This is a genomic window from Kolteria novifilia (genome assembly GCA_007748055.1).
Taxonomy (GTDB): domain Bacteria; phylum Planctomycetota; class Planctomycetia; order Kolteriales; family Kolteriaceae; genus Kolteria; species Kolteria novifilia.
In genome coordinates this window covers 3171933-3287275 of record CP036279.1, presented here as the reverse complement: position 1 = coordinate 3287275, position 115343 = coordinate 3171933, and the positions used below count along the sequence as shown (strand labels likewise).

Sequence of the window (115343 nt, the reverse complement as noted above, 5' to 3'; positions counted from 1 at the left end):
CCGATTCGTCGAAAGAGGGACTGCTGGTTCGGGTTCGCCCACGGCGTCGCAGCCGGCCGATCTGTTCGGGTTGCGGGAATCGTGCCGGCACTTACGACCACCTGCCGGAGCGTCGTTTTCAGCATGTGCCGCTGTGGGGCCTGGCGGTCTGGTTCGTCTACGCGGCACGGCGGGTCGCATGCCCTGTTTGCGGGGTGAAGGTGGAACGCCTTCCCTGGGCGTCGGGCAAGGAGCGGACGACGTCGAGCTTCCAATGGTTCCTGGCCCGTTGGGCCAAACGCTTGAGCTGGCGTGAGACCGCCGCGATCTTCGGCACGAGTTGGCACACCGTCTTTCGTGCGGTGAAAATGGCGGTTTGCTGGGGAATCCGCCATCGCGACCTGGAAGGGATCGAGGCGATCGGCATCGACGAGGTCGCCTACCGCAAGGGCCATCAGTACTTCACCCTGGTCTATCAGATCGACCGCGGATCGCGTCGTCTGCTTTGGGTCGGGCAAGACCGGACCAAGGAGACGCTCGGTCGTTTCTTTCGCTTCTTCGGCAGGCGGCGAACCGAGCGGCTGAAGTACATCTGCAGCGACATGTGGAAGGCCTACCTGTCGGTCATCGCTCGCGAGGCCAATGGGGCCCTGCACATCCTCGACCGCTTCCACATCATGCAGTTGTTCAACAAGGCGATCGACAAGGTGCGGGCCCAGGAGGCACGCGAACTCAAACGCAAGGGCTTCGAGGTGCTCAAGCGGACGCGTTGGCTGCTGCTCAAGCGTCGCGGCAACCTCAAACGCAAGGAGGTCCTTCGTCTCAACGAGTTGTTGACGCACAACCTCAGGACGGTCAAGTGCTACCTGATGAAGGAAGATTTCCAGCGGCTTTGGGACTACAAGGCTCCCTGGCGGATCGGATCCTTCTTCCAGGAGTGGCTCGATCGGGCCTTGAGCACACGGATCGAACCGATGCGCAACCTGGCACGAACCCTCGAGCGTCACGCCGAGCAGATCTTCAATTGGTTCGAGGCAAAAGGAGAGATTTCCGCGGGCGCCGTCGAGGGAATGAATCTGAAGGTCAAATTGACGACCCGCCGCTCCTACGGCTTTCGCGACCCCAGCACCCTCAAATACGCTCTCTATCACAATCTCGGCAACCTCCCCGAGCCACCATCGACCCACAAATTCTGAAGACGAGGCAAAAGACTTGCTGCTGGGGACGCTCGAGCTTCCCAACGGCATTCCGGCCAAGGACGTCTTCCGGCGGGTCTTGGCGGCGTTGCGACCGGATGCCTTTCAGTCCTGTTTTGTCAGTTGGCTAGAGTCACTACGGCAGGCGGCTTGTGAAGAGGGTGCTGTTAGTCAACCGGTCTTTGCGGTCGATGGTAAGACGAATCGCCGCAGCCACGACCGCAAACGCGGGCTGGGAGCGTTGCACGCGGTCAGCCTGTGGGCCAGCGAGTTGGGCCTGTCGCTGGGACAAGTCGCCTGCGAGGAGAAATCGAACGAAATCACGGCGATTCCCGAGCTTTTACGGTTGGTCGATCTCCAGGGAGCGATCATCACCATCGACGCGATGGGAACGCAGAAGGCGATCGCCCAGCAGATCGTCGAGGGCGGAGCTGACTACGTCTTGGCAGTCAAGGGTAACCAAGAGAGCCTCGAGACAGCGATCGCCGACACCTTTCTGGCCGAGACCGAAGATGACTTCGCCAGTGGCAAGGTTCGCAAACATGAGACGACCGAAACCGCCCACGGTCGCACGACGACACGAACCTATTATCAAATGCCGGCTCCGCGAAACCTGGTGGACTCGGCCGCGTGGGCGGGACTTCGGACGATTGGCATGGTCATCGCGGTCTGCCTACGTGACGGGAAAGAGACGGTCGAGATTCGGCGGTACATCAGTAGTCTTGGGATGGGCGTCCGACGTTTCGCCCGTGCCGTCCGCGGCCACTGGGGGGTCGAGAATTCCTGCCATTGGATTCTCGACGTCGTCTATCGCGAGGATGATTCGCGCATCCGCGATCGGCTCGCCCGTGAGAATTTCGCCTGGCTCGATCGTTTCACGCTCTCTCTACTTAAGCAACATCCAAGCAAGGACAGCATCGCGATGAAACGCCGAAGCTGCGGCTGGAGCGATGACTTCTTGATGGAAGTCCTTACAGGAAAAGCCACTTAGTATGCGCTGGCCCTGCGCTGAGCCCCTACACGATCCGATCGACCCTGATGTACATGAAGAGCATCTTGCGGTGGGCCCACAAGCGTGGGTTCATCTCCAAGGTGCCCGTCATCGACATGCCAGCCGTCCTAAAAGGAACGAATCGGGCGAAGGTCAGGGCCGCGGCGCGCATCAACGCCGAAGTCTTTGACCGATTGCTTGCCGCCTGCCCGGATGACCATTGGCGGCTCCTGATCGCCTTTTGTTGGCATTGCGGCATGAGGGCGAGCGAGTCTCGATGGGTTCGCGGCGAGGACATCGACCTCGCTGGGCATCGAATCCACATCCCCGTCAACAAGGCGAAGGATGCCGACCACCACTGCATCTTGTCCCCCGAGATGGACGCGGCTTTGAGGGTGCACTTCCCAAGCGGAATCCCTGAAGGGCTCCTCATCGGCCGCTACGACATGAGCGTTGATCCGAGCCGTCTCGCCGACACCTTTCGGGGCATTGCCAAGAAGGCGGGAGTCAAAGGGGCCTCGAGGTATGGGCTCATCACTCTTCACGACTTGAGGCGGTCGTTTGGAACGCGGATGGCCGCAAAGGTGCCGGCTCAAACGCTGCAACGTCTGATGCGCCATGCAGAACTGGCGACGACGATGGCGTTCTATGCGGACGTGGAACAAGCAGCAGTCGATGCTTTGTGGTCCAACGTGACAGTTGACGTGACACCCGCCCAGAGACCTAAAACGCAATGCGAGAGCGTTGACGTAAACGATTCCACATCAACAGGTTAGAAATACCCCCGGCGAGATTCGAACTCACGACCTACGGTTTAGGAAACCGTTGCTCTATCCTACTGAGCTACGGGGGCGTTGACGCAAACGCTTTGGCTGTCGGGCGTTGCGTCATGCCAGCGACTGGGTCGCGGGATTGAGAGCGGGGGGGCTCGTTGGGCGACCAAGTGTCGGCTGATGGTTGTTCTACATCGGCGCCGAACGCGTGGGTAGAGAAAAGTTTTCCATGCCGTGGGAGATGTCGCCGCGGCGACAGCCATTGACCCGCCACATTGGTTCGTCGACGGTGCCCTTGAAACGTCACGTCCCACCGTTGATCAACCCGATCTGCGTGCCCGGTCGCGGTCGGCCGGGAGGGGGCCGAAGGTTTCCTGAAGGCCAGGTTCATGACGACGGCGATGGCGCGTGGGTGTCGAGTTCAACCCATTTCCCTCGAAGACGAAGGCGGTCGAGGGGAGTCAACGTCGCCGAGGGCCGACCAATTCGAAGGAGGAGTAAGCAGCCAAAGGACGCCGCCGATCACGACGAGGGCTCCCACGAGCAGGAACAAGACCACCACGACCACTTGTGATCGGGTCTCGTGAAGCGTCTCGACGAAGTGCGAGAGGTCGCGAACCTTCACCAAGTGAATCGGGGCGTCGCCGTCGAAGACCTCATCGACGATTGGTTCGACGCGGACGGTGCGAGACCCGCTGGTGACGAAGAACTCCGTGTCGCTTGACGGCGGCGACTTGCCAGAAAAATAGTGCGTCGCTTCCGGATAGAGGTGCTGAATGAGGGGTTGCTTGCCGCCGGCCGGCTTGGGGGGTTCGTCCTGCGCCAAGAGAATCGCCCCACGATCATCGGTGATGTAGACCTCCGTCCGCACCAAGTCGTCGCGATGCGTGCCGAGTCCCAGGAATCGGATGTCGGCATCGATAAAGATGACGATGGAGACATCTCCATCCTCGCCAAGCGATGGGGATGCCGCGATCATGTTCGATGGCTCGGGCCCATCGGCGGTCTCGGTCGATCGGATCATCGCCCGGGTCGTCCCGACGGGAATGGATCGGCTGTCCGCCAAGAATTGCTCGACGTCTTGCGGCAGCGAGGTCTCTTTGAAGACCGCCCTGGAGGTCTCCTCGGAGTGGGAGACTTCGTAGATCGTCGTCTGGCCCCCGCGCAGGATCCAGATTCCGATGGCGTTGAAGTAGCGATTCGAATCGAGCACGTTGCGCATGTCGGCCGGCACATCCTCGAGTTCGGCGCGTTCGTTCTGGGGCGCTTTGATGACAACTTGCCGGGTGAAGCGTCGGAGGGACGTCAGTCCCGTGAGCACCTGGAGATCCCCCTCCAACTCCTCGAGTTTTTGATCGATCATCCGCTGCTGCGACTCGGCACTGCGACGAAGCTGGGTTGTCGTCTCCTGATCGATGACCCGTCGGTCGGCTTCGAGGAAGAAGTAGGCCGCGCACGCGAGCACCGCCGAAAGCACCATGAAGCAGACGAAGACGACGGTCCCCACGCGTCTCCTCAGAAACCAACGCCGCAGCCGTGTCCCCAACGGCTCCTGGCAGGCGCTGACCGGTTCATCGACCAGCCAGCAGCGAATGTCCATCTCCAGTTCCGACACGCTCTGATAGCGAGCGGACTGCGGCTTCGCCATGGCCTTGGCACAGATGGCATCGAGCGGGCGCGGCACCCACGCCGCCGTCGAGCGGGCGCGAGGGGTTTCCTTCTTGATGATTTGGGCGAAGTGCTGCCCAATCCACTTGTTTCGAGTTCTGGGGTGTGGAACGCTGCCGGTGAGCATCCGGTAGAGGATCCCTCCCAGTCCATAGATGTCGGTTGTCCTGCCGATAGCCTCCCCCAGGCCGGCGGCCTGCTCGGGCGACATGTACGTCGGGCTGCCGACGATCGCCCCACCACCGGTGATGACCGACCCGAAGCGTTTCGGCAACGGCGTCGCCCCCTTGGCCTCGCCCCCCCCGGGCGGACTTGGCGCATCGCTCGCCGTATCCACGATCTTGGCCAGCCCCCAGTCGAGGACCACGACCTGACCGAAGTCACTGACCATGATGTTCTCGGGCTTGAGATCGCGATGAATCACCCCGTGAGCGTGGGCGAACGCGATCGCGTCGCAGACCGCGAGGAAGATGTAGAGCATTTCATTGAGTTCCACGCGATCGCGTCGTCGATCGCGCGTTCGCTGGTGAAACTCCGTGATCACCTCGTCGAAGGTCTTCCCCTGGACGAATCGCATCGAGTAGCGTGGGAAGCCCTCCTCGTCGGCCCAGAGATCGTAGATCGGCACGATGTTCGGGTGTTGCAGACTCGCGATGATGTGGGCTTCGCGAAGAAAACGTTGCGTCGCCTCGGCATCCTTGTGCGAATCGGGCCGAAGCTGTTTGACGGCGACTTCCCGGTTGAGGGCCGCTTGATGGCCGCGCCACACTTCCCCGAAGCCGCCGCGTCCGTGGAGTTCCGTCAGATCGCACTCGCGGCGCCGCGTGGCGAAGCCATCATCCCCTGGATCGCTGGGCATCCCTTGGAGAAACGCTCGCAATGAGGGATCGCGGACACTCTTGAGAGCTTGCGCCACCCGGCGCTCGGTCAGGCGTTCGAGAAACGTGTCCTTGGAGGCGTTGTCGGCGGCGGGGTGGCTTCCCGAATCGATCGTTCGCCGAAACTTGATCACTTCCGACTCGCCCACGAGGCCTTCCGAGACGAAGACATCGACCAGTCGTTCCAAAGGTCGTTCGTCGAGTAGACGCAGCGCTCCCAGGATCGCCGCCTCGTCCAATCGACCTGCGATCAGGGCCGCGGCGGCGAAGAGGCGATCGGTCCGCTCCGGCTCGATCGAGGACGGTTCGGAGGAAGTACTGTCATCTTGCATAAGAACGCCAGTGTCCTGATTGGCAAGTGCGCGACATGAAACCTCGGTTCACGTTCGAGCGGGAGTTCGCCGAAACGAAGCCGTCTCCGGCATGCCCACGAGTCATCTAGCCAATGAAAGAACTCTTCGGGAGAGTCCCCGCCCGTCGATCAAGTCGCTGCCGGCTCGGAATGACTTTGCTTCACGAAGAGTCGACTCGCCACGAATCGTCATGCCGTCAATTTTCTCCTTCGCCAGAAGCGTGCTTTGAGGACGGCGTCGCATTCTCATCGTTGCTGAGGAGCCACGTCCAATCGTGAATGGCGTTCCCAGGAGTCCTGGAACCGCCACTGCCCCTGGGGGGCGACGCGTCATCCATCGGCGTTTCGGTTCGCGCGGCGATCGTGCTGTTTCGAAGCGAATCGAACTCCATCTGTTGCGACAGCGCCAGCGAGGTGCACGAGATGGAAGATCCCCCCATCGCCCAGTCCTGGACCATCGGCGGAGCTTCGGGTCGCGGCACTGGAGCTGGAGCGGGTTCTGGCAACTTTCGAAGAAACTGAACCGCGATGATGTCGATGACATCCTCCGAGTCACTGCGAACGCCCGAAAGATCCTCGAAGCACTGGTGCAGCACGTCGTCGATCTTTTCGAGGGGCCAGCCGTCGATATGGAAGTCTCCGCGCTGCTGAAGCGAAACCTCCGGCATGCTCTCGACGCGCTTCTCGAGCTTCTCGACCTCCAGCCAAGTCGAGAAGCCATCGTGCTCGTCGATGTGACCGGTCCGGTCAACCCAGCCTAGATGGCCTTGCCGAATCCCTTGGGCCAGCCGAATGGCTCGATCGTAGTGAGGAAGGATTTCGGGGCCGTTCGTCTGGTCGACGTAGTGCGTCACCAGACGCATGACAAACGAGATTGGAGAGAAGTTCAGCGACGAGGGAACATCGAGCCCCGTCATCGCGAGCGCCGGAAAGAGCGAATGAGCCGGACGACTCGTGAGACGCTTTGCCAACCTCGGCTCGACCACGCGCGGATGAGTTCGCGACGGCGTCGCGACCCAGAGAGCCGCGAGGGCGACCGCGATCCGATCGCTCCGTTGTAGGTCGAGGACCTCGGACTCGCGAAGTGACGCGAGCGAAACAACCGCCCACCAGAACAGACTTGGCTCGGAAAGCGCCATCAGCTCCTTGATCAAGGTGTTCCGCCGGGAAACGTGATCGGCGATGTCCGGCCCCTTGGCCGCGGCCTCCGCATCCTGCGTCTCCTCAAACCTCTTGAGCGCCTCGTTGAGTCGCTGATTTCCATCCGCCAGGATGGCGTCGGCGTCTTTGTCCTTGTCGAGTAGCTCCCGAAACGACGCTTCCAAGTTGGGAAGCTTATCGTGGAGAGCCTCTTGTAGCGCGGCCTGCAACTCCTTCCGCGTCGAAGGGTCGAGCGAACCGCCTCGCAGTGAACCTCGGCTGAGAGCCTCGAGCAGCTTCGGCACGTTTTCCCGAAGGGTCGCGAAGCTCTTCAGGGCATCTTCGATCATGGTACGCTCCCAATCGACGCGACGTCGATGGACAATGTCAAGTGACGATGGTCGACGAAGAACGGGGACGTCGTCCCCATGGCTTTCTCAACCAACGACACGTCGCCAACGGCTTTGCTTCGCCCTCGCCGGCCACCAAACCCAACGCACTGGTCCCGTCAACTCTTCGGGTTGCCGGTTGTGTCGCTCGTTCTCACTGGCCGACAAGCAGCCAGTGGCACCCGAACATCAGGTCTTGACCGGGCACTAGGTTTGGACTCACGACTCGAACATCCAATCGATCACCTGGTTCGCCCACTCGCTGCCATGATCGTTGTTGCTGAAGCCACCAGCTCCCCCGTTGGCGTTGGCGGGAGGAGCGAAGACGTCCTTGTTGCTGATGTTGTTCCCTTTAACGAAGATCTCCTTGCCGTTGATATTGATACACTTCTGGCCGGTGATCTCGATCGCGTCGGCGTCGAGGGAAATCTTTCCATCCTCGATGGAAATCGACGAACTACCGACCGCGAGCGTGAGTCGGTTTTTCGCCCGAACGACGGCCTGGTCCTTTTTGGCTTCGATCTCGAAGACCTTCTTATCCTTGTGTTCAGAGACGAACGAAAACTTCGATTCGTCCATGCAGAGGGTGTGCCCGCACTCGTCGCTGTTCTTTTCGGCTCCACGGCGAAACTCGATCGTGCCATCGCCGATGGTATCGAGACGGACACCCGTCACGCCCATGTCTTTTCCCGATTCTGCCTTGTACTTCCCGTCACCAACGGAGACGAACCCGGTGGCCGTCTGAATACTGCAAACCTCCTTCTTCACACTAAGCGTATTCACGCTCTTTCCCGAGCGAACCATGAACGCGTCGTCATCCCTGGGCAACTTGACGAGGAACGATCCGCGTTGAAACTCCACGTTGCTGTTGGCGATGTCCATCGAATCGGCTTTGGCGGTAAGCGCCTGCAAGCTGTTCGTCAGGTTGGTGAGCGTCGTTCCATGGTTGCTGATCGACGCGATGGGGTTGGCAAGCCTGCTATCGATCAGACCATTGATTTGAGAGACCGACTGATCGAGAAAATCGGTCGAATTGAGTTTGCAGTTCCGCTGATACCATTTTCGCAACGACACAATCAGGATCGTACGCAGCGCTTCCACCGATGCGATCGCCGCGTGGGTCGCGGTGTTGTCGGAGAAGATGACTTCGATGACGTACTCGGTGAAGTGCATCAAGAAGTACAAGGGTTCGCCGATTTGGAAGAAAACCTCGCCGTCTAGGTTCTCATGCAATCCCATTTCGACCTTGTGTCCGCGATGGAAGAAGAACGTGGGACCACAGAAGATCTCATTGAAGTGCCCATAGACGAATTCCGCCTGCCCCATGAGTCCCGGACCACCGCCAACGGTGGTGAGGCCCTGGGCGAGCTTCTCGAACATGGCTCCGAGGACCGTACCGCCGAGGAAGCCGGCGAGGGCCGTCGGATCGACCGTGGTCTCGGCGCAGTTGCCGATGACAAATTGCTGTTCGATACCGACGACGCCGAACATCTGCGCCCAGAAGACGAACTGTCCCCAGATCTGGGGATTCGCGAACTCGTACTCGACGGCGCTCCAATCGAGGGGCGTGTACTCCTCACCACTTCGGTCGTCATTCAGGTCGATGACGCCGGGAACGCTGTCTCCCGCTCCCTCTCCAGAGGAGGAACGATTTTCCTCGAGCTGGTCGAGCGATTGGCCCGGCCCCAGAAACGGCGGAAACGCGCCGACGACGGTATGGCGCGATCCGCGATGGTGTTCGAGGAAGTGGCCGCCGTAGTCGTGGCCGACGTTCTCCTTGGCCTGGAAGTGATAGGTGCCCGACGAGCGCATCTTAACGCCGGGACGTGACATTTGGTCGTCGAACATGAGCCCATGAAAATCGTTGCCGTGATGCGTCTTCGACTTGAGCATGAACTTGGAGCGGTCGGCCGGCAAGCTGACCGGAGGGGGCTGCCGGGAGTTGTAGACCGAGCCGATCACCAACGGTTGGTCGGGATCGCCGTCCTCGAAGTCGATGATCACTTGTTGGCCGACGCGGGGAAGCGCGAACGCTCCCCACTGCCCGCCCGCCCAAGCTTGAGCGACCCTCACCCAACAAGAGACCTGATCGCTGGCGTTCGGCGACGCCCAGGGGAACTCGACCTTGATGCGGCCGTACTTGTCGGTGTAGATCTCCTCCCCCTTGGGCCCGACCACCGTCGCGGTGTGATGGCCGCGCACGTCGGGAACGGGCGTACGAAGGGGAGGACGATAGGCTTGTTGGGCCGTGATCGCCCGGAACGTGTTGCCGTAGTCGTCACCGCGAAGCTCGTGATCGACCGACACGAGGAGATAGTTCCCATCCGATTCGCCCTTGCGAGGAGTCTCGGCGAGGGCGAAGGAAAGCCCCGGGTTGAACTGTGGAACGTTCGACTTGCCGACGATCTCGATCGCTTTGAGTTGCTCGCGTTCACAATCCATGTCGACCGAGCGTTGCAAGAGCGACTCGATCCAGCCGAGTTGATCCGGCTGGTCCTGCCGATCGGGCCCGACGCAGTCGAACCGATGGGCGAGATGCGATTGGGGCTTGCGAACCTCCCGGCTGGCGTTGTTCTTCGTCCCCGCGTCGTCGACGTCGCGTTTGGCCAACGGGAGCCGATCGGCGATCTGGAAGTTCGTGTCAGCCTGAGTGAACTGCGTGCTGCACATCCGCCGTCCCTTGCGGAGGCTCGAGACCTGGGGACGACGCTCCTGATCCTCCATGAAGTGGGTGCCGTAGCGAATCGCGTTGGACGCCCTTTCGAGTCCCGCTTCGTTCGAGAGCGAGACGGAAGCCGCCTCGATCGACGTATCGGCGATCACAAGTTCCTCACCCGCATCGGTCGCGATGAACGAGTAGTAGATCCCCTCCTCTTCCATCAGCCGTGCGGCGAATGCCCAGTCCGACTCTTGATACTGCACGCAATAATTGTGAGGCGGGTACTCCCGACGAAGCTGGTAAGAGAGACGCAAGCCGCTTAGGACCGTGTCGAGAATCTCCCTGATGGTACGTTGTTGGAAGATGCGGTTGCGGACTTGCAGGGTGAGTGCCCGAACCGTCGGTGAGAGGATGAGATGCACGTTCTCTTGACGGCGGACCGGGTCCGATTCATGGTCGACGTTCCAGCAAATCCCTTGGATGATGCGGGCGTGCTTGAGCGACTCGGGAGTCGCTCGGGTCACCTCCTCCTCAGGACACCAGTCGGGGACGAGGTACAGCGTCAACGGCGTCCCCAACAACTCCATCAGCTCGAGGGAGTGGTCTTCCTCAAGCGAGAAATTGACGCGGAACTCATAAAGTTCAGAGAGACCTTCATACCCCTTGACGGAGTAGACGGGCAAGAACGCCTCAAGGGAAGAAATGCCGACAAAGGCACGGGCGTTTCGCTGGACGACAGGCATAGGCTAGCACTCCGAGTTGAACGTCGCGTTGCTCGACACTCGGCCCCCCGCTGAGCCACAAGATGTTACCTCTTCTACGGTTCGCATACGAATTCTGATGGCTTGGGAGACCAATCGACCGGAACGAAGACGTGAGCGACTTCCCCTCCATGGCGGGCCACCATGTGACCGTTTCTTGTTCAGCTGAAATGTCTCCGCAGTCGAACGCGAGTCGACGATCGCCCCGCCACGGTGCCCGAACGTGGTGCGATGGAAAACGCCACCACTTCGGACCAACACGTCACCCGCCGATTTGATCCGTCGCACGACGACGCACGGCTAAAGGGAAACGGCATCATCGAAGAACTGGATTCCGTCGTTTCCACGATGTCGAGACTCCGAACAGAACGCGCCCCCATGACAGACGACGGAAAACCCGGTGTTCCGTTTGCGCCGGGCCGCCCCCAAAACTCCTAGAACGGTCCGAGTCAACGTGGGCAACCACGGTGCACCGCCAAGTTGCCTCTCGCGTTCAAGGAGATCACGGCGTGAACGAGCCGATTCCTCACCCGTCCCATGCGGACCACTCCTCCCAGCGCAAGAGCTACTTCCTTCTCTACTCGTGGCTCGTCTTTCTCGTCGCGATCTGTTTCAACGCCTACGACGCCTATCTCCGCGTGACGCCGAGCGTCACTTCGGCGAGTCTTCGCACCGATCTCGGTATCTCCGAGCAAGGGCTGGGGGCGCTGATGACTTTCTACTTCGTCCCCTTCGTCCTCCTGCAAATCCCCGTCGGCTTGCTGATCGATCGGATGGGACCGCGACGCCTGTTGGCTCTCGCCGTCCTCCTCTCCGCCACCGGTTCCTTTCTCTTCGGAGCCGCGACCAACCTCTCGATGGCCTATTCCGCTCGCATCCTCATCGGCGTTGGGGGAGCGTTTCCCGGCGTCGGGCCAATCTATCTCGCATCGCGTTGGTTCCCCGCACGCTACATCGGCGCCCTGGCCGGGCTCACCGGAACCTCGACCGTCGTCGGTTCCGTGGGTGGGCAAGCACTGCTCGGATTTCTCCTCGACTCCATGACGTGGCGGGCAGCGAGCTACGTCGCCGCGGGTCTGGGACTCTTGCTCAGTCTGTTGATCTTCGTCCTCGTTCGCGACAATCCGCCCGAAGGGCATCCGCTTCACCGCGCGAAGTCGGACGATGGCGCGGACCGCCAGACCTTCGCCGAGGCGATGCACCACCTCAAGGGGATTCTGTCGCGGCCCGATAACTGGCTTAACGGGATCTGGGGAAGTTTGACGCTGATGCCGATGCTCGCCTTCGCGAGTCTCTGGGCGGTCCCCTACCTGATTAGCGTCTACAAGGTCAGCGACGCGGTCGCCGCCACCGCCGCGTCGACGGCGTTCATCGGCTTGGCGTTCGGCGGCCCGACCGCGGGACTTTTATCGGATAGCGTCAAGAGTCGGCGGATTCCCATGATCGTCTTCGCGAGTGCCGCCTTGGTCGACATCCTCGTCATCGTCTACGTTCCCGGAATCCCCTTCGAGGCGACCTACCCCCTGCTCTTTCTGCTCGGGTTCTGTCTCGGCTCCCAAGGAAGTCTGGTCTTCGCCGTCGCTCTCGAGATCAATCCCCCATCCTCCTCGGGGGTCGCGATCGGATTCACGCAGGCGCTCTCGAACTTGGGGGGCGCCGTCTTCCCGCCGGTAATCGGACAGCTTCTATACCTCGCGGGGGGCCCGATCGCCGAGGGGGAAACGACGGCGCATTCTGTTGGCGACTTCAAGTTCGCCCTGGCGGTGATTCCGGCGGGGCTCGTCGTGGCGATCATCGCCGCTCTCATACTCCGCGAGAGCTACGGCATGAGGATTGCCGAGGTCCAAGAGTCGCCCGAGGGCGAGTAGGTCGGCGCGCACCGTCGATCGCGATTGGCAGCGAAAGGAATGACGATGGCATCGACGGGCGTCGCGCTGGCTCTCGCCATTTTTCTCTTCACCTACTGCTTCCTCGCTTTCGAGAAGCTTCCGCTTCTCAAGCTCGATCGAACGGGGGGAGTCCTCGTTGGCGCCGTCATGATGGTGGCGACCGGCATTCTCACCTTCGAGGAGGCCTGGACCGCCATCGATGGTCAAACCATCGTCCTGCTGACCGGCATGATGATTCTCAACGTCTACTTGGAAGCGTCGGGATTCTTTTCCCTGGTCGCCGATGTCGTCCTGAAGCGGTTTCGTTCCCCCGTCACCCTACTGATCGGGTTGACCTTTCTCTCCGGCATCCTCTCGGCCCTTTTCTTGAACGACACTGTCTGTCTGATGCTGACCGTCCCCCTGCTCCGCGCCCTCACCGCGGCCCGGCTACCGACCCTCCCCTATATCGTCGCGCTCGCGATGAGCGCCAATGTCGGGAGTGTCATGACGGTGACAGGCAACCCGCAGAACATGCTCATCCACGTCTACAGCGAGATCGGCTATCTCCCCTTCGCGCTGCGACTGGTTCCGGTGGGACTCGCGAGCCTTGCGGTTCTGGTCGTGGTGCTGCTGCTCTTTTTTGGGCGATCGCTGGGCAAGCACGTGATTTCCAAGGACGCCGAGACCGCGGCCCTCTGCTCGGACTACGAGGTCGACTACTGGTTGTTGGGACTGACGCTATTGACGTTGGCCGGTGTACTCGCGGGGTTCATGGTCTCGCCGAACTTGGCGCTGGTGGCGATCACCGGAGCGGCGGCCCTGTTGGTGCTCGCGAGGCGGCCCGCTCAAACCATCCTCGCCCAAGTCGACTGGGTGTTGTTGGTCTTTTTCAGCGGTCTGTTTGTGGTGATGGCGGGGGTCGCGAAGACGGGCCTGCTCGAAAAGCTCGCCGCCCAGGTGCAGCCAATCTACGGCAATTCGCTCACGACTCAGGTCCCCGTCTTCTGCTCGCTGACGGTGATCGCGAGCAATGTCGTTTCCAATGTCCCGTTCGTGATCCTCGCGCGGGACATGATGGCGACCCTGATCGATCCGAAGCTGATGTGGTTGATGTTGGCGATGGCGAGCACGTTCGCGGGCAATCTCACGATCCCCGGCTCGGTCGCGACCCTGATTGTCCTACGTCTGGCCGGACCGGAGCATCGCGTCGGCTTCTTCCAGTTCTTACTCGTCGGTGTTCCCGTGACGCTACTGACCACAGCGCTCGGGGCGGCGATGCTCCTGTGGCTCGGTGCCGCGTCCTGACCGCACGTTAATCGATTCGCGAGTGGAAGATATTTTCTGGGTGCGATGCCCACGACAAGCGTGGGCATGCGGAACAGTTTCGCGATCGTCGTGGGTAAGCGGAAGAGACCTGAGTTTGGTCAATCTCCCGCAAGACCTGAGGGCCGAGACTACATGCAACGCACTCACCCATCAAAGCACTAGCCGTGGCGTTGAGGCGATCGATGGATTCAGGCGTCGCCGTGAACGGGCTCGGCCAGCGGGTCGATCGACTCCTTGAGCTCCAACGCCGACTCGTAAGCATCGGCAACCGACTGGTTGAGGACCCGCCGCGCCTGCCAAAGACGTTGACGGACGTCGGCGAGTTCCTCGATCATCCGATCGATGTCCGATTCGACCGTGTCCAGCGCCGTCGCGACGCTTTCGCTGATCCGTTCCCGAATGAGACGCTGGACTTCGACTTGGGAACTCGCTCCGAGTTTTTGGCGGATCTGATGCTGGTTGTACTCGATCGTCTTGACGGAACGACCAAGTCGCGACGCGATCGCCTCGGCTTTGTCTCCGTTGCCCGAGAGTTCCAGGACGAGCCGCTCGGTCTTCGTGAACTTTCCCGAGGAGCGCCGGGCAATTGGCTTATCACTCCCACCTCGTCGGTGGAGAATTGGTGTCGAGTAGGTGGGACAGCGCGAGGACATGACGGCTTCTCCTTCGCGCGGCGTCTCCGTGGGCCCGAGGGGAGGGCAAATCACGAACAACCCGCGGCAGTTGACTATGGTTCCTCCCGAAACCCGTCAGTACTCGTTCGCTTCGACACCATTTCCGACAAAAAACCGTCAGTTCTCGCCCCAAAACAGACCAAATTCGTGCCCATTCGGTCCCGAACCCACCCTCTTCCGAGGTCCTCGAGACCACCCTTTGCACCAACCAACCCAAATACGCGGACAGATCCAGGGCCGCGCCGATCAAACCTGGTCCCTCAGCCGCCAAACCCGTTCACCCCGTCGGTCTCAAGTCACCTGTCTGTCCCCCTGGCCTCCATCGCGACAAAACCGGAATCACTATCATGATTGAGTCCTTGATGCGACTACAGTGGATGCTGGACCTATCAATGAAGACGTTTGATCATGTCGCCCAATCGCGGCGCCTGCCACTCAACCTCGTCCTGATGACGATTGTTTGCTCCAGCGTGGTCCGAACAGGGGAGTCCGCCGAGCCGGTTCGTGTCGGGTTCGGCACCGCCGACATCACCCCGACACTCACTCCGGAGCGCCCCGTCTGGGTAGCGGGAATCGGACCCAACAACCTCGCGAAGCAAATCCACACACGGCTGAACGCCGACGCGATCTACCTCGACGATGGCACCACATCGATCGCGTTCGTCTCGGTCGATCTGATTGGCTTGCAACACGACGCGGTCAAGCGACTACGGAAGCGACTTGAGCAAGTCGACTACGCCTGTGTGTCCAGCACCCACACCCACGCGAGCCCCGATGTCATCGGGATCTGGGGACCCTCGAGAACGAAGACGGGCAAGGATCCCCACTATGTCTCGTTCGTCGAGGACAAAGTGGTCGAAGCCGTCCGCAAGGCGCGCTCATCCGCGGTACCCGCCGTCGCCACCTACGGCCAGGTCCAGGCGACCGAATTGCTGAACGACTCTAGGCGTCCCCACGTCCTCGATGATGTTCTTCGCGTGATGATATTTCATCGAAACGACGCTGACGGCGAACCACTGGGGATTCTCGTCCAGTGGAGCGTTCACCCACAGTCTGTTCAGGGAAGCAATCGGCCCCTCAGCGCGGACTACTGCGCCTCGCTTCGAGACACACTCGGCGAGGTCTACGGTTGCCCGGTCGTCTTCTTCATCGGCGCGACGGGGGGATACATGAACGCTGTGTATTCCGAGGAAATGAAGAGCGCCGGCCGATTGGGACGGGCGGAGCTCTATGGTCAAGCACTGGCCGAAGTCGCCAAGTCGGCCATCGCCTCAAGCGAGCCGGTCGACCTCGCGCCGATCGCGGTTCACTCGCGCCGAATCGCCTTGCCACTGGCGAACCCGACGTTCCGTCGGTTCACGGAAATCGGCGTGCTCGATCGAGAACTCTATCGTTGGCGGGGAAGGTCCGACCTCCTTGGCGAACCGTTGGCGAAGGGGGAGAGCGACAGTTTTCTCGCGATCGAATCGGAAGTGGCTCTGGCGCGGATCGGGGAGATTCCGGTCTGCTTGATACCGGGAGAAATCTACCCGGAATTGGTCTACGGAGGAATCGTTCAACCGCCTGATCCGCGCTTCGACTTTCCCGACGCCCCCGCGGAACCCAACATCACGAGTCTCCTGGGAACGCAACGTTTTCTCTTGTTCGGACTCGCCAACGATGAGGTGGGCTATATCATTCCGAAGTGTCAATGGGACGACCGTCGCCCCTACGGGTTCAACGGCACAAGCACGTACGGCGAACGTATGTCCGTCGGCCCAGACGTGGCTCCCATCGTGCTCAAGGCGTTCGAGGATTGCGCGCGTTCCCTCAAGGCCGAACAGCAGCCCTAGCCTCCCGTTGATCCATTCGATGCCGACTACGACGGCCCCCCTCGATCAACGATCTGCGAAACGTCCCGATCAGTAAGTTCGATCCGTGAAACCTCGTTCTCCAATGGCGCGGGAGGCTACGGAGTCAACCATGGGTAGCCCATGCCCACGGTGAGCGTGAGCATGGCACCCAGGAGTCTCTTGGGAAGTGAATCAACCAGTTGCAACACTAAGTGACCGTGAAGTCTTCCGTGTCACTGTCGGTGATGTTGGAATCATCGCGAGCGGTCCCAACAACTCCGAAGGAAAAACTCCCTGTCTGCAACGAGCCGAGGTTCTTCTCGTGTGTCTCGGGAGTGTATCGTTCGACGAAGACGTCATCGGGACTCGGATTGCTCGCTCCGGGCCCCGACAGCGAATAGGTTAGATCGACTGTCCCTTTGAACTCTTCAATGGGGGTCACGACGATCGTTGCCACCGTGTTGCCACTGACTTCTTGAATATCGGTGATCTGCACATCAATGCCATCGGCCATTCCTGCCTCCTTTAATCTCCGTTGATTTGAACGACGAGTCTCCTTCCGTACGCCCACCGACCTACGGACGCGTTCGTGAGTCTTAGAACCTGAGTTGGAGCGTCACGTGCTCGAACGAAGTCGATGTGTGATGCTTCGTGCACTTGATCGGATAGTTGGGCGAGTAGTCGGGATGCTCCGAGCCTCGCATGGCGCGGTCGAGAATATAGGCGTGGAGCTTCGCCATCGTTTCATTGGTGCTCGCGATGGGAATACCCGCGCTGAGCCTTCGCTTCCCCATCGCCTGGAGTCGTTCGAAGCAACAGTCGTAAACCCTCTCGAAGAACGCGACCCGATCGTCCGGCGCCGACATCTTCTCGTTCGGATTCACTCCGAGCATCGCGACCTGGAGCAGACTGCGCGACGATCCTTGCCCCGGCTCCCTAAAGGCGATGACGGCGAGCATGTCGTTTCCCGACGGTTGCCGCGTCCGATGCCAACTACGCATTTGGAAGGTGGACTCCGAACTGCGATCCTGAAGCCGACACTTTAGATGACGCTCCTCGAGTCCCGCGTAGCGCCCCCGATCCATCGAACGCATGATCTCGGCGAACTTGATCCGAAGCGGTTCGTCAGAATCGCTATCGGTCAAGAGATGAACGAACTCTCGCATTGCCACCTCCTCTGTGGACGTGTGACCATCTGATGGAGCGACCGTCGCTCCTTCGAATGCCTCTCGACATCCGGTATGTATGATGCGATCTTCGCTCATCTAACAATCGTTTTGAACACTTACTACGCACTAATTGTGTAAAGTAGCAGCCGTGAAGAAAGCTTCTCCAACGGCACGGAGATCGCTAACCCAACAGTGGTAACTCAGATGATGCAAGGACGTGGTCGTAGTGGCGAGTGAGTCGTTCCCTTGGAAGAAAGCCTCACTTCATCGAACTCGAATTGGACGTGATCGGAAGGAATTCGAGCGAACCATTCGCGGCAAGTCGCCCTAAGACCTCTTCCACTTCAACGCGGGAGACGCTCGCGAGGGCACCCGCACGATTGACCCGTTGTCCTGAAAGGATCACCGCAAGATCAACTAGATCTTCCACGGGGCGACCGTCGGGACCAAGGTTTGTAAGACGAACATAACCCGCGTCGTCGAGCTGACACACGATCGCCAAATCGTCGCTGAAACCGACGAGACTCCCCGACGAGAGCTTTAGTCCCTCGGGATCGGAGGGAACTCGCAGCGGGTAGGAGATCGGCTCGCCCGTCCTCGCGTCCCAAAGGCGAGCATCACCACTGCCTAACTTGATGCCAAGCACGTCTCCCGATTGAGAGAAGCGAATCTCATCGACCGCATCGTCATGACTCATGGGGAGGGCGATCAGACGCTTGCTCGTAACATCCCAAAGTTCCACCTCGCCGCGGTGGTTGCCAAAGCAAACCGTTTCCCCTTGGACACCAATCGCACCGTCTGCCGAGTTGGGTCGCAACAAGATCGGGGCTCCGGTAGTCGCCCCCTTTCGGACGTCCCCCACGTGGGCACCCTTCGCGGTGCGGCAAACAAGTCGTCTCCCGTTCTGGTCGAGTTGGATGGCGTAGGGGGAGGCCGGGAGGTGGAAACTCCACACCTTTTGATCTCTCGCAAGATCCCATCCGTCAACTCGCGATGATGAGACGACCGTCAGCAGCGGCTCCCTTGGAGTCGCGTCAAACTCCGAGCGGCCGAAGCCGTGGTCGCCAATGGTCCGCAACGTTCCCGATTCGGGGTCGGCGATCTTGACCGACGAGCGTTTATCGTGGATCACGAGATACTCGCCGGCAAACCGAAGACTCTTGTGTCCGTGGGAATGCTTAAAGCGTCGGACCTCTTGGCCTTGCCGATCGAATAGGACGATGGTCCCATCGCCGCAACCAACGGCAAGCCGATCCCGATTCCCGTTGAATCGAACCGTGTCCGGAACACCGGAAAGGTTCACGGCAACGAGTTGCTGGCGAGTCTCGACATCGAACACGCGCAGCATGCGGGCGTCGGTCACCAAGGCAACTCTCTTGTCGTCGAGATCAAAATCCGCGGCCCGAACTCTCTCGACTTCTGGCAAGAGCGGGGTGGGCCGATCGCGATCGAGATTCCAAATGCGATAAACACCATCGTGGACAGTTAGGCACACGAACCCGGAGGATCTCGCCGCCACGTCACGCACCGCCGTGTCGGGAATCGAATTTATCTCCAGCCCATCGTCGCCAACATGGAGAACGGGCACGGAGGAGATCGCCCAGTCCTCTCCATCTTCCGACCACCTCACGTCCGAGACGTCTCGAACCTCGAGGTTCTTCCGCGTCGAATTGCCCGTGGCGACGTCCCAGACATCGGCGTGGTGGCTCCCGTCAGGGGTCTCCGCGAGCGACACCAGCCGGTGGCCATCCGGGGAGAAAGCGAACGAACGAGCCTGGCTCTTGTTCGTCCGCAGCGTCCGGAGAAGGTCCCCTGTCTCCGTCCACCACAGTTTAACCACGCCGTCGCGCCCTCCGGTGGCAACGAGGGAACCCGAGGGGTTGAAAACGGCGGCGGTCACTTCGTCGTGATGCCTCAGCGCGGGAGCGACGGTCTCACCGCTGGTGATGTCCCAAAGCCGGGCGGACTTGTCGGCACCGCAGGTAAGCATCCAACGTCCATTCGGAGCCAACGATACATCGTTGATCCGCGCGCCGTGATTGATCGTGAACGCGGGACGGGTGAATTCACCATTCCGAAAGACATCCAAGCGGCCCTTCTCGCCGGAGGTCGTCAGGACTTGTCCATCGGGGCTCAGAAAGATGGCTTCGACCGAGGCCTTGTAGGGAAGCGACGCGAGGCGCTCCCACGACTCCAAGTCCCAAAGCGAAACGGTGCCACCTTTGTGAATCGTCGCCAAGGACCGCGAAGAGAGCCTGAGGTAGGGACGGCGCAGCGGACTATCGAACTCCAGCACTCTTCGGGACTCCCCGGTTTCGGCATCGAGGACGTGGAGCGTGTCGCGATTCTCGCCAACGACGAGGATGTGCTTGCGATCGGGAGTGAAACGCACGTGAACGGCCTTGGGGCCAAACCAAAGGCGCTCGAGGGAGGGACACTCGCCCAGGATCGCTTGATAGCGCATCCTCGCTATCGACTCACGGTCTGAATTCTCCCGCTCGAGCCCGAGGGTCGCCGCGATCCAGGGAAGCGACGTCAAGGGATTCTTCTTCGCGCCGAGCAAGTTCGCGTTGCGGACGTAGATGCGCGCTAGCTGCCGACGATTGTCCTCGAGCGCGGATTCGAGCTTGGTCGTCGTGTCTCGCTCTCGCCGATACGCGGTGGCTAGCTGGATCACCGAGAAAATGGAAACGACCACCACGACAAGCAGCGACACGACCGCCGTCACGACGAGTTGGCGGTTTCGCCTAGCCCATTTCGTCGTGCGGTCGAGCAACGACGGCGGCTTGGCGACAATGGGTTTGCCGGAAAGGAAGCGATCGAGATCTTCGGCGAGTTGTCCGGCGGTCTCGTACCGCTCTCTCCTCTCCTTCGCCACCGCTTTCATGACAATCGTTTCGAGATCGCGCGGCACCGACGGCATCACCGACCGCAGCGCGACCGCCTCCTCGTCCCTGACGCGGCGGAACAACTCTTTTCGATCGTCGACGTCGATCATCGGCCGTCCGGCGATCACTTCGTAGAGCGTCACCCCGAGCGAATAGACGTCGGTGCGGGGATCGACGAAACGGCTCTCGGACGCTTGTTCCGGACTCATGTAGCGTAGCGTTCCGAGGACCTCGCCCGTTTGGGTCAAGTCTTGGTTCTCGGGAACGAGGGCGACGCCGAAGTCGGTCACCCAAGGATGCCCCTCGGCATCGAGCAAGATGTTCGATGGTTTGATGTCTCGGTGGATCACCCCGTAGTCGTGGGCGTGCTGAAGGGCTTCGGCCACCTGGCGACCGAGATCGGCGGCGTACTGGAACAACTTTCCGTCAACCTTCGCCGCGATCCGTCGGGCAACACTCGACGCATACTCCTCCGGAATCGGTTGCCCCTCCTCGACCGGACTGGTCGGTTCGAGGCCGATCTCGTTGACGATGAAGTCGTAGTCGAGACTCCCCTCGCGCGACGTCCCTTGAGGAACCGTTCTTCCCGAGTAGACCTGGCGCGAACGCTCGTGGGCGAGGTCGGCGAGCGAACATCCCGCGATCAGTTGCATCGCGAAGCAACATTGCTCGCCGTCGATGTTTCTCGCATAGACGGGGACGATGTTCGGGTGATTCAACCGAGCGCAGATTCGAGCTTCGTTCTCGAACCGAACGCGTCGGAGTTTCGACTCTCCACGGTTGATGGGAATGGTCTTGAGCGCCACCCGTCGCCGAAGCGACAACTGGATTGCTTCATATACGACCCCCATCCCACCGTGCCCGAGTTCGCGAATGATCTGAAAATCGCCGATGCGTTCGGGGTGAGCGGTGTCCGGTTCGTCCGTCGGGGACGGGACCAAATCGATCATCGGGAGGACGTCGCGGATGAGTTCCGCCATCTCCGGATGACGCGTGGCATACTCCTCGATCGACGGAGACTCTCCCCGACGTCGCCGATCGAGGAACTCGTCGACGACCAGTCCCACGGCCGAAATGACCGCCGAGTCCTCCGCGGCGCGCGAGGAACTCATGGACCGGTGCCCGTGAGCCCGAGTTGGCGCGTGTGCCCTCGCAGTCGGATCAGCGCTCGGGTAAAGCGTTTGCTCGCGGTCTTTGGCGGGATGTTAAGAATCTGCGCCACTTCGTGATTGGACAGCCCTTCGGCTTGGCGCATCAAGACAATCTCTTGGTCCTCGTGGGCAAGCTTCGCGAACGCCTTGCGAACAATCTCCATCGATTCGGAGTTCTCGAGGCGATCCCCTGGATCCGGGCCGCGTCGGCTCAAAGAGCGCACCAGGAGGATCGACGAATGGTCCGGCAGCGGAACTTCACGATTGAGCGAACGCTTGAGCGTCCGAAAGTGCTCCCGCTGACTCATCACCAAGCGCTCTTGCGCGTTGCGCCTAAGCCAAATGTGAAAAGGCATCGGTTTGCGTTCGACGAAGTCGTCGATTCGACTGAAGGTCTCCGCCAACGTCTCCTGAACGATGTCCGATTCATCGACGCGCCGACGCAGTTCCGATGGCATGCGAAACTCGACGACTTGACGAAGATACTTGCGCGAGGCGCGCATCAACAATTCGAGGGCGTTCGCATCGCCCGCCTTGACCCGACCGAGCAATGGCTCGGCGTCGGCTAGCATCATCAGTTCCGGCGTTGCTGGGACGTGGCTCAACGGTGTCACCCAAGACGAGGTCATCTATCAGTAGTTTACCTAGGCGAAACTCACGTGTCTCGGCGAATGTGGCGACGCCCCCACTCCGCCACATGAGTAAAGAGTACCACGCCGGACCAACGTGGGATGTTGTGAAGCGTCTAGTTGAAGACTCCGCTAGCCGGGAATTCCCTCCAACCGATCGTTGTCGCACCAGCGTCACGGTCGCCCAGGCTTCGCACCGAGGGGCTCCGCCATTGAATGGTAGTTAGAACGGTCACGTTCCCTATCGTCTACGCGGGTTCTCCCTGCGGCCGAATGCCGGGGCCATCGGCGTAGAACGTGAGTGCGACGAGAAAATGCTGGGAAATGGCGCGCTTGGGTGACGACGGAACAATTCGTGAGAATTTGGGACGAGCGGCCCCCAACAGTCCGTTGATTTAGACGGGCCAAGTCGAGAACATTCAATGTTGGTCAATGTCTTGATTGGTAAGTTCGTTTCATGAATTCACGCTCCCCACTCGTGCGGGAGTGTGCTGATTCAGAGGCGTTTCCCGCATGCCCTTGACCAGCGTGGGCATGGCACCCAAGAGTTTTGGGCAATAAATTGACCAATCAGGGCACTAGCGGGTGACTTACGGTCAGGATCGCTCCTTCATGCCCTGGATGTAGTCGCTGAGGAGTTCGACGTTGTCGATAAAGGTGTCGGACTGAATCACGCCCTCGGGAGACGCCTTGCGGAAGCCCTTCATCGTCCTGGGATCGACCCATGCTCCGCGCTCGTCCATCTGATCGATCACCTTGCGTACACGCTCGGCCTCTTTTCGTGACGCGCCGCCTCGCCGACGTGCCGACAGGGCGGAGCGATCCCGCAGGAGCTTGCGATACCGCGACTCGATCTTGTCCAGATGCGCGTCGACGACAAACCCGTAGTGCGTCGGCAAGTCACGATCGGAGTAGGTCAAGTCATACCGCTTCCCATCCACCACGAAATAGAGCGGGCGATTGGTCTTTAGCTCATAGAACCGAGCGAGCTTGCCGTCAGGGCGAAGAGATGAGCGAAGATAGCGAAGCGCCGCGGGGATCGGCTTGAGAAAACGCTCGTCTCCCGTCTTCTCGTAGAGCAGCAGCAGCGATTCCATCGCCTCTTCCGACTCTCGTCCACTGATTGCCGGCGGCTCGAACTTTCGGTCCCAAACCGGGTGCATGTTTTCGTCATACTGCTGCGCCCACGCCGGCTGAGGATCCGGCATCTGCGCCAGAATCAGGAACTCACCCGCCCTCTTGGCGACCTCGACATAGCGATTGTCCTGGTAGATCTCCCCCGCGAGCAGGAACGTTTCGACCATGTTCCCCGTGACGTTGTCGTTGAGGTAATACTTACCTCGCCAATCGTTGAGCCACTTTCGCGGCCACTCTTCGGGGTAAGAGGCATTGATGACCGGATAGTCACTTTCCTTCGCCCCTTCCGGGTAGCGATGCCATTTCTGGCTCCAACCACCATTGGGGTATTGGGCCTTCATCAGCGCCTCGAGTGCGAGGAGGACCGATTCGTGAATCGCTCGATCCTTGAAGTCGAGTTCCTGGTCGAGTTCCGCCAGGAACCGAACCGCGGCGGGTGTCGTGTCGTCGTCGAGCGTGGTGATGTTGGTCTTGTTCTTCTTCTTCCGACTTGCTCGGAACGACGTGTTGTCGCGGTAGCCCCAGTCTTTACGTGTCTCCGGGTCGAAGTGGATCGAGTAGAACCAACCGCCCGACTGAAGCTGTCCTTTGACGAGGGCGTCCCCGGTTCGCTTCGCGGCCTGGAGATACTTCCGGTCACCCGTCGCTCGATAGGCTCGCAACAGCGCCATGCCGACGGCCGGCGTTCCGGGCGGTTGCACCCAGACCGTTGACGGTCCGGTTTCGGCTTCTCCCTCGCTGAGACGCAAATCCTTGCTGTAGCGCCAGACGTAGCCGCCATGCTTTTCGCAACTGGCGGTGAAAAAGTCGACCGCTTTGCTGAGCGCCTGCTCCGCCTCTTGTTGGGTCGGCCGACGATCGGCTGCCCAAGTTCCATTCTCAAGAAGCAACGTCGCAACCAACGACAAGAAGAGGAAGCGCATCACGGCAAGGTCCTCCCGAACAGGAACACGATGGGGCGGGCGAGAAGACGTCCGCGCCGTCGATCCTACGACGTCCCTCTCGCGAAACCGTCCCAGCATACCCGACGCGAGCATCTCAATCCCAACCGGAACCGGAAGGAACCCAAATTGACTCGCCGTCGATTCTCCGACCTCCTCAACGCTCTGAATGGAGGCGTTCCCATCATGATGTTCCCCGGCCTACGGCGCACGGTGAATCAGAACAGTTTCCCGGGTCGACCGGTTGACATCTGCATGACGAAGCCCCGATCATGGGACCGACCCTCGAGAGCCGATCGCTCGACCAAGGAGCCTGTGAATGACGCCCGGAGCCGTACTTCTGCTGCTAGCCTGCGTGGTGCCGACCTCCGAGCCAACGGAGCGCCCCAACTTCGTGCTGTTCATCGCCGACGACCAGGCATGGAACGACTCCGGCGCCTACGGGAACTCGAAGATTCGCACGCCGACGACCGACCGCCTAGCTCGGGAAGGGATGCGATTCACCAACGCGTTCCTGACCTGTTCCTCGTGCAGTCCCAGCCGCATGAGCATCCTCACCGGCCGCTATCCCCATGCGACCGGCGCCGAGGAACTGCACAAGATGCTTCCCAAGGACCAGCTCTGCTTCAGCGATGTGCTCCGCGAGGGTGGGTACGACGTCGCGATGATCGGAAAGGTCCACCCAAAGGGAGCCTATGACGATCACTTTGACTCCGTCGAGAAGGACGTTTGGCACTGGAAACCGACCTTCGACAGGCTAACGAAAGACAAACCCTTCTTCCTCTGGATCGCATTCAACGATCCGCATCGCCCCTACCAAGAGGGGACGATCTCCAACCCTCATCAACCGTCGGAGGTGGTTGTCCCCCCCTTCCTTCCCGATACCGAAGCGACACGCGGCGACTTGGCCCTTTACTACGACGAGGTCGCTCGCCTCGATCGGCTCATGGGGGAGATGCTCGCCGAACTCGATCGCAAGGGCCTCGCCGAGAACACGCTCGTCCTTTACATCAGCGACAATGGACGCCCGTTTCCGCGCTGCAAAACCACACTCTTCGATTCGGGGATCAAGACGCCCTTCATCGTTCGCTGGCCCAAGGTGGTCGAGCCGGGAACGACGTGCGATGCCTTGGCCAGCACCGTCGACATCGCTCCTACCTTCGTTCAACTGGCCGGATTGAGCGAGCCGCCAAGCTTTCAGGGGGTCAGTTTCGCCCCTCTGCTGCGCGAGCCCAACGCGAAGATCCGTGACTACGTCTTCGCCGATCATGATTGGCACGACTTCGAAGACCATCAGCGGGCGGTTCGCTCTCAACGCTACAAGTACATTCGCAACGAATACACCGACGTACCGCTGACGCCTCCCGCGGATGCGGTGCGGAGTCCCACCTACCAATCGATGCTCGAGCTGCGTGCGAAGGGGAAACTGCCGGCCGAGCAGAGTCAGTGCTTTCTCCAGCCTCGGCCGCGTGACGAGTTGTACGACCTGAACAAGGATCCGTACGAGCTGCGCAATGTCGCGAACGACCCGGAGTACGCGAGCACGCTCAAGGGACTACGCGGCCGACTCGACCAGTATCTCGAGGAGACGGGAGGCGACACTTCGGTCCAGGACCGACATCCCGATGTCTTTGACCGTGTGACTGGCGAGCGAACCGCGCCTCACTTCAATACCGGCAAGTACGAGAGCCTGGGCAAATAAGGTCCGCCGAATCGACCTCACTCGAGCACGAGCTTGACGGTCGAGTCGGTCGTTAGTGACGTCACGACGCCCGCGCGCTTTCCATCCTTCGCCGCGGTGAGGTTGTAGTCGCCCCTAAACCCGCGAATCGTGAGTTGTCCGCTCGCGTCGGTCTTCCCCGAAGTCTCGGTCCGCCACTGTCGCAGCAGCAAATCGCGCACCACCTGACCATTGGGCTTGAGGGTCCAATCGGTCCTGTAGAGAGCCGCGTTCGGTTCGAACATGTTACCTTGCCAGAATCCCCACAGAACGATGCCGGACACGGCGGGATGGCTAAAGCACGCGGTGAGGAAATCGCGCGTGTAGGCCGCTTGAAACTTCTCGTCGGTGACGTTGAGCGTGAACTCCGTCACCTCGAGCGGGAGCCCGAAGTCGGCGAGCTTGTCGAGGATGGTGAGGAGATCTTCAGGAGGGGTCACGTCGTAGCCAAAGTGGCTTTCGAGCCCAACTCCCTCCAGCGGTGCCCCCTTCCCGATCAAGTAAGCGATCAGCGATTGAAACTCCTGCTGCCGCTTGGTGTCGCTGGGACCGCCGGAGGTGAGGATCCCGTCTTGGTTCACCATGAGCCGACAGCTCTTGGGCAGAGCCCCACGCGCGGTCTTGAACCAGTTGACCATCGCCTCCTCCCCGAGGGCCTCGACAAGCAGCGGATTGCCAACCGGCTCGTTGAGGACATCCCATTCGGTGACGTAGGGCGTGGTCAGCGCTCCCATCTCGTTGATGTGCTTGTCAATCATTCGCTGGAGCAACTCGGGTCTCCCGAGCAGATTGAGGACCGGCGGCGGCAAGCTGTCTCGCCGGGGCCAGACGAGGTTGTGTCCTCGAATCGAGATTCCCCGATTCTTCAACCATTCGAGGCAGCGAATGACCGCGTTCCGGTCGAATGGTCCCCAAGCACCAGACACCGCCATCCACTTCAGCTCATTCTCCGGGGTCGCGCGATTGAACAAACGGACCAGTTCCTGCTGGTAGCGACGACTCGTCTCGTCTTGGGCGAGGAGCCGGCTGGCTTCGACGGCGGTTCCGAAGGGGAAGAAATGGCTCGTCTGAGCCAATGAGACCTGCGCATCGGGCACCGGGTTGCCAACCTTGTCGAGCACTTCGACGACTAGCTCACTCTTGCGGATCCGCTCAATTCGCTCGTTGGCCTGCCGCCGCCATTGGGCCTGTTGCTCCATCCCTGGATAGGTGAACGGCGTGCGAGGGAGCGAATCGATCGCTACCCCTTGGCGAAAATTGGTCACGTTGACGTCGGCGACGTCAACAACTTGCGGACCGAACCCGAATCCGATGCCAAGCTCGGCGGCAGCCGTGGGGTAGGTTTCGTCGGCGACGAACGGAACATCGAACCGCCGCCATTGCTCGTCGAGTCGAACGACGACATCAATCATCTTGTTGTAGTTGGGCGATGCTTTTTGGAGGTAAACCGCGACCTTTCCTGCGCCTTTTTCACCAAGTCCTGGAGCCCTTCTAGCCCAGAAGGAGAGGAGGCAAACGTCCCCCTTGCGCAGTGGCTTCGCGGTCTTTTCGATGAGTTGCACGGCCCAAGGTTGTTCGACAGCACCAAGAGTCCTGACCCGACGGGCTACGGAAAAGGGTTGATCGGTGACGGCAAAAACGGACGCTTCACCTATACTTCGATGATTCATCGTCGCAAGAAAAGCGAAATGAGAAACGTCCGCCCCCGACAATAGGGAGAATCCGTTATTGCTGGAAGACCCGAAAGAAGCTCGTTCCACCACCAGCGGATTCAGGGCGAGTAAAACAACCCCTACGATGGTCAGAATCCTGACAGAGCGATTCGGGATTACCCTCATGATCATCTCGATAGAGTCCCTATTCTGACGCAATTCGCCTAATCCCCTTAACGGAATGTTCGTCAAGTGCTAGAATAGTACACGTTACAGTCATCATGGAGTTAGAGCACCCAGACAAATCGACTGACTCTAGCACCTCCGTTTTGACGCAGTCGCCTGCAAGCCACTGCAACGAATCCTGTATTCATTGAGTCACGAACAAAACCTAGCTAAACTGGCTGGATGAGACGATCCAACAATGAGAGTCTACCTACGCCAACTCGTGATGATCTTGTCCGCGGTGATCTCCGCGTCGTACTTGATCTATCGCATTGCGTTTACCTTCAACCTGGAGACGCCGTACTCGATCTTTGCCTCGTGGCTGCTCTGGATCGCCGAGTTCCATTGCTGTCTGCTGCTATGGCTCTACTTTCACCAGGTTTGGTTCCTCAAACAACCTCCGCCCTTCGAACCACCACCCGAGGGCTGGACCGTCGATGTTTTCGTTCCGACCTACAACGAAGACACACGGCTCCTGAGAACCACGTTGATCGCGTGCAAACGCATGCGGTACCCTCATCGCACCTATGTGCTCGATGACGGGCGCCGCGAAGAGGTCGCGGAGCTGGCGCGGGAACTGGGCGTCGAGTACATGACCCGACCCGACAACAATCATGCCAAAGCCGGAAACCTGAATCACGCCCTCTCGAAGACGGATGGGGAATACGTGGTGATTCTGGATGCCGACCACGTCCCCCAAGCGACGTTCCTCGAACGCCTGCTCGGGTACTTTCGCGATCCGAAGCTCGGTTTCGTTCAATCCCCCCACGTCTTCTACAACATCGAATCCTTCCAAGCGAACACCGACCTCAACAAAGGAAAGTACTGGGACGACAGCGAACTCTTCTTCCACGTCATCCAGCTTGGCAAGAATTTCTGGAACGCCGTCGTCTTCGCCGGCAGTGCCGCGATCTTCCGACGCAAGGCACTTGAGGACGCGGGGTTCATCGCCACCGAAACGATCACCGAGGACTTGCACACCGCGATCCGCATCGTCAGCCGGGGATGGAGCTCCCTGTACGTCAACGAGCGTCTGGTCGCCGGGTTGGCCGCGGAGGACATCACGACCTTCAACTCCCAACGCCTGCGCTGGGGAGAGGGCAACCTCAGTATTCTCGCGTACGACAACCCACTCACGATTCGTGGGTTGAAGCTGGGCCAGCGACTCTCGTACTTCTCCTCGATCTTCGGCTGGACGATCGGACTACCGAGCTTCCTACTCTATATCACCCCGATTCTCGTCCTCTTCACGGACATCTCGCCCGTGGAGCACTTCACTTGGACACTGCTCGCGATGATCGTGACCTACTTGGTCTCGACATCTCTCGCGTTGCGTGTCGTCAGCGGCCGCTACGGTTCGATCATCGAGATTGAGCGGACGAACATGGCGAACTTCTACACTCAACTGCGCGCCATCTTCCGCGCGATTTTCGGGCGTCGTCGCCAAAAGTTCGTGGTGACGAAGAAACGGGGGCGGCAGTCCAAGAGTATCTGGCCGATGGTCTCGGCCCAACTGGCCCTGATGGTGTTGGCGATCTCGTCGTTGGTGTGGGCCGGATTTCGGCTCCTCTACGGCCTGACTCCCGATGCGATCGCCGAGAGCGTCGCGGGTGGTCTGGTCGTCTTCCACCTGCTGCTGGACTTGCGCTTCCTCCGCAAAGCCTACCGGAAGGAGAACCGTCGCTACTCCTACCGACACCATGCCGTCTTTCCCGTCAGCTATCGCTTTCGAGATGAGGAAGGCAACGATGTCCACGGCTACGGCGTCACTGCCGACCTCAACGAGGGTGGTTCACGACTCGTTTCCTACCAGACCCTACCGATCCATGCGGTGGGTGAGGTCACGATCAACGGCGCTGGCAAGAGCGTGACCTGTCGCGCGGAAGTTCGCCACAAGGTCCCAGGCGTTGGCGAGAAGGCCAACTGCTACCGCTACGGGGTCCAGTTTCTCGATGTCACGACGGAGCAGGCCGACGAGCTGAGCCTGATGGCGATCGAGTACGCCGTCCCGGCCACCTACCAGAAATTCGACCAGCATCGCACCCCCTTCCAGCGCGTTCGCGACTGGATGACGCGAAGCTGGAAACGCCAGAGCAAACGCTACCCGCTACGGCTTCCCCTGCTGGTCCAAAACGGCAACCCCGATGTGCTGCATCCGACGATCACCAAGGACATCAGCAACGAAGCCTGTCGCACGGAAGTCGCCCACAGCGTCGCCCAGAACTCGTCGCTGCGTTATCACTTCCCGACGCCGGTCGGCGACATCTCCGGCAAGGCGCAGGTCATTCGGGTTTCGGGCGTCACTTCGCCCACCAACGACTTGTGCGACGTGGTGCTCCGATTCGAGGAGTTCGAGAAGGACGGTCGGGCGACGTTGGCCCGGATGCTCTTGCCGGCCCAGCGCGAGCCGATGCTCGAGGCGTTGACGCCCTCCTCGCCACCTCCGCAAGAGACGACGTTCCGCCCCATTATCCTTTCGCTCGCGCTCTTGGCGATCGCCATCCCGCTCGAGTACGGACTGTTCCGCTTCGCCAATCGGGACGGCATCTTTCTACGGGAAGCGATCGCGGAGAAGCGGCTCCCCAAGAACGAGGAGGGCGAACTCGATTCGGTCTATCGCAGCATGCTCTCCAGTCCGACCGCGAGCATCGACGAACTCCTCCTGCTGGAACAGGTTCTGCAGGAGTCGGGGGACAAGACCAAGTCGCTGCGGATCGCGCACGAGATCTGCGAACGCGTCCCCGACGACTTCGAGCGGCGACTCTTCCTCGCCTCACAACTCGAGAACGTCAACCAAGCGGCGGCGGCCTCGGCGCAGTATCACTGGCTGGTCGATCACCTCGACGAGTCGGGGATCTCCAGCAAACAGCGCTATTCGGTCCTGCTTTCCGCCGCCAGACACGCGGTCAACCGAGGACAACTCGTCCTGGGAACACGGCTCTTCAAGCGTTTGGCCGAGTTGCCGGTCGAGATGTCTCCCGAGGTTCGCCGGGAATACGCGGGCGTGCTCATGCAATCACATCAGTATCAGCAGGCGGCGGATCTCTTTCGAAATGAGACCCTCACGCTCGATGACCGCGAGAAACTCGCCACGATCTATACCGAAGCGGGCCGCTACAACGCCGCCGCGGATCAGTACGAGGCCATTCTCAAGGCGGACCCCGACAACTTGGACGTTCGCAAGAAGATGATCGACGTCCTGATGTGGGATGGAAAGTACGCCGAAGCTGGACAGCGACTGAGGGAGTTGCTTTCACGCGATCCGGACAATCGGTCGCTCCGAACCCGACTGGCGGAGTTACAGCTCTGGTCGAAGGAGTATTCGCGAGCCCTCACTGAATACATCACGCTGCTGGAGCGCGACTTCAACGACGAGCGGCTCTGGTCGGGCTTTGTCGACGCCGCCGCCAGCGCGGAACGTCTCTCTCCGGGAACCGAGGTCCTCGCGGTCAAGCTCGCCGATCAGATGCTCAACGATCCGAAGGTCACCGCCACGGAACTCGCCCGGCTCGCCTGGGTGCTCCAACGACTGAAACTCAAGCCGCTCAGCGCGAAGCTGTGCGAACGCGCCCTTCAGGTCGACCCCAACGACCGCGACCTCCGGTTGCAGTACGCGAACCTGCTTCACGACATCGGCGACTTCAAGGCGGCGGACGAGCAGTATTCGATCCTACTTAAGACGTCGTCCACCGAGTCCCCCCGCCCGCTCGACGGGACGAAGATCATGAAAACCACGTCCTCTCCCAGACGATCCGTCACCCGATCGATCGGATGGTCTTCGGCTCTCACAACGGGCTACGATAAATGAGGTAGAAACTGGAAGTGGCGACGTTGTAGTCTCGAGAGCCGAGCAGTCCCGCTTCCATCTGAAAACTCAGCGCCGGCGAGAAGTCGTGGTGGAATACCGCCCCGAAGTCGGCGAAGAAGACCGTCTGCGTATCGACGCGGGGAGCGAGTCTCAGCGAGTACCACGTCTCGGTCGCCCCGGTATACCACTCGTCGCTTAGCCACTGCTTCCATTCCATCAGCGTCGTGAACCACGCATAGCCTGACGGCGAGAAGTAGGGATGAATCGCGCCCAGGACGACATTGTTCGGATCGGGGCCGAAGATCGTCTGCTCGGTGTAGCCGAAGAAGTCGACGCTGAGTCCCAGCTTCAAGCTTCGCGGCGGCAAGCAAACCAAATAGTTGGTGTACAAGTTGAACCCGTGGCGCGTGTTGTTGTCGGAGTAGACGCCGACATCGTACATCCCGCCCGCATCCCAGCGATGCAACGGCTTGATGTTGCCCCACATCCGCACGCCACCACGATAGATGTCTTGCCGCAGCGACTCCCCGTTCTCGACGACATTCTCCAGGTAGAGCGAGAGTCCCGTCTGGAGGAAGTCGCAGTTTCTCCAGTTGAAGCCGATGTCGAAGGTTGGCCGATCCTCGATGCGATCGGCGTATTCCTCGTAGTTCAAGATGCCGTAGAGCAGAAAGTCCCGATGAAAGACCCGCTTCTGGCCCTGGATCGAGAAGATGTTGCCCTGTAGGGAACGATCGTCGGTGGGAACATAGAGGACCGACGAGTAGAGGAACCCGACATACTCGTTCTGGTCGGCGACCGGAAGCTGCCCGGCGAGGTTCCAATGGAACCGCTGGATCTGGGCCAGACCGTCACGTCCCCGCTGATTGAAGTAGCGAAAGGACGGGAGTAACCGGGGGTTGAGTTCCAAGCTGCTCCGCTGAATGGCGGTGGACGCCGCCTGGTGGTTCGGGTTGATCTCGAGGAGTTTGCCATACTGGTCGATGGCGTCGCGTGTCCACTTGAGCTCGGCGAACGTCTGTCCGAGGTCAAAGTAGGCTTCCTCGTTGGAAGGCTCGAACGCCTCGAGCGACTCGAGCAAGGGAATGGCCTGCTCGTTGCGCCAGTAGCGTTTCGACTTCGCGTCCCCTTCCAGTGAAGCGGCGGTCTGTTCGGCGGCGGTCACCTCGTAGTCGACGAGCAACCGTTCGATCGCCCTGGGGTCGCGGCACTGACATCCGTGAGCGGCGTGACCGATCTCGTTGGCGAGATGCGATCCGTGTAGGTTCGAGTGCAGCACCATCTCGATCGACGGACAGGAAGCTCCGGTCTCGTGCAGGTAGGCGCTCAGCTTGTCTTTGAGGATCTGATCCGCCGACGGCACTTGTAGCTGATGGTAGGCGTACCCGGCTTCTTCCCATCCCCCTTGCTGGAACAGGACCCGTGCTCGCTCGCGTTTGATGATGAAGTTGTCGCTGTCAATCGAAACGAGAAGATCGTACTCCCTGATCGAACTCTCATAGTCGTCGAGGTCGGCGAGGTTCCGAGCCAGTCCCAGCCGCGCCCGCACGTTCGTGTGCGACGAGGCCAACGCTTGCTGGTAATTGGCGATCGCCTCCTTCTGGTAGACCTCGAACGCCGTTCCCGCTTGCGCGTCGGCGAGTCGATTGAGGGCGGGGACGAGTCCCGGCTCGAACTGGAGCACCGCCTCCATGGTTTCGATCGTCGGATTCCATTGGTTGTACGTCAGAAAGGCATCCGCCAAGAGCATGCGAAAGCGCAGTCCCTCTTCGACCGGACCGCAGCGGCCGTCGAGCGGCGGAGGCACCTCGCCCAACACTTCGCGAGCGGTCCAAAGGCCCTGGTAAGCCTCGGCCGAGCGACCACCGGAGGTCATCAAAGCTCGTTCGAACTCCACACTCGCCGCCAAGGCGTCGCCGCCGGCCAAATGAGCCTGCCCAAGGGCCACCGCGACATCGACCGTGCCCTGCCCCGCCGGCGGATGTCCGGCCAGGTACTTGCGGCACGCGACAATCGCCGCGTCAGGCTGCTTCACATCGATGAGCAGCTTCGCGAGCAGAACGACCGGCTGCGCGTTGCGCGGACGCTCGGCAATCGCTTCGCGACAGATGACGATGGCCTCTTGGAAGTACCGGAGTTGCCGCAGTTCGCGAGCCACCCCCAACTTCGCCTCGAAGGCGACAACGCTGTCGCCGGGAATCTTCGAGTACTCCCCTTTGGCACGCAGGTTCTGGCTATCGATGCTGAAGAGCGACGCGAGATCCATCCGAACCAAGTCGTTGCTCGGCTCCGCATCGAGGATGCGCCGATAGAGAAGCTTGGCGTCGGCATACTCTCCCATCATCGTGTGGTATTCGGCAAGCGCACGCATGTATTCCGACAACGGCGCGTTCTTCGCGGCCGGCTCGTTGAGCAGGCCCATCGCGGCGGCGGGAGCGAAGAGCTGCGTCTGGCAGCGGGCCGCTCCGAGCACCGCGGCGCTATTGGAAGGATCGTGATTCAATACTTGTGCATAGACCGCCAAGGCCAACGTGTAGTAGCCCTTGTTGAACAACTCGCTGCCGAGTTCGAGACGCCAGCGATCAAAGTTGTTGGGGAGGTTCCCCAGTTGAAGGATCGACTCACGAGCACTGGTCCATTCGGTCGCCAAGGCGTAGCTTCGGATGAGAAGCGAGAGGACTTCCGCCTTGCGTTCCCCTTCCTCGAGCACGGGCTGGAGGGTGGAGATCGCATCCCGCGGACGCCCAATTTCGAGAAAGAGCTTGCCTAGATCGAGCCTTCCCTGCGTCGTGTCCGGTGCGTAGCTGCTCAAGTATTGGCGGTAGAGTTGCTCCGCCAAGGCGATCTGGCCTCGAAACGTATACGTCAGCGCGAGCAGGATCGCCGCCCGCTTGTTGTTGGCGTTCTCCGCGAGGACTCGTCGCAACAGGGGCTCGGCGCCGGCGTAGTCGCGCTCGTCGACCCTGATGATCGCGAGACCGAAGATCGCATCGATGTCGTTGGGATCGGCCTCGAGCAACATGCGGTACTGTCGCGCGGCCTCGTCGAGTCGCGAGATTCGTAGCAAGACCCCCGCGAACTCGCGGCGCACTTGCACATCCGACGAGTCGCGTTGCAGGAGGGACTCATAGCGACGAACCGCGATGTCAAAATCGCCCAAGGCGACGGCGTTGCGTGCCGCCTGCAGCAACAGCGAACGCTCGGTGATCTGCCCCTCGTCGCCTCCTGTCTCGGCCGGAGCCGGAGCGATCGTTCTCTTCGGCTGGGCTCCAGGCATCGGCCCGACCACGGGATTGCGCGATCGTGACTCGGACGGCGACGGGCCCGTCTTCGCGCGAAACTCTTGCCGATTGTTGCGACTCGTCTCCTCGGGGCCGAACAAGGTGGTGCTTTGAGCGAAGCGTATCCTATCGTCCCCACCACGCTCGGCGGTTTCGATCGCCTTCTCGTTTGCCGGCGCGTCGATCGGCGGCAAACTTTGGACCGGAGTCGCTTGCTGGCTGAACAACAACCGCGATGCCTCGTCACGCATGTTCTCCGCGAGTTCCTCCTCGCCCTCCGGCGTCGATGGAACTCGTTGAGAGTCGGCATCACTTCCAGTGGGCGCAAGCGCCTCGGAATCGGCTGCGGACGGTTGCTTCCCAGTCTTGGTGGCCTGGGAAGGCACGAGGGCGGGACCAGTCGGCGTCACTTCCGGAGGCAACTCGGGAATGACGACATCGTCGGAACTCTCCGTGGCGGACGTCACCTTCTTCGTGTCGATGGGAAGAGGCCTTGGAGGAGGTGGTTTGCGGACAGTCCACGACAACGGCGTCGAAGCGGACGACCCTCCCGCGTTGGTCGAGGCCGCGCGACCTTCGGGAAGAGTGGCGACTTGCTCGACGCCCCTGCCTTTCGACGTCGCGAGCGACGCTGGCTGTTCCTTGCGCGATGTCGTTGTTGACGAGCCCCGTCCCGCGGGACCTGACTGGAACAACGGACCGCTGACCAACCAGGCTCGTTTCTTCGCCGAGGCGTCGTTGGAAGACTCACTCGAAGGGTTCGATGGGACTGGATTCCCGCTCGTGCTCGCGGTGGCCGTCGCTGAAGTGGCCGGTGTCGTGGTCTTGTTGGGGGCTGCTTGCGGTTGACCACCGAGGATCGGCGGCGTCAACCACTTCGAGGCAATCCCCTCCTTCTGCTGAGGCGTTTTCTCCTTGCCCCACAGAGGCCCCAGTTTGCCGGCGCGGCGATGGTTCTTCGTTGGGTCGTCGGACGTTGGAGCTGGCGCCACCGCCTTGGGACCGACCACCCCTTTCCAAATTGCCCACTCTTCCGGCGCGGACGGGTCCGGCTGTGCTGCGAGCAACACGATGAGTAGGGAGCAGCAACCACCCGATAGCATTCCGTCGACTCCTGAGTCCCCTCGAATGCGAAGGGCCGTTCCACGGAGACCCCAATGTGCGAGGCTCAACCTCCTCGCATGGACGCGAGAAGAAGCCTCTTCGCAATGACGCGGGACCGCGTCTCTTTGGCATCATCGGTCCGAATCCTTGAGAATCCTTAACGGTTGTGCCAACTTTGGCGAATCTAGGGACGGACGGCTACAAATTGTGCCCAAGGGATCAGGGAGTTTGTCAAGCCAGCGACCCTGGAAGTTCTCATCCGTTTCACGGTTCAACGGAGCTTCGACTCTTCCCGGTAACGTGAGCCTCCGCGCTGCCCCGCTGACTTCGCCCTGATGCGTTCATGACACGATGGACGGTCGTCGGACCAGCGCTCCGGTGTTGCGGGCGCAGTGGGAAATTTGACACGACCAGGAAAGATGGTCGCTTGTTCTCATCCGCGGCGCTCACGAGCAAACCGCGGACAAACGCCCAGGATCGGTTCTGGACGTCGGAACATCGATGCGTTAGTCAAGATGTGCAAGGTCGGTGTCAACGTCGAGAGGCGCGTGGGCCGACTCTAAATTCGTCACAAGTCCAAAGATTCGGCAGGGAGACTCGATGTCTCACGGGTTGTTCTACTACATCAACCACAGTGCTCGCCAGTGGGTTTGGCACCACAAGAACCACTGGCGAGCCTACCTGGTCCGAGGGCTGATCGGTCTGGCCGTTCTCGGCGTTCTCTATGTTGTGGGCAGCCAAGTCGGTCAGTACATCCCAGCGTTGGAGACATGGATCGACGGCTTGGGGCCAATCAAGTACGTCGCCTACGGAGCGATCTTCATCGCGCTGACGTCTTTCTTCATCCCGCAGATGGCTCTCGGACTCGCCGCCGGCGCTCTGTTCGGATTGGTTTGGGGAACGCTGACCCTCTTCCTCTCGGCGACGACTGGGGCCGTGCTGATGTTCTGGCTCGCGCGTCTGTTTCTACGAAAAGGGATCCACGCGTACCTCGATCAACACGCGAAACTCGCGGCGGTGATCCGCGCCGTTCACCAGCATGGACTGCGGATCATGATCCTGATGCGGCTCGGACCGGTAAACTACAGCATGCTCAACTACCTGCTCGGTTCGAGCGATGTCAAGTTCCGCAACTACACGATCGCTCTGATCGGGATGCTTCCGGGGAACCTGGCTTCGGTCTATTTCGGATCGGTCGCCAAACACGTCATGAAGATCGCCGGGCATGTCGAGTCCCACGACAACTACCACGACACCATTCTCTTCGGCGGCTTGATTCTCTACGCCCTCGTCAGCACGTTTCTCGCGCACTACGCCTACAAGGCGCTGCGGGAAGCCAACATGTCCCTTGCCGCGCATCACGACGAGGCGCTCGAAGCCCACCGCATGTCGAACGACCACGGACAGGTGGAGGAGACACGCGTCTCTTGATGAGAATCTTGGCATGATTTCGAGGGCGGTGTCGATGCGAGGGATTCAGGGAGTGATGGGCGCTCTTCACATGCCCGCGCAAGCGACGCGTGGCACCCACCACCGGCGCTGACATGGCAACTCGAGTCCACCGCTTCGCGACACCGTTGACGCCCTACCATCGCCACGAAGACTCCGGACTTCCGGCATGAGCGACGCGTGAGCGACGTCGCCGAAACTCTCGTTCCCACCATGCCGCCAGCAGCATCCCCAGCCCCAATCCCAACGCGTCCGCCAACCAGTCGATCACATCGGGAGAGCGCGTCGGAACGAATGCTTGATGAAACTCGTCGGATGCCGCGAAGACCAACCCGATGAAACCGGCAAGCAACCATCGTCTTCGGCCCAAGGCTAGGAGCAGAAAGAAGCCGAGCCCGGTGTAGATCCCGCTGTGAACGATCTTGTCGATGTAGGGAATTCGCCGCAGCAGTTCCTCGGCCCAGGAGATTGGGCTATCGGATCGAATCTCGAGGCTCGATAGGAGAAAGATCATCCCCATGTAACAGGCGGTAATCAGGATGCACCAGCGATGGAGATACTTCGGCCGCTTCATCGAAATCCGATCTCTCTGTGCTCTCGACCGAAGTTGCCCCGCCGGCCATGGAGTCGAGCCGTCACGTCATCGCTCCTCTCCCATCCTATTCCAGACACCGCGAAGCACCAGTCGCCATCACCACCAACGCGCTATGGCCCAGTCCCAAAACGCCAAACACCCCAGGGGATTGCCTGGGGTGCGAGGAGAGTTGGTTGTTGGCGTCCCGGGACTCGCCCGGTCGCTTTTCTGACGCTACGACTCCGAAGTCAACAGCGGCTGTTTCGCCAAGAGATCGCGGATCACCGCCTCGAGTTCTTCCTCGGTCCGGTGCGAAGTCGTCGCGACATTTCCATCACGGCCGATCACAAAGACGGTCGGAATCGCCTGGATTCCGTAGTGGGAAGAGATCGCGTTGCCATCGGCGGCGTCGAAGATCTGGGTCCAGTCCATTCCCGACTCTTCGACAAAGTCCTTCGCGACGCCCGACACCGAATCGAGGTTCACCCCCACGATCTCGAGTCCCTGGGAACGATAGCGATCGTACAGTTCCTTCAAGCCCGGCATGGATGCACGGCAGGGACCACACCAGGTCGCCCAAAAGTCGACGAGAACGACTTTGCCCTTCAGGCTCGCGACGTCGAACTCACTTCCCTCGAGGGTCTTCCCCTTGAGGCTCATCGGCTGCCCCACCGCCTCGAGGCGATGAAGTTTTCCTTCGAGCATCTTCGTCATCGGATTGCCGGGATAGAGGGCGACCGCTCGTTTGAGCACTTCGGCGGCATCCTTGCCCTTCCCCTCACGCTCCATGCGCATCCCCAGGAGAGTGAAGAGTTCGAGGCCGACCGGCTCGCCCTCGTACTTCCGCGAGAACGCTTCCAACTTCGGTAGCACCGCGAGCGAAACCTCGCTCTTGGCTAGGTCTCGCTGAACCAGTAGCATCGCGGCGGCGTTCGCGGCCTCCTTGCTGCCAGGAGCCTTCGACTCGACTCGCTCGACTTGAGCATGGAAGTCGCGACCATAGCCGACGGGGTCGGCCAACGCGGCCTGGTAGAGCGTCATCAGCTCGACCCGTCCCGCGATCGACCGTTCCTGGGCCGTCGCGTCGGCATGATGCTCGATGCGATCGACGATCTGGCGAACGGCTTGGACTCGAGCGGCGCGTTCGTTGGCAGGACTGAGGTTCGAGGCCCGAAGTTGGGCAGGAATGCTGGCCAGGGTCTTGAGCAGTTGTTCGGGTGTGGCTTGCTTGGCCCTCTTCTGGGAATCGCGATCGCCGAGCACCTCGGCTTGGCCGGAGGCACCGGTTCGAGCTTCGACGGGGCGGCGCTGATCTCCCCGCTCGTCGACTTCGTTGCTGGCCAGTGCGGCTCCGCTGGTTCCCCCAGCGAGCAACGCCATCGCCAGCGACGCATTGCGGACTCTCTTGTGGATTTGACGCTTCATCGTGTTGCTCCCATCGCGGCTGGTTGTTCTCATCGGCAAACGGTCACCACCCCCGCGATGGCGACTTGCGGCTGCTTGCTCATACGAGCGACGCATGGCGATTCGTTGGAGAAATTCAGCCGGAGCGTTTCACGACTCGGTCTCCCCCGGAAGTTGGCGTGACATCGCGGCGACGCTTCCAGCCCACTTCGCGGTGGCGGGCCTCGAACGTTCTCGAGAGGCCCGCGACGCGCGCGGTGATCGAAGGCGAACAAGCTTTCCACGCCAACGAGCTTTCCGCTAGGGCGCGAACCCCTTACATTGGCACCGGTACCATGGACACGTTGATCGCCACGATGGACATCCCCGATGAAGCCCCTTCATCGCCTTCACCGACCGACGATCGCGACACGTCTGCTGCTCTGGTTTCTGGTCATCTCGTTGGCCCCCTTGGTCGTGTTGACGGTCGCGATCTCCACCTTGTCGGATGCTTCGACCCGTCAAGCGCTGCGCAACCAGCTTCTCGCGGTGGCCGAGAGCAAAGTCAATCAGATCGAAAACTACACCAACGAACGAGCTCGCGACGTTTCCTTCCTCAGCCGGGTGCCCGCGGTCGTCGATGCCCAGCGCGCGTTCACCAAGGCACTCGCGTTCGGTCCCGACTCGAAGGAAGTTCATCAGGCCGAATCACAGCATCGCCGCTTCCTCAAGGAAGCCGTCTTCGCCCTGCAACTCGAGTCCGCGTTACTCCTCACGATGGACGCGACGATCTGCTTCTCCACCAACCTGCCCCCCAACGTGGGCACCCGTCTCGACAAGGTCGGGAACGCGATTCTGCTGGATGTCTTCGAACGCGTCGTCGAACGTCGCGAGACGACCTTCTCGCGCCTCGACATCGAGGACGGTACTATTCACGAGTCCGCGGTCTACATCGGCGCCCCGCTGACCCACGACGGCAAGCTGATCGGCGCCCTGATCGTGAGTCTGAGCAACTCCGAGATCTACCGAGTGGTCGGCGACCTGACGGGGCTCGGAGAGACGGGCGAAACGATCATCGCGTATCCCTCGAGCAACGGCGTCACCAGCATCACCGCCCTGCGACACGATCCGAAAGCTTCGTTTCGACGACAGTTCACCTTCTCGGAGGGTCGAAACCTTCCCCTCCAGAAAGCGACACGAGGCGCCAACGGCAGCGGGCTGGCCGTCGACTATCGCGACAAGGAAGTCGTCGCCGTTTGGCGCTACCTCCCCTCCCTCGGTTGGGGGATGGTGGTTAAAATGGACTCGGACGAAGCCTTCTCCTCCATTCGCCGGGAACGCCGAGTCGTCTTCCTCCTGGCGGGCATCACGATCCTCGCCGTCGGATTGGTCGCGCTGATCGTCGCCCGCTCGGTGACCAAGCCGATCGCGGACCTCACCAGCGTCGTCCGGAGAATCGCGGCGGGAGACTTGGATCAGGAAGTTCCGACAACGGCGAAGGACGAGATCGGCGAATTGGCGACCGCGATCCAACACATGACGGTCGACCTGCGCCACATGTATTCGACGATCGAAGAGCAAGTGACGGCCCGAACCGAGGAACTGCGCCGCAGCAACGAGAACCTCCGGCGTGCCCAGATCGAAGCCGAGTCGGCCAACCGCGCCAAGAGCGCCTTTCTCGCCAACATGAGTCACGAACTGCGAACGCCGATGAACGCCATCATCGGCTACACCGAGATGCTTCAGGAGGAGGTCACGGACCTCGGTGGCAAGGAGCTACTTCCCGACCTCGAGCGCATCCTCGCCGCGGCGCGCCACCTGTTGGCCCTCATCAATGACGTCCTCGATCTCTCGAAGATCGAAGCGGGGAAGATGGAGCTCTTCCTCGAGACCATCCGTATCCGGCCGGTGATCGACGATGTCGTCACAACGATCGAACCCCTCGTCGAGAAGAACGACAACCGACTCCTGATGAAGCTCTCCCACCACCTGGGGAGCATGGTGTCCGACGTCACCAAGGTCCGTCAAACCCTTTTCAACCTCCTATCGAACGCCTGCAAGTTCACCGAACAGGGCGAGATTCGCTTCGAGGCGTTTCGCCGCGAGGAGAATGAGCGCGAGATCATCATCTTTCGCGTGACCGACACCGGCATCGGGATGGGCGAGGAACAACTCAAGCGGATCTTCCAGTCCTTCACGCAAGCCGACGCCTCGACCACGAGACGCTACGGAGGCACCGGTCTCGGTTTGGCGATCAGCCAGCGCTTCTGCCAGATGATGGGAGGGCGCATCGATGTCGAGAGCCAACTGGGTGCCGGGTCGGTCTTCACCGTGACCTTGCCGGTCGACGCGACCCCGAAACAGACGCAGAACGTTCCCAACATCTACCCCTCGGCCGGGCACAAGGGAGTCGTGCTCGTCATCGACGACGACGCCACCGTGCGGGATCTGCTCGGGCGCATGCTGTCGAAGGAAGGCTACAACGTCCTGACCGCCCAAGACGGCGAAGAGGGTTTGACGCTTGCCAGGGAACATCAGCCCGACGCGATCACGCTCGACATCCTCATGCCGGGAATGGATGGGTGGTCGGTGCTCACGTCGCTGAAGACCGACCCCGAACTCTCGTTGGTTCCGGTCATCGTCCTGACGATTCTCGATAGCCGCGATCTCGGATTCACGCTCGGCGCCGATGAATACCTCACCAAGCCGATCGAGCGTGACGATCTCTTGGAGAGCCTTCGCAAGCACGTCGGCGATGACTCCTCGGCACGCGTCCTCATCGTCGACGATGATCCCCAAGCGAGAGACATGCTCGACCGTTCGCTCGCCTCGGATGGTTGGACCGTGCTGCAAGCGGCGAACGGCAAAGAGGCCCTCGACGTCGTCGACTCCGACTTTCCCACGATCATCATTCTCGATCTGCTGATGCCCGTGATGAACGGATTCGAGTTCATGGCCGAGCTCCGCGCCCGCGACCGTGGCCGGCAGATTCCCGTTATCGTCGTCACCTCGAAACGAGTCACGCCCGACGATCGGCTAAGGCTCCGCGGCATGGTCACCTCGATCGTTCAGAAGCGGGGTTCCAAGCCGGAGGACCTGATGCATCGTGTCCGCGACAAGGTCGCTCGTGTCGTCGATGCTTCCCGTCGACGCAAACACAAGCAAGGGGCGCACGAGGAACGGGTCGGTTGATGACCATTTCTGGTGGAGGTCGTCGCGGCGACGCGAAGCTTCGGGAAGACAACGCTCCCCAAGCCACTAACATGCCACCCTTGGTCGGTGCCGACGCGCTCCCGATCTTCGACATCACCCGAACCCCGTGACGAGCCGCGATGACCAACCAGCCGCAACCGCCTCCAAATGTTCTCCGTTCCGAAGGGAGCCTGTGGATCGGGACGGTGACGACCATCCTCTTTCTGATCTTCGGAAAGAGTTGGCTCGTCGGCCTGTCGAGTCCTTCGCTTGCCGGTCTCTTCTTCGTCTGGCTCTTCGTCGTGATTCTTTGGCTCGCCTTCTCGGTGGTTCGCCACGCTGATTGCCTCGCGATCAAGCTCGGCGAACCCTACGGCACCCTCGTCCTGACGATCTCGGTGGTCGGCATCGAGGCGGTGATGATCGCGGCGGTCATGCTCACGGGCGAGGAAAACCCCACCCTCGCGCGGGACACGATGTTCTCGCTCATCATGATCGTCCTCAACGGGCTGCTGGGCTTGACGCTCCTTCTCGGTGGGATGCGCCATCACGAACAAAGCTACAACCTCTCCGGAGCGGTCTCCTACCTCGGCGTCCTCACCCCGCTCTCGGTCCTGAGTCTGATTGTCCCCAGCTTCACCGACTCGACACCGGGGGGAAGCGTCTCGCGACTCATGGGATTCTTCCTTCTTTTCATGTCGTTGGGACTCTATCTGGTCTTTCTCTTTCTCCAGACCAACCGACACAGTCGATTCTTCATGCAACCCGAGGACGGACCTCAACCGACCAAGGAACTCCACGGGCACGAGGGTCTCGTCCCACGCTCGACGCGGTTCCACGCCCTTTTCCTCGTCCTGTCGATGCTTCCGATCGTCTTGCTCGCCAAGAGTATGGCCAAGGTCGTCAGTTTCGGCATCGACAGCCTCGGGGCTCCGCCAGCCCTTGGCGGCTTCCTCGTTGCCATCTTGGTCCTCGCCCCCGAGGGGATGAGCGCCATCAAAGCGGCCCTCGACAACCAACTTCAGCGGACCATCAACCTCTCGCTCGGCGCCGCCACCTCCTCGATCGGCATGACCGTCCCGGCGATTCTCGCGATCAGTCTCTTCACCGGCCGCGAACTCGAACTCGGTCTCGACCCACTGCAGATCGTCCTCCTATCGCTGACATTGCTCCTGAGTGTCATCAGCTTCACGACCGGGCGGACCAACGTCCTGCAGGGCGTCGTCCACTTGATTGTCTTCGCGTCGTATGTGGTGCTGATCTTCGACTAGGCCATTCGAGAGCGGAGCTGTCTCGGGCCGAGATCGTGACGACTAACGATTGGGGGGCGATCGCCTAGCCGGCAGATGCAACATCAGCGTCTCGATCGTCTCCGCGACCTCCTTGGGATCGGTACGCTCCTCGAGGGACGAGATGAACTGATGACGCGTGTCGTCGGGGGACTCGCGCCACTCGTGGGTGCCGTTGGAAAAGAGGTGGTTGTGCCCGCGAGTCACGAGCTTCCAGGGAGTCCCCGTGCCGCGCACCGCCACCATGACGGTGATCTGGTCGGCGCTGTGGCGGTCCTTGGCCTTGCCTCCGAAGTAGAGCTCGTAGACGCGTCGGATCGGGTTACAGGAAGGTAGCTCGCCGAGCCGCGCTCCCGTGGACAAACGTTGGGCGAAGGGACCGCCGCCAGTAAAGGTGATCTTGCCAGGCCAACGGCGCACCGCGTCGACCGTCGCCTCGGGATCCATCTTGAAGTTCCCCCAGCGCTTCGGATCGCGGTCGGCCGGATAGCGGCTTCCCATGCAGTACCAATGTTTCACCTTCGCTCGAACCAGGTCCAAGCCGTCAAGCGGGCTGAACTGGTCCGGCTTCGCATCGAGCAAGTCGCGAACATTGGTCAAATCACCGACCGTGACGAGTGTCACACTGTCGTCGGGCTGGCGGGCGAGAACCTCGCGATAGACCGACACCGCGTCGGGTTGCTTGTCGAGCTGATCGGGGAAGTCATGGTCGAACTCCACCGCGATCGTCTCGGCGAAACGCGAGCCCTGCTTGTTGGGGGTGGCTTTCGGAATCCCGATCGGAAGATCGGGTCGACCGAAGTAGGTGTTGATGGCGTCGACACAGGGCCCGGACCAACGATGGCGGGCCGAAACGGGGGTCGCGAGGAGGCGCACCTCACCCTTGTCGGCCAAAGCGTGCAGCATCGCCAACGCCCCGGCATCGTCGCAGTCGCTGTCCATGTCGGTGTCAACGATGACGGAAATCGGTTCGGCGGAGTTGGCGAGCGGAGCCGTGGAGAGAAGAGTCACGGCGAGGAGAAACAGCCCCACGCGAAGCGAACGGCCGTGACGCCGACGCCAGGGAAACTCCGTTGACGCCGGCTGTCGCATGTCGTGATTCCTGTCTTGGAGCTATCCCGCGAGCGCCTTCTGAACGGCGAGGCCCATCTCGGCGGGCGAATCGGCGACCGTGATCCCGGCGGCACGAAGCGCCGCGATCTTGTCGGAGGCCTTGCCACTGGAACCGGAAATGATCGCTCCCGCGTGGCCCATCCGCTTGCCGGGAGGGGCCGTCTGGCCGGCGATGAAGGCCGCGACCGGCTTGGTCATGTTCTTCGCGACGAAGTCCGCGGCCCGTTCCTCGGCGTCGCCCCCGATTTCGCCCATCATCAGCACCGCTTCGGTGTCGGGGTCGTCCTCGAAGAGCTGCAGGATATCGATGAACGATGAGCCGACGACGGGATCACCTCCCAAGCCGACGCACGTCGACTGGCCGAGCCCCAGGTTGGTGAGCTGCCAAACCGCCTCGTAGGTCAGCGTGCCACTTCGGCTGATGACGCCAATCGAGCCCTTCTTGTGGATGTAGCCGGGCATGATCCCGATCTTGCATTCCTCGGGTGTGATCACGCCGGGACCGTTCGGCCCGATGAGCCGGCAGTTGGGCAGCGAGCGGATCGTTCGCATCGCCCGCACCATGTCGTTGGCCGGAATCCCCTCGGTGATCGCGATGACCAACTCGATGCCCGCCTCGGCGGCCTCGAGGATCGAGTCGGCCGCGAAGGGAGGCGGTACGAAGATCATGCTGGCGTTGACGCCCGTCTCCTTGACCGCCTCGGCGACGGTGTTGAAGACGGGAACGTTGTCCTCGAAGGTTGTGCCTCCCTTGCCGGGAGTGACGCCCGCGACGAGCTGCGTGCCATAGGCGAGGCACTGTTGGGAGTGGAACGCACCCGACTTGCCCGTGATACCTTGGCAAAGAAGTCGAGTCTCTTTGTTAACCAGGATACTCATCGTGTTGATCTCGTGGGCTACTCGACCCAAATGGTGTTCAAAGACGGTGCGCCGCGAGCATCACCTTCCCTGTTCGCGGCGGTGAACAAGAGAGACTTACGCCGCTTCCACCACTCTCTTGGCGGCATCGGTCAAGTCGCTGGCGGTGATGATCGGCAACCCGGACTCCGAGAGCATCTTGCGACCGAGTTCGACGTTGGTCCCCTCGAGCCGACAGACGAGCGGCACCTTGACGCCGACCTCCTTGAAGGCGGTCATGATCGCGGTCGCGATGGTGTCGCACTTCATGATGCCGCCGAAGATGTTGACCAGGACCGCCTTGACGGTCGGGTCGCTCAAAATGATTCGGAACGCCTCGGTCACCTGCTCGGCGTTGGCCCCGCCGCCGACATCGAGGAAGTTGGCCGGTTCGCCACCGTGGTACTTGATGATGTCCATCGTGCTCATCGCGAGCCCCGCCCCGTTGACGAGGCAGCCGATGGTGCCGTCGAGTTTGACGTAGCTGAGGCCCGCTTGGCCGGCCCGCAGTTCGCCCGGATCCTCTTCCGCCTCGTCGCGGAGTTCGGCGATGTCCTTAAGACGGAACAGGGCGTTGTCGTCGAAGTTCATCTTCGCGTCGAGGGCGATCATGTTCCCGTCGGCGGTCCGCACCCAGGGATTGATCTCGGCGAGGCTGCAATCCTTGTCGAGGTAGACCTTGGCAAGTCCCTTGAGTGTCGGTCCGGCCGCCTTGACTTGCTCGTTCTTGAGCCCGAGCAAGTAGCCGATCTTGCGGACCTGATAGGGAAGGAGCCCGCGATCGGGGTCGATGAAGGTCTTGATGATCTTTTCGGGAGTCTTGGCCGCAACCTCCTCGATCTCCATGCCCCCTTCGGTGGAGGCCATCAAGACCGGGAGCTGCGAGGCGCGATCGAGGACAATCGCCACGTAGTACTCGTGGGCAATGTCGGTCGCCTGCTCGACGAGCAGCTTCTTGACGGTGACGCCTTCCGGGCCGGTTTGAGGCGTGATGAGCGGATTGGCCAAGATTCGCTCGGCTTCGCTCTTGCACTCCTGCTTGGAGCGGACGACCTTGACGCCCCCGCCCTTGCCGCGTCCACCGGCGTGGACTTGCGCCTTGACGACCGCGACCCCGCCCCCGAGGGCGTCAAAGTGGGCGACGGCTTCGTCGGCGCTTCCCGCCAGGAGGCTGGTGGGGATCGGAACCCCGGCGTCTTTGAGGAGTTGCTTCGCTTGGTATTCGTGAATCTTCATCGTTTGTTCGTCGCGACGAGTCGCGTCCGGTAGGCGTCCGTGTCATCCCGGCGTCATTCCGAGGCGTCGGATCTGAACGAGGACAATTGTTCGCAAACATTGACGGCATCTTAGGCTGCGGAGCAAATGATTCAAGAAAATGCCAAGCGAGTCGATTGTCGCTTGATTTCACTAGGGACGCCTTCTAGGGTTGATCGCGGTAGTGCGCGAAGATCGCGTGGACACCGGTATGTCGCCGAGAAGCTGGCCTCAGGCACTGACGTCGTACCGGCAGCCGCGAGCACCAAACGTCCCAATTCGATGCACAGCGGATTGGACTCGATAGACACAAACTTATGCGAGTCTCGCAAGGATGCGCGGGGTCGTAGCCACATGGTTCACGCGAGGACAGGCCCATGGCCAAGAGGTCGGCGCCGCGAAAGACGCGAGTCAAGATTTCCGGAACTCGAGCGGGCAGGCTCTACCGCTTGCTGAAGATCCTCTCCAAGGGTTCCGCGCCACGGGTACGATTGCTTCGCGGCCTTCGCGTCGGCATGCGAACCTTCTACCGCGATATCGATCTGCTTCGCGAATGCGGGGTCCAGATCGACGTTGGCGAGGACGGCTACACCATGCCCGGAAAGCTCGAGGACGCGATCTCCCGCATCCCGTTCCCCGATCCCGAACTTACCTTCGGCGATGTCGCCCTGCTCATGAAGGGCCGAACCAAGAGCCATCAGCGACTCAAGCAGCAGTTCGAGCGCCTCACGAAGTAGACGCCCGGGTGCCGCCCAAGCCCATCGTTTCGATCGCGCCTCTCCGGGGCCACTGGCCGCTTTCCAGCCAGTGACCACTTGGTGGGGCTCCGCCACCACGTCACGCAACGTCGAACGACGCCGTGAATCGTCATCACGTCGGCCTCGTCAATCGACGATTTCGAAGATCGCCTCGACTTCGACCGCGATGTTCATCGGCAAGGAGGGAGCTCCGACGGCCGAGCGCGCGGCCCATCCCGAATCCGCGAAGATTTCCACCATCAAGTCGGTGAAACCGTTGATGACCTTCGGGTGATCGGTGAAGTCGGGCGTCGCGTTGACCAAGCCAAATACCTTGACCACGCGGGCGACACGATCGAGCGAGCCGAGCTGGCTGCGCAGCGTCGCGAGCATGCCCAATCCCGTCGTCCGAGCGGCCGCGACCCCCTGCTCGAGCGTCAGGTCCGCACCGACCTTTCCGGTGATGAGCGTTTGATCGGGCAGCAGCGGACCGTGTCCGGAGACGTAGAGCAACTTGTCGACGCGAACGGCCGGCACGTAAGTCCCGACCGGTTTCGGCGCGGGGGGCAACTCCAAACCAAGTCGTTCGACTTGCATTTCATGGCTCATGGCTAAACTCCCTTTATGTCGGTGGATCCGATTGGAAATTTGGTTGGACGTCCCAAAATAGATGGGTCGGGGATTCTTCGATTCTGTACACTGTTGCCCGAACCCTTGTCTGGAAAAGATGTTCGGCAATCGTTCCGAGCCCGCTCCGACGGAGGAAGTCTGGATCGGACCAGAACTTCAGATATATGATGGTTGGGTGATTTCGGCGCCAACGGCAAGCGGCAAATTGAAATACGCCTCTGGCGACGAATAATCGTTCCCGATTGGGCCGCAACTATCATCTCGTGTGGCCAAATGCTCGTGGAAAGAGCGACGGAAGAGAGACGCTGTTCCGAATCGGACGTCGGAACGGCCATCTTGTGCGTGACTCGTGAGTTTGACTAGGTAAGCACCATGCGACGCGTTTTCATTACTGGTGTCGGGGTTGTCTCTCCCATTGGTAACAACCTCCAGGAGTACTGGAACTCCATTCTCGAAGTTCGATCCGGGATCCAAACCCTCGAAACGGTCGACCTCACCGACTTGCCCATCACCATCGGCGGCGAGATCCGCGGACTCGATTTCGCCGAGTCCGAAATCAACGACAAAGTCTCCGTGAAGAAGATGGATCGCGCGAGCATCTTCAGCGTCATCGCCGCCAAAGAGGCGATCAAGCACGCCGGTCTCGGTCCGGAGTTGCTCGGCGAACGCTGCGGGGTGATCATCGGTGCCGGACTCTCGGGGCTCGCGACGCTCCAGGCCCAAACGGAAAATCTGCTTCAACGCGGTCCACGGCGTGTCAGCCCTTTCACGATCCCCACCCTCATGCCCAACGCCGCTCCCGCGAACGTGAGCCTCGCGTTCGGCATCACCGGACCGGCCTACAACGTCGCCAGCGCTTGTGCCTCGTCGGGGCACGCGATCATCGACGCCTACGAGGAACTCCAGCGCGGCCGCGTCGACGTCCTGATCACCGGGGGAACCGAGTCCCCCATGACGCGTCTGGCAATTTCCGCCTTCGCCAACATGAAGGCGATGACCAAGAAATACAACGACAACCCGACGCAGGCGAGTCGCCCCTTTGACTTGGGCCGTGACGGCTTCGTCATGTCCGAGGGAGCCGCGATCCTCGTCGCCGAGACCGAGGAGCACGCCCGTGCTCGGGGCGCCAAGCCGCTCGCCGAGATCGTCGGTCACGGCTCGACCATGGACGCCTTCCACCTCGTCCAACCCGATCCGTCGGCCCAGGGAGCGATTCGCGCCGTCCAGCAGGCCCTCGACATGGCGAAATGGGAACCCGAGGCCATCGCCGGCGAGACCTACGTCAACGCCCACGGCACCAGCACCAAGTTCAACGATCTCGCCGAGACCAACGCCCTCAAGAGTGTCTTCGGGGACAGCGCCAAGAAGCTCCAGGTCAGCTCCACCAAGAGCATGACCGGCCACATGATCGGGGCGGCGTGCGCGATCGAGACCGTCGCGTGTGTCCTCGCGATGCAGGAAGGCATCCTGCCCGCGACCGCCAACTACCAGACGCCCGATCCCGAGTGCGACCTCGACTACATTCCCAACGAGCCGCGCAAAGCCGACGTGCGCTACTGCATCAACAACAGCTTCGGCTTCGGAGGCCACAACGTCTCCCTCGCCCTGGCCCGTCCCGAGTAACCCCCTCGTAAGCAAACACACTCGGGTGCCGATGCTCACGCTTGCGTGGGCATCCAATAAGTCTCACGCTTGCGTGGGCATCCAATAAGACTCACGCTTGCGTGGGCATGCTCAAGACGACCCGCCTACACCACGGAAGTCCCACCAGGTGCCACTGGCTGCTGGCCAGCCAGTGCCGGAAGACTCGGCAATCGTCACCTCATCCTTTGTCGTCTCCACCTTCGATCCGGTCGGAATCGCTTCCCCGACACACGAGACCCGATCCAACCATCGCGCCCCTTCCCGTGGTATGCTGGAGACCGCGAAGCAACCGCATCTCTAGTCGCACGGCAACGATGAATCGATGAACGGGATCGTCTACCACATCGCCAGTGGGCACGCCTTCTTCACGGGAATCGCCTTGGTCCTCGTGGCCGCACTGCTCTCCATCGTTCGGTCCCCCCTCGCGATACGAGTCTCCGGGTTCGCACTCGTGATCGGGGCGATCGCTCTCGTGATCTCCTCCGCCGCCATCCCTTACTGGAGCTACGCTCTCCTGGCCATCGGGATACTAGGCTCTGGCTTCGACTCGCTACATCGGCACGGGACTTTGTCGGGCTGCATCGACGAATCCAGCGGATTCGCCTGCTTCGCCCTCCTCGACCCGCACCGACTCGCTGAGTCTCGGGCCGACGGCCCACTTGTGAGACGAAGCCTAGCCTGGATCGTCACTCACCGCGGCCAGTGGAAACGTTGGGGCTGGGCGGCTTTGCTCGGCTCCTGCACCATCGCTCTTGCGCTCGAGTCCCCCCATCACCTCCGTTGGAATCTGTCTCCCGCACCGAACCGTCGGCTGACCGTGATCGGCGACTCGATCACCGCCGGAACGGGAACCCTTGACGCATCGCAACGGTGGCCAGCAATCCTGGCTCGGCGACACGACCTGACCGTCCAAGACATCTCCCACGCCGGCGACACCGTATCGTTGGCGATGAAGCGTCTGGACACGTCCCCCATTGAGGCGGATGTCGTCCTCATTGAACTCGGCGGCAACGACCTCCTGGGCTCGACGAACTCCCACGACTTCGCGCGCGACCTCGACGCTCTCTTGGCCCGCGTCGCGACGCCGGAACGACAGGTCGTCATGCTCGAACTCCCCCTCCCTCCCTTTTGCAACGAATATGGACGGGCGCAGCGTCGACTCGCCCACAAGCACGGCGTGGTCCTTGCCCCGAAACGCTATCTGCTGTCGGTCATCGCTCCGAGCACCGCCACCCTCGACACGATCCACCTCACCCGAAACGGACATGAGCAGATGGCGGAAACGGTTTGGATGCTTGTGGCCTCGGCGTATCGATGAGACAACGGCTTCATGACGCCGCCGAGGATGAAAGGATGACTTCCGTGAGCCGAACCACCCTCGCCAAGAACGGCCACCGATCCCTCGTCATCGCGACGGTCGTCGGCCTCGCCGCGACATCGGCACTCCTTGGTCCGACCCTCGCCCAGGACGTCCCCCAACGCCCACTCGTCCTGGCCTACTACTACCCCTGGTACGAGAAGGGGGATTGGTCACGGCACGGCTACGTCGGGACGCCGACCCTCGGACGATACGGCACCGACGAACCGACCATCGCCGAACAACACATCGCCTGGGCACGCGAGGGCGGGATTGATGCCTTCGTGGTCTCCTGGTGGGGAGAGGTCCACCTCACCGCGCGGCATCTCGACCAAGGCTTCTTCCGAGCATCGAACCTCGACACCATCCGCTTCGCGATGATCTACGAGTCGCTCGGCCGGCTCGACCATCTCGATGGCAACACCGATGCCGTCATCGACTTCTCCCATCCCGAGGTCGCCGCCGGTTTCGCCAAGGACTTGCGGCATCTGAGAGAGACGTATTTCGGCCATCGGTCGTATCTCCACGTCGACGGCAAGCCCGTCCTCGTCCTCTATGTCACCAGGACGTTTCGCAACTTCGATCCACGTCAGCTCGCCGCGGCGGAAGCGACCGCCGGAACGGACGTCTACTTCATCGCCGACGAACCCTTTTTCGGTGACCAACAGTCCCCGGAAACGGCCCGCAACGGACTGCGCGATGGGCGACCCGTTTTTGACGCCTACACGACCTACAACATGTTCGAGAACGCCCTCGTCAAGGAAGGGGAGACCGCCGGGGCGTACATGCGGCGTGAAGCCAAGCCGATCGTCGATCGCTGGGCGCGGTCGACGGTGTTCTATCCCAATGTCCTGCCGAGCTATCACGATTTCCGCGGGCACAAGACACTTCGTGGCAGCGTCGACGACTTTCGCGCCCAGATCAAGGAGGCCACGAGAATCACCAATCCCTCCTCGGCTCCCGACGCGCCACGAATGCTCTTCGTGACGAGCTTCAACGAGTGGTGGGAGGGCACCACCATCGAACCCGCCAAGGAGTATGGCCATTCGTACCTGAATACCCTTCGCGAAGCGGTCGAAGACAGTTCGAAGTAGTCGTGTGTGGACGCTTGAATGTCATTGAGGTGTCCGAGTGCCGGGTGCCATGCTCACGCTTGCGTGGGCATGTTCGTAAGACTCACGCTTGCGTGGGCATGTTCGTAAGACTCACGCTTGCGTGGGCATGTTCGAAACCCCACGTTCATGACGGAAGTCCTCCCGGGTGCCACTGGCTGCTTGTCAGCCAGTGCCGAGGTCCTACCTTCCCCAACGTGGGTCAAGACCCAACCGACGGTCCCACCCACCACGTTGATCCTCTGTTGGTGAGCGCGTCGAGCGGCAATCACACCACGCCGTAGGCCAGCATCGCCTCGGCCACCTTCTCGAAGCCGGAGATGTTGGCACCGTCGACGTAGTTGACCTTGCCTCCCTTCCCCTCACCAAAGGCGACACAACGAGCGTGGATCGACTTCATGATCTCCCGGAGCCGTCGATCGACCTCTTCGCGAGACCAACTGATCCGCGTCGCATTCTGACTCTGTTCCAAGCCACTGACCGCCACGCCGCCGGCATTGGACGCTTTCCCGGGAGCGTGCAGGATCCCTCGGTCGCGTAGCAGATGAGCGGCGTCGGCCGTGACCGGCATGTTCGCCCCCTCGCAGACCGCGATCACGCCGTTGCCGATCAACGACTCGGCATCGGAGACGTCGAGCTCGTTCTGCGTGGCACAGGGCATCGCGACATCGCACGAGACTCCCCACGGCTTGGCGCCGTCGTGGTAGACGACTCCTCCGAACTCGTCGGCCACCGCGGAGATGCGACCGCGCCACTGCTCCTTGAGTTCGTGGATGAACTCGAGTTGCTCGACGGTCAAGCCGTCCCGAACCTCGATGAAGCCGTCGGAGTCGCTCAGCGTGAGCACCTTGGCCCCCTTCGCGACCGCCTTCTCCGCGGCATAGCGAGCGACGTTGCCGCTCCCGCTGATGACGATGGCCTTCCCCTCGATCTCCTCCCCGTGCTGTTTCAGGACATCCTCGAGGAAGTAGACACTGCCGTAGCCCGTCGCCTCCTTACGCACCGCACTGCCACCGAAGGCGCACCCCTTGCCCGTGAGCACTCCCGTCCAGCGATTCTCGAGCCGCATGTACTGCCCGAAGAGGTAGCCGATCTCGCGCGAGCCAACACCGATGTCCCCCGCGGGAACGTCGACGTCCTCGCCGATGTGCCGATGGAGTTCCGTCATCATCGAGTGACAGAAGCGCATCACTTCGTTGTCGCTCTTGCCCTTGGGGTTGAAGTTCGATCCCCCCTTGGCTCCTCCCATCGGCAGCCCCGTGAGGCTGTTCTTGAAGATCTGCTCGAAGCCCAGGAACTTCAGGACGCTCTGCGTCACCGAGGGATGAAACCGCAAGCCCCCCTTGTAGGGGCCGAGGCAGTGACTGAATTGAACCCGCCACGCCCGATTCGCGCGGATCTCCCCCGAGTCGGTCTGCCAGGAGACGCGAAAGGTCACGATGCGATCCGGTTCGGTCAGTCGCTCGAGGATCTGGGCCCTGCGGTACTTCTCATGGTCGAGGTACCACGGCATGACGGAGGTGGCGACCTCCTCGACCGCCTGGTGAAACTCTTCTTCGTACGGGTTCCGCTTTTTCAGCCCCTCAATGAATCGCTCTAGTTCGTCCACGGTTCTCGACCTTCTCTTCTGCACGTTCCGCCGGGATGATTCGGCTACCGCTCGATCGACCGGCCACCGCTCGCCTCGTCGCGGACCGCGCGTGCTCCGCGCACTCGCCCCTGTCAGTCCCCCACATCCGGGTTTCCCCAGCCCTCCATGTTATACGTTGGGGAACGTCTACTCTTGAGTGCGAAACGAACGCCCTCGGGATTGGCTCCACAAGATACCCCATGGCTCGTCAATCGAGGCGTCGACGCAGGTTGTCTCTCGACTCATCACGCTTCCGGGTAGCGCCGATGGCTCGCCTGTCGGGGTGGCGAAACCACCGGAGTCCCCAATGCGACCGACCTCGAGAATGACAAACACTCCGCCCCAAACTGGTGGGCCACAGGCCTACTCGATCGGCAACCCGTTCACCTCATGAATCGGGCGGATCTCCGCCGTCCCCCGATGGGTTCCGGGAATCCGGGAGGCGATCGCGATCGCCTCGTCGAGGTTGGGGACATCGACGAGAAAGTACCCGGCAAGCTGTTCCTTGGTCTCGGCGAAGGGCCCATCGCTTACGATTCGCTTGCCCTCCCTCACTCGCACGCATGTCGCCGTCGCGACCGGTTGCAGGGGCGCAGCGTCGAGGTATTGCCCCTTCGCATGTAAGTCATGACAAACCGCGACCGACTCCTCGATCGCCACCCGGTGTTCCTCCTCCGGCCACGCCCCCTCTTCCCCATAAATCAGCAGAATGTACTTCATGAGATCTCCTCCCGAGAAAGTTCTTGTTCCACCGGATAGTCGAACGAGGGAGCGGGGAATCGACAAGGGGGCGACGATCGCGAATCATTTGTCAGCGGAGAGGGCGTCTCAGGGGGCTGCCATGCGCGAATTGGTTCGATTTGGAGCCTTTTTTGATCGAATCGGCGTCAAATCGGTCCTCTTTGCGGGCAAATCGGTCCGAATTGTGCCCAAAATGGCGCGTTTCGCGAGCCTTCACGACGTCGGGAAACTCGTCGCAACATCGCCCGAGGTAACCGTCATTTTTTCGGTAGCCTTCCGTTACAATGCGGGCCTTTGGGCTCCGCGCGGATCAGCAAATGCTCGAGGGCGAATTCGGGCCTCGGGAGATTCCCTTACGAGGCCAAGGGATTCGGATCGGTCTTCAACGCCCCATCCTACACGAGGCGGGCGGCAATCCTACCGCTAGTAGAAAATCGCCGGAAGAGCGGCGACGGATGTGAACGACGATCTCTACAATTCTGTCGATTCAGCAAAGTACGGCACACGCCGTGGGAGATTGTCACCAATGTGGTTGAGAGCGTCTTGTTCCCTGGAGCTGGGAGTGTCGGCCCCGACGCCGCTGTTGTTCATGCTGCGTCCGCGGAGCGGTTGGCATCAGTGGGTCGCTCGCGAGGAGTACCTCATCAGCCCAAGCGTCACCGCGGTTGAGTTCACCGATCCGTTCGGCAACCTCTGTCAGCGATTGGTCGCGCCGGTGGGAGACTTCTCGGTGCATACGACCGCCGATATCGAAGCGGCCGAGGCCTCCGACACCGCCCCCGGGGCTCGGCTCAGCGAGGTGCAAGATCTGCCCGAGGCGACGTTGCCGTTCCTCTTGCCGAGCCGGTACTGCGAATCGGACCTCTTCACGGAGTTGGCCTATCAACTTGGCGATGGTCATGCGCTCGGGTATGACCAATGCGCGGCGATTGTGCAATACATCCGCGACACGACCCGCTACGCGCCGGGCTCCGGGCAAGACATCATCACCGCCGTCGACGTCAACGAGCGTTCCGAGGCGGTGTGCCGCGACATGGCCCACTTGGGCATCGCCCTCTGTCGTGCCCTGTCGATCCCCGCCCGCATGGTGGTCGGCTACTTGGCGACGCTCGTGCCAATGGACCTGCACGCGTGGTTCGAGGCCTACGTCGGCGGACGTTGGTATACCTTCGATCCGACACAGTCGAACTTGAACGGCGGGCGTGTCGCGATCGCGTATGGGCGTGACGCGGCCGACGTGGCCATCTACACCCAGTTCGGCGCCGCGGTGGAGCTTAAGAGCATGAACGTGGGCGTCGTTCAGCTCCTCGATCCACCGTCCTAGGGACTACCCGAGGTTCTTCTTGAAGAACTCAATCGTCCGCTTCCACGCGAGGTTGGCGGCCTCGTCGTCGTAGCGGGGCGTGGTGTCGTTGTGAAAGCCGTGATTGGCATCCTCGTAGATGAAGGCCTCGTACTTGACGCCGTTTTCCTTGAGAGCCTTCTCATACGCGGGCCAGCCGGCATTGATCCGGCGATCGAGTTCCCCGTAGTGCAACAGCAGCGGGGACTTGATCTTCGCGACGTCCGAGGCCTCGGGCTGGGCCCCATAGAACGGAACCGCCGCAGCGATCACGTCGGGAATGCGCACGGCAAGCTGATTGGCCATGCCGCCCCCGAAACAAAAACCGACGACGCCGACCTTGCCGGTGCAGTCGGGTAGCTTCTGCAAGTACTTCGCGCCCGCGATGAAGTCCTGGGTCATCTCCTCGCGATCGCGTTTGCGCTGCATCGTCCGGCCGTCATCGTCATTGCCCGGATAGCCCCCCAGCGGCGCGAGCGCGTCGGGAGCCAGCGCGAGAAAGCCCGCGACCGCCAGCCGCCGTGCGACATCCTCGATGTAGGGATTGAGGCCGCGGTTCTCATGAACGACGAGCACGCCGGGCAACTTTCCCTTCGCGCTGGAGGGCTTGACCAGCAGCCCCCGCATCTTGCCGCCCCCCTCGGGCGAATCGTACTCGACATACGTCGATGCGATGCGTGGATCGTGCTTCGGAACCTGCTCCGCCCAGGCATACGTCGGACTGAGGCCCGCCAAGATCCCCGCGGCGGTGAGCCCTCCCACAGCGAACGCCGAGGCCCCCTCGAGAAACCCGCGCCGGTCGATCCGGCCGTGGGCGAAGTCGTCATAGAGGTCCAACAACCGCTGATCGTATTCGGAAGCCTTCTTGCGTTCCATCTGCCTTACTCCTGTTGTGGTCACTTCGGATCGGTTGACGGCGGGTCGAGCGTCTGTTCCCTTTAGTACTGCGATAGGGAGCGTTTTGTTCACATCAACGTTCGACGCCACTCTCGGCGTAGTCCTTGACGTGCGCACAGAAGCGTTTCACCTTGGTACCCAAGAGCCGTTGGAGTATCTAGCCGACAAGCTGGTCGCGGGCGTCGCCCGTGGGAACGACCTTGGCGTAGGCGAACGCGAGGGCGGCCATGAAGGAGCCGTGAACCTTGTCCGCGGAGATCCTCGATCCACCAAATTCCAAGTCGCGGGTCGCGCAGGCATCATGGGCGACCACGCACTCGAAGCCGAAGTCAGCCGCGGCGCGCGTCGTGGCATCGATGCACATGTGACTCATCGCGCCACAGATGACCAGTCGCTGAACATCGGCTTCCTTGAGGTCATCGCAAAGACTGGTCTGTTGAAAACTGTTGGGGAAGCCCTTCTTAATCACCGCTTCCCCGTCGAGCGGCCGAACCATCTCGTGGATCTCGGCTCCAGGCGTCCCCGCGACGAAGAAGGGGGCCGAGGGATCTTCCCAAAGGTGCTGGATGTGAAACAGGCGAACCTCATGCTCGCGGGCGGCCGTCAAGAGCGTCGCCGCGTTGGCCGCCGCTGTGTCCGTGCCCACGAGTTCCATCTTCCCCCCAGCGAAGTAATCGTTCTGAATGTCAACGAGGATGAGTGCGGTCGTCATGTTCTCGAATCCCTTCTTCGGTTGAGGTGATCATACCCTGATTGATCCGCTCGCCGGGCAATCGCCTTGATGATCGCCTTATCGTTCGCCCGTAGGGTGGGTCTTGCCCCACCATTTTTGGCAAACTCACTCGAGAGTGGCCCCGATGGCTCGTCAATCGGGATGGCGATGGATACCCGTGGCGAGTGCCGCAAGCTACCGACCACCGCCTCTTCGTGGCACAAGAGTCTGAACTCCCTCGGAACTGTTCAAAGAGTCGATCAACAGCATATGGACTCGAAGCTCTTCCCGCGACCGCTCTCCGGGAAGGGTGTGGTCCAAGTGCCAACGTCGCAACGGCCACTTTCTCGACGAACCGCGTGCAGTGCCTTCGGGTCCGGGGTAGACTGCTCTGGGCCACCTCTTAATTCCAGGAGTCGTTCGATGTCGCTCCCTCGAGCGTTCGCGCGTCCCGCTGTCCAAACCATCTCCCAGCGTCGATCGCTGGGCTGGCTCCTCCTTCTCGTCGTCTCACTGACAGCCCCAAGTCAGCGTGAGGCCCTTGCCCTCGAACCCTGCCGTATCGACGTCGTCGACGAGAGCAACGGATGGCCGGTGCCGCTGGTCGAACTCAGGACAACCCATCACGTCCGCTTCGTCACCGACAACGCGGGGAGAATCGCTTTCGACCTGCCCGAACTGATGAACCAAGAGACCTGGTTCACCGTCGAAGGGCATGGCTACGGCGTCACGGCCGATGGCTTTGGCCAGCGCGGCGTCCGGCTGACACCGCGTCCGGGCGAACGGCTCACGGTGAACGTTCATCGCCAGCTCCCCGCGAAGCGCTTGGGACGGATCACCGGCGGCGGCCTCTTCGGCGAGAGCCAAAAGTTGGGTCTGGAGAAGGACTGGCGCGATCAGGGTGTCCTCGGTTGCGATTCGGTTCAGACCGTGGCGCATCAGGGAAAGCTCTACTGGAACTGGGGCGACACCACCGTCCCTCACTACCCGCTCGGCATCTTCGACATGACCGGGGCCACCACGTCCCTCAAACCGCTGAAGCACTTCGAACCTCCCATTCGCCTGCACTACGACTACGTCGTCGACGAGAAGGGCCGTCCCCGCGGCGTCGCGCCGATCGCGGGCAGTGGTCCGACCTGGCTGTCCGGCTACGCGAGCCTTCCCGACGCCAGCGGCGCCCATCATCTCGTGGCGACCTACTCGAAGATTCGTCCGCCGCTCGAGGAGTACGAAGTCGGCCTTTGTGTCTGGAATGACGATCGATCGCTCTTCGAGAAGGAGCGGACTCTTTGGACGAAGTCGCGCGGAGTCCCCAAATCGCCGCCCTGCCCGAGGGGGCATCCCGTCTCCTGGAAGGACGACGCCGGTGCGGAGTGGATGCTCTTCGGCGATCCCTTCCCGGCCCTGAAATGCCGAGCGACCTTCGAGGACTGGAGCGATCCGTCGCGTTGGCAAGCGCTGGAACCTCAAGGGACGGTCATCTCCCGCGACGGCACCGAGCAAGTCAAGCCGCACCGCGGTTGCATCGCGTGGAACGCGTATCGCCGGAAGTGGGTGGCGATCTTCACTCAGATGTACGGCAAGCCGTCGTTGCTCGGCGAGATCTGGTACGCCGAAGCCGACGCGCCGACCGGTCCGTGGAGGGATGCCGTCAACGTCGTGACCCACCAGCACTACACCTTCTACAATCCCAGGATTCATCCCGAGTTCACCAACGAGGACTCGCCCGTGTTGCTCTTCGAAGGCACGTACACGAAGACCTTTTCCCAAGCGAACGAAGCGACGCCTCGACACGACTACAACCAGGTTCTCTATCGCTTGGACCTGGATGATCCCGACCTCGTCGGATCGTCCGCACCTAGGTGAGATCGGACAGAGAGAGCTAGCTTCTTGAATTGGTCAAATCATTGCCAAACGATCGCTTGGGTGCCATGCCCACGCTTGGGTGGGCATGCGGGAAACGCCTGTGATTCGGCAATCTTCCGAACGATCCGGGGGCCGTGATTTGATGAAACGAACTTGCCAATCAGGACACCATCGTCTTGATTCCACCACCTGGATGGGAGCCGCGATGATCGAGATCGAATGCCTGTGGGAGTGTGACGACGGTCTCGGCGAGTCGCCCATTTGGGTGGAAGAAGAGCACGCCCTCTACTGGTCGGATCACGTCGGTCCCGCGATCGACCTCGGCAATGGTCGCCGACCCTCGATCCGCCGGTTCGACGTGGGAACAAAAGAGACGGCAAGCTGGGAGATGCCCGAACAGGTCGGTTCCTTCGCCTTCCGCTCGAAAGGCGGGATCATCGCGGGCACCAACTCCGGGTTCGTCGGGATCGACCTCGACGAGCGCCACTACGAGCGACTCGTCGACGTCGAGATCGGCCGTCATCACCTCCGTCTCAACGACGGCAAGATCGATCGTCGGGGCCGCTACTGGTGCGGCACCATGGACTCGCGCCTCAAGAACAAGTCTGGACGCCTTTACCGGCTCGATCCCGATCGGAGCTGTCGAGCGGTCGTCGACGACTTCCAGTTCATCTGTTCCAACGGGATCGCCTTCAGCCCCGATGACAAGCGGATGTACTTTGGCGATACGAAGGGAGGCATGATCTACGTCTTCGACTTCGACCTCGACGATGGGGAGCTGAGCAACCGCCACGAATTCCACTCCCTGAAGGACCGGGAACGGGCCATCGTCGACGGCGCCACCGTCGACACCGACGGCTGCTACTGGTTTGCGCTGAACCTTGGCGGCAAGATCATCCGTCTCGACCCGAAGGGCCGCGTCGATCGGGAGATCACCATGCCCATCCCGAGTCCCACGTGCGTCACCTTCGGCGGCGACGATCATCGAACGCTCTACGTCACCTCCCAACAGGCCTTCGTCACCGACGAGGAGCTCGCGCGCCATCCTCGACCGGGGAGCCTCTTCGCGATCCACGGCCTCGGCGTTCAAGGACTCCCCGAGCCGAGGTTCGCCGGCTAGCAGCCTGAGTGGTTCGTTCATCGTCCAAGAGAATTTTCGGTGCCATGCCCACGCAAGCATGGTTTTCTTCGCATGCCCACGCAAGCATGGTTTTCTTCGCATGCCCACGCAAGCATGGTTTTCTTCGCATGCCCACGCAAGCATGGTTTTCTTCGCATGCCCACGCAAGCATGGTTTTCTTCGCATGCCCACGCAAGCATGGTTTTCTTCGCATGCCCACGCAAGCATGGGCATGGCACCCGGCTAGATTTCGGGTGTGAATCGACGATGACTTCTCACTGGCGGACCAGCAGCCAGTGCCAACCGAACTCTTGGATCCACCAACGCACTAGCCGCCCGCTAGCAAGTCATCGCGATCGCTCGTCCGTGCTGACCAAGATGCGCCTCGAGGTTCGCGAACGCCTCGCCCCAACCGTCGCGATGCGAGTCGCGCGAGGCCTGCGAACGGAAACCGCTCTGCTCAAAGGTCATGATCGTCTTGCCCTCTTCCTCACGGAGCGAGACGACCACCACCGTCTCGCGCGGCGGCGGGCCTTCCTCCTCCACCCAGACGTGCGTGAAGACGAGTCGCTCGGGAGGCTCGATCGCACGATACTCGCCGCGCACGTGAAACTCCCTGCCATCGGGAGCGAGCATCCCACTCTTCCATTCGCCGCCAGGCCGAAGATCCCCCTCCGCGTAAGTGACCGCGAAGTCCTTCGGACACGACCAGCGCAGCAGGTGCTCCCGCTCGGTCCAGGCCTTCCAAACAAGCTCCCGGGGAGCATCGAACGTGCGGGTCACGACGAGTTCGGGCGTCGACTCAGCGCTGACGTTAGCGTTGTTTGTCATCCTTCTTCCCTTCCGCTTGAAGTTCCTGCAAGTAACCATCCAACCGATCAAAACTCTCTTCCCAATACTTCCGATACTGCGCGATCCAATCGGACGCGTCCTTGAGCGGCTCCGCCTTCAGACGACACGGCCGCCACTGCGCCTTGCGTCCGCGCTCGATCAGTCCCGCCCGTTGCAACACCTTCAGGTGTTTCGTGATCGCCGGGGCCGTCATGTCGAAGGGCTCGGCCAATTCCCCCACCGTCCGCTCTCCCGACGCCAACCGCGAAAGGATCGCCCGGCGGGTCGGATCGGCGAGGGCCGAGAAGGTCAAACTGAGGTCGTCGTTCGCCACGGGGAACTCCATCGTGCCAGCTCATCGAGGTCGTGGTAGCCGCAACAGTCGACCTCCCCCGCGTGGTCACGCGCCAGTCGCCTGAGTTGTGCCAAGGAGGCCCGGCGCCGCGCGTCGTCGTCGGCGCGAAGCGCCGCGAGTTGACCGACCGGATGGTCGTCTCGGTCGAGTTCGACGCGGAGGTAGTACGCGTCCCCAACGTGCAGCAGCCATCGTTCGCCCTCCCTCACCGCGACACCGCAGTGCCCCAACGTGTGCCCGAACAGTGGGACAAGGAGCACGTCGACGCCGTTGCCAAGAGCGATCGACCGCGCTTCCAAGCCCAACCATCGCTCCCGACTCGGTCCGTGCAGTTGCCAACTCGGCCCGTGATCGAAGTGCGCCGGCGCGTAGCGGACGCGACCCCTCGCAAGGCTCACATGCTCCTCTCTCGAGAGATGGACCCGCGCCTCGGGAAAGTCGGCGAGCCCGCCGGTGTGGTCCGGGTCGGCATGCGTCAGGACGATGTCGGTCACGTCGTCGGCGCGAAAGCCCTGGCGCTCGAGTTGCCGGAGGATCGTCTCCTCTTCGTGGAACTGGAAGCCCTCGAGCCTGATCGTCTCTTCCCCGATCCTCTTCTCGGGTTCGGCGACGTCACGGAGCCCGATCCCGGTGTCGACGAGCGCGAGCTTGCCGCCGTGTTGAAGCACTAGGCAATGGCACCCGGCGCGGGGGTTGGGGGGAGCGTGCAACGTCCCCCCGATGAGGTGGTGGATCATCGTCGAATCGCCGCTGTCCGTTTCCATCAGGCCTCCCGTGTTGGACGATCCATTTAACCAACTAGCTAAATAACCACATGGTAAAATACAGGGCGCCAGACTGACCGTCAATGGTAACGGGCAACGCGGCGACAAGAACGTGACGCCGACGTCGGGATCGGACTAGGCTTCGTCTCAAAAGTTGATCGTTGGTCCGAGGCTCAGCGAGTTGGTGCGGGACGAGGAGGGCGAAGCAGGCGAATCCACTGGATTCGTCGATGCAGCCCGACAAAGTCCCGCGCCGACGCAGCCAGCCGAAGCCAGAGCCGACTTTTGAGACGGAGCCTAGGTCTTGGCCACCTCGGGAAGGTTGTCTAGTTCGATGATGGGACGGATCTCGACGGTCCCCTTCTTCGCGCCGGGGATGCGGCTCGCGTAGGCGATCGCCTCGTCGAGGTGCTCGACGTCGAGCAGGTAGTAGCCGCCGAGTTGCTCGCTCGTCTCCGCGAAGGGACCATCGGTGACGAGTCGTTTCCCCTCCCGAACGCGGACGCTCGTCGCCGTCGTCACCGGATAGAGCGGCGAGGCCCCGAGGAACTTCTTCTTCTCGTTCATCTCGTGACAGAGCCGCGTCGATTCCTCCATGCAGTCGCGCCGTTCCTCTTCCGTCCAGGCATCCTCCGCCCCATAGATGAGCAGCATGTATTTCACCGCGGAACCTCCCCATGTTCGACCATCAACCCTCTTCCCACGCCAACCAGAAGTCCGACGTGGCCGATCTACCTCTGCGTGTCAAGAATTCCCAACCTCTCCTTGGGGAGAGGTCGGCGAACGTCGTGAGCCGGGTGAGGGAGATTCCGGCTCGGCAACCTCGGGTGATTCGCGAAGACGAACCCCCTCACCCCTAACCCCTCTCCCACAGGGCTGAGGGGAACAATAGGCTGACTCTCCCACAGGGAGAGGGGAACAAGAGGCTGACTCTCCCACAGGGAGAGGAGAACAATAGGCTGACTCTCCCACAGGGAGAGGGGAACAAGAGGCTGACTCTCCCACAGGGAGAGGAGAACAATAGGCTGACTCTCCCACAGGGAGAGGGGAACAATAGGCTGACTCTCCCACGGGGAGAGGAGAAGCCTAGAGGCTGTCATTCAGGCTTCGACCGACCAGCCTGACACGCACGCCGGCCGACCTTCCTCGTGGCCCCCCACTCCCCCCTTCAGGCGTTCTCGTACGCTCGCTGAAGGGGTTCGATCTCGAGCTTGACCATCGTCATCATCACGCCCATCACGCGCCCGACCGTGTCGGCGTCCGCGGTGGCGAGGATCTTGGCCATCATGTTCGGGACGACCTGCCAGGAGACGCCGAACTTGTCCTTGAGCCAGCCGCACTGAACCTCCTTGCCTCCCTCGGTGAGCTTCTCCCAATAGGTGTCGATCTCCTCTTGGGTGTCGCAGCCGATGGAGAACGAGATCGCGTCGGTGAAGGGCCAATCTTCCCCGACGTTGAGGGCCACGAAGTTGGTGCCCGCGAGCGTGAACTCGACGGTCAACACCTTCCCGGTGCGCGGATCTTTCGCGATCGGCCCTAGCTCGGAATCGGGTAGAATCGAGACGTAGTGCTTCGCCGCCTCCTCCGCTTGGTCTCGGAACGAGAGAAATGGCGTGATCTTCTGCGTGAACTTCATGTCATTGCGTCCTTTCTGACAGGATGGAATCCCGGTCGAACATCGACTTTTGTCGGCCGCCGCATGGCTTGTCGTCGCCCTCTACCCGATAGTCGAGCGTGGGACCGAGGAATCGACAGACTCATCGAAAAAGTTCAGGAGAGCTGCGAAAGACGCCGTTGGAGAAAACGGCGTTCCGGTTCCTGCCGAGTCAGCGAGAGGGCCCGCTCGTAGCCGGCTCTCGCTTCCGAGGTCCGGCCGAGGCGGCGGCAAAGATCGCCTCGGGCGGCATGCGCCAGGTGGTAGTCCGTCAAGTCGCCCCGAGCGAGGATCGCCTCGATTCGTTTGAGACCGGCTTCGGGGCCGTCGCGCATCGCGATCGCGACCGCCCGGTTGAGTTCCACGACCGGACTGGGGGACGAGCGCAAGACGAGGTCGTAGAGAACGACGATCTGCCTCCAGTCGGTCTCGTCGGCGGTCGCGGCCTCCGAGTGAACCGCGGCGATCGCGGCCTGCAGGGTGTAGATCCCGAAACGCCCCGATCGCAGTGCCCGCTCGACAAGCTCCCGCCCTTCCGCGATGTGGTCCGCATCCCACCGCGACCGATCTTGATCCTCGAGCAGGACGAGATCCCCTTCGCTCGTCATGCGGGCCTCTCGTCGCGACTCGTGCAGCAACATCAACCCGAGCAAGCCCATCACTTCGGGATCGGGCAGCAGGTCGACCAAGATCCGACCGAGCCGGATGGCCTCCCCGGAGAGATCGCGGCGCGTGACCGACTCCCCCGAGGAGGCGGAGTAGCCCTCATTAAAGACGAGGTAGATCACCGAGAGCAGCGACTCGATCCGTTCGGGAAGATCGGCCACGGAGGGAACCTCGTAGGGAATGCCGGCGTCGCGGATCTTCGCTTTGCCTCGCACGATACGTTGGGCGATCGTCGCCGGCGACACCAGGAAGGAGCGAGCGACTTCCTCCGTCGTCAAGCCACACACCTCGCGCAGCGTCAGGGCGACTTGGGTATTGGGGGCGAGCGCCGGGTGACAGCAGGTGAAGATCAGCCGCAACTGGTCATCGCGAAACTCGGCTTCATCCCAGACCTCGTCCTCGGCGGCCGTCGACTCCTGGCGCTTGGCGACCTCGGCGAGCGAGGCATCGAAGCGCGAGCGGCGCCGCATGGTGTCGATCGCCTTGAATCGCCCCGAGGAGACGAGCCACGCCCTGGGGTTCTTCGGAACCCCCTCCGTTTCCCACTGTTCCAGCGCCGCGGCGAACGCCTCATGCATCACCTCCTCAGCAAGGTCGAAATCCCCCACGAGCCGAACCAGCGACGCAAAGACGCGCCGTCCTTCGGTCTGGTAGAGGTCGTCGACAACAGCGTGAAGGTCAGGCATGGTGACCGAGTGTTATCCTTTCAAGGCTCCGAGGTGCGAACGGGCTGTCGATCCAACTTCCCACCCGACGTCGGAACCGACTTCCGAGAGGCCGAGCGTTCGCCTAACGCATTACTATACTGCACCAAAGGGTGAACATCGATGCGTCACCCTCCTCGTCCCGACCATTGATTCTTGCATGTCGCCAAGCGACGATAGGGGATCGTCCCGCGAACCACCCACGGCAACCGCCACGTAAGAGCCATCACGGGCTCCCAGGAAGGAATCCTCCCGATCATGACACAAGTTCGATTCGCCCTTTTCGCCGGTTTGCTAGGCCTTGCTCTCGCGGGAAGCTCCCGGGCCGAGAACCAGAAACCGCTCAACGTTCTCTTTATCGCCGTCGACGATCTCCGGCCCGAACTGGGATGCTACGGTCACCCGGTTGTCAAGACGCCGAACATCGACCGCTTGGCGAGTCAAGGCACTCTCTTCACACGCGCCTACTGCCAGCAGGCGGTCTGCAACCCCTCGCGGGCGTCGCTGATGACGGCGCTTCGTCCCGAGTCGACGGGGGTAATGGATTTGCCCACCTACTTCCGCGACAAAAGGCCGAACGCCGTCACCGTCGCCCAACACTTCAAGGAGAACGGCTACCACTCGCAAGGAATCGGCAAGATCTATCACACCGGCCACGGCAACAAGGATGACGCTCTCTCCTGGAGCGTGCGGGAGAAGTTCAAGCGAGCGTCTCGCTTTGGTCCCGAGGGGAGGAAGCTCTTGGCTCGCCTGCGCCGTGAGGCCAAGGCCAAGGGGATCGACCTCAAGGATCCGCGCATTAACCCGCGCGGCCTTCCTTGGGAAGCCCCCGACGTCGCCGACGAGCTGCTGACCGACGGCGATTTCTGCGAGCGGGCGATCAAGATCCTCCGCGAGCACAAGGACGAGCCCTTCTTTCTCGCGGTCGGCTTCCTCAATCCCCACCTCCCCTTCGTCGCGCCGAAGAAGTATTGGGACCTCTACGATCCTGAGAAGATCGAACTCGCCGACAATCCCCATCCCCCCAAGGGCTCGCCCAAGGTGGCGCACACGAGTTGGGGTGAGCTACGCAAATACTACGGCATGCCGAAAAAGGGGCCGCTCAGCGAGGAGCAAGCCCGGACCGCGATCCATGGCTACTGGGCGGCGACCAGCTACGTCGACGCTCTGGTCGGTCGGCTGCTGAACGAACTCGATCGACTGGGACTGCGTGACGACACCGTCGTCATCCTCTGGGGCGATCATGGCTGGCAACTCGGCGAGCACGGCTTCTGGTGCAAGCACACCAACTACGAAGTGGCCGCCCGTGTGCCGCTGATCATCTCCGTGCCCGGCCAGAAGAACGCCGGCGCCAAGTCGGACGCCCTCGTCGAGTTCGTCGATGTCTTTCCGACGCTCAGCGACGTCTGCGGCCTCTCGACGCCCGAGGGACTTGAGGGAGTGAGCTTTCGCCCGTTGCTGGACGATCCCAATCGCTCTTGGAAGAAGGCGGCGTTTCACCTCTACCCCCGGAACATCAAGGGCAAGGGACGCTGCCTGGGGCGAGCGATCCGCACCGACCGCTACCGGCTCGTCGAATGGAGGATGCTCAAGGACAGGAAGCTCGTCGGCCGGGAACTCTATGACCTCGAGAACGACCCGGACGAGAATACCAACCTGGCCAAGCGTCCCGAACTCGCTCCGGTCGTGGCCCAGCTTTCCGGGGAGTTGAAGGCGGGTTGGCGCGACGCCCTGCCCGAGTGACCAGGGAGAACGGGTCGCGACGCCTGTTGTGCGTTTCGTGACGGTTGGGAGAGCCTGGCCCCGACCGCCTCGCCGAGAAGGCGCCCCGAGCCCAGTTGCCGAAATCTCACGGCTGGCTACCATCGGAGAAGGCGCGACGAGGGTCGCGATTCCTGTCGGTCATTGGGGCATCAAGGACGAGAGCATGCGAATCGCTCAGTTTCTCTGGTACGTCTGCATGCTCGTGTTGGTCGGCCTCGTCCTGGGCCTGACCGCGTTGATCCTTGGCGGACCGTCGGACGCACTCAATCGCGGACGTCCGATTCGGCTCGTCTTCGACTTCAGCAATGAAGTGCTGCCCGGCATCGATGTTAAGAACACCCATGGATCGCAAATCAGTGTCGGCCCCGTCAACGTCCACGGAAAACAGTTTCTCGACTTTCGGATCAGTCACCGCGAGAAGCAGCTCATTCATCTCCTCTCGCGACACGATGGGCCGATCGCCGAAATCCTCATGACCAATGCCGTCCCGGCCGAACTGGTGGGGGTGGCGACGGAACGATTCCGTCTGCGCGACGCCGCCAGCAAGAGAGTCTTTCCGCGCTACCACATCTTTCCGCCCGGCCACTACCATCTCCAAGCGGAACTTCACTTCTGGTCGGAAGACAAGCCGAAGTGACGGCTCCTCCTCGATCGGCCAGCTATCAGTCCGTTGATCAAAACGGGCCAAGGCGAGAACGAGCGATGTTGGCCACGATCAAGGAGGCAAATCGCAGGCGAATCCCTAGATTCGTCGAGGTTCTACAACGCCGAGATTGGTCAAGAGAGCCGTTCGCATCTGGCAGCGAGTAGATCAACGGGCTGTTGGCCACCGCGCCGGACTCGCACTCTACCCACACAAAACCGAGTAGAGCCGCATAACACTGCCGGATAGAACCACCATTCGCCACCGCCCCGGCTCAAGGAGCGGTGGTGCGACACTTGACACTACTCTTCCTGACGGCAAAACCGTAAAGGTTCACATTAAGAAGTGGCGGACGCAACTGTTTCAATTCTCGATATGCTCAACGACGACATGGTCAGCCACGGACTTGTCGTTCAGTGCTTACAGAAATCTGCAACGGCATCTGACCAGCTACATGGTCAAATCAGGAACATGCTGACGAATCTTCTCTCTTCCGGCAGCGTTGATGTTGGTGAAGCAAAGCTGTCTTCGCCAGAGCACGTCGAGTTCATCGCATGGAACGGGTCAGTAGAGGGTCGAGTCGAACGAGCATTGGCAGCGATTGATACGGCGGCCGGTCCAGACAAGGAGTTTGCTTATTGGCTGTGCCTTCGGCAAAACATCGACCGCGTTGAAGACGATCGCTAGTGCCCTGATGGGCAAGTTCGTTCATGAATTATCGCCCCTCTGATCGTGCGGCAGTTTGCCCAATCTCAGGCGTTCCCCGCATGCCCACGGCGAGCGTGGGCACGCCACCCAGGCCACTACCATCTCCAAGCGGAACTTCACTTCTGGTCGGAAGACAAGCCGAAGTGACGGCTCCTCCTCGATCGGCCAGCTAGCCAAGTAGGGCAGATCAAGACCCACCCTGCACGGCTCAATCCTTCGTCGCGTTGGTCTGTGCCAAGACGGGATCCTTGACCTGATGCTGCCACTCGTGGAGTTGCGCCTTGAGGCGGGCACGGGTCTTGGCGTGTCGGGGATCATCCGATAGGTCGCGCAACTCGTTCGGGTCATGGACGAGATCGAAGAGTTGGACGCGGTCGATCTTCGGATAGTGGATCAACTTCCACCGATCGTCGCGAATCATGCGCTGCGCGTCGCGAAAGTAGCCGAAGACGTGCGGATGAATCTCCTTCTCCTTGTCGGCGAAGACCGCCGCGAACGAGCGACCGTTGACCGATGCGGGGATCGCCGCTCCCGTCAGCTCGCAGCACGTTGGGTAGATGTCGCGCAAGTAGACCTGGGCGTCGCGCCGTTCGCCCTTGGGGATGCCGGGGCCGCGAACGATCAACGGCACGCCGATCGTGTGCTCGTACATATTTTGCTTGCCGCGAAGCCCGTGACTGCCGACCGCCAAACCGTGATCGCTCGTGTAGAGCACGATCGTGTTGTCGGACTCGCCGCGCCGGTCGAGTTCGTTCAAAATGCGTCCGACTTGGGCGTCGAGGTGGCTGATGACGCGGTAGTACATCGCTAGCTCATCCTTGACTCCCGCCTTCGTTCTCGGCCAGGGAAGTAGCTGTTCGTCGCGGCCGTCGAAGTTGCCGTGATCGAACGGATGCCGGGGGAGAAAGTTCTTCGGCAACGCCATCGACTCCGGCGGATAGCGGTCGGCGTAGCCGGGAGGCATGATCAGCGGATCGTGCGGCGCCGTGAAGTTGACGTGGAGGAAGAAGGGTTTCTCCCGTTCGCGTCCGATCAACTCGATGGCGGCGTCGGCGAAGTGAGAGCTGATGTTCGGGGTGAGCCCGACACCAAGTTCGGGGTGCTTGGTTCGGTCGTCGTCTTGAAAGATCCAGCCGCGATAGCCGGTGATCGGACGGCCCTTCCAATCGACTTGGTCCTTCCACCACTTCCCGCCCCCGCTGCCGAAGAGACCCCGACTCTCCTCGTAGCCGTGGTCCTTGGGGCGGTCGTTGTTGTGCCACTTGCCGACGTACCACGCGTGGTAGCCGTCGCGAACCATCGCCTCGGGGAAGGTCGTCAGGTCGGGGTTGATCTTGCGACCAAAGTCGAGCGTTCCGTTGGTGAACCCATCGCATCCGGTGAGGATCTCGGCGCGACTTGGCGTGCAGATCGGGTTGGCGCAGACCGCGCGGGTGAAGGAGGTTCCCTCCCGTACGAGTCGGTCGAGGTTCGGCGTTTCGATCGCGTCGTTGCCGAGAGCGCCGATGGTGTCGGGACGCTGATCGTCGCTGACCAGCAGAAGAATGTTCGGCTTCGCCTCGCCCGCCCATGTGGTTGTCGGCGCGAGAAACCAGATGACGGAGCATAGCAGCGTGATCGCAAGGGATTTCATGGTGGGTCTCCCAAGGGGGTGAACAACGACCGGTGGGTGGGCACGAGAGGACGAGACGATTCGCGTCCTCGGGCTTCGGGTTGGGTGAAGCTCCGGTTGGAACATTCATTGCCAACAAGTCTCTTCTGCGCCATGCCCACGTTTGTGAGCAAGTGTCCGAATGATAGACGGATACCGCATCCCCACGAAGACGTGGGCATGACACCTGAGAAACCTCTTCGCGACGAATCAGGCGATCAGGAGACTACGGCTGGAGAGTCTTGAGGGCCTGTTCGTGCAGTTCTTGACTGGCGGAGGAAATGAGACTGCCGCCAAAGGCGACGTTCTCCCGCTGGCCGGTCAAGTTCGAAACAATGCCGCCCGCTTCCTCGACGCATGGAACCAGCGCCCCGATATCCCAAGGCGCCATCAGCGTATCGACGGCGACGTGAAGTCGGCCCCGGCACACCAAGCCGTGTTGCAGGCAGTCGGTCACGAATCGGAAACGACTGGCGGCGCGAACCAGATCGAGAATCTTGTAGGGAGGTTGCCCCTCTTCGTGCTCGACCTCCGACCCGTGCAGCCCCCCTGTCGCCACGTAGGCTTCGTCGAGACTCGTCACCGGATCGACGCGGACGCGCACCGGCTCTTGGTCGCCCTCCTGATACCAGCAGCCACCGCCACGAGCGGCGAAGAGCGTCTCCTTGATCGCGGGCATGTGGATCACCCCGACGACGGGATCGCCCTCCTCGAGCAACGCGATGAGAGTTCCGAAGAGAGGAATCCCGAGGGTGAAGGAGGCGGTCCCGTCGAGCGGGTCGACCAGCCATTGCCGCGCGGCGCCCGCGATCCCTCCCTGCCCGAACTCCTCGCCCAGGATGTCATGGTCGGGGTAGCGATCGACCAAGCGTTCGCGAATGGCCTCCTCCGCCTCGCGATCGGCCGCGGTCACTTCGGTACCGTCGGGCTTGATACTGACCGCGCAGCGACGAAAGTGCGGCATGATCTTGCGTTCCGCGGCGCGGGCGAGTTTCATCGCGAATGACAGGTACTCTTCTCGTTCTTGATCCACCATGATATCCTTCGTTGGGTACGAGCCGATCGGCGAGAGCGACCGCGCTGGCTCCGGGAACTTCTCAATTGTGGTGCGGCCATTATAACGACCAGTGGCCAGGGACGCGTTCTCCCACTATCCAAACGCCCGGGAGTCAGCCATGGAACTCGACAAGAGCCTCGATCGTATCCTCGAACGAACCGACGCCGAGCTTGCCAAGCATTTTTACGATACCGTCCTCGCGAACCACGATGATATCGCGGCGTTTTTCGACGGCGTCGACATGTGGTACCAGTCCGCCATCCTCACCATCGGGCTCCAGACCGTCGTGCGCTACTACCGCTTTCGCGGCAAGATGCAGCGCCGCTTCCTCGTCGCGCTCGGGCACTTGCACTACACGCTCCGGATCCCCAAGAGCTTGTATCCCAAGTTCATCGACTCGTTGGTCGCGTCGATCAAGATGTTCAGTGAAGAAGATTGGAACGAGGAGGTCGAGCAGCAGTGGCGCGAAGCGCTTGACCTCGGCGTCGACACGATGTTCGAGGGCTATGTCGAAGAACTTCCGATCGTCGACTAGCACACCGTCAAGCCCCGAAATCCGGGTGCCACTGGCTGCTTGTCAGCCACTGCGAACGACTTACGCAAGCGGGAACCCGAAGTTGGATCTTTGACGATGCACCCGAGTCTCTTGGGGCAGGTTCGTTGCATCAACTCTAGGCTTCGAATGTGCGGAAGATTGCCGAGTCACAGGCATTTCCCGCATGCCCACGCAAGCATGGTTTTCTCCGCATGCCCACGCAAGCATGGGCATGGCACCCAAGAGACTCTTGGGCGATCAACGAAGCGATCGGGCTGCTAGCGTCGGCGGCGGGGCAATTGCGACTTTGGAGGATGCTCGACTTCGATGAGCAGTTCTCCCTTGAGGGGGATCTCGGCGGTGATGCCCGACTTCTTTGGATCCATGTACTTCGAGTCGACGAGTGGAACTTGTGGCGGCGGGTTCTCGCTGTATTCCTGCGGTTCGTACGCCTGGACCAAGTAGACGCGGTACTCGCCAGGCATCACCCCGTCGGCCAAGTCGAACGTCCCCAGGGTGAAGGTCCCGTCCTCCTTGATGTAGCCGGAGGATCCGTTGGGCGACTCGGTCGACTCGAGGACCACCTTCCCCGCGATCACCGGTTCCTCGCTGCCCTTGTAGACGACGCGCCCGGTCACGGGAACGCGAGGAGGTTTCGAATCACACCCGACGACTACCATCAGCACCAGCGCTGCCGGAAGAACGCTCATCAATCGGTTAGACATGTCTTCGTTCTCATCAAGGAAGTTCAACAATACTGCCATCTCGGGCATTGCCCAAGTTGCTCACGATCGAGGTCGACACGGTGACGCTCAACGGACGGATGGAGCCATCCCCCATCAGGAAGTTGACCACCCCGGAGTGCCAGCTTCCGAGAGCCGGGCCTAGGATGCCGATACGCGGATCGCGCGTCGTCGTCGCCAACGGGCGATTGTACGTCGGCCCACTGATCCAATGCGATCCATAGGCGCCCGGCCCGTTGGCTCGGTTCCAGTAGATGTAACCATCCCGACCGGGCAGATCGTTCGCGTCCAGGTCGCCACCCGAATGGCAACAGTCCCTCGCGGTCCCCATGATATCCTGCGACACGTACTTTTCCGCAAGAACCGCCGTTTTACTGAGCCCATCGGTCACGTAAGCCGCGTTGGTCCTGGGCTGCCAACCGACAGTCGTGCGTAGCATGGGCCGACTCATCGAAGGGGCCTCGAGGTTGTCGTCGCGTCCGTTCCCGTCGAGATCGACCGCCGCTCTGGCAACCTGCAGGACGCCCGAATGCTCCTCCGGTTCCCAGTGAAAATGCCAAGTGGTACGCCCGTCCGTCGAGTCCGTCCAGTCGACGATCGCATAGTCGCCGACGGAGACGTTCTTGCTGTTGACGCTCCCGGCACGTCGACGCGTGGGACAGACGTAGAGTCCGAGCGTTCCCTTACCGCGGCTGAGAATTTCCTGGTTTCTCTGAGCCGCCGCCACGACGTCGGACCCGACGGTCCCGGCGAAGATCGGATTGGCCGCGGCCCCCGGTGCGTGTATCTCCAGCCGATCGTACATCGATTGCTGATCGATGTAGGGCAAGATCACCGCCCAAAAGGTCAGCTTGCCATCGCCCAGCGTCGCTGGTGGAAAACCTCCTCGCGCATCGTGGAACTGATGAATCGCGATGCCGAGTTCCCGCAGGTTGCGATGACAACTGGTCATGCGGGCCGATTCACGGGCTTGCTGCACCGCCGGGAGAAGCAGAGAGACCAGGATGCCGATGATGGCGATCACGACCAGCAGCTCGACCAACGTGAACGCTCGGCGCCGCTCACGACTTCTCCCACGATTGGTGCGCATCGCCAGTCTCCTCGCAATAGCTTCGTTATTTCGTGTCGTTGCATTCCACGTCTTCTTCCGTCACCAAGTGAATTGGGCCGTGTCGGTGTCCGGATCTCGGAGGACACCGACCGGAGGAACGTCTCAAGCGCCGAGGACTCGAGACGTCCGACGTTTCATGGTGCGTCGGTGGCTTGGCGTCACTGCGGCAACGTGACGATCTCACCGTCGCTGGCATGCCCCATCGCGCCGATGATCGAGGTCGACACGTTGACGTTCACCGGCTTGACCGCCCCGTCGGCCATGAGAAAGTGAACCGCCCCCGGGTGCCAACTTCCCAATGATGGTCCGTGTTGGCCCACCATCGGATCGATCGACGACCGCGCCAGGGGCCGATCCCGGGTGGGACCGCCGATCCAGAAGTCGCCGTAGCCCCCAGGTCCGAATGAGCCGTGCCAGTAGATATAGCCGTCGCGACCGCGCTGCTCCGATGTCCCCACGACGCCGTTGGCGTAGCAACAGTCGTTCGCCGTCCCCATGATTGTCTGGTTGACGAACTTCTCCGCGAGCAGCGCCGTCTTGCTCAGGCCGTCGGAGACGTGGGCTGCTTTGGTGCGCGGTTTCCACCCCTTGGTCGACTCGAGCATGTCGTTCGTCGGTTGCTCGAGGTTGTCGGGCGTCCCCGAGTCGTCGAGATCGACGTCGGCCAGCGCCACTTGAAGCACGCCCTTCTGCGTATCGACGTCGCGATAGAGTCTCCACTCGCCCGCGGCGCTGGTCGACCAACTGGTGATCGCGTAGTCGCCGACCGCGCGACTGATGCTGTTGATCGCCCCTCGACTGCGACGGGTCGGACAAACATAGCCCGACGGCGTCCCCGAACCCTCGGCGAGCACCGCCTCGTTGGAAGCCGACGCCGCCCGCACGGCCGAGGACAAGCCGGAGATGGGATTCCCCGAGTGCGCCGAGGCGTCCATGTCGAGACGATCGTACAATTGCTGTTGATCGACGTAGGGAAGAATCACTGCCCAAAAGGTCAGCTTGCCAAACCCAAGCGTCGCGGGCGGAAAGCCCCCGTGGGCATCGTGAAATTCGTGAACCGCCACGCCAAGCTGACGAAGATTGTTGCGACAATTCGTTGAGCGAGCCGCCTCGCGAGCCTGCTGGACGGCGGGAAGCAACAGGCTCACCAGAATGCCGATGATCGCGATCACGACCAATAACTCGACGAGCGTGAACCCTCGGGGGCCGCGACGAACATGAAGTGAAGAACGGTGCACCACGAAACTCCTTACTGGGAATCAATGAACCGAACACCTTTCCATCGGCTCCCCAATTCATCGGTTCCCCACCCCGGAGTTTCCCCTACTCCCGTTCCCCATTATGGCAATTCGGCGATCTCCCCATCGATCGAACTTCCCATCGCGTTGAGGATCGACGTCGAAATGCTCACGCTGACTTGCTTCACCGACCCATCGGCCATCAGGAAGTGGACCATGCCCGGATGCCAGCTTCCCAATGCCGGGCCGGCGATGCCGACGACCGGATCGTTCGGCGTCTGCGCCAAGGGTCGATCGCGCATCGGGCCGCTGATCCAATACTCGCCGTAGCCTCCCGGGCCGCCGGCGCCGTTGTAGTAGATGTACCCGTCGCGTCCGCGTTCCTCGGATCCGCCCAGGACGCCGTTGGCATGGCAGCAATCGAGGGAGGAACCGATCGTCTTTTGGTTGATGTACTTTTCCGCGAGCATGGCGGTCTTGCTGAGCCCATCGGTGATGAACGCGGCGTCGGTGCGCGGCTTCCAACCCTTGGTCGACTCGAGACAGTCGGCGTTGGGCACTTCCAAATTGTCGTCGGTTCCGTTGCCGTTGAGGTCGACGTCCGCGAGCGCGACCTGCAGGACGCCCTGTTGCGTCTCGACGCCGACGTACGTCCGCCACTCGCCGGAGGTGTTGGTCGTCCAGTTGGTGATCGCGTAATCACCCACGGAAGAGTTCTTGCTGTTGACCTTTCCGGGACGACGGCGGGTCGGACAGACATAGGCCGCGAGCGTCCCTCTCCCCTCTTCGAGCACATCCTTGTTCTGGTTGGCCGCGGCCGTGACGTCGGCCGGCAAGGAGTTGAGCGGGTTGTTGGTGGCGGTCGGCCCGTGAATTTCCAGCCGATCGTACATCTGCTGCTGATCCATGTAGGGCAGGATGATCGCCCAGAAGGTCAACCTGCCGTAGCCGAGTGTCGAGGGCGGAAAGCCGCCGTGCGAATCGTGAAAGTTGTGGATCGCCGACCCGAGCTGCTTGAGGTTGTTACGGCAACTCGTCGCCCGCGCCGCCTCGCGGGCTTGCTGCACCGCGGGAAGGAGCAGACTGACCAAGACCCCGATGATCGCGATGACGACCAACAACTCGACGAGCGTGAATCCCGCGCGTCGACGGACGCCACCTGAATATGATCGAAGCAATGAAAGACTCCTTCCTGGATTTCATGAATCCGGACACTTTTGGAAGACCGTGACGATTCGGTGACTTCGCTCCGGCGTTCGCCCAGCCCGGTCCCTCATCGTCGGCAGCCCACATCGGTCAGCCGACGGCTAGGGCACTTGGTCCATTTGAACGTTCTGGTGCCACTGGCTGCTTGTCAGCCGGTGCCAAGTGGATCGCCGCCCGTTGGTCGATGCGCTGCCGCCTCCGAACGGCCCGCTTAAATCAACGGGCCGCTAGTGTCCTGGTTGACTAGTTCGCCACATCGAATCTCGGCCCTCAGATCGTGTGGAGGATTGCCCAATCAAAGGCGTTTTCCGCATGCCCACGGCCAGCGTGGGCATGGCACCCAAGAGTTTCTTGGGTCCAATAACGAACCAATCGGGACACTAGGGCAGCTCGACGATCTCGCCGTCGACCGCGTTGCCCAGATCGCTGATGATCGACGTCGAAACGCTGACGCTCACCTGTTTCACCGAACCATCTCCCATCAGGAAATGGACCATGCCGGGATGCCAGCTTCCGAGCGCCGGACCGCTGGTGCCGATTTTCGGATCATTCGGGATCTGCGCCAAGGGCCGATCCCGGGTCGGACCGCTGATCCAATACTCCCCGTAGCCTCCCGGACCATTGGCTCGGTTCCAGTAGATGTAGCCGTCGCGTCCCCGTTCCTCCGCCGTGCCGATCTCGCCATTGGCGTGGCAACAATCGTTGCCCGTGCGAATCGATTTCTCCGACACGAACTTCTCCGCGAGAATCGCCGTCTTGCTAAGTCCGTCGGTCACGTAGGAAGCGTCGGTGCGCGGCCGCCATCCCTTGGTCGACTCGAGCATGTCGGCGGTGGGCGTTTGAAGATTGTCGTCGACGCCATTGCCATTGATGTCGACATCGGCCTTGGCGACTTGGAGCACCCCGCGATGGGTGGTGACATCGCGGTGGAACTGCCACTCCCCCGCCCCACTGGTCGACCAATTGACGATTGCGTAGTCCCCGACGGACGAGTTCTTACTGTTGACGACGCCACTACGTCGCCGGGTGGGACAGACGTAGAGCGAGAGCGTTCCCGTGCCTCCATCGAGGACTTGAGCATTCTGATTCGCGGCGGCCACCACCGGTCCCCCGAGCGTTGAGATCGGATGGCCCGCGTGCCCCGATCCGTGAATATCGAGTCGATCGTACATCGACTGCTGATCGACGAAAGGAAGAATGATCGCCCAAAAGGTTAGCTTCCCATCGCCGAGCGTCGCGGGAGGAAAACCTTCGTGAGCATCGTGGAACTGATGGACCGCAATCCCCAACTGTCGCAGGTTGTTGCGACAGTTCGCGGTGCGTGCCGCTTCACGCGCCTGCTGCACCGCCGGCAACAGTAGACCGACCAAGACTCCGATGATGGCGATGACCACCAGCAGTTCCACGAGCGTGAAGCCACGGCGATTACCGCTCGACGAAGGACGGCACGAGCGGAGCATATTGGTTCTCCTAGCTTGCGGGTGAGGACGGATTTGAGATGGTGGCCCCTGAGGTCAATGGCCCCCGCTGTCGCGGCACAGCTTCAACCAGTCCGGTGCTCCGCGCGGTGTGAACGGCTCGCCCCGTCATGCTTGATCCCAGGCCGACATGACCAGCCCTCGGTCACTGGCTGGCAAGCAGCAAGTGGTCTCCGAAACCTCGGAAGGACCTAACAGATCGTTGAACCATTCAAATGTGCGCGAAGCGATCGGAAAGTGACGGATCGGTGCGTTCGAGTTGGTCGAGACTTCGGTCACGCATCGAACCAATCACGACCCGCTGAGTATCCTCGATCGGCGTCCGAGGTTCAACAAGTCTTCTTGGTAAGAATCGTCCATCATCAAAATGAACGACGCGTGGTACCGAATACTCAAGAGAGGAAATCGCAAGTCGCGACTTGTGCCCTGACGAAACCATTCATCGCCAAGAGGTTCTCAGGTCCCAAGACATTCTGGGTGCCTGCCCACGCTCGCCGTGGGCATGAGGGACACGCTCGCCGTGGGCAAGAGGGACACGCCGTTGACTTGGCACGCCCCCACATGATCGGAGAAAGAGATGACGCGAAATGAAACTACCGGGTGCATGCGGAGTCGGTCTCTGATTCGACGACTTCCTACAAGACAAAGACTCGCTCGCTCACCCGAGGCGGGCGACCGCTTCCGCGATCTCACGACGACCGACCGGCATGTGCAGCGGCGTTTCCAATCCGAGTTCCTCGAGCGCCTCGGCCGAAACCTCGTCGCCGTAGCCCGCCAGCAGGAGCACCTTCAAGTCCGGGTTCAACCGTTTCATCTCCCGCAAGATGTAGTCGCCGGAGAGATCCGCTAGCGATTGCTCGGCGACCACGAGGTCGAAGTTGGTGAAGTCCTGCTCGAACCGCGCCAGCGCCCCGCGGGCATTGGCGCAGTGGGTCACGCTGTGCCCCAGAACTCCGAGCGTCTCCTCGAGCATCTCCCGCAGCGCCTCGTGAGTCACCACGAGAAGAACGCGGGAGGACTGCTGATCCTGGGAGATGAGATCGGGGACGTCGCCGTGCGGTGTTCCCTCCTCCGCCCGAGGCAGGTAGACCGAAATCGCGCTCCCCCCTTCGTCCAGCCCCTTCGCCTCCACCCGGCCACGACTCGCCGTCGCCAAGCCATGCACCACGGCGAGTTGCATGCCGCGCGGGAGATCGCCCGACGCCGACTGGTAGAATGGTTCGAAGAGACGATCGGCGTCCTCCTCGTGGAGCGTCGACACCGACTCGCGCACCGAAACGCACACGTAGTGACGCAGATGGGTGTCGAAACTCTCCGACCGATCGCCAAGGGTGACGTTGAGATCGATCACCCCGCGCAGATCGCCCACCACCGCCGTGGCATGCTCGACGAGACTCGTGACGATGATCCGAAGATCGCGCGGATCGACCAGGGCCAACGCCGGCTCCGTCGGGACGTGAAGCCGCAACTCCGCGTGCGGAGATGCCACGTCGACGAGTTGCGGCTCCAACTGCTCCACCAGCGTCCCGACGTCGATGACCAAGGTTCGCTGTTCACACGCACCGCTAAAGGCGAGAAGCTGCGAGACGACCTCCGAGGCATGGGCCGCGGCGATGCGCGAACGATCGACGTAGCCGTAGAGCCGTCCCTTGGGATCGACCAGACTCGAGGCCAAGTCGGCGTAGCCGTAGATCACCGCCAACCAATGCCCAAAGTCGCCGGCGAGTCCACGCGCCATGACCTTGAGCGATTCCATCACCCGCCGACGAAGCTCGAGTCGCTCGCGCGTCGCCCGTTCGCGGATGTCGCGCAGGAAGTAGACGTAGACCACTTCGTCCTGCCCCTGGAACCGTGTTCGGGTCACCTCGGCGGGAACGATCGTCCCGTCCGAACGCTTCACGGCGATCCGGCTCGGCAAGGGCTCGCTGATGAGAATCGGCCTGGTCTCCGTGTCGACTCTCCCCCGAAACTCGTCGGGAAGCACCGCCAGGAACTCTTCGATCGGCGCCCCGATCAGTTCGCTCGTCGTGCGACCGAAGAGACGGTCGCTCGTCCCGGCGCAGAGCGTGATCGTGTGGCGCGCATCGGTCGTCAGAAGGGCATCGTCCAGCGAGCCGAGCAAGTGCTGAAAACGCTCGCGCTCCCGATTGATCTTCTCTTCCCACTCGAGCAAGATCTCTTGGATCCGCTGTTCGAAGTCGTCGCGCTGCCGCGCCAACTCCAACTGGAGATCGCGCAATTCGGAGACATCGTCGACCACCGCGAGGGCGGCCTCCCAGTCCTCGCCCTTAACGCGCTGGGCGACGACGCGAAGCAATCGTTGCCGTTCCTCGTCCAGTCGTGACACCCGAACATCGACGACTTCGTCGTGCGCGATCCCTCCCCAAGACTCGCGCATCGCGACCGCGTCCCCATCGACGGCGAGTTCGAAGAGCGTTCGCGACGGCGCCTCCTCCTGAGACCACCCCAGGAGCCGCTGGGCCGACGTATTGAGTTGCAAGCATCGCGCGCTGGCCACATCGAGCAGTAGCAACGGAATCGGCGCTTGCTCGAGAACCGCCTGGTAGCGATCGCGGGAACGTCGCAGCGAACGTTCCGTTTCCTGGAGACTCGTCAGGTCGTGCCCGACGACGAGGATGCCCCGACGACGCTCCGCCGCATCCAAGACCGGAGCCGCCGCCCAAGAGAAGGTCCGCTCGGTGACATCGGCGGTCAACAACGCGTGGGTCCACGTCGAGGCTTCGTTTTGTTCCTGAAGCAGCTCGAGGGCCATCTGGGCCTCCTCCCGGTCCCGATCGGAGGAGGACTGTTCGAGCCAATCGCGGCCCACCCAACCATCGGGATGCTCTCCGACGAGTCGCAACCATTCGTTGCTGTGGCGTTCGATGCGGCCCTCATCGTCGATGAGGATCATTGGCGCCGGGGTGGTCGCGAAGAGCTCCGTCAAGAAGTCGATCGACCGCTGAAGCCTGGCCGAGGAATCGAACGTGTCGGTCACGTCGACGAGGTAGCCGTTGACGGCCACGATCCGTCCGGAGGCGTCTCGCTCGGCCCAGCCCCGCTCGCGAATCCAGTGATGACGCTCGTCCGAAGGGCTGTGACGCCATTCGACGACATAGGTCTCGCCCTGATCGACCGCGATCTGGCGAACCTTCTCCACCTCGGAACGACGTGGTTCCTCCGTCAGGGCGAGGAACCCATTCCAGTCGGGCGGCCCCATCTCGGGATCGCGCTCGAGCAGCGTGAAGAGACCGGGCGACCACTCGAAGCGACCATCCTGTAGGTCCAGTCGCCAGGTTCCCGCTCGACCGCCACGTTCGGCCTCGCCGATGCGCCGTTCGCTCGCGTGCAACCGTCTCTCGTAGTCGAGCCACTTCGTCACATCACGAAGCGCGAAGAGGAAACCGCCCGAGCCCGGCCCCCCCGAGAGCGCCGCGACCCGCGTCCCAAAGAACCGCTCGCCCAACGAACGGAGCTGAAGCGTCAACTCCACCGGACCGCTTCCACGCCCAGCTCGCTCGCAGGCCTGGTCGATCACCGCGGCCTCCGACGCGAGCTGCTCGGCGAGGTTGTGGCCGACCAGCGACTCGCTGACCAGCCCCTCGACGGAACCGTAGACCTTCTCCACCGCCAAGTCCGCATCGGTGGCGATCAACAAGTCGGGCATCGCGCCCAGGATACCCTGGAACTGCTCCAACGCCTCTTGATCGGAGAGCGCCTTGAGCTTCGTCGCCGAAAAGTCGAGGATCGCTCCCGCCCAACCGGGAGACCCATCGCGTCCCACTCGCGGGATGGCGAGAGTGCGGAGCCAGCGCCCTTCGTTCCCGATGCGCACGTCGCGCGATTTGGTTTCGCGCGTGGTGCTGACATCGATGACTCCATCGTCCGGCAAGAGTCCCGGCATCCACGACGGCGCCCGCCCAAGGACATCGTCGCGGGAAACGCCGAGGATCCCTTCGCACCGCCCCCCGACGAACTGCGGGGTGAACTGCCCACCGTGATGGTCGACGTCGAAGACCACAATCGGAAGCGAATCGATGATCGCGCTGATTCGGTTGGTTTGCTCGCGAGCCTTCTCGAGTTCCTCGGTAAGACTGGCAACCTCTCGGCGCGACTCTTGAAGCTCTTCCGTCAACCGGGACGCTTTCTCGCGTGTCGCTTGCAGCTCCTCGGCAAGCTTGGCGATGTCGGACCGCGCGGCATCAAGATCACGAACCCGGGTCGTGACGTCATGCCAGACCCACGCGACCAAACCGTCACGACCTTGAACCTGCGTCAACGGCGTCGCGGCGATGTCGTAGGTCTCGCCCCGGCATGCCGCCTGCAACGTCAGCGACTGCGACTCCACGCCGGCCTGCCCGATGCGGAGGAGATCGTCGTTGGCCATCGCGGCGCCGAGCAGGTCGACGAGCGATCGGCCCTCCACTTCGGCAACGCTCTTTCCCACCATGGCCGCGAAGGCGCTATTGGCGACCTCGACGATACAGGAGCCGGCCTTCGACTCGGTCAGGAGGGCCGGCACGGGGAGGCTCGCGAAGGCCTGACCGATGAACTGGCGGCGGCGCTCGACTTCGTACTCGTCGGTCGAGTCGAAACCGACCGCGAGCATCGACTCAAGCTTGCCAGCGTCGTCGAACGTCGCCCCCTCGGTCCAGCGATACCAGCGGTCACCGGCCTTGGTGCCCAACTGATAGACGCGGCGCCGCGACGGCTGCGAGGGCGTCAGCGGAAGAACCTCGCCACTCGAGTCTCCGGAGGCGTCGCCCGCCAGCATCTTCGCCGGTTCGAAGGGTTCCCGATCGGTCGAGGCGCCGCTGACCAATCGCTTCAGCGCCGGATTGATCAGCGTGGGGGTTTCGTCGCTGGAGGTCCGCCAAGCCGGTTCGGGCAACGCTTCCCAAAGCCCGCGATAGAGGATGATCTGCTTTTCGCGTTCGAGCTCGCGCTTTTCGTAGGCGGACAGGGCACGATGGAGAAAATAGAGACTTGCGAGGACGAGCAGGCTGATCGCGAGAGCGGCCATCTCCCGATAGACGAGAATCTTGACGCCCTCATCCTGCACGAAGAGGTCGGGAATCTGCGATCCGGCGAGCACCGCGACGGTGATCGTCAGCGGCTCGAGACGCCAGTCCCGATGGCGACGCACCAAGAGCCAGGACACGACGACGGCGAAGAGCCGAATCCCAATCGAAACGAGATCGACGAAGAACATCCGTGATTGCCCCTGACCCATCGTCGCGACGTCCGGGAGAAGCCCCCGCGAATCGCGCCTTTGCGCAAACTGGGCGGATGGGGCCATCGAGTCGGTTCGATAGGAAAGGTTCACCACACTCCGCCGTCCCCACGGCTTACTCCGAGAAGGTAGGTTGCGTCAACTCCGCTAGACAAAGCTCGGAAATTTGTTGAACTTCCGTTGTCGAGTTCCCGACCCAAGGTATAATGAACCTACGTACACTATCCTAAGGATGGACGGAAGGCTCTCGACGCCCGGATCCATCGACGTTCGAGCCGATCGCTCACGTTCACGCAGAAGCGGCTTTTCACACGCACAAGGGGAATTCCATGGCCAGTAACAATGGCTCTACCAACGACAAGGCCCTCAAGAGCACCTTGCAGCTTGTGGAAAAGCAGTTCGGCAAGGGCTCCATCATGAAGTTGGGGGCGTCACAGGCGCAGAAGATCGACGGCATCTCCTCCGGCGCCCTCTCGCTCGACTTGGCGCTCGGCGGCGCGGGTGTCCCCAGAGGCCGCATTGTCGAGCTCTTTGGCCCGGAATCGAGCGGCAAGACGACCATCGCGCTGCACGTGGTGGCGGAAGCCCAGCGAGCCGGCGGGGTGGCCGCCTTTGTCGACGCGGAACACGCCCTCGACCCGAGTTGGGCCAAGAGAGTCGGCGTCGACATCGAGAACCTTCTCGTCAGCCAACCCTCCAGCGCGGAAGAAGCTCTGCAGATCACGGAAATGCTGGTCAAATCGGATGCGGTCGACATTATCGTCATCGACTCGGTCGCCGCTCTGGTCCCTCGGGCGGAACTCGAGGGCGAGATGGGTGATTCCCACGTCGGCCTGCAAGCCCGACTGATGAGCCAGGCGCTTCGCAAGCTGACCGGAGCCCTGGCCCGAAGCAGGACGGTCCTCGTCTTCATCAACCAGATTCGCCAGAAGATCGGCGTGATGTTCGGCAATCCCGAGACGACCACGGGTGGTCTGGGGCTGAAGTTCTATTCCTCGTGCCGGATCGATGTTCGCCGCATCTCCCAGATCAAGGATGGCGACGAAGTGGTCGGTTCGCGGATCCGGGCGAAGGTGGTGAAAAACAAGATCGCGCCCCCATTTCGGACGGCCGAGTTCGACCTGATGTACAATGAGGGGGTCAGCCGCGAGGGAGACGTGATCGATCTCGGCATCGCGGACCGAATTATTGGAAAGAGTGGTTCCTGGCTCAGCTACGGCGACATCCGCTTGGGACAGGGACGTGAAAATGCGAAGAATTTTCTCCGCGAATCACCCGAGATCTTCAGCGAGATTCGCGATAAGATTCTTCAGAAGCGAAGTCCCGCCCCGGCCCAAGCGGCTGAAGAGTCGCCTCCCGTCGAGTCTGACGGTGCTCGGGTCCGCTCGGGCACGTAGTGCGAGCGGTCTTGGCGGGGCATGGATGCTCCCAAGGAATCACGACGGATGAGACTTGGTCCACGTTGCATGTGGAAAGCGTTGGTTCTTGTCGTCTTGACGGCAGCGTCAAACGTCTGGACCAACCCTTCCCGGGCGGCCGACGGACCAGGGCCCAGCAAGGACCTCGCCGTCGTCGACGCAATGCAAAGCGTCTTCCAGCGGGCCATCCAGAAGGTGCAGCCGTCCGTCGGCTCGATTTTTCTTATCGATCAGCGCGTCGCGGCGTCCCCCTTCGCCGACCCGGCCAACGTCGGTCGGCCGCGAATCGACCGCTTCCCCGCCGATCCGAACGATCCCGCCCGGGATGCCGCCTCGGTCGGCTTCGGCAGCGGCATCGTGGTCGACGAACGTGGGTTAATCCTCACCTGTTATCACGTCGTCCGACCCGTCATCGACTCTCCGGGGCAGTACGCGCTTCGGATTCGCCTTAGTGACGGAAGTCAATACTTGGGCTCCGTTTACGCCGCCGATCCCAGAGGTGATCTCGCGGTCATCCGACTCGCCGGTTTCCCGGAACTCGATCTTCAGCCGATCACGATCACCGACGGCTCGACGTTGTTCGTCGGCCAGCTCGTTCTCGCGATCGGCAACCCCTTCGGCATTAGCGAACCCGACGGAGCGGTCAGTTCCTCCATGGGGATCGTCAGCAACATTCGTCGCCGACCCGCGAAGCGCAACCTTCGGCAAGAGGAGACGATTCACTTCAGCGGGCGCACCTTGGTCCAGACCGACGCCCGTCTAAACATGGGCGTCTCCGGAGGGGCCTTGGTCAATACCCGCGGCGAACTCGTCGGCGTCACCATGGCGTTGGCGGCGGCGAACGGATTCGAGACGCCGGGCGGCTTCGCGTTGCCGACCGATCGGCTCACTCAGCGGACGATCAAGACACTCGCGGAAGGTCGCGAGATGGAGTACGGGTTCCTCGGCATCGCCCCGATGACCGACATCTTCACTCCCCCGCTCGATCCGAACGCCCCGCCGATCCACGGCGTGCGTGTTCGCCAGATTGCTCCCCACTTGCCGGCCTATCGACTCGGCCTGCGGCAGGGAGATTTGATCGTCGGGATCAACGGCAAGCCGGTCCGAACCCAGGATGAACTCATTCTCGAGGTCGGGAGTTTTCCCGTCGGGACGGTCCTGGACATGAAAGTCCTCCGGGGCAACACGACCCAAGCCCTCAAGATTCCGCTCGCCAAGTTCCCCGTCTCCGGCAAGATCGTCGCCACCCATCGCCGGCCGACCTGGAACGGTATCCGTGTCGACCATTTGTCGGTGCTGATGAAAGAGCAAGGGTTCGCGTTGGCCCCGGTTCGCTCCTCGTTCCATCATGGCGGCGTCAGCATCGCCGAAGTCGCCGAAGGGAGCCCGGCCTACGAGAAAGGCTTGCGCGAGAAGCAGATCATTACCCGAGTGAACGGAAAAACGTTGTACGACCCCGACGACTTCGAGAAGGAAGTCGCAAGGGCCCGCGGTGAGGTCCGCCTCGAACTGTTCGACGGTGACCCGATTACGTTTGACGCGGCCCCGCTAGTCAAGTCTGACCAGGACACGAATGAAGACCGATGAATTGAGAGAGACTTACCTCGACTTCTTCGAGAGTAAGGGATGTGTGCGCCGTCCAAGTGATTTGCTGGTTCCCCTCAACGACCAGAGCGTTCTTTTCACGCCCGCCGGCATGAACCAATTCAAGGAGCAATTCCTTGGCATTGGCAAGACCGACTTCACGCGCGCGACGACATGCCAAAAGTGCATCCGCACGGGCGATATCGAGAACGTCGGGGTCACCCCCTTTCACATGACGTTCTTCGAGATGCTCGGCAACTTCAGCTTCGGCGACTACTTCAAACGCGACGCGATCCACTGGGCTTGGGAGTTCGTCACCCAGAAGCTCGGCATCGACGGCAATCGGCTGACGATCAGCGTTTACGAGGACGACGACGAGGCGTTCGGCATCTGGAACGAGGAGATCAAGGTCCCTTCGTCGCGCATCCGCCGCTGTGACGAGGAGGACAACTTCTGGCCCGCCGGGGCGCCGACGCATGGTCCCAACGGGGTCTGCGGCCCCTGCTCGGAGATCTTCGTTCAGCTCGATGGCGGCAAGGAAGTCGAGATCTGGAACCTCGTCTTCACCCAGTTCAACCGCGTCGGCGTCAAGCAGCTCGAGCCGCTTCCCAGCAAGAATATTGACACGGGCATGGGACTGGAGCGGACCGCCAGCGTGCTCCAAGGGGTCGACTCGGTCTTCGGTATCGACATCCTCAAACCGATCGTCGACGCCGCCGGGCAACTCCTTGGAAAGTCTCCCGACGAGGAGATGCGACGGCTGCGGCGCATCTCCGAACACCTTCGGACCGTCACGTTCTGCATGCACGAGAACGTCATGCCCTCGAACGAGAAGCAGGGCTACGTCGTCAGGCGCCTCCTTCGCCGCGCGGTCCTCGACGCGTATCAACTCGGCACGGACGAAGCCATTCTCCATCAGCTCGTAACCCCGATCGTCGAGGCGATGAAGGCGGGCTATCCCGAGCTTGCCAAGACCGCCGGGGGCGTCGCGGGCTCGATCAAGGCCGAGGAAGAACGGTTCCTCAACACCATCGATCGTGGCATGTCGCTCTTCGAGTCGGAAGCCAAGGGAGAGGAGATCTCCGGCGAGGCCGCCTTCAAGCTGCACTCGACCTACGGCTTCCCGATCGAGCTGACCGAGGAACTGGCCCAGCAGCGCGGCGTCAAGCTCGACCGCGAGGCCTACGAACAAAGCGTCAAGCAGCACGCTCTCGACAGTGGCTCCGGCGCGTTCACCAAAGAGCTCTTCAACGTCGGTCCGATCCAGACGCTCAAGTCGACGCTACCCACGACCGAGTTCGTCGGCTACGACCAGCAGAGCGGAAAAGCGACCATCAAGGCGATCATCGCGGACAACCAGCTTGTCGAGGACTCCGTCGCGACTGGCCACGAATCGGCGCTCACCATCGTTCTGGACCGAACCCCCTTTTACGGGGAATCGGGCGGCCAGGTCGGCGATGTCGGCATGCTTGAGGCCGACGGGTTCCGCTTCGAGGTTCAAGACACTCAGAAAACCGACGGCTACCACCTTCACGTCGGCCACATCCGCGAGGGAAGCGCCAAGATCGGCCAGGAAGTGACCGCCGCGATCGATGCCGAACGACGTCTCGGCATCCAGCGGGCTCACTCCGCGACCCACGTGCTCCACGCCGGGCTCCACCAGGTGCTCGGCAACCACGCCACCCAGGCCGGATCGAAGGTCGAGGACGATTTGCTTCGCTTCGACTTCCGGCACGACAAAGCGGTGGCTCCCGAGGAGCTCAAGCGGATCGAACGTTTCGCGAACGATCATGTCATGCAAGCCGACGCGATCGGCTGGGCGGTCCACCCCATCGAGGAAGCTCGCAAGATGGGGGCCCAAGCCCTCTTCGGTGAGAAGTACGGCGATTCGGTTCGCGTCGTCTCGATGGGTTCGTTCAGCCAGGAGTTCTGCGGCGGTTGCCACGCGAGCAACACGGGAATGATCGGTCCGATCAAGATTGTCCGCGAGGAGTCGGTCTCGGCGGGCGTACGACGGATCTCGGCCCTCACCGGTCGTCGAGCCCTCGATCATCTGCGCGAACAGGAGGAATTGCTTTCTCAGGCCGCCGCTCGGGTCAAGGCGCCGCCGGTCGATCTTCCCAAACGAATCGACGCTCTCCAGCAAGAGATTCGCGACCTGAAGAAAGCCGCCAGCAAGCAGCAATCCGCGGCGAACAAGGATGTGACGGCCGAACTGCTGACCAATGCCCTGACGGTGGGCGACGCGAAGATCGTGGTGGCCGAGCTCGAAGGGGTCGGACCGGCCGATCTGAGAAAGCAGAGCGACGTGCTCAAGAGCAAGGCAAGTCCTGTTGCCCTGTTTTTGGCCTCGCGTGAGAATGAGAAAGTGCATTTGGTCGCCGCCGTGAGCAAGGATCTTGTCGGGAAGGGTCTTCACGCTGGCAAGTGGCTGGGCAAGGTCGCCGAGGTCGTCGGCGGGAAGGGCGGCGGTCGCCCCGACATGGCTCAGGGTGGTGGCAAGGATCCGGCGAAGACTCCCGAGGCTCTCACGCTCGCCAAGGAGATCGCCACCAGCGACCTGAAGGGCTAGGCTCTGTTCCAACTTGAAGTTGGTGTTGGTGTAACCCCAACCCCTTCGCACTGGCTGACAAGCAGCCAGTGGCACCCGAAAGTCAGGTCTTGACGGTGCTCTAATCCGGACGCGGCGAAACGACAGCGAGGCCAAGGATGGCCAAGAGACGCGACATCACCGCTGGGCTTCCAACGTCGTTGGTTCGATCCGAGGCAGCGGCGCTTGTTCTGCTGCTTTGCATCACCCTGTTGCCACGACTTTGCCTCGCCATCGGCGCGGTTGCTCCGGCGCGGGATATGCTTCGCTACGTCGAGGACGCGAGGCTCTTCGGCGAGACGAGCTTTCCGGAATTCCTCCGCTCCTCTTCCTCGCACCCCGTCTACCCTGTGACACTGTGGACGACCCACACGCTCGAAGTAACGCTGACCGGAAACGACACCCCCACGAGTTGGTGGCGTGTCGGCAAGATCGTCGGTATCGTCTCCTCGCTCGTTTTCGTGGCCGTTTCCTACCTGGTCGGCCGCGAGATTTGGTCGCCCCGCATCGCTTTCTGGGGCTGCGCGATCTTCGCGATTCTTCCCCGTCCAGCTCGCTATGCCGCCGATGTCCTTTCGGACAACGTCCATGCCGCGCTTTGGATGATCAGTTTCTACTTGCTACTTCGCTGGATGCGCGATGGACGGCGGCAACACGCCCTGCTCGCCGGCCTCGTGGCGGCGCTGGCATTCGCGACCCGTGTCGAAGCAATCCTCCTGCCAATGATCGCGGTCGCGAGCGGCGGACTCGTTTGGTGCGTCGATTCCCTCCGTACCACGCGGAAACCCACGTTCGACTCCTGGCGATATGGTTTGGCCCTGCTTTGCTACGTCGCGGCTTTCCTCCTTCCGGTCGGACTCCTGATGGGAGCGTCGCAACGTTGGACGACCAGCCGTAGCGCTCAAGCGATGGCCTCTCGGGCGAGCAAGCCGGTGGAAACCTTTCTCGCAAGCGGCTCAGTCGATCGACTCGCCGGCGTCGACGTCACCCGCTACAAACGCAGCCAGCAAGAAGACCAACATCAGCGCGACCAGTTATTGGAGATCACCGGTTCGTCCTGGCGGCTCCCGCTCCCCGCGGTCATCACGGCGGTCCTTCGCTTCGGGAAGGAGCTTGCCCAAGAGACGCGATTTTGGCCGTTACTCTTCGCGATTTGGGGGCTACTCGATCTCCGGGCCCGACGGCTGGCTCGATGGCCCAGCGTGGTCCCCGCGGTCGTCGCGATCCTCGCGTGTTCGGCGGCGCTAGTGCTGCTACGGCTGAAGGTCGGCTTCCTCGCCGGACGCTACCTGCTTCCCATCCTGCCGCTGGTCGCAATGGTCGCGGCAACGGGACTGTTCGCGGCGAGGAGCCGCGTCACCACCGGGCTGCGGTTCGCTTGGGAACGCAACTGGAGCAGCGAGCTATTCGCCATCCGGCGCCAGATCGCCTTCGTCGGCAGTGTCGCCATGATGGCACTCGCGCTATCGGTCCCCGATTGGTTTCGTCCACTGCATCCGCATCGGCGCGGTCATTTGGAGGCCGCCGCTTGGCTGCGATCGAACACCGCCAGGAGCAGCACGCTCTTCGACCCCGCCGGCGTGAGCGGGTTCTTCGCGGATCGCGAGGTGTGGGAGTTGGGATCGGCGGCGGAACCGGCCACGCTCCCCTTTGACTACGCGGTCATTGACCCGTCGCTCATCTTTCGGACCGACTTAGCCACCCACCGTACCATCGCCCGCGTCGACGCGATGGGTGATCTCGTCGCGACCTTCCCCAGCGGAGCGAGCACGGAGTCGGCCGACGTCTTCCTCTACCGCATCCCCTCATCGCTCGCGGCGATGACTCAGAAAGGTCCAAGTCGATGAATCGCCGGTTGCGGTCGCTCGCTTCGAGCCACGCGGAAACACCTGACGACCTGCGGGAGACGATCGCGTCTCGCTGTCCCGCCTGTTTCTCGCGCGAGTCGCAACTCGTCGAGCGCTTCCTCGGGCCCGAGGAGATCCCCTGGCGGATCGCGGCGTGCCTCGAGTGCGGCCAAATGTTCACCAACCCGCGACCGCGGCCTGACGATTGGGAACTCGACTACCCGGAGAACTATCCCCCGCACCAGACGGCGACCAAGCGCACCCGCTGGAGCACCCGACTACGTCGCACCCTCGAACGCTGGGTTCTTCGTCCCGGCCGCGACGTCGAGATGGGCTTTCTCGGCCCCGCCCGCCATTGGCCCGGCCTGGTGACGCGCCGTCGACTGCGTCCGCTGATCGATCCACGCTTCGTTCCCGTCCATGGGGAAGGAAGACTGCTCGACATCGGCTGCGGCAACGGGCATTACCTGGCGCGCATGCGACAACTCGGTTGGGACGCGACCGGCATCGACCGGAGTCCGCGTGCGATCGAGAAGGCCCACGAGGCGGGGGAGACGGCGACGTTCGTGACCGATTTTCCGGGGGCGGACGTCCCCGCCGGTCCCTTCGATCTGATCACCTCGTGGGAAGTCCTGGAACACCTCGATCGTCCCCGCCTGGCGTTGCGGGAAGCGCGGGGTCTGCTCGCGGTCGATGGACGGATCATGATGTCGGTTCCCAACCAGGATGGTTGGGCCGCGAAACACTTTGGTCCCGCATGGGCCGGGCTTGACCTACCACGACACCTGAGTCACTTCACCGCCGGTTCGCTCGTGAAGATGTTTGAATTGGAAGGACTCCGCGTCCGCAAGGTATTGACGGCACCGCATCCGGGATGGATCCGGCGATCGGCGCGACGTGCTCGCGAACTCGGCTTGGGTTGGTCGCGGACGATCTTCGCATCCAAGCACCTATCCCAGCTTGCGGCGAAGCGGGCCGATGCCGCGAAGAGCGGCGAATCCCTCTTCGTGATCGCTTCCCGCGGGTGACGACGTCCAACTTCAGGTTGCCGGCAACGTGACTCATTTTCACTGGCTGACAAGCAGCCAGTGGCCCCCGAACATCAGGTCGTCACGTCGTGTTAGAAGCCTTCGATGACTTCGTTGCCGTTGCGGCTACCCATGCCGGCAAAGGTGATGGGATCGACCGAACTGCTGATGAAGGTGACGCTTCCGTCGGTCATGATGAAGTGGGCGCCGCCGGGATGGTAGCTCGAATAGTCCTCGTCTTCCATCTCGATGTTGTTCGGCGGATGGACGTCTCCGGTGGGATCGCCGGTGTGGCCGAGCAGAAGATTGGCTCCCGCCTCGCCGGCGTTGTTGCGATAAGTCAGATCGATTCCGAACCAGGTCGTCGGCGTGTCGAATTGATTCGTGGGTCGGACGGCCCGGGTGGTCGTCGCACGCTCCCCGACCGCGATCGTCGTCGACGTTCCGTCGAGGATGGAACTCATCCCAATGCTCGAGTCCCGGTACAGAATCCCATTGGGGTTGTCGCCCAGCTCGGCCCCCGGCTCCCCTTGGCCAGCACATCCCGGATAGCTACTCCGCGCCATCGTGATCGCGCCCACGACTCCCGAACTTCCGGTCGGGTCGAAGACGATCTGACTCATGTCCCAGGCATCGTCGCCGGAGTCGGAGGGACAGAGCAGCCCTGGGATCCGGGTTCCGTAAATGGTCGCGAGGTTGTCCTCGGCGTTGGTCTCACTGAAGTTAATGCGGTCGTAGAGCTGCGTTTGATCGAGGTAGGGCAAGAGGTACGTGTTCCAACCGTAGCCGCCGTTGGTGATGTCCTCGGAGTTGGCATCGGTGGTGACATAGCCGGGCGGGAAGAGTCCATGGCTCTCGTGGTAGGTATGAAGCGCGATCCCGATCTGTTTGAGCTGACTCTTGCACTGCATGCGGCGCGCGGCTTCGCGTGCTTGCTGAACGGCTGGAAGCAGCAATCCGACCAACACGCCGATAATGGCGATGACGACAAGCAATTCAACGAGAGTGAAAGCGCGAGGCAAACGTCTGGGCATGGTGAGATCTCGGAGCCGGCGGTGTATGACGACGGAATACGAAAGGGTATCCGCGATCCGGTCAACCGTCAAACCTGGTATGACCCTCAATGCTCGCAAAGATCGCGAGGAGACAGCGCAACCTCTTTCACCGAGGGGTCTTAGCGAGAATGGATCGGTATGACAAAATATGTCAAATCAAGTCGAGACGCCGACGGGGGGAACGCTCGTTTCGGCAGTCCTGGCAGATGCCGTGGACGACGAATTGGTGCTTGGAGGGGCGAAACTGGAACTTGCGGCAGATCTCGTCCACTAGTTGAGAGATCTCTTCGCTGACGAACTCCAGTACCTTGCCACACTTTTCGCAGAAGAGGTGTTCGTGCTGCGGATAGCCGTAATCGTGCTCGTAAGCCGTTCGTGAACCTAGCTTTAACTCACGTAGAAGACCTGCTTCGACCAAGAGGGTCAGTGTCCGGTAGACCGTCGAGCGGCTGACGCGCAGACTCCGCTCGCGGACCCGAGCGACCAACTGGTCGGCTTCGAAGTGATTGTGCTCCTCGAAGACGTGCTCAACGAGCCGCATCCGCTCCCCGGTGCACTTGAGACCGTGCAAATCGAGGTACTCCCGAAACTTCTCCACGGGAGACTGGCTGACAGGCACCGACGGCAGGTCAACCGTGCCGTCGAAGATCTGTTTGGCGTCTTCAGGATCGAGGTTTGGTGTCGAAGTGCTCATCTTACCACCAGTATACTGACGTACCGCGTTGCGGTCCAATCCAGGCCCGCGCTTGGCCAAGCTCAATTTCTTCGCCGCAAGGGCCGTCTCAGGGACACCCTCTCTCAAGTGTAGCTCTTCAGACCATCGGCTCGGACCGCATATCCTTGGGGACTCGCTTGCCCATCACGCGCAAAAGTGTCGGAGCGATCTGCAGCAAGTGCCCATCGGCATGCTGGGGCTCCACTCCTGGTCCGGAGAGGACGTAGATCCCGAATTCGGCATGGTTGGCGTCGTCGGGGCCCGTGTCGTTCTCGAGCGTGTGAATCCCGCCATGCCCGACAGTCCCGATCGAGCGCCAGTGCAACGCCCCGAAATGAGCCAACAGGTCGGGGGCGATGTTGTTCACTTCGGGATACAACTCTTCCGGCTTGTAGACACTTGTCGGAATGGGTTGCCCTTGGTCATCGGGAATCGCGGCGAGCTTGGTCGCGAGATCGTTACGGAAGGCGTCGTACTCCTCGGGCTCGACTTGCCCTTCCGGCTCCCGACCCTTGAGGTTGACGAAGACGCGGGCGTAGTAGCCCCCTTCCCCCCAGGCCTTGGTGTTCGACCAGTCGACGCCGATCTTGGCATAGGGAGTCGGCTCGTCGGGAATCGGCCCCTTGAGCGTCAACAACCCCTCCTTGATGAGCCATTCATTGATGCAAATGCCGCCATCGATGCGTTTGGCACCGTGATCGGAAACGATGAGGACCGCGGTCGAGTCATCGGCGTGCTCAAGCAGTCGCCCGATCCGCTCGTCGACCTCCTTGTAGAAGTCGAGCATCTTGCCTTCGTAAGGGTTGCCCGGCTGGTATTTGCGGTGCCCCTGGTCGAAATAGCTCCAAAAGGCGTGGTGCATGCGGTCAACCGCGATATTGACCATCATGAAGAAGTCCCACGGCTTGTTCGCCAGCAGGTACTCGGCGGCATCGAACTGGCGATGGTTGAGCTCGAAGATGTCGCTGAGCAAGCGGTCCTTCTCCGGGCTGCGAAAGTCGGCGACGTCGACGGCATATCCCCCGGCACTCTCATTGAGTTCCTCGACGATCGCGGGTGGATAGGCCCAATCGTTGCCGTCGGTACCTGGGGTGAGAAAGCAGCCGAGCCGGATTCCCTTGACCGGCAGGACCGGGTAGCTCGGCGGAACCCCGACGAGGATCGACTTGAGCCCGAGACTCCCCAGTAGATCCCATAGCGTCCGTTCCTTGATCGATTCGCTGTTCGCGGTCTTCAGATCGTCGTAGGCATGACTCGTCCGGTTACGAAAACCGTAGATTCCCAGTCGACCGGGATCCTTTCCCGTCATCATGCACGCCCAAGCGGGAACGGTGATCGGCGGGGTCACGCTCTCGAGTTTTCCCCAGCGCGAACGCTCTCGCAGAGCGTCCAAATGGGGCAATTGGCCGGCAAAGCGATCAAAAACCAGTTCCGGAGCCGCACAATCGAGTCCGATCACCATCACTTTTGAAGCCGGGGGCATTGCATTCCTTTCGCGCGGGGGGATAGCTTGTCGGAGTTATAGAGGGGAAGATGGGGCCGACAACGAACGGTTCCTCGTCGAGGGCTATTCTCCGAATGTTCCTCGTGAAATTCGCGTGAACTCGAACGTCACGATCGCACTGGCCCCGTCGGACCGCGACGATCGGTGATGCCGCATCCGAACCAAGGAGAGAACGTGCCCGAGGATTCAGCCTCATGGTATCCCGAACTACTTTCGATCGTCATTCCCTGCTTCAACGAAGAGGCGACGCTCGGGCAAGTCTTGGATCGCGTCCGATCGGCCCCTCCGGTCGACATGCACCGCCAGATCATCGTCGTTGACGACGGTTCGACCGATGCGAGCGTCGCGATCGCCGAGGCGGTCCCGTCCGATGCGACCACCAGGATCGAGGTCATTCGCCAGCCGAGCAATCAGGGCAAAGGCGCCGCGGTGCGTGCCGGCCTGGCCCGGGCTCAGGGCGACTTGGTCATCATTCAGGACGCCGATCTCGAGTATGACCCCGACGATTATCCCGCCCTCCTGGCTCCTTTCTCCGATCCCGAGGTACACGTTGTCTACGGCTCCCGTATCTTGGGAAGTCGAAACAGCTCGTACTGGCAGTACTACTGGGGAGGAAGACTCGTCACCTTCGTCGCGAACCTGCTCTACGGCTCCCACCTGACCGACGAACCGACCTGCTACAAGGTCTTTCGTCGCGAGTTGATCCAATCGATCCCCTTGGAAGCGGTCGGGTTCGAATTCTGCCCGGAAGTGACGGCCAAACTGCTGCGACGGCGGATCCCCATTCACGAGGTTCCCATTCGCTACCATCCCCGGTCCTTTGAGGAAGGTAAGAAGATCAGTTGGCGTGATGGCCTGATCGCCATCAAGACTCTTTGGCGGCATCGATGGAGTTGACCACTCAAAACGCCCCCAACGCCGAACCAGCTCTCCGGCGCTGGGTGCTGCGCCTCCTGCTCGTGGCCCTCGCGCTCGTGCTGGGCTGCTTTCAGATGGCGAATTTCGACATCTGGTGGCATCTCAAGGCGGGCGAACTGATTCCGCAGCGGGGCGTTCCCTCCGCGGACTGGTTCAGCTTCACGACCGACCCGAATCACGATCGATGGGTCGATGTCCATTGGGGCTTTCAACTAGGGGCGGCCGCGGTCCATCACCTCGGCGGCATTGCCGGCCTCGTCCTGGTGAAAGCCATCCTGGGAGCGCTGACGGTGGCGGTGGGGTTGACCGCCTACCGTCGCACCTGGCCGGTGAACGTGCAAGTCCTCGTCTGGCTGCCGGCGCTGGTCCTGATGTCGAGCCGCTTCTACGTCCGCCCCGAGATCGTCACGCTGGTGCTCACCGCGAGCTTCGTGACCATCCTGCTCCATGCCGAGCGCCGACCGGGGCTCCTCTGGTTGCTGCCGTTGATCCAAGTGCTTTGGGCGAATGTTCAAGGTCTCTTCATCTTCGGGCCGATCCTCCTGGCGATGTATTGGTGCGAGATCGTCGCCCGTTGGCCGATCACCCGCCAATGGCCCAAGTGGCTCCTTCCCACCAGTCTCCTCACCCTCGGCGCCTGCGTCGTGAGCCCCTACGGCGTGACCAACGTCCTCTTCGTCCGCGAACTCTGGGTGAAAATGAACTCCGAGGGCGAAATCTACCGCTCGAGCATCGCCGAACTCGAGGACTTGAGCACCTTCTGGTCGCAAGGCGGCTATCTCAATCCCTACGCGTGGCTCTTAATCCTGCTCTTCGTCCTCGCGGCGCTCAGCATCGCGTGGGCGTGGCGCGAAATCTTCATCGAACGCCGTCTCTTCCAACTGCTTCCCCTGCTCGCCTTCGGTTGGCTCGCACTACAAGCGACACGCAACGGCAATCACTTCGCCTTGGTCGCTTCGCTATTGGTGAGTTGGAACCTTGGCGGTCGCACCTGGCCGCGTTTCATGGCCTTCCGCGCGGTATCGGTGATCGTTGGCATCCTCCTCGTGGTCATGGGCTTTCTGGTGATCTCCGAGCGATGGTACCTGGCGACTGGAGCCGTCCGTCGCTGGGGACTCGGGCCGCGCGAGAACTACTATGGGCGCGCCGCGACGCGTCTGGCCGGCAAGCCGGGAATGCCCGATCGCGCCGCCCTCTTTCATCTCGGCCGCGCGGCGGTCTACATCTACGAGAACGGCCCCGAGCATCAGGTCCTCATGGATGCTCGGCTCGAGGTTCACAGCCAGTCGATGTATCGTCGCTATCTGGAGCTCGAACGGGCGATCCAGAAGGACGACGGCTGGAATGAGGTGCTCGACCACTATCAGGTCCCGCTGGTCATCGTCGACAGCGAGCACGAACACGGAAGCCAAGCGACGCTCTTTTCCGACCCTCGTTGGCGATGCCTGCACTTCGACGAAGTCCTCGGCATCTTCCTCAACCGCTCCCATGCGATTCCCGATGGTCTCTCCGAGTTCTCCTTCCGAGAACAACTCTTCGCGACGACGAGCGTTCTGTCGACGTTCGATCACACCGCGATGCCCCCCCGTTGGGTCTTGTTCCCTCCCAAGGACTTCTATCCCAACGCCGATGATCTGCTCGCGCAGCGGGCCTACCATCTCGGGCTTTCGCTAATGAATCGCCCCAACGCCCCCCCCTGGCTACAAGCCGCGGCGCTCTGGACCGGTGCCCAGTCGGCGCGTCGCGCGGTGCTCCGACGACCTTGGTCGGGGGAGACTCACTTTCAGTTCTCCGCGATCCACCTGACGCTCGAACGGCTTCAGCAACCAAATGGACAGCTTCCCTCGGCTCACAAGCCTTGGGTCGCGACGACCGATCTTCTCTCCACCATCGGCGCCGGCGCCCTCAATCGAGCTTACCGTCGAGACCCGAATCGCTACACGACCATCTTCTACATCCAGCAGGGACTCCAGGAACTCGGCGCGGTGGGGGCGAGCACGCGATTCCTCAAGCAGCTCGGCGACATGTATCCCAGAAACTGGGCCCAGATCACCCTGGCAAGATCCATCAAGCAGATGATCGCCCAGCGGGAGGCCCAACTCGCCAAAGCGGTCCTCAACCACAAGACTCCGGTTCGCACCTTCGCGCAGCTTCAGCAGTTCGTCGCCGCGGGCCTACTTGAGATCGGCATCGACAGCTTTCTCAAGCAATCGCCGTCGACCCTCTCCCAAGAACAGGTCGATCGCATCGGGACTTGGCTCTTGTTGCTGGGACGTCCCGACGAGGCTCGGGACATGTTCATGGCCTTCGAGGATCCGACCGCATCGGAGTCTCCTTGGTTGTCGCTGCGTATCGGGTGGTGCGATCACGCCGCCGGCCTCTATCCCAACGCGGAGAAGCGCTACCTCCAAGCGGCCAACGATCCATCGACCGCGATCGATGCCCACTACGGTCTCGCCCTGATCGCGATCCTCTTCGGCGATGCCGAGCAACTCCGACAGTCGATCGACGTGGCCCTCTCGCGTCAACCAACCGAGGTGCAACGACACTCCTTCGAGATGCTGAAGGAACTCCTGCCCCCGTCGGCCAACGAGTGATCACCCCTTCAGGAAAGGCGGTGCCTCCATGCGCTGCGCGACCCCGGTCCTTCGCATCGACGGCGACGAAGACGCGAGGCGGTTCTACGTCGAGTCCATGGGGTTCACGATCGATTGGGAGTGGCGTCACGAGCCGCACTTCCCCGTCTTCATGAGCGTCACCCGTGGCGCGGTCACGCTCTTTCTCAGCGAGCACGAGGGGGATTGTCAACCAGGCGGAGCGGTCTACATGCTCGTCGATGACGTCGATGCCCTTTACGAGGAGTTCACCTCGAAGGGCCTCGTCGCCCATATGCCTCCGACCACCCAAGCCTGGCGGCAACGCGAGTGCGTCTTCCTCGATCCCTTCGGCAACCGCCTGACGATCGCGACGCCACAACAGGGTTGAGAAGCCTTCCAATCTTCGTTGAAGGCACCACTCACTTGATCGACTAGCGACGGTCGGGCAGCGGGCGAACAACCTACGGCCCTGGGCCGTATTGCTCTCCAGCGACGGCTCGCTCCCATGTCGCCGAGGGGCGATCGCTCCCGAAGCCAGTGACGACGCTTGAGATGGAGCCCAAAGCTTGGGGGGAAGTCCTGACGAGATATAACGTCTGAATAGCAACAGCGGCGACCGAATTAATCGCCGCGACGCCGCGAAAGCGAACCACCGGCCGCCTGGGGTAGAATGGGGTCGGCACCAGAGCGAGGAGACCCCTTGGCAACGACCGGTCAACACACCGAAGCCCTTGGTCGGGTCAGAGATGAACTTGCACGCGTCCTCGTGGGACAGCGTTCCTTCGTCGATCGGCTGCTCGTCGGCCTTCTGACGGGCGGTCATGTGCTGATCGAAGGCGTTCCCGGCCTGGCCAAAACCCTCGCGGCACGAACTCTCGCCTCGACCATCGACGCCCGCTTCCAGCGCGTTCAGTTCACCCCCGACCTGCTCCCCGCCGACTTGATCGGGACGGAGGTCTATCATCCCAAGACGGGCGAGTTCTCGATCCGCGAGGGCCCGATCTTCACCCAACTCCTCCTGGCCGACGAGATCAACCGCGCCCCCGCGAAGGTCCAAAGCGCCCTGCTCGAAGCGATGCAGGAGCGGCAAGTCACCATCGGTCCCGAAACGCGGTCCCTGCCCAAGCCATTCTTCGTCATGGCGACCCAGAATCCGATCGAACACGAGGGGACCTACCCTCTCCCCGAAGCCCAAGTCGATCGCTTCCTCTTGAAGATCCTCGTCGACTACCCCGATCGAGCCGACGAACGAATCATCCTCGACCGGATGGCGTCCACGGCCCCCGAGACCAACGTCGACGCGGTCATGTCGCCGGAAACGATCTTTGAGTTGCGTCGCGCGGTCGACGAGGTTCATCTCGATGAAAAGATTCGCGAGTACGTTCTCGACATCATCGCGACGACCCGTCCGGGCAATCCCCGTGCGGAAAATGAGTCGTCGCTCGATCTCGGCCCATGGCTGGAACTCGGAGCGAGCCCGCGCGCGTCGGTGGCCCTCGTCCTTGCCGCCAAGGCCTGGGCTCTGCTCGATGGTCGCGACTATGTCGTCCCCCACGACGTCAAAGAGATTGCTCCCGACGTCCTTCGCCACCGATTGTTGCTCAGCTTCGAGGCCGAAGCCGAGGAGATGACCGTCGATCGCCTGCTTCAGCGCCTTCTCGAGGACTTGCCCGTTCCATGACCGACCCGCGCGAGGAGACGAACCGTTCGGACCCGATCTCCAAGGAACTACTTCGTGCCGTGCGCCGACTGAGCCTTCGAACCAGGCGCCTCCTCGGCGGGCCCTGGTCGGGACTCTACCGCAGTCGGCTACGGGGTCGCGGCCTCGCCTTCGAGGAAGTGCGTCCCTATCAGCCAGGCGACGATGTGCGATCGCTCGACGCCAAGGTGACCGCGCGGACGGGCGAAGCGTATGTCAAGCGTTTCGCCGAGGAGCGCGAGCGGGTGGCGTGGCTCCTCGTCGACCAAAGCCCGAGCATGGCGTTCGGTTCGATCGAGCGAACCAAAGCGCAAGCCGCTCTGGAGACCGCGGCGTTGTTGGCTCTCTCCGCCGCCGTCGAAAGTGACCGCATCGGCCTCGTCACCTTCGGTCGAACGATTCACCGCGTCGCCCCCGAGCGCGGACGCCGTCACGCCCTGCGCATCGTCCGCGACTTGCTGCTCGACCAGTCGGCCACCCCCACGTCGAGCACCCTAAGCGACGGCGTGGAGACGCTGCGCCGAGCCGCGCATGGACGCTCGGTCATCTTTGTCTTGAGCGACCTCCTCGACGACGATGCGTTGCATGGGCTGCGTCGCCTTCGCCACCGCCACGAACTCTTCGTCCTACAACCGATCGATCCTCTGGAACGACGACTACCGAAGCGTGGCTTGATTCGGTTCCAGGATGCGGAGACCGGCCGTGTGATGATCGTCGACAGTGGCTCGGACGAGTATCGGCAAGCCCACGCCGATCACTGCCGCCGGCGCGAACGCCGGTTGCAGCGCGACCTCTCGCGGATGGGAGCCGACTGGGTTCCCTTGCCCACCGATGTCCCCGTGTCGACGTCGCTCCTCAAGCACTTTTCGTCGGCATCGCGCCGGAGGACAGGATGAGCGTGATTCCCAACATCGTCTTGTTGCTCGCCCAGAGCATCGCGGCCGCCTCGTCGCCACGCATCGAAACGACGGTCGGTCCCGTCACGGTAGAGGTCGATCTCCCTTCGAAGGCGGTTGGACTCTCGGACGCGTTCGTCATCGACGCCGTCCTGACGGCCCCCGATCACGTCACGCTCGATTGGCCGAAGCTCGAGACCCTTCCCGCGGACTTGGCCGAAGGCGACGCCGAGCGTCAGGGACCGGACAGGTTCGACGGCCGCTTTGGCAAACGCGTGCTGCTTCGTTGGCAAGTTCGCGTCGAACCGATGCACCTTGGCAAGGTGCCGTTGGGAAGACTACGGGTACGCTACCGCGATGCGTCCGACACCGAGTGGACGACCGAGAGCGTCGAGCTTCCCGTCATCGACGTGGTCGCCCAATCGACGCGTTCGGAGGATCCCTCCACCCTTCGTCCGATCCCCAGCCTCGATCGACGGGGAAGTTTCTGGTCGCTTCCCAACCTGCTTCAGTGGGGTGGTGCCCTGTTCTTTCTTCTCGTCGCGGGTGCCTGGGGCATCTACGCGCTTCGTTACCGACGAGATGCCGATCCACGTCTTCGAGCGCTCGATGAACTCAAGGCGATCGAGAGCCAGCTCCAAAGCAGCGGGACGGATTCTCGGCGGACGTTGGACCGTGTTTGCGATCTCCTGCGGCACTACCTCGAGGCGCGCTACGAGTTGGCGGCCCCCCGACAGAGCACTCCCGAGTTCCTGGCCTCCGCGCGAACGCGGGAGCACCTCGGCCCCGGGCAACGTTCGGCGCTCGAGGAGTTTCTCCGAGCCGCCGACGCGGCCCGCTTCGCCCATGACGAACCTGACCAGGAGACCGCCACCGAAGGCTTGCTGCGGGCGCGGGTCTTTTTGCTGGGCGAGGCGTAGCCTTGGTTTGGACTGTTAGGCAGCCGTTCTCCGTGCAACGTCAAAGAGTAGTACCCATCCGCGACAAAGTCGCCTAGAATGTCCTGCGACTGATGTCACGAGCCATCATATTCCGAGGGCGATGGGCCGTCGGGTCCCGGCACGCCCCAGACACGACGTGTCAGCGGCTCTTGCTTTGTCGTCGAGACAACGGTTCGGAAAACGACTTCGCGTTTGAAGTTGGCTCGTTGACAGTCGGACAGCGGTCCCCAACGTCCGCGGAAAAAAACGCCTAGAATTCAGGCGATGGTAATTTAGCCTGACGTCTCTGGCCGACGGAGCCTCGTCAGGTCATATCCACGTTTGCCAATAGGAGCAGCGACTTGGCCATCCACGGTAGGTTTGTCAGCATCGCACTGGCGATGGGAGCGATCATCGCGCTGACCGGCTGCGGCAGAACGCCCGAAGTTCCGATCGGCGCCGTCAACGGCTTGGTGACGCTGGACGGCCAACCCCTTCCCGAGGTGACCGTCATCTTCGATCCCAAGGAAGGAGGCCGTCCATCGGTGGCACGGACCGATGCCGAAGGGCACTATGTGCTCAACTACAGCAATCGCGACAAGGGGGCGAAGATCGGCTCGCACGAAGTGCAAGTTTTCTACCAAGAGGAGATGGAGCCGACGCCCGCCTCGGCGACCAGGCCCAAGATTCCCAGTCGCTACAACGAGAAGACCGAACTCTCCTACGATGTCGCCGAGGGCAACAACGAGATCAACATCGAGTTGTCCTCGAAGTAGCGGCGGGAACGTCGATCACTCCGGCGGCGGCTCGAAGAGTAGAATGCTGGCGGTAAACCCGTGCAGGAAGTTCGCGCCACCGACCGGTCCGAGTTCGCCCTGGGCGAAGAATCCCCCGACGGGAATGTCGCCGTAGAAGGTACGTAGGACGCCGACGTCGTGGTCCGGCTCTTCGAAGAGCCGCGTCCCGCGCCCGTTGCACGTGAAGAGCAACGCGGCGCTCGCCTCGGCGGTCGCCAGCGTGAGCAATTCGCCCATGTCCTCACCGGCCGTCTTCGCGTCGCGGACGTGAAACTGGACCGTCTGGCCGGTTCGCACGAAGTCGCCAATCGCCATGGCCCCGCTTTCGGTGTCGACGCCGATCACGTTGCGGACCAGAAAATCTCCGCGCGAGAAACCCTCTTGGTACTCGTTGATGACCCGCCCCACATGGAGGCCATGTTGGGCAAGTTCCTGATCTTCCGGGGAGAGTTCCTGGAACACCTCCTGGAGCTGGGTCATCGCGGGAACGCCACTTAGTTCGAGAATGACGTTGTCCTGCGACTTGGTGATGACGAAGTGGCGTCCGATGGGACGGCATCCCTGCGAAACGACCGTTCGGACGTTGAGGCTGCCGTGCAGTAGGACCGCCACGGCGCCCTCGTTGTAACCTTGATCGTTGAGATAGACCCGGTTGCGCCCCGGCTCGTTGGCGCCGCTGGCCATGCCGCCGACGACCGGAATTCCCGGCCGGTCCTCGTTGAGTCGCTCGACCAACTCGTCGGCGGGGAAACTGAAGGGCTCGGCCAGGACGATCAAGACCGCCCCTTCCGGCCAGGGTTCGGGAAGGTTGTCGGGCCAGCCGGCGAAGGTGACCCCATCCTCGGTTTGCGCGAACTCGAGATGCATCGGGTCGACGGTCATGCCTGGAAGCGACGCGAGCCAGAGCGAAATGGCCGGCTGCTGCTCGACTTCCTTGCCCTCGCCGATGATCGCCTCTCCGGTACAGCCGATGACGACGCGCGCGGAGGTCCGTTGGCGAATCTCCTTGGAGAGGGTCTTGGCGATCCCCGCGTGATGGTGAGACACGAAGACGACGGCCAAGTCGGGCGTCACTTCGAGTTGTTCACAAGCTCGGGTGCAAACATCCTCGAGAGCGCTCCGGGAGTCGGCGTTGGTGGAGAGAGCCTCGCCAAACCTGGGGGGGGCCGCGGAGCTATCGGCTGTCATGATCCTGCCTCGTCACTGTTGCGCCGTGCCGTCACTTCCTCCACCATCTCACGTGGGGAGCATGATGAAGAGCGACCGCGACATTCACGGCTCGTCGGTCTCAGGGAGCGTGGCCGCGTCGGCCGCTCCGGCGTGCTGTTCAGAAGAAAGTCTATTAGCCCACCGACGCATGACCAGGATGGTCGACGCCGCCCCGAGCATCCCGATCGCCACCACCGGAGCCGCCCCCGGCATGACCTTCACGCCGATCTCCACCCGTAGCATCGCCAGCAAGTGAATGACGAGTGCCACCACCGAGAGAAGCAACTGGGGGACAAGGAGTAGCGCCACGCCCCTTGCCGCGGCGGCGCTTCCGACGAGAGCGCGGCATTGCAGGATCACGACCGGCAGGCAGTAGACGCCGCAGCAGGAGACCGGGCCGATCGGCCGCTGATCAAACAGAGCGGTCATCACCGCCGAAGCGACCAACAGCGCCCCCTGCCCGAAGACGAAACAGGTGACCATCCAAACCGAAATCGGCACCAACACCGTTCGCGATCCGGCCGGTCGTTCTTTCTGGTCGGACGCTAAGCCATCCCGTTGGGACTCCGGGGAGTCGGCGCCGCATTGTGGAGGATCGAATGGGTTGACCACGGAGGCTCTCGACTCGGCGCCGGGGATCGCGACAAACCGGCGTTATAAGAAATCGCGTCGGAGCGATCGCCCTTCGGAGAAGGTGAGGCAATCCTTTTGGCGTTTGGAGATCCGATCTGCTACAACGACTTGCTCATTCGGGGCACCATCGACAGTCGCACTAGGAGTACGCCTTCCATGAACGCACGAACCACGACCCTGGGCATGTTGGGCGCCGGCCTGATCCTCGCCTTGGGATTGTCGCTACGGACGCCCGAGACGCTACAAGCCAAGGAGAACGAGGAACCGATGATCGCGCACAACGTCTATTTTTCGCTCAAGGACAAGTCACCCGAAAAGCGTCAGGCGTTGATCGACGCATGCCATCGCTACCTGGCGAAGCATCCCGGCACCGTCTTCTATGCGGCTGGCCCGCTCGCCGAGGACCTCGATCGCCCCGTCAACGACCGGAATTTCGATGTCGGCTTGCACGTCATCTTCAAGGACCAAGCGTCGCACGACAAGTACCAGGACGCCCCGATGCACCTGAAGTTCATCGAGGAGCAAAAGGACAACTGGGACAACGTCCGCGTCTTCGACTCCGCCGTGGAATACGCTCCCTCGTCCAACTAGTGCTGCGTCAAACGCTCAATTTCGGGTTCTGAATCCACGATCACTTCTCACTGGCTGACAAGCAGCCAGTGCCACCCGAACTTTGTCATCTGACCGAGCACTCGTCCTATCTGATATGCTTCAGGGAGACCGACAGAATCTTCTTCGCGAGCTTCTCGGGGAGCGGAAGGTATCCCAGTTCCGGGGCGAAGTTCTGCCCTTCGGTCAGGCCATACTTGATCAACTCCCTCAAGGCCTCCGCTTTGTCGGGATCCTTGTACTCCTTGTAGCAGAACCACCACGAGTACGCGACGATGGGGTATGCCTCTTCCCGATCGGGGTCGGGTAGCCACAAGTTCATCTCGGGAGGCAGCGTCACCCCCAGGAGCGCCTCTTGCCCGCTCTTCTCCGTTGGCGCGATGTAGCGGCCTCGCTTGTTCTCCAGTCGGGCCATCGGCAAACCCGCACCACGAGCGAATCCATACTCGACGTAGCCAACCGCCCCCGGCGTGGTCTCGACGAGAGCCGTCACCCCTTGGTTGCCTCGGGCACCAATGGTGCCGGTCGGCCACACCACCGTCTTGCCGAACCCCGGCCCATCATTCCATGGCTTCGAGATCGCCGAAAGGTGACGCGTGAACGCGTAGGTCGTTCCGCTTCCCGACGCCCGGCGAACCACGGTGATCGGTTGCTCCGGCAGTCTGACGTCCCGGTTCTGCCGCTGGATCACCGGGTCATTCCACTTGGTCGCCTTGCGAAGGAAGATCGCGACCACCGCCTCACGCGAGAGCCGGAGATTGGGCGGACTACCCGGCAGGTTGTAGGTGACGACGATGTTCCCCGCCGTCATTGGGACCGCTTGAACCCCACGCTTGACTCGCTCGATCTGTCCATCGGTGAGCGGCGCGTCGCTCATCCCGACATCGACCATGTGATCGAGAAAGGCGTTGATCCCCTGACCACTGCCCTCCGGCGAGTAGTTGACCCGAATCTGCGGGTTGAGCTTGTTGAATTCGATAAACCAACGCTGGTACAGAGGATAGGGAAAGGTCGCCCCACTCCCTTGGAACGTCAGCACCGATTGGGCCCGCGAGTCTCCATGCCAGAGCAACAGCAGGGCAACGGTGGCAAGGATGACGAGCCGGTTTGAGAAACGCATCGTTCTCCCTTCTCTGAGGAGGCTTGGAAACTCTCCATGAGCGATTTGCTCACCCTCTTCGGCTTCGTCTCCGTGTCGTTCATGGTGCTCTTCTATGCCTTGGAGTCGCGCTCGGCGTGGTTCGTCTTCGCCTTCGGTTGCACCTGTGTTTCGTCAGCAATCTACGCGGCCTTGATTGGCTCGTGGCCGTTCGCCGCCGTCGAAACGATTTGGTCAGTGGTCGCGTTCACCCGTTGGTACCGGGCGTGGACGAGCAAGGGTTCCCCGGAAAGTCCGCCGCGAGGATGAGTTCACAGCGACTCCAATGATGCAGATGGGCAATCAATCGCGAGGGTGAGTATACGCTAGGCCGTAGGGGGAGGGCCTTGTTTCCCCGTTCTTCACGAACACTTCATTGCAGCCGGGACGGCGCTTCTCGATAAACGCCCTGGTTCACGGAGACGATTTCGGTCGGTCCGTCGCCGCTCTCTCCCCACGAGGTGATGTTTTCCAAGATCGCTGCGGGGTTGTCCTCTCCTTCGAAGCGGCCGCACCAATCCATTCATATTGAAGTGAAGAGATCCGCTGCGGGCATCGATCACATACACCCTCTCCCCCGAAAGCCCCCAAACCCACACTGCTAGCGGTGCGTCGGACGTAGGTCGCCGCAACAGATTCCTCACGGAAAACCGGACAGGGTTTTGCCAGACTTTTGGGGAGTTTGATCGAAGAGATGAATCAACCACACTAAAATAAACCAGAGGCCCGCCAGGTCACCACAAATGGCCCACATGAAGGCTTCTCAATCGTTAGATTCGCCTATTTTTTTGATAACTTGCCCGTACCAAGGTCCGGTTTCTGTCGTAGACTAGCATAGACTAGTGAAGACAAATTCCGTTGCTGTTGAAATGAAGAAGGGTTCCGGCCGATGTGGTCGACACTTGACGTCAACACCGAACCGCTCCCCGGCTACCGGCTGATCCGCCGGCTCGGCCGTGGTGGCTTTGGTGAGGTGTGGGAGGCCGACGCTCCGGGTGGCCTCCGCAAGGCCGTCAAAGTCGTCCCGCTGAAACGCAATGGCAGCGGTTCCGACGCCTCGGAACTCGACGGCCTGCGTGTCATGCGGTCGCTGCGTCACCCCTACCTGCTTTCGATCGAACGCTTCGAGATCGTCGACGAGCATCTCATCATCGTGATGGAGCTGGCCGAGCAGAGCCTTGCCGATCGTTTCGCGGATTACATCCGGGACGGGCGTCCTGGCATCCCACGCGACGAGTTAATCGGCTACATCCGCGAGATCGCCGAAGTTCTCGACGTGATGAACTGGACCCACGGGCTCCAGCACCTGGACATCAAACCGGAGAACATCTTTGTCTGCAGCGGGCACATCAAAGTAGGCGACTTCGGCCTGGTCCGCCCCGGCAACACCAATGTCGACGTCAACGCGGTCGCCTTGAGTCCTCCCTATGCGGCCCCTGAGTTGTTCGACGGCCGCATCGAGCAGACCGCGGACCAATACAGCCTCGCCGTGACCTATCAGGAACTCCTCACCGGAAAGCGCCCTTTTCAAGCGAAAGACGTTCGCGGACTCCTCTACCAACACGCGATGGGGCGACCCGACCTTTCGGTCCTCTCCCAGCACGATCAGAAGATCGTCAGCCGAGCCATCCACCGCGACCCACGGCAACGTCATCCGAGCTGCCGCGACTTCGTCGACGCCCTCGCCCGAGTCGGCCTGGGCGAAACCAACTCGATCCGTCGAACCCGCAGCGCCGACCGGCGCGGGTTGCTGGTGACCCGCGAGGTTCGCCCGCAGCCGATGCAACCCAAGGCCCGTCGCGTGACCAGACACCACGTTCCGACCGGAACGACGACGGCCGGACTTGGCATGACGCGAACCCAGGCCTTCACGACCAGGACCGGCGAGTCCTCGAACGAGGAATGGCGTGACTCCGTCGCGGCTCTCCTGCCGACGGAACTCTTCGCGGAGAAGCTTCGCGGCTTCATCAGCGAACACAAAGCCAAGATCGTCGAGAGCACCGAGGAACAGATTCTTCTGTCGATCCTCGACAAGAAGTGGCTTGGACTTCGCTCCAGCAAGGGGTGGCACATCCAAGTCGAAAGCTGCTGCCTCAACGGCCAAAGCGGCTACCGAGCCATCGACATCCGTATCTGGAACGACAGCCCAAAGATCGACGGCGAGCAACGCAGGCGTACCGGGGGCCAATTGCTCCAGTCGCTCAAGTCCTGGTTGATGGTCGTTCAGAGCGGCAGTTCGCCGCGTGGGCCGCACGCTCGCTCCAAGCTCCTCGCCTAAATCGGTCGACTCGATGCTCAATGTCTCGGGTGCCATGCCCCACGCTTGCGCGGGCATGCTCGAAAGATTCACGCTTGCGTGGGCATGCTCGAAAGATTCACGCTTGCGTGGGCATGCGTGTGAGATTCACGCTCGCCGTAGGCACGCGGAAAACGCCTGCAACGACGCGAGTTCCCGCGCGACAGGACAGGTGGACTACGTACGCGAAGGTGACGGCGAACGATTCTCTCGTCCCGATACTGGGTCGGCTCTTCCCATCATGCCGGTCTCATCCGCGGAACTTCTCCGGGATTCGCTTGAGCCTCCTCGCCCGCCAGCGCGAAGACGGTACATTGACTGAGGCAGACCAAACGAGTCGATCGCGGCGCGGTGTACGCGGAGGAGACGTGAGCACCGAGCCGTGGCAGAGGAGTAACGTCCGGCGTGACCGTCAAACCAGTCCTCCAAGCGTTGTTGCTAGCCGATCACGTCTACATCGACGCCAACACCCGCAAGAAGGTAATCGCCGGCACCACCAACCACATCACCGCCCGTGAGTTCCCCTCTCGATTCGGCTCCCGCAAGTTCTGCTTCGTCTCCCTGACCGGGGTTCGCGAGCAGATCCCCGTCAAATTCCGCTATTCGGATCTCGCCACCGGCGAGACGCTCGTCGAGCTCCAGGACATCGAGATCGAGTCGGACGATCCGCTCGACACCGTCGAGATGGTGGTCCAGTTGCCTCGCCTTCCCCTGCCCCACCCCGGCGTCTTCTCCATCGAGATCATCGCGGAAGGCGAAATCGTCGGCGCCTTGCGTTTGATGGTCAGCCAATCCCAAGACGAAGACGGCGCCGACTGGGACGACGAATCGGACAACTGAGGGCGGCTCAAGTCCTCTCCAGTGGACATGAACAGAGCTCCTCGTGGGAAGGCCGGATCCCTCTCCCGTTTCCCGATGGCATCCCGCTCCCACGCTCGGTAAGTTGTGTTGAACCGTCGGCCCTCACCTGCTGACGGCAACCTGGTCACGCAATAACAACCACACCACGGAACCCGCGATGATGCACGCACTGCTCGCTGCCCTGCTACTTCCCTTGACGATCGCCGCCGACGCCAAGACCGACCAAAAGGTCTATCTCATCGGCAACTCGCTGACCTGGGATACCATTCCCTCGAAACTCGACGGCGACGTGCAATGGCATGTCGACTGCGGCAAGAGTCTACCCTACATCCGCGACAATCCCGGGATGCCCTGCGTCAAGACCTCGACCCTCTGGCCCGATGGTCTCAAGGACAAGCAGTATGACATCATCTCCGTGCAGCCTCACTACGGCTCGACGCTCGACGAGGATGTCGATGTCATCTCCAAATGGGTCGAGATGCAGCCGAATGCCGTCTTCGTCATCCACACCGGCTGGGCTCGTCAGGTCTCCCGGGAAAAGGAGTACGCCAACGGCGACACCTCCGGGAAGATGCAACACAGCCCCGCCTATGTCGACGCCGTCATCGCTAAACTACAAAAGCGTTTTCCCGACCGAAAGTTCAAGCAAACGCACGCGATCGACCTGATCGAGATCGTCGCCGACGACATCGATAGCGGAAAAGCCCCCTTCTCCACGACCGAGGACCTCTATCGCGACGCGATTCACATGAAACAGGAGACCGGTCGCTACATGATGCACAACGCGATGCGCCGCGCCCTCGGCCAACCGACCTCCGACGCTGGCTTCGAGAAGGCCGACCCGAAGGTCAAGAAATACCTCGACAGCGTCATCGAGCGTCAATACTCGAACTAGGCGCCGTCTCAAGTTCGGCTCCGGCTTCGGCAGCCCGTGTCGTGACGAGTCCAAGCACGGAGGCATTGCGGTCCGATGAGTTCCACTAACTCGGTCGCCTTCAAGGAGTGGGCGGTGATCGTCGCCGCCCTCGCCCAAGGCGTACAGTCAATCATCCTCCGCAAGGGAGGGATCCAGGAAGGACGCGAGGGGTTCCGGGTCGACCACGACGCGTTCTGGCTTTTTCCGACCTTCCTGCACCAACGCCTGGAGAGCTTGACGCCCGCCGCCCGCCCGCTCTGGGATCGAGTCGTCTCCCCGACGAGAGACGAGTCGACCATACCGCTTGCCTGCTTCGCACGCGTCGAGCAGGTGGTTCATCTCGAGAGCGAGGACCAGGCCCACTCCCTGGCGGGCCAACATCTCTGGACGGAAGAGACGGTGATCGAACGCTTCCACTACCGCCGACCGGGACTCTTCGCGATCCTCGTCCGGACCTTCGCCCTCGATGCTCCGCATGTCATCGACGATGACCCAAGTTTCGCCGGCTGCCGAAGCTGGGTTCCCCTTCCCGCGGAACTCAGCACCGAGGGCCTGACGCCCGTGATTAGCGACGAGGTTCACAGCAAACGTCGGCAAGCGTTTGACGGAGCGTTCGCGACTCGGTCGCGTTGACGGCCAGGGAATTCACACAACCTTTACTCCGACGCGCGATTCGATCCTTACGTTAGTCTCCGCACGTCTTTTCCCCACACGCGGATGCCGGCCTCCTTCTTCCCCCCATTGAGGGAGGTCGGTCCTCTCCTCTTCTCCCCACCGCCATTCTCCCTTTCCCAACGGGAATTCGGCCTCGTCGCGCCCGCCCTGCTACGATAAGGCGATGATCGCGACGTTGCTCCCGATGATGCTCTCTCCTTTCATCGCCGTCGATGTTCCGCTGGCGAGACGCCCTTCCACCTACGCCGGCGCCATCGGTCAGTTTCAGGTGGAGGCCCGGCTCGACCCGCTCGCCGCTCCCGCGAACGCCGTCCGGTGGCTCGACATCGTCATCGCCGGTCAGGGCGATTTCGCGTCCGCGAAGTCACCCGACCTCACCCGGCAACAGCGCTTTGACGATGCGTTCGCGGTCGTCGCCGCGCCGACAATGACCGAACGTCCCGAGAAACGGACCTACCGCTATCCGATTCGGCCACGTAGCCCCGACGTCGAGCGAGTCCCCCCCTTGGCCTACTCGTTCTTCAACCCACGGAGTCAGCGTTTCGAAACCCGCTACACCCGGTCGATCGAGTTCCGCAATCTCCCCCCGCGAACGGTCGACGCCGGCGATATCGTGGACTACCCCCTTCCCGCGCCTCCCAGCATGCCCGCTCCGCCGAGCGTCTGGGGGATCTATCTGCGCGTCGGATTCGCGATCGGCGCGGTCGTCGTGATCACGTTTCTAGTCGTCAAGCGACGAAGGCGAGCTCGAGCCGGCGAGCCGACTTGGGCGGCGGGTGGCTCGGCCGCCGTCGAGGAGCTGAGAAAGGAACTTCGTCAAGCGCGAGAGCGGAAGGACGTCGAGGCCGAATCACGAGTCGCCCGCCTCGCCGTCGAGACGATGGGAGACCGACTTGGTTGTCCTCCAGGTACATGGACAGCTCGCGAGATCGCGTCTCGGCTTCGCGAGCACGGCTGCCCCGAAGAGTCGATCGAACGCGTGAGGCTCTCCCTCGCCAGTTGGGAAAAGTCCCGTTTCGGGCGTCCCTCCGACGGTATCACCGCCACCGCGGAGGAGTTGATCGAACGGCTCGAGGAGATCGAACGACATCTCGAAGATGGCCCGGCAACGTGAGTCCCACGATCTGGGCCGCTGCACAAGTCTCAGAAGTCCGTTCCGAGTGGGAGACCATCGTCGCGCACTCCGAGTTGCCGGTAGACGGCGACGTCGATGTGGTCGTTGACGAAGGTCACCGCGCCGTCGGCACGAGCGAAGTGAGCCCCTCCCACGTGATGGCTGCCAAACCCGCGTGCGACGATCTCAAACGCCCGGTCAACGTTCGGGTTGGTGGCCCATGCGTTGAGCGGCGCGAAGGTCGACGCGATGTTGATCGGCCCGCTTCCATACCCTCGATTGTCGACGTAGAGACTGCTGGCCCAGGTGGCATAGTAGGTCGGAACCGCTCCCTTCAGGGGAAGATATCGGCTCTCGCCTAGCATGAACACCTTGCTCGCCCCATCGGATATTTGACGAAGCCCGACGGAAGAGTTCACGAACAAGACGCCGTTGGACCAGAACGTTCGGCCGTTGTGACTGGAGGTGTAGCAACCTTCGTCCGCCGGCCCGGTGTCCTGGTGAGTTCGTTCTCCCCCGCCCATGACGCCGAAATAGTTGTTGTTGGCGTGCTGCCCATTGCTGTTGGGGTCGCTCGGACACTCGAACTTGACGAGGCGGCGACGTTGCTGGGCGTAGTTGGGGCTGCTGCTGATCGATCCATTGTCGTAACCGAAGAAGGTCGATTCGAAATCGAACCGGCCATAGCGCTGATCCTCCTCGAGATGCGGAAGCAGGAGCACCGTCCAAGGGGCCGAGGCGTTACCACGATCTCCTCCCGTGAGGCCATCCTGCGCGGGGTCGATGAGACAGTCCTCGGCACTGATCGCGATATGGGTCCCGTTGCCGACCGGAAAGACGCGATGGGTGTCGTGGTAGCCGTGAAGTGCGACGCCAAGCTGACGGAGGTTCCCCTTGCATTGCATCCGCTTGGCCGAAGCCCGCGCTTGCTGGACCGCGGGAAGCAGCAACGCGACCAAGATGCCGATGATCGCGATGACAACGAGTAGTTCGACTAGGGTAAAGGCAGAGCGGCGGTAGGTCCTCATGGTCATTCCCCACGTAAAGAACGGGTGTCGATCGGAAAATAGACACTGACCCCCGTCGTAGTCTACTCCCGTCGACCCGGCCGATGCAACGGACTGCCCACTCGTTCCATCGCTCGCCCCAGTGGCTCGTGTTGACCTGTTTTCAAATTTGCGGTGCTCTATGCTCGGATCCGAACCCGGAGTGAGCAATCGCATGGCCATCACGACAGACGCGCGAGCAACGACGACGCTCGCCCATCGGTATTTCAAACCGGTCTTTCGGAGCATTGACACCCACCGACCCCTGCGTTGGCTCCTCGTGCTTCTTCTTCTCGCAACGGCGGTCGTGGCGGGAACGTCGGTCGTCTTCTCCGAGGAGGGGTGGCCCGGCAACCACGAAGGGCTCGCCTGGAAGTTCCGCACCCTCGTCTACGCCGCCCATCTCCAACAGGGCGATCTGCTGCCGATTTGGGCATCGGAGGACATGTACGGCCACGGCTCCCCCCTGCCCCTCTTCTACCACAAAGCCTTCTACTTCACGTCGGCGCCGCTCTACCTCGGCCTGGGAAACGTGAAGTGGTCGATCTACCTCGCGATCGCCGGGTGGAGTCTCTTCGGGTGCCTCGGCATCTACCGCGCCGCACGCACGCTTGATGCCCATTGGACCGTCGCGACGGCGATCGCCTCCCTCCTACCCTTTCTCAACTACACGTTGCTCGACTGGCTGGTGCGAGGAGCCTTCGCCGAGTTCTCCGCCTACATGTGCCTGCCGTGGATCTTCCATTGGTGTTTGCGACTGCTGCGCACCGAGCGGTTCGGCGTGTCGCTCGCCCTGTGGATGGCCCTGCTTGTCTATGCGCACTCGGTCATCGCGCTCTTTAGCATGATCCCGATCCTGATCGCGGTCGCGATCGTGCTCGCCCGTCACCCACGAACGTTCACGAGGGAATTGCTCGTCAAGGGAAGCCTCTCGGTCCTGATCTGCTCGGTGGCACTTCTCCCGTACCTGGCGGCATACAGCGTGATTCGCGAGGGGTTCGATCCCTCTTCGGTCAAGAACTTCGGCTATTCACCGAGCGATCACTTCTGGCCAGCGCGAAAGTATGTCCACGACAGCCGGTTTCATCCAGGCGGCAAGGAGATGTGGTTCTCGGTCCAACTCAATCACACGCTGCTCATCGCCGCGCTCGTGACTCTCCTGTGGTCGCTCCTCAACGTCCGGCCTCGCTCGGATGAGGCCAGCGCCCCAGCGACGGTTCCCGGAGCGTCGCTCTTTCTTCTTTCGTCGCTCGGCGTGATGTTCGCGCTACAATTGCGAGCGAGCAATGGGCTCTACGACTCCGTGCCCGGGATGGACTATCTCCAGTTCCCGTGGCGACTGCTCTCGTTCGTCAACCCACTCCTGCTGCTTTGGCTGGCCCTTCGTTTCGCCGCGATGCCGAGGAAGTCGGGATCGTTGCTCCTTCCTTGTCTGCTTACCTGGTTGGTCCTCGGCACGGTCCTGGAGTCGCCCGGTGTTCAGCCGGTTCGCTGGAACTGGATCAGCCAGGCGGAGCTAGAAGATCCCCTCCTCACCGGCCAGTCGCCAGGGGTGGCTGGCACCGCGGCCGAGTATTGGCCCGTCTCGACGCAGCCCGACGAACGCGACGGGGACGCTCCCTCCCAGATCCACGAGCGGTTGCAATCGTTTCGGCGGCAGACTTCGCAGGGTCCGGTATGCCTCGAGGGGACCGCTCGGGTGCGGTCGCCGGCGGATGGATCGCGACGGGATTGGGAGAGATTGACCATGCGGTGGCGGTTCGCGTGCGAGGGGCGGTCGAGAGTCGCACTTCCGTTGACGCAC

The 115343-nt window shown here is 61.8% G+C and carries 86 protein-coding genes and 1 tRNA gene (2 of these 87 cut by a window edge); 44 read left to right on the top strand and 43 right to left on the bottom strand.

The genetic code is table 11. The annotated features are described in order from the left end of the window. The 3 genes from Pan216_RS12035 to Pan216_RS12025 form a co-directional block, all read left to right on the top strand. On the top strand, positions 1-1175 hold the 3' portion of the coding sequence (locus Pan216_RS12035) for an ISL3 family transposase (RefSeq protein WP_145258232.1). It extends 70 nt beyond the left edge of the window; 1175 of the gene's 1245 nt are visible here — the last part of the coding sequence; the start codon falls outside the window, past its left edge; it ends in the stop codon at positions 1173-1175. Between the two features lie 16 nt (positions 1176-1191). After that, positions 1192-2166, top strand: a complete 975-nt coding sequence (locus Pan216_RS12030; protein WP_419193565.1) for an ISAs1 family transposase — start codon at positions 1192-1194, stop codon at positions 2164-2166. A 101-nt stretch (positions 2167-2267) separates the two neighbouring features. Further along, positions 2268-2942 (top strand): tyrosine-type recombinase/integrase, encoded by a 675-nt coding sequence (locus Pan216_RS12025; RefSeq protein ID WP_419193564.1) that lies wholly within the window; start codon positions 2268-2270, stop codon positions 2940-2942. A gap of 3 nt (positions 2943-2945) precedes the next feature. Here the strand turns inward: Pan216_RS12025 and Pan216_RS12020 are convergent. From Pan216_RS12020 to Pan216_RS12005, 4 genes are all read right to left on the bottom strand, one after another. Further along, positions 2946-3019, bottom strand: a tRNA-Arg gene (locus Pan216_RS12020). A gap of 341 nt (positions 3020-3360) precedes the next feature. Beyond that, positions 3361-5817, bottom strand: a complete 2457-nt coding sequence (locus Pan216_RS12015; protein ID WP_145258229.1) for a serine/threonine-protein kinase — start codon at positions 5815-5817, stop codon at positions 3361-3363. Positions 5818-6034: 217 nt separating this feature from the next. Next, a complete protein-coding gene (locus Pan216_RS12010; protein ID WP_145258228.1) occupies positions 6035-7327 on the bottom strand; it encodes a hypothetical protein in 1293 nt (430 codons plus the stop codon). Between the two features lie 258 nt (positions 7328-7585). Further along, on the bottom strand, positions 7586-10768 hold the full coding sequence (locus Pan216_RS12005) for a type VI secretion system Vgr family protein (RefSeq protein WP_145258227.1): 3183 nt from the start codon (positions 10766-10768) through the stop codon (positions 7586-7588). Between the two features lie 527 nt (positions 10769-11295). Between Pan216_RS12005 and Pan216_RS12000 the strand changes: the two genes are divergently transcribed. Together Pan216_RS12000 and Pan216_RS11995 are read left to right on the top strand one after the other, a co-directional pair. Continuing rightward, positions 11296-12654, top strand: a complete 1359-nt coding sequence (locus Pan216_RS12000) for an MFS transporter (RefSeq protein ID WP_419193563.1) — start codon at positions 11296-11298, stop codon at positions 12652-12654. 45 nt (positions 12655-12699) lie between these two features. After that, positions 12700-13962: an ArsB/NhaD family transporter gene (locus Pan216_RS11995; protein WP_419193562.1), complete on the top strand. Its 1263-nt coding sequence runs from the start codon at positions 12700-12702 to the stop codon at positions 13960-13962. A gap of 209 nt (positions 13963-14171) precedes the next feature. Here the strand turns inward: Pan216_RS11995 and Pan216_RS11990 are convergent, their stop codons facing one another. Next, positions 14172-14636: a helix-turn-helix domain-containing protein gene (locus tag Pan216_RS11990; protein ID WP_145258224.1), complete on the bottom strand. Its 465-nt coding sequence runs from the start codon at positions 14634-14636 to the stop codon at positions 14172-14174. Positions 14637-15049: 413 nt separating this feature from the next. Here Pan216_RS11990 and Pan216_RS11985 point away from each other — a divergent pair, with 413 nt between their 5' ends. Continuing rightward, entirely contained in the window at positions 15050-16489 is a 1440-nt protein-coding gene (locus Pan216_RS11985; protein ID WP_145258223.1) for a hypothetical protein, read from the top strand. A 208-nt stretch (positions 16490-16697) separates the two neighbouring features. Here Pan216_RS11985 and Pan216_RS11980 read toward each other — a convergent pair whose 3' ends face one another. From Pan216_RS11980 to Pan216_RS11960, 5 genes are all read right to left on the bottom strand, one after another. Continuing rightward, entirely contained in the window at positions 16698-17003 is a 306-nt protein-coding gene (locus Pan216_RS11980) for a hypothetical protein (protein ID WP_145258222.1), read from the bottom strand. A gap of 82 nt (positions 17004-17085) precedes the next feature. Beyond that, complete coding sequence (locus tag Pan216_RS11975) at positions 17086-17655, bottom strand: hypothetical protein (RefSeq protein WP_145258221.1); 570 nt, start codon at positions 17653-17655, stop codon at positions 17086-17088. Between the two features lie 262 nt (positions 17656-17917). After that, on the bottom strand, positions 17918-21658 hold the full coding sequence (locus Pan216_RS11970; RefSeq protein ID WP_145258220.1) for a WD40 repeat domain-containing serine/threonine-protein kinase: 3741 nt from the start codon (positions 21656-21658) through the stop codon (positions 17918-17920). Continuing rightward, positions 21655-22272, bottom strand: coding sequence for a sigma-70 family RNA polymerase sigma factor (locus Pan216_RS11965; RefSeq protein WP_419193561.1), 618 nt, complete (start codon positions 22270-22272; stop codon positions 21655-21657). Before Pan216_RS11965 ends, Pan216_RS11970 begins: the two co-directional genes overlap by 4 nt. Before the next feature lie 650 nt (positions 22273-22922). Continuing rightward, a complete protein-coding gene (locus tag Pan216_RS11960) occupies positions 22923-24386 on the bottom strand; it encodes a pectate lyase (protein WP_145263894.1) in 1464 nt (487 codons plus the stop codon). 337 nt (positions 24387-24723) lie between these two features. Between Pan216_RS11960 and Pan216_RS11955 the strand changes: the two genes are divergently transcribed. Continuing rightward, a complete protein-coding gene (locus Pan216_RS11955; RefSeq protein ID WP_145258218.1) occupies positions 24724-26106 on the top strand; it encodes a sulfatase family protein in 1383 nt (460 codons plus the stop codon). A 17-nt stretch (positions 26107-26123) separates the two neighbouring features. Here Pan216_RS11955 and Pan216_RS11950 read toward each other — a convergent pair whose 3' ends face one another. Further along, positions 26124-27686 carry an endo-1,4-beta-xylanase gene (locus tag Pan216_RS11950; protein ID WP_419193560.1) on the bottom strand — a complete coding sequence of 521 codons (1563 nt, stop codon included), beginning with the start codon at positions 27684-27686 and terminating at the stop codon, positions 26124-26126. A 514-nt stretch (positions 27687-28200) separates the two neighbouring features. Between Pan216_RS11950 and Pan216_RS11945 the strand changes: the two genes are divergently transcribed. Continuing rightward, positions 28201-31809 (top strand): glycosyltransferase, encoded by a 3609-nt coding sequence (locus tag Pan216_RS11945; RefSeq protein WP_145258216.1) that lies wholly within the window; start codon positions 28201-28203, stop codon positions 31807-31809. Here Pan216_RS11945 and Pan216_RS11940 read toward each other — a convergent pair. Continuing rightward, positions 31787-35557, bottom strand: coding sequence for a tetratricopeptide repeat protein (locus Pan216_RS11940; RefSeq protein ID WP_419193559.1), 3771 nt, complete (start codon positions 35555-35557; stop codon positions 31787-31789). The genes Pan216_RS11945 and Pan216_RS11940 overlap by 23 nt on opposite strands. 40 nt (positions 35558-35597) lie before the next feature. On the opposite strand from Pan216_RS11940, the gene Pan216_RS28290 reads away from it, so the two are divergent. Next, entirely contained in the window at positions 35598-35939 is a 342-nt protein-coding gene (locus tag Pan216_RS28290; protein WP_419193558.1) for a hypothetical protein, read from the top strand. Positions 35940-36794: 855 nt separating this feature from the next. Beyond that, positions 36795-37625, top strand: coding sequence for a TVP38/TMEM64 family protein (locus Pan216_RS11935; RefSeq protein ID WP_145258214.1), 831 nt, complete (start codon positions 36795-36797; stop codon positions 37623-37625). Between the two features lie 154 nt (positions 37626-37779). Here Pan216_RS11935 and Pan216_RS11930 read toward each other — a convergent pair whose 3' ends face one another. Together Pan216_RS11930 and Pan216_RS11925 are read right to left on the bottom strand one after the other, a co-directional pair. After that, positions 37780-38217 (bottom strand): VanZ family protein, encoded by a 438-nt coding sequence (locus Pan216_RS11930; protein ID WP_145258213.1) that lies wholly within the window; start codon positions 38215-38217, stop codon positions 37780-37782. A gap of 234 nt (positions 38218-38451) precedes the next feature. Further along, positions 38452-39642 carry a TlpA family protein disulfide reductase gene (locus Pan216_RS11925; protein WP_419193557.1) on the bottom strand — a complete coding sequence of 397 codons (1191 nt, stop codon included), beginning with the start codon at positions 39640-39642 and terminating at the stop codon, positions 38452-38454. Positions 39643-39990: 348 nt separating this feature from the next. On the opposite strand from Pan216_RS11925, the gene Pan216_RS11920 reads away from it, so the two are divergent. Genes Pan216_RS11920 through Pan216_RS11915 form a run of 3 tightly spaced genes read left to right on the top strand, consistent with a single transcriptional unit; the run spans position 39991 to position 44063 of the window. Further along, positions 39991-42792 (top strand): response regulator, encoded by a 2802-nt coding sequence (locus Pan216_RS11920; RefSeq protein ID WP_145258211.1) that lies wholly within the window; start codon positions 39991-39993, stop codon positions 42790-42792. Then, complete coding sequence (locus Pan216_RS28285; protein WP_419193556.1) at positions 42792-42923, top strand: hypothetical protein; 132 nt, start codon at positions 42792-42794, stop codon at positions 42921-42923. Before Pan216_RS11920 ends, Pan216_RS28285 begins: the two co-directional genes overlap by 1 nt. A gap of 9 nt (positions 42924-42932) precedes the next feature. Then, entirely contained in the window at positions 42933-44063 is a 1131-nt protein-coding gene (locus Pan216_RS11915; protein ID WP_145258210.1) for a calcium:cation antiporter, read from the top strand. A gap of 42 nt (positions 44064-44105) precedes the next feature. Here the strand turns inward: Pan216_RS11915 and Pan216_RS11910 are convergent, their stop codons facing one another. The 3 genes from Pan216_RS11910 to sucC form a co-directional block, all read right to left on the bottom strand. Continuing rightward, positions 44106-45173 (bottom strand): nucleoside hydrolase, encoded by a 1068-nt coding sequence (locus Pan216_RS11910; protein ID WP_145258209.1) that lies wholly within the window; start codon positions 45171-45173, stop codon positions 44106-44108. A 21-nt stretch (positions 45174-45194) separates the two neighbouring features. Continuing rightward, positions 45195-46073 (bottom strand): succinate--CoA ligase subunit alpha, encoded by an 879-nt coding sequence (sucD, locus tag Pan216_RS11905; RefSeq protein ID WP_145258208.1) that lies wholly within the window; start codon positions 46071-46073, stop codon positions 45195-45197. A gap of 96 nt (positions 46074-46169) precedes the next feature. Further along, complete coding sequence (gene sucC / locus Pan216_RS11900) at positions 46170-47327, bottom strand: ADP-forming succinate--CoA ligase subunit beta (RefSeq protein ID WP_145258207.1); 1158 nt, start codon at positions 47325-47327, stop codon at positions 46170-46172. A gap of 395 nt (positions 47328-47722) precedes the next feature. Here sucC and Pan216_RS11895 point away from each other — a divergent pair, with 395 nt between their 5' ends. Continuing rightward, positions 47723-48082 (top strand): hypothetical protein, encoded by a 360-nt coding sequence (locus Pan216_RS11895; protein WP_145258206.1) that lies wholly within the window; start codon positions 47723-47725, stop codon positions 48080-48082. Between the two features lie 147 nt (positions 48083-48229). Here Pan216_RS11895 and Pan216_RS11890 read toward each other — a convergent pair whose 3' ends face one another. Next, the gene (locus tag Pan216_RS11890; protein ID WP_145258205.1) at positions 48230-48691 is read right to left on the bottom strand and encodes a RidA family protein; all 462 of its coding nucleotides are present in this window, start codon (positions 48689-48691) and stop codon (positions 48230-48232) included. 393 nt (positions 48692-49084) lie between these two features. On the opposite strand from Pan216_RS11890, the gene fabF reads away from it, so the two are divergent. The 3 genes from fabF (at position 49085) to Pan216_RS11875 (ending at position 52807) form a co-directional block, all read left to right on the top strand. Beyond that, a complete protein-coding gene (fabF, locus tag Pan216_RS11885; protein WP_145258204.1) occupies positions 49085-50335 on the top strand; it encodes a beta-ketoacyl-ACP synthase II in 1251 nt (416 codons plus the stop codon). 343 nt (positions 50336-50678) lie between these two features. Further along, entirely contained in the window at positions 50679-51674 is a 996-nt protein-coding gene (locus Pan216_RS11880; RefSeq protein ID WP_145258203.1) for an SGNH/GDSL hydrolase family protein, read from the top strand. A gap of 44 nt (positions 51675-51718) precedes the next feature. Continuing rightward, on the top strand, positions 51719-52807 hold the full coding sequence (locus Pan216_RS11875; RefSeq protein WP_419193555.1) for a glycoside hydrolase family 99-like domain-containing protein: 1089 nt from the start codon (positions 51719-51721) through the stop codon (positions 52805-52807). A 286-nt stretch (positions 52808-53093) separates the two neighbouring features. On the opposite strand, the gene gdhA is transcribed toward Pan216_RS11875, so the two are convergent. Together gdhA and Pan216_RS11865 are read right to left on the bottom strand one after the other, a co-directional pair. Beyond that, positions 53094-54434: an NADP-specific glutamate dehydrogenase gene (gene gdhA, locus Pan216_RS11870; protein ID WP_145258201.1), complete on the bottom strand. Its 1341-nt coding sequence runs from the start codon at positions 54432-54434 to the stop codon at positions 53094-53096. A 384-nt stretch (positions 54435-54818) separates the two neighbouring features. Next, positions 54819-55175, bottom strand: a complete 357-nt coding sequence (locus Pan216_RS11865; RefSeq protein WP_145258200.1) for a YciI family protein — start codon at positions 55173-55175, stop codon at positions 54819-54821. A 547-nt stretch (positions 55176-55722) separates the two neighbouring features. On the opposite strand from Pan216_RS11865, the gene Pan216_RS11860 reads away from it, so the two are divergent. After that, entirely contained in the window at positions 55723-56520 is a 798-nt protein-coding gene (locus Pan216_RS11860; protein ID WP_145258199.1) for a transglutaminase domain-containing protein, read from the top strand. A gap of 3 nt (positions 56521-56523) precedes the next feature. On the opposite strand, the gene Pan216_RS11855 is transcribed toward Pan216_RS11860, so the two are convergent. Continuing rightward, the gene (locus Pan216_RS11855; RefSeq protein WP_145258198.1) at positions 56524-57414 is read right to left on the bottom strand and encodes a dienelactone hydrolase family protein; all 891 of its coding nucleotides are present in this window, start codon (positions 57412-57414) and stop codon (positions 56524-56526) included. A gap of 178 nt (positions 57415-57592) precedes the next feature. After that, the gene (locus Pan216_RS11850; RefSeq protein ID WP_145258197.1) at positions 57593-58147 is read right to left on the bottom strand and encodes a cysteine hydrolase family protein; all 555 of its coding nucleotides are present in this window, start codon (positions 58145-58147) and stop codon (positions 57593-57595) included. Between the two features lie 423 nt (positions 58148-58570). On the opposite strand from Pan216_RS11850, the gene Pan216_RS11845 reads away from it, so the two are divergent. Both Pan216_RS11845 and Pan216_RS11840 read left to right on the top strand, forming a co-directional pair. Further along, positions 58571-60013, top strand: coding sequence for a hypothetical protein (locus tag Pan216_RS11845; RefSeq protein ID WP_419193554.1), 1443 nt, complete (start codon positions 58571-58573; stop codon positions 60011-60013). 205 nt (positions 60014-60218) lie between these two features. After that, on the top strand, positions 60219-61133 hold the full coding sequence (locus tag Pan216_RS11840; RefSeq protein WP_419193553.1) for an SMP-30/gluconolactonase/LRE family protein: 915 nt from the start codon (positions 60219-60221) through the stop codon (positions 61131-61133). Positions 61134-61472: 339 nt separating this feature from the next. Here the strand turns inward: Pan216_RS11840 and Pan216_RS11835 are convergent, their stop codons facing one another. The 6 genes from Pan216_RS11835 to Pan216_RS11810 all read right to left on the bottom strand — a co-directional run bounded on the left by Pan216_RS11835 (position 61473) and on the right by Pan216_RS11810 (position 66089). Continuing rightward, positions 61473-61964 carry an SRPBCC family protein gene (locus Pan216_RS11835; protein WP_145258195.1) on the bottom strand — a complete coding sequence of 164 codons (492 nt, stop codon included), beginning with the start codon at positions 61962-61964 and terminating at the stop codon, positions 61473-61475. Further along, positions 61948-62298: an ArsR/SmtB family transcription factor gene (locus Pan216_RS11830; protein ID WP_145258194.1), complete on the bottom strand. Its 351-nt coding sequence runs from the start codon at positions 62296-62298 to the stop codon at positions 61948-61950. The genes Pan216_RS11835 and Pan216_RS11830 overlap by 17 nt, the downstream gene beginning before the upstream one ends. Then, entirely contained in the window at positions 62274-63083 is an 810-nt protein-coding gene (locus Pan216_RS11825; RefSeq protein WP_145258193.1) for an MBL fold metallo-hydrolase, read from the bottom strand. The genes Pan216_RS11830 and Pan216_RS11825 overlap by 25 nt, the downstream gene beginning before the upstream one ends. Positions 63084-63380: 297 nt before the next feature. Then, the gene (locus Pan216_RS11820; RefSeq protein ID WP_145258192.1) at positions 63381-63746 is read right to left on the bottom strand and encodes a YciI family protein; all 366 of its coding nucleotides are present in this window, start codon (positions 63744-63746) and stop codon (positions 63381-63383) included. A 505-nt stretch (positions 63747-64251) separates the two neighbouring features. Then, the gene (locus Pan216_RS11815; protein ID WP_145258191.1) at positions 64252-64719 is read right to left on the bottom strand and encodes a VOC family protein; all 468 of its coding nucleotides are present in this window, start codon (positions 64717-64719) and stop codon (positions 64252-64254) included. A 134-nt stretch (positions 64720-64853) separates the two neighbouring features. Further along, the gene (locus tag Pan216_RS11810; protein WP_145258190.1) at positions 64854-66089 is read right to left on the bottom strand and encodes an RNA polymerase sigma factor; all 1236 of its coding nucleotides are present in this window, start codon (positions 66087-66089) and stop codon (positions 64854-64856) included. Between the two features lie 276 nt (positions 66090-66365). On the opposite strand from Pan216_RS11810, the gene Pan216_RS11805 reads away from it, so the two are divergent. The 3 genes from Pan216_RS11805 to Pan216_RS11795 all read left to right on the top strand — a co-directional run bounded on the left by Pan216_RS11805 (position 66366) and on the right by Pan216_RS11795 (position 69201). Beyond that, complete coding sequence (locus Pan216_RS11805) at positions 66366-67850, top strand: sulfatase (RefSeq protein ID WP_145258189.1); 1485 nt, start codon at positions 66366-66368, stop codon at positions 67848-67850. A gap of 184 nt (positions 67851-68034) precedes the next feature. Beyond that, positions 68035-68508, top strand: a complete 474-nt coding sequence (locus Pan216_RS11800) for a hypothetical protein (protein WP_145258188.1) — start codon at positions 68035-68037, stop codon at positions 68506-68508. 351 nt (positions 68509-68859) lie between these two features. Beyond that, positions 68860-69201 (top strand): hypothetical protein, encoded by a 342-nt coding sequence (locus Pan216_RS11795; RefSeq protein WP_145258187.1) that lies wholly within the window; start codon positions 68860-68862, stop codon positions 69199-69201. A gap of 229 nt (positions 69202-69430) precedes the next feature. On the opposite strand, the gene Pan216_RS11790 is transcribed toward Pan216_RS11795, so the two are convergent. Together Pan216_RS11790 and Pan216_RS11785 are read right to left on the bottom strand one after the other, a co-directional pair. Beyond that, complete coding sequence (locus Pan216_RS11790; protein WP_145258186.1) at positions 69431-70855, bottom strand: sulfatase family protein; 1425 nt, start codon at positions 70853-70855, stop codon at positions 69431-69433. Between the two features lie 244 nt (positions 70856-71099). Continuing rightward, positions 71100-71909 carry an inositol monophosphatase family protein gene (locus Pan216_RS11785; RefSeq protein WP_419193552.1) on the bottom strand — a complete coding sequence of 270 codons (810 nt, stop codon included), beginning with the start codon at positions 71907-71909 and terminating at the stop codon, positions 71100-71102. A 139-nt stretch (positions 71910-72048) separates the two neighbouring features. On the opposite strand from Pan216_RS11785, the gene Pan216_RS11780 reads away from it, so the two are divergent. Then, on the top strand, positions 72049-72465 hold the full coding sequence (locus Pan216_RS11780) for a globin domain-containing protein (protein ID WP_145258184.1): 417 nt from the start codon (positions 72049-72051) through the stop codon (positions 72463-72465). A 278-nt stretch (positions 72466-72743) separates the two neighbouring features. On the opposite strand, the gene Pan216_RS11775 is transcribed toward Pan216_RS11780, so the two are convergent. The 6 genes from Pan216_RS11775 to Pan216_RS11750 all read right to left on the bottom strand — a co-directional run bounded on the left by Pan216_RS11775 (position 72744) and on the right by Pan216_RS11750 (position 83453). Then, positions 72744-73190, bottom strand: coding sequence for a hypothetical protein (locus Pan216_RS11775; protein ID WP_145258183.1), 447 nt, complete (start codon positions 73188-73190; stop codon positions 72744-72746). Positions 73191-73203: 13 nt separating this feature from the next. Beyond that, positions 73204-74298 (bottom strand): DUF1559 family PulG-like putative transporter, encoded by a 1095-nt coding sequence (locus Pan216_RS11770; protein ID WP_145263888.1) that lies wholly within the window; start codon positions 74296-74298, stop codon positions 73204-73206. A gap of 179 nt (positions 74299-74477) precedes the next feature. Next, positions 74478-75557, bottom strand: a complete 1080-nt coding sequence (locus Pan216_RS11765) for a DUF1559 family PulG-like putative transporter (RefSeq protein ID WP_419193551.1) — start codon at positions 75555-75557, stop codon at positions 74478-74480. Between the two features lie 101 nt (positions 75558-75658). Further along, the gene (locus tag Pan216_RS11760) at positions 75659-76735 is read right to left on the bottom strand and encodes a DUF1559 domain-containing protein (RefSeq protein ID WP_145263885.1); all 1077 of its coding nucleotides are present in this window, start codon (positions 76733-76735) and stop codon (positions 75659-75661) included. A 408-nt stretch (positions 76736-77143) separates the two neighbouring features. Beyond that, positions 77144-78223: a DUF1559 domain-containing protein gene (locus Pan216_RS11755; RefSeq protein WP_145263882.1), complete on the bottom strand. Its 1080-nt coding sequence runs from the start codon at positions 78221-78223 to the stop codon at positions 77144-77146. A 676-nt stretch (positions 78224-78899) separates the two neighbouring features. After that, on the bottom strand, positions 78900-83453 hold the full coding sequence (locus Pan216_RS11750; RefSeq protein ID WP_419193550.1) for a PAS domain S-box protein: 4554 nt from the start codon (positions 83451-83453) through the stop codon (positions 78900-78902). A gap of 350 nt (positions 83454-83803) precedes the next feature. Here Pan216_RS11750 and recA point away from each other — a divergent pair, with 350 nt between their 5' ends. The 5 genes from recA to Pan216_RS11725 all read left to right on the top strand — a co-directional run bounded on the left by recA (position 83804) and on the right by Pan216_RS11725 (position 91941). Continuing rightward, positions 83804-84871 carry a recombinase RecA gene (gene recA, locus Pan216_RS11745; protein WP_145258180.1) on the top strand — a complete coding sequence of 356 codons (1068 nt, stop codon included), beginning with the start codon at positions 83804-83806 and terminating at the stop codon, positions 84869-84871. A 48-nt stretch (positions 84872-84919) separates the two neighbouring features. Next, entirely contained in the window at positions 84920-86479 is a 1560-nt protein-coding gene (locus tag Pan216_RS11740; RefSeq protein WP_419193549.1) for a trypsin-like peptidase domain-containing protein, read from the top strand. Further along, positions 86466-89048 (top strand): alanine--tRNA ligase, encoded by a 2583-nt coding sequence (alaS, locus tag Pan216_RS11735; protein ID WP_145258178.1) that lies wholly within the window; start codon positions 86466-86468, stop codon positions 89046-89048. The genes Pan216_RS11740 and alaS overlap by 14 nt, the downstream gene beginning before the upstream one ends. 137 nt (positions 89049-89185) lie before the next feature. Further along, positions 89186-90913: a glycosyltransferase family 39 protein gene (locus Pan216_RS11730; protein ID WP_145258177.1), complete on the top strand. Its 1728-nt coding sequence runs from the start codon at positions 89186-89188 to the stop codon at positions 90911-90913. Then, positions 90910-91941: a class I SAM-dependent methyltransferase gene (locus tag Pan216_RS11725; RefSeq protein ID WP_145258176.1), complete on the top strand. Its 1032-nt coding sequence runs from the start codon at positions 90910-90912 to the stop codon at positions 91939-91941. Before Pan216_RS11730 ends, Pan216_RS11725 begins: the two co-directional genes overlap by 4 nt. A 92-nt stretch (positions 91942-92033) precedes the next feature. On the opposite strand, the gene Pan216_RS11720 is transcribed toward Pan216_RS11725, so the two are convergent. The 3 genes from Pan216_RS11720 to Pan216_RS11710 all read right to left on the bottom strand — a co-directional run bounded on the left by Pan216_RS11720 (position 92034) and on the right by Pan216_RS11710 (position 95194). Next, entirely contained in the window at positions 92034-92975 is a 942-nt protein-coding gene (locus Pan216_RS11720) for a DUF1559 domain-containing protein (protein ID WP_145263879.1), read from the bottom strand. 172 nt (positions 92976-93147) lie between these two features. Further along, positions 93148-93690 carry a Fur family transcriptional regulator gene (locus Pan216_RS11715; protein ID WP_145258175.1) on the bottom strand — a complete coding sequence of 181 codons (543 nt, stop codon included), beginning with the start codon at positions 93688-93690 and terminating at the stop codon, positions 93148-93150. A 118-nt stretch (positions 93691-93808) separates the two neighbouring features. Beyond that, positions 93809-95194, bottom strand: a complete 1386-nt coding sequence (locus Pan216_RS11710; protein WP_145258174.1) for an alkaline phosphatase family protein — start codon at positions 95192-95194, stop codon at positions 93809-93811. A gap of 195 nt (positions 95195-95389) precedes the next feature. On the opposite strand from Pan216_RS11710, the gene Pan216_RS11705 reads away from it, so the two are divergent. The 7 genes from Pan216_RS11705 to Pan216_RS11675 all read left to right on the top strand — a co-directional run bounded on the left by Pan216_RS11705 (position 95390) and on the right by Pan216_RS11675 (position 103021). Continuing rightward, the gene (locus Pan216_RS11705) at positions 95390-96112 is read left to right on the top strand and encodes a glycosyltransferase family 2 protein (protein ID WP_419193548.1); all 723 of its coding nucleotides are present in this window, start codon (positions 95390-95392) and stop codon (positions 96110-96112) included. Then, complete coding sequence (locus Pan216_RS11700; protein WP_145258172.1) at positions 96103-98730, top strand: tetratricopeptide repeat protein; 2628 nt, start codon at positions 96103-96105, stop codon at positions 98728-98730. Before Pan216_RS11705 ends, Pan216_RS11700 begins: the two co-directional genes overlap by 10 nt. 28 nt (positions 98731-98758) lie before the next feature. After that, a complete protein-coding gene (locus tag Pan216_RS11695) occupies positions 98759-99118 on the top strand; it encodes a bleomycin resistance protein (protein ID WP_145258171.1) in 360 nt (119 codons plus the stop codon). Positions 99119-99400: 282 nt separating this feature from the next. Beyond that, positions 99401-100411, top strand: coding sequence for an AAA family ATPase (locus Pan216_RS11690; RefSeq protein ID WP_145258170.1), 1011 nt, complete (start codon positions 99401-99403; stop codon positions 100409-100411). Beyond that, complete coding sequence (locus Pan216_RS11685; RefSeq protein ID WP_145258169.1) at positions 100408-101325, top strand: DUF58 domain-containing protein; 918 nt, start codon at positions 100408-100410, stop codon at positions 101323-101325. The genes Pan216_RS11690 and Pan216_RS11685 overlap by 4 nt, the downstream gene beginning before the upstream one ends. Next, complete coding sequence (locus Pan216_RS11680) at positions 101322-102245, top strand: hypothetical protein (RefSeq protein WP_145258168.1); 924 nt, start codon at positions 101322-101324, stop codon at positions 102243-102245. Before Pan216_RS11685 ends, Pan216_RS11680 begins: the two co-directional genes overlap by 4 nt. Before the next feature lie 362 nt (positions 102246-102607). Continuing rightward, positions 102608-103021: a carboxypeptidase-like regulatory domain-containing protein gene (locus Pan216_RS11675; RefSeq protein WP_145258167.1), complete on the top strand. Its 414-nt coding sequence runs from the start codon at positions 102608-102610 to the stop codon at positions 103019-103021. Positions 103022-103036: 15 nt separating this feature from the next. Here Pan216_RS11675 and Pan216_RS11670 read toward each other — a convergent pair whose 3' ends face one another. Then, positions 103037-104230: an FIST signal transduction protein gene (locus tag Pan216_RS11670; protein ID WP_145258166.1), complete on the bottom strand. Its 1194-nt coding sequence runs from the start codon at positions 104228-104230 to the stop codon at positions 103037-103039. Positions 104231-104314: 84 nt separating this feature from the next. Then, a complete protein-coding gene (locus Pan216_RS11665; RefSeq protein ID WP_145258165.1) occupies positions 104315-104752 on the bottom strand; it encodes a hypothetical protein in 438 nt (145 codons plus the stop codon). Between the two features lie 288 nt (positions 104753-105040). On the opposite strand from Pan216_RS11665, the gene Pan216_RS11660 reads away from it, so the two are divergent. Then, complete coding sequence (locus tag Pan216_RS11660) at positions 105041-105475, top strand: Dabb family protein (protein WP_419193547.1); 435 nt, start codon at positions 105041-105043, stop codon at positions 105473-105475. Between the two features lie 106 nt (positions 105476-105581). Here Pan216_RS11660 and pstS read toward each other — a convergent pair whose 3' ends face one another. Next, complete coding sequence (gene pstS, locus Pan216_RS11655) at positions 105582-106613, bottom strand: phosphate ABC transporter substrate-binding protein PstS (protein WP_145258164.1); 1032 nt, start codon at positions 106611-106613, stop codon at positions 105582-105584. A 36-nt stretch (positions 106614-106649) separates the two neighbouring features. On the opposite strand from pstS, the gene Pan216_RS11650 reads away from it, so the two are divergent. The 6 genes from Pan216_RS11650 to Pan216_RS11625 all read left to right on the top strand — a co-directional run bounded on the left by Pan216_RS11650 (position 106650) and on the right by Pan216_RS11625 (position 112493). Beyond that, positions 106650-106901 carry a hypothetical protein gene (locus Pan216_RS11650; RefSeq protein ID WP_145258163.1) on the top strand — a complete coding sequence of 84 codons (252 nt, stop codon included), beginning with the start codon at positions 106650-106652 and terminating at the stop codon, positions 106899-106901. Positions 106902-107520: 619 nt separating this feature from the next. Then, positions 107521-108909, top strand: coding sequence for a serine/threonine protein kinase (locus Pan216_RS11645; RefSeq protein ID WP_145258162.1), 1389 nt, complete (start codon positions 107521-107523; stop codon positions 108907-108909). Between the two features lie 423 nt (positions 108910-109332). After that, positions 109333-109767, top strand: coding sequence for a DUF6941 family protein (locus tag Pan216_RS11640; RefSeq protein WP_145258161.1), 435 nt, complete (start codon positions 109333-109335; stop codon positions 109765-109767). 178 nt (positions 109768-109945) lie between these two features. Then, complete coding sequence (locus Pan216_RS11635) at positions 109946-110683, top strand: hypothetical protein (RefSeq protein ID WP_145258160.1); 738 nt, start codon at positions 109946-109948, stop codon at positions 110681-110683. Between the two features lie 75 nt (positions 110684-110758). Then, on the top strand, positions 110759-111337 hold the full coding sequence (locus Pan216_RS11630) for a DUF1802 family protein (protein ID WP_145258159.1): 579 nt from the start codon (positions 110759-110761) through the stop codon (positions 111335-111337). Between the two features lie 205 nt (positions 111338-111542). Beyond that, positions 111543-112493 carry a BatD family protein gene (locus Pan216_RS11625; protein ID WP_145258158.1) on the top strand — a complete coding sequence of 317 codons (951 nt, stop codon included), beginning with the start codon at positions 111543-111545 and terminating at the stop codon, positions 112491-112493. A gap of 29 nt (positions 112494-112522) precedes the next feature. On the opposite strand, the gene Pan216_RS11620 is transcribed toward Pan216_RS11625, so the two are convergent. Beyond that, positions 112523-113521 carry a DUF1559 family PulG-like putative transporter gene (locus Pan216_RS11620; RefSeq protein ID WP_419193546.1) on the bottom strand — a complete coding sequence of 333 codons (999 nt, stop codon included), beginning with the start codon at positions 113519-113521 and terminating at the stop codon, positions 112523-112525. A 193-nt stretch (positions 113522-113714) separates the two neighbouring features. Between Pan216_RS11620 and Pan216_RS11615 the strand changes: the two genes are divergently transcribed. Next, positions 113715-115343, top strand: the 5' portion of a protein-coding gene (locus Pan216_RS11615; protein WP_145258156.1) for a hypothetical protein. 156 nt of this gene lie beyond the right edge of the window; the window shows 1629 of its 1785 coding nt (coding positions 1-1629); it begins with the start codon at positions 113715-113717; its stop codon lies beyond the right edge, outside the window.

Bases quoted from the DNA above. Each gene is read 5' to 3' on its own strand.
- Pan216_RS12015 (WP_145258229.1), bottom strand. From the start codon at position 5,817: ATGCAAGATGACAGTACTTCCTCCGAACCGTCCTCGATCGAGCCGGAG.
- Pan216_RS12010 (WP_145258228.1), bottom strand. From the start codon at position 7,327: ATGATCGAAGATGCCCTGAAGAGCTTCGCGACCCTTCGGGAAAACGTG.
- Pan216_RS12005 (WP_145258227.1), bottom strand. From the start codon at position 10,768: ATGCCTGTCGTCCAGCGAAACGCCCGTGCCTTTGTCGGCATTTCTTCC.
- Pan216_RS11995 (WP_419193562.1), top strand. From the start codon at position 12,700: ATGGCATCGACGGGCGTCGCGCTGGCTCTCGCCATTTTTCTCTTCACC.
- Pan216_RS11990 (WP_145258224.1), bottom strand. From the start codon at position 14,636: ATGTCCTCGCGCTGTCCCACCTACTCGACACCAATTCTCCACCGACGA.
- Pan216_RS11985 (WP_145258223.1), top strand. From the start codon at position 15,050: ATGAAGACGTTTGATCATGTCGCCCAATCGCGGCGCCTGCCACTCAAC.
- Pan216_RS11980 (WP_145258222.1), bottom strand. From the start codon at position 17,003: ATGGCCGATGGCATTGATGTGCAGATCACCGATATTCAAGAAGTCAGT.
- Pan216_RS11975 (WP_145258221.1), bottom strand. From the start codon at position 17,655: ATGCGAGAGTTCGTTCATCTCTTGACCGATAGCGATTCTGACGAACCG.
- Pan216_RS11970 (WP_145258220.1), bottom strand. From the start codon at position 21,658: ATGAGTTCCTCGCGCGCCGCGGAGGACTCGGCGGTCATTTCGGCCGTG.
- Pan216_RS11965 (WP_419193561.1), bottom strand. From the start codon at position 22,272: ATGATGCTAGCCGACGCCGAGCCATTGCTCGGTCGGGTCAAGGCGGGC.
- Pan216_RS11960 (WP_145263894.1), bottom strand. From the start codon at position 24,386: ATGCGCTTCCTCTTCTTGTCGTTGGTTGCGACGTTGCTTCTTGAGAAT.
- Pan216_RS11955 (WP_145258218.1), top strand. From the start codon at position 24,724: ATGACGCCCGGAGCCGTACTTCTGCTGCTAGCCTGCGTGGTGCCGACC.
- Pan216_RS11945 (WP_145258216.1), top strand. From the start codon at position 28,201: ATGAGAGTCTACCTACGCCAACTCGTGATGATCTTGTCCGCGGTGATC.
- Pan216_RS11935 (WP_145258214.1), top strand. From the start codon at position 36,795: ATGTCTCACGGGTTGTTCTACTACATCAACCACAGTGCTCGCCAGTGG.
- Pan216_RS11930 (WP_145258213.1), bottom strand. From the start codon at position 38,217: ATGAAGCGGCCGAAGTATCTCCATCGCTGGTGCATCCTGATTACCGCC.
- Pan216_RS11925 (WP_419193557.1), bottom strand. From the start codon at position 39,642: ATGAAGCGTCAAATCCACAAGAGAGTCCGCAATGCGTCGCTGGCGATG.
- Pan216_RS11920 (WP_145258211.1), top strand. From the start codon at position 39,991: ATGAAGCCCCTTCATCGCCTTCACCGACCGACGATCGCGACACGTCTG.
- Pan216_RS28285 (WP_419193556.1), top strand. From the start codon at position 42,792: ATGACCATTTCTGGTGGAGGTCGTCGCGGCGACGCGAAGCTTCGGGAA.
- Pan216_RS11915 (WP_145258210.1), top strand. From the start codon at position 42,933: ATGACCAACCAGCCGCAACCGCCTCCAAATGTTCTCCGTTCCGAAGGG.
- Pan216_RS11910 (WP_145258209.1), bottom strand. From the start codon at position 45,173: ATGCGACAGCCGGCGTCAACGGAGTTTCCCTGGCGTCGGCGTCACGGC.
- sucD (WP_145258208.1), bottom strand. From the start codon at position 46,073: ATGAGTATCCTGGTTAACAAAGAGACTCGACTTCTTTGCCAAGGTATC.
- sucC (WP_145258207.1), bottom strand. From the start codon at position 47,327: ATGAAGATTCACGAATACCAAGCGAAGCAACTCCTCAAAGACGCCGGG.
- Pan216_RS11895 (WP_145258206.1), top strand. From the start codon at position 47,723: ATGGCCAAGAGGTCGGCGCCGCGAAAGACGCGAGTCAAGATTTCCGGA.
- Pan216_RS11890 (WP_145258205.1), bottom strand. From the start codon at position 48,691: ATGAGCCATGAAATGCAAGTCGAACGACTTGGTTTGGAGTTGCCCCCC.
- fabF (WP_145258204.1), top strand. From the start codon at position 49,085: ATGCGACGCGTTTTCATTACTGGTGTCGGGGTTGTCTCTCCCATTGGT.
- Pan216_RS11880 (WP_145258203.1), top strand. From the start codon at position 50,679: ATGAACGGGATCGTCTACCACATCGCCAGTGGGCACGCCTTCTTCACG.
- Pan216_RS11865 (WP_145258200.1), bottom strand. From the start codon at position 55,175: ATGAAGTACATTCTGCTGATTTATGGGGAAGAGGGGGCGTGGCCGGAG.
- Pan216_RS11860 (WP_145258199.1), top strand. From the start codon at position 55,723: ATGTGGTTGAGAGCGTCTTGTTCCCTGGAGCTGGGAGTGTCGGCCCCG.
- Pan216_RS11855 (WP_145258198.1), bottom strand. From the start codon at position 57,414: ATGGAACGCAAGAAGGCTTCCGAATACGATCAGCGGTTGTTGGACCTC.
- Pan216_RS11850 (WP_145258197.1), bottom strand. From the start codon at position 58,147: ATGACGACCGCACTCATCCTCGTTGACATTCAGAACGATTACTTCGCT.
- Pan216_RS11845 (WP_419193554.1), top strand. From the start codon at position 58,571: ATGTCGCTCCCTCGAGCGTTCGCGCGTCCCGCTGTCCAAACCATCTCC.
- Pan216_RS11840 (WP_419193553.1), top strand. From the start codon at position 60,219: ATGATCGAGATCGAATGCCTGTGGGAGTGTGACGACGGTCTCGGCGAG.
- Pan216_RS11835 (WP_145258195.1), bottom strand. From the start codon at position 61,964: ATGACAAACAACGCTAACGTCAGCGCTGAGTCGACGCCCGAACTCGTC.
- Pan216_RS11825 (WP_145258193.1), bottom strand. From the start codon at position 63,083: ATGGAAACGGACAGCGGCGATTCGACGATGATCCACCACCTCATCGGG.
- Pan216_RS11815 (WP_145258191.1), bottom strand. From the start codon at position 64,719: ATGAAGTTCACGCAGAAGATCACGCCATTTCTCTCGTTCCGAGACCAA.
- Pan216_RS11810 (WP_145258190.1), bottom strand. From the start codon at position 66,089: ATGCCTGACCTTCACGCTGTTGTCGACGACCTCTACCAGACCGAAGGA.
- Pan216_RS11805 (WP_145258189.1), top strand. From the start codon at position 66,366: ATGACACAAGTTCGATTCGCCCTTTTCGCCGGTTTGCTAGGCCTTGCT.
- Pan216_RS11800 (WP_145258188.1), top strand. From the start codon at position 68,035: ATGCGAATCGCTCAGTTTCTCTGGTACGTCTGCATGCTCGTGTTGGTC.
- Pan216_RS11790 (WP_145258186.1), bottom strand. From the start codon at position 70,855: ATGAAATCCCTTGCGATCACGCTGCTATGCTCCGTCATCTGGTTTCTC.
- Pan216_RS11785 (WP_419193552.1), bottom strand. From the start codon at position 71,909: ATGGTGGATCAAGAACGAGAAGAGTACCTGTCATTCGCGATGAAACTC.
- Pan216_RS11780 (WP_145258184.1), top strand. From the start codon at position 72,049: ATGGAACTCGACAAGAGCCTCGATCGTATCCTCGAACGAACCGACGCC.
- Pan216_RS11775 (WP_145258183.1), bottom strand. From the start codon at position 73,190: ATGTCTAACCGATTGATGAGCGTTCTTCCGGCAGCGCTGGTGCTGATG.
- Pan216_RS11770 (WP_145263888.1), bottom strand. From the start codon at position 74,298: ATGCGCACCAATCGTGGGAGAAGTCGTGAGCGGCGCCGAGCGTTCACG.
- Pan216_RS11755 (WP_145263882.1), bottom strand. From the start codon at position 78,223: ATGCTCCGCTCGTGCCGTCCTTCGTCGAGCGGTAATCGCCGTGGCTTC.
- Pan216_RS11750 (WP_419193550.1), bottom strand. From the start codon at position 83,453: ATGTTCTTCGTCGATCTCGTTTCGATTGGGATTCGGCTCTTCGCCGTC.
- recA (WP_145258180.1), top strand. From the start codon at position 83,804: ATGGCCAGTAACAATGGCTCTACCAACGACAAGGCCCTCAAGAGCACC.
- Pan216_RS11740 (WP_419193549.1), top strand. From the start codon at position 84,920: ATGAGACTTGGTCCACGTTGCATGTGGAAAGCGTTGGTTCTTGTCGTC.
- alaS (WP_145258178.1), top strand. From the start codon at position 86,466: ATGAAGACCGATGAATTGAGAGAGACTTACCTCGACTTCTTCGAGAGT.
- Pan216_RS11730 (WP_145258177.1), top strand. From the start codon at position 89,186: ATGGCCAAGAGACGCGACATCACCGCTGGGCTTCCAACGTCGTTGGTT.
- Pan216_RS11725 (WP_145258176.1), top strand. From the start codon at position 90,910: ATGAATCGCCGGTTGCGGTCGCTCGCTTCGAGCCACGCGGAAACACCT.
- Pan216_RS11720 (WP_145263879.1), bottom strand. From the start codon at position 92,975: ATGCCCAGACGTTTGCCTCGCGCTTTCACTCTCGTTGAATTGCTTGTC.
- Pan216_RS11715 (WP_145258175.1), bottom strand. From the start codon at position 93,690: ATGAGCACTTCGACACCAAACCTCGATCCTGAAGACGCCAAACAGATC.
- Pan216_RS11710 (WP_145258174.1), bottom strand. From the start codon at position 95,194: ATGCCCCCGGCTTCAAAAGTGATGGTGATCGGACTCGATTGTGCGGCT.
- Pan216_RS11700 (WP_145258172.1), top strand. From the start codon at position 96,103: ATGGAGTTGACCACTCAAAACGCCCCCAACGCCGAACCAGCTCTCCGG.
- Pan216_RS11695 (WP_145258171.1), top strand. From the start codon at position 98,759: ATGCGCTGCGCGACCCCGGTCCTTCGCATCGACGGCGACGAAGACGCG.
- Pan216_RS11690 (WP_145258170.1), top strand. From the start codon at position 99,401: ATGGGGTCGGCACCAGAGCGAGGAGACCCCTTGGCAACGACCGGTCAA.
- Pan216_RS11685 (WP_145258169.1), top strand. From the start codon at position 100,408: ATGACCGACCCGCGCGAGGAGACGAACCGTTCGGACCCGATCTCCAAG.
- Pan216_RS11680 (WP_145258168.1), top strand. From the start codon at position 101,322: ATGAGCGTGATTCCCAACATCGTCTTGTTGCTCGCCCAGAGCATCGCG.
- Pan216_RS11670 (WP_145258166.1), bottom strand. From the start codon at position 104,230: ATGACAGCCGATAGCTCCGCGGCCCCCCCCAGGTTTGGCGAGGCTCTC.
- Pan216_RS11660 (WP_419193547.1), top strand. From the start codon at position 105,041: ATGAACGCACGAACCACGACCCTGGGCATGTTGGGCGCCGGCCTGATC.
- pstS (WP_145258164.1), bottom strand. From the start codon at position 106,613: ATGCGTTTCTCAAACCGGCTCGTCATCCTTGCCACCGTTGCCCTGCTG.
- Pan216_RS11650 (WP_145258163.1), top strand. From the start codon at position 106,650: ATGAGCGATTTGCTCACCCTCTTCGGCTTCGTCTCCGTGTCGTTCATG.
- Pan216_RS11645 (WP_145258162.1), top strand. From the start codon at position 107,521: ATGTGGTCGACACTTGACGTCAACACCGAACCGCTCCCCGGCTACCGG.
- Pan216_RS11635 (WP_145258160.1), top strand. From the start codon at position 109,946: ATGATGCACGCACTGCTCGCTGCCCTGCTACTTCCCTTGACGATCGCC.
- Pan216_RS11630 (WP_145258159.1), top strand. From the start codon at position 110,759: ATGAGTTCCACTAACTCGGTCGCCTTCAAGGAGTGGGCGGTGATCGTC.
- Pan216_RS11625 (WP_145258158.1), top strand. From the start codon at position 111,543: ATGATCGCGACGTTGCTCCCGATGATGCTCTCTCCTTTCATCGCCGTC.
- Pan216_RS11620 (WP_419193546.1), bottom strand. From the start codon at position 113,521: ATGAGGACCTACCGCCGCTCTGCCTTTACCCTAGTCGAACTACTCGTT.